The 114,570-nt window shown below is 75.2% G+C and carries 93 protein-coding genes and 3 pseudogenes (2 of these 96 running past the window's edge); 50 read left to right on the forward strand and 46 right to left on the reverse strand.

Annotation, left to right across the window (positions count from 1 at the left end; all coding sequences use genetic code 11):
• The 10 genes from AB0N04_RS12475 to AB0N04_RS12520 all read left to right on the forward strand — a co-directional run.
• Positions 1–549 carry the 3' end of a lyase family protein gene (locus tag AB0N04_RS12475; RefSeq protein ID WP_360210234.1) on the forward strand. The gene continues 987 nt to the left of window position 1, outside the view, so only the last 549 of its 1,536 coding nucleotides appear in the window; the start codon falls outside the window, past its left edge; it ends in the stop codon at positions 547–549.
• A complete protein-coding gene (locus AB0N04_RS12480) occupies positions 546–1,460 on the forward strand; it encodes a kinase (protein ID WP_360210236.1) in 915 nt (304 codons plus the stop codon). Before AB0N04_RS12475 ends, AB0N04_RS12480 begins: the two co-directional genes overlap by 4 nt.
• 100 nt (positions 1,461–1,560) lie before the next feature.
• The gene (locus AB0N04_RS12485; RefSeq protein WP_360210238.1) at positions 1,561–3,819 is read left to right on the forward strand and encodes a pyridoxal-phosphate dependent enzyme; all 2,259 of its coding nucleotides are present in this window, start codon (positions 1,561–1,563) and stop codon (positions 3,817–3,819) included.
• Between the two features lie 50 nt (positions 3,820–3,869).
• Entirely contained in the window at positions 3,870–5,045 is a 1,176-nt protein-coding gene (locus tag AB0N04_RS12490; protein WP_360210240.1) for a hypothetical protein, read from the forward strand.
• Positions 5,045–6,373, forward strand: a complete 1,329-nt coding sequence (locus AB0N04_RS12495) for an ATP-grasp domain-containing protein (protein WP_360210242.1) — start codon at positions 5,045–5,047, stop codon at positions 6,371–6,373. Before AB0N04_RS12490 ends, AB0N04_RS12495 begins: the two co-directional genes overlap by 1 nt.
• Before the next feature lie 76 nt (positions 6,374–6,449).
• Positions 6,450–7,478 (forward strand): dipeptide epimerase, encoded by a 1,029-nt coding sequence (locus AB0N04_RS12500; RefSeq protein WP_360210244.1) that lies wholly within the window; start codon positions 6,450–6,452, stop codon positions 7,476–7,478.
• Positions 7,475–8,791 carry an MFS transporter gene (locus AB0N04_RS12505; protein WP_360210246.1) on the forward strand — a complete coding sequence of 439 codons (1,317 nt, stop codon included), beginning with the start codon at positions 7,475–7,477 and terminating at the stop codon, positions 8,789–8,791. Before AB0N04_RS12500 ends, AB0N04_RS12505 begins: the two co-directional genes overlap by 4 nt.
• Positions 8,788–10,020, forward strand: a complete 1,233-nt coding sequence (locus AB0N04_RS12510; protein ID WP_360210248.1) for an ATP-grasp domain-containing protein — start codon at positions 8,788–8,790, stop codon at positions 10,018–10,020. Before AB0N04_RS12505 ends, AB0N04_RS12510 begins: the two co-directional genes overlap by 4 nt.
• Before the next feature lie 85 nt (positions 10,021–10,105).
• Positions 10,106–11,128 (forward strand): 2,3-diaminopropionate biosynthesis protein SbnB, encoded by a 1,023-nt coding sequence (sbnB, locus tag AB0N04_RS12515; protein ID WP_360210250.1) that lies wholly within the window; start codon positions 10,106–10,108, stop codon positions 11,126–11,128.
• Positions 11,129–11,149: 21 nt separating this feature from the next.
• Entirely contained in the window at positions 11,150–12,088 is a 939-nt protein-coding gene (locus tag AB0N04_RS12520; protein ID WP_360210252.1) for a hydroxyacid dehydrogenase, read from the forward strand.
• 47 nt (positions 12,089–12,135) lie between these two features.
• On the opposite strand, the gene AB0N04_RS12525 is transcribed toward AB0N04_RS12520, so the two are convergent.
• Positions 12,136–14,439 (reverse strand): DUF2156 domain-containing protein, encoded by a 2,304-nt coding sequence (locus tag AB0N04_RS12525; protein ID WP_363364160.1) that lies wholly within the window; start codon positions 14,437–14,439, stop codon positions 12,136–12,138.
• A 183-nt stretch (positions 14,440–14,622) separates the two neighbouring features.
• Here AB0N04_RS12525 and AB0N04_RS12530 point away from each other — a divergent pair, with 183 nt between their 5' ends.
• The 4 genes from AB0N04_RS12530 (at position 14,623) to AB0N04_RS12545 (ending at position 19,239) form a co-directional block, all read left to right on the forward strand.
• Entirely contained in the window at positions 14,623–15,528 is a 906-nt protein-coding gene (locus AB0N04_RS12530) for an oxidoreductase (RefSeq protein ID WP_360210256.1), read from the forward strand.
• Between the two features lie 275 nt (positions 15,529–15,803).
• Complete coding sequence (locus AB0N04_RS12535; protein WP_360210258.1) at positions 15,804–17,747, forward strand: PAS domain S-box protein; 1,944 nt, start codon at positions 15,804–15,806, stop codon at positions 17,745–17,747.
• A gap of 78 nt (positions 17,748–17,825) precedes the next feature.
• The gene (locus AB0N04_RS12540; protein ID WP_360210260.1) at positions 17,826–18,428 is read left to right on the forward strand and encodes a TetR family transcriptional regulator; all 603 of its coding nucleotides are present in this window, start codon (positions 17,826–17,828) and stop codon (positions 18,426–18,428) included.
• Between the two features lie 160 nt (positions 18,429–18,588).
• Positions 18,589–19,239, forward strand: a complete 651-nt coding sequence (locus AB0N04_RS12545; protein ID WP_360210261.1) for a cysteine hydrolase — start codon at positions 18,589–18,591, stop codon at positions 19,237–19,239.
• An 80-nt stretch (positions 19,240–19,319) separates the two neighbouring features.
• Here AB0N04_RS12545 and AB0N04_RS12550 read toward each other — a convergent pair whose 3' ends face one another.
• From AB0N04_RS12550 to AB0N04_RS12570, 5 genes and pseudogenes are all read right to left on the reverse strand, one after another.
• Positions 19,320–19,610 (reverse strand): hypothetical protein, encoded by a 291-nt coding sequence (locus tag AB0N04_RS12550; protein ID WP_360210263.1) that lies wholly within the window; start codon positions 19,608–19,610, stop codon positions 19,320–19,322.
• A gap of 53 nt (positions 19,611–19,663) precedes the next feature.
• On the reverse strand, positions 19,664–20,032 hold the full coding sequence (locus AB0N04_RS12555; protein ID WP_360210265.1) for a hypothetical protein: 369 nt from the start codon (positions 20,030–20,032) through the stop codon (positions 19,664–19,666).
• A gap of 16 nt (positions 20,033–20,048) precedes the next feature.
• Positions 20,049–22,949: a CHAT domain-containing protein gene (locus tag AB0N04_RS12560; protein WP_360210267.1), complete on the reverse strand. Its 2,901-nt coding sequence runs from the start codon at positions 22,947–22,949 to the stop codon at positions 20,049–20,051.
• 326 nt (positions 22,950–23,275) lie between these two features.
• Positions 23,276–23,506, reverse strand: coding sequence for a hypothetical protein (locus tag AB0N04_RS12565; RefSeq protein WP_360210384.1), 231 nt, complete (start codon positions 23,504–23,506; stop codon positions 23,276–23,278).
• A 14-nt stretch (positions 23,507–23,520) separates the two neighbouring features.
• Positions 23,521–23,616 (reverse strand): annotated as a pseudogene (locus AB0N04_RS12570) (IS5/IS1182 family transposase); the annotation flags it as partial.
• Positions 23,617–23,897: 281 nt separating this feature from the next.
• On the opposite strand from AB0N04_RS12570, the gene AB0N04_RS12575 reads away from it, so the two are divergent.
• Positions 23,898–24,830 (forward strand): Gfo/Idh/MocA family oxidoreductase, encoded by a 933-nt coding sequence (locus AB0N04_RS12575; RefSeq protein ID WP_360210269.1) that lies wholly within the window; start codon positions 23,898–23,900, stop codon positions 24,828–24,830.
• A gap of 26 nt (positions 24,831–24,856) precedes the next feature.
• Here the strand turns inward: AB0N04_RS12575 and AB0N04_RS12580 are convergent, their stop codons facing one another.
• From AB0N04_RS12580 to AB0N04_RS12595, 4 genes are read right to left on the reverse strand one after another with little or no spacing between them, the layout of a single operon-like run.
• A complete protein-coding gene (locus AB0N04_RS12580) occupies positions 24,857–27,523 on the reverse strand; it encodes an SAV_2336 N-terminal domain-related protein (protein ID WP_360210271.1) in 2,667 nt (888 codons plus the stop codon).
• A 10-nt stretch (positions 27,524–27,533) separates the two neighbouring features.
• On the reverse strand, positions 27,534–28,592 hold the full coding sequence (locus tag AB0N04_RS12585) for a MoxR family ATPase (protein ID WP_360210273.1): 1,059 nt from the start codon (positions 28,590–28,592) through the stop codon (positions 27,534–27,536).
• Complete coding sequence (locus tag AB0N04_RS12590) at positions 28,589–30,709, reverse strand: hypothetical protein (RefSeq protein WP_360210275.1); 2,121 nt, start codon at positions 30,707–30,709, stop codon at positions 28,589–28,591. The genes AB0N04_RS12585 and AB0N04_RS12590 overlap by 4 nt, the downstream gene beginning before the upstream one ends.
• Positions 30,706–31,935 (reverse strand): hypothetical protein, encoded by a 1,230-nt coding sequence (locus tag AB0N04_RS12595; protein ID WP_360210277.1) that lies wholly within the window; start codon positions 31,933–31,935, stop codon positions 30,706–30,708. Before AB0N04_RS12595 ends, AB0N04_RS12590 begins: the two co-directional genes overlap by 4 nt.
• A 412-nt stretch (positions 31,936–32,347) precedes the next feature.
• On the opposite strand from AB0N04_RS12595, the gene AB0N04_RS12600 reads away from it, so the two are divergent.
• The 3 genes from AB0N04_RS12600 (at position 32,348) to AB0N04_RS12610 (ending at position 35,496) form a co-directional block, all read left to right on the forward strand.
• The gene (locus tag AB0N04_RS12600; RefSeq protein ID WP_360210279.1) at positions 32,348–34,213 is read left to right on the forward strand and encodes an endonuclease/exonuclease/phosphatase family protein; all 1,866 of its coding nucleotides are present in this window, start codon (positions 32,348–32,350) and stop codon (positions 34,211–34,213) included.
• Between the two features lie 131 nt (positions 34,214–34,344).
• Positions 34,345–34,857 carry a GNAT family N-acetyltransferase gene (locus AB0N04_RS12605; protein ID WP_360210281.1) on the forward strand — a complete coding sequence of 171 codons (513 nt, stop codon included), beginning with the start codon at positions 34,345–34,347 and terminating at the stop codon, positions 34,855–34,857.
• Between the two features lie 63 nt (positions 34,858–34,920).
• A complete protein-coding gene (locus AB0N04_RS12610; protein WP_360210283.1) occupies positions 34,921–35,496 on the forward strand; it encodes a DinB family protein in 576 nt (191 codons plus the stop codon).
• A 74-nt stretch (positions 35,497–35,570) separates the two neighbouring features.
• Here AB0N04_RS12610 and AB0N04_RS12615 read toward each other — a convergent pair whose 3' ends face one another.
• Together AB0N04_RS12615 and AB0N04_RS12620 are read right to left on the reverse strand one after the other, a co-directional pair.
• Complete coding sequence (locus AB0N04_RS12615; RefSeq protein ID WP_360210285.1) at positions 35,571–36,806, reverse strand: GNAT family N-acetyltransferase; 1,236 nt, start codon at positions 36,804–36,806, stop codon at positions 35,571–35,573.
• Between the two features lie 176 nt (positions 36,807–36,982).
• The gene (locus tag AB0N04_RS12620) at positions 36,983–38,434 is read right to left on the reverse strand and encodes an amidase (protein ID WP_360210287.1); all 1,452 of its coding nucleotides are present in this window, start codon (positions 38,432–38,434) and stop codon (positions 36,983–36,985) included.
• 189 nt (positions 38,435–38,623) lie between these two features.
• Between AB0N04_RS12620 and AB0N04_RS12625 the strand changes: the two genes are divergently transcribed.
• Positions 38,624–39,232 carry a helix-turn-helix domain-containing protein gene (locus tag AB0N04_RS12625; RefSeq protein ID WP_360210289.1) on the forward strand — a complete coding sequence of 203 codons (609 nt, stop codon included), beginning with the start codon at positions 38,624–38,626 and terminating at the stop codon, positions 39,230–39,232.
• Positions 39,233–39,285: 53 nt separating this feature from the next.
• Here the strand turns inward: AB0N04_RS12625 and AB0N04_RS12630 are convergent, their stop codons facing one another.
• The 3 genes from AB0N04_RS12630 to AB0N04_RS12640 all read right to left on the reverse strand — a co-directional run bounded on the left by AB0N04_RS12630 (position 39,286) and on the right by AB0N04_RS12640 (position 42,406).
• The gene (locus AB0N04_RS12630) at positions 39,286–40,056 is read right to left on the reverse strand and encodes a hypothetical protein (protein ID WP_360210291.1); all 771 of its coding nucleotides are present in this window, start codon (positions 40,054–40,056) and stop codon (positions 39,286–39,288) included.
• Positions 40,040–41,269, reverse strand: a complete 1,230-nt coding sequence (locus AB0N04_RS12635; protein WP_360210293.1) for a hypothetical protein — start codon at positions 41,267–41,269, stop codon at positions 40,040–40,042. Before AB0N04_RS12635 ends, AB0N04_RS12630 begins: the two co-directional genes overlap by 17 nt.
• Positions 41,270–41,554: 285 nt before the next feature.
• The gene (locus AB0N04_RS12640) at positions 41,555–42,406 is read right to left on the reverse strand and encodes a LysR family transcriptional regulator (protein ID WP_360210295.1); all 852 of its coding nucleotides are present in this window, start codon (positions 42,404–42,406) and stop codon (positions 41,555–41,557) included.
• Positions 42,407–42,501: 95 nt separating this feature from the next.
• On the opposite strand from AB0N04_RS12640, the gene AB0N04_RS12645 reads away from it, so the two are divergent.
• The 5 genes from AB0N04_RS12645 to AB0N04_RS12665 all read left to right on the forward strand — a co-directional run bounded on the left by AB0N04_RS12645 (position 42,502) and on the right by AB0N04_RS12665 (position 50,024).
• Positions 42,502–43,233 carry an SDR family oxidoreductase gene (locus tag AB0N04_RS12645; RefSeq protein WP_360210297.1) on the forward strand — a complete coding sequence of 244 codons (732 nt, stop codon included), beginning with the start codon at positions 42,502–42,504 and terminating at the stop codon, positions 43,231–43,233.
• Between the two features lie 189 nt (positions 43,234–43,422).
• Entirely contained in the window at positions 43,423–45,204 is a 1,782-nt protein-coding gene (locus AB0N04_RS12650; protein WP_360210299.1) for an acyclic terpene utilization AtuA family protein, read from the forward strand.
• The gene (locus tag AB0N04_RS12655) at positions 45,201–46,799 is read left to right on the forward strand and encodes a carboxyl transferase domain-containing protein (RefSeq protein ID WP_360210301.1); all 1,599 of its coding nucleotides are present in this window, start codon (positions 45,201–45,203) and stop codon (positions 46,797–46,799) included. The genes AB0N04_RS12650 and AB0N04_RS12655 overlap by 4 nt, the downstream gene beginning before the upstream one ends.
• Before the next feature lie 14 nt (positions 46,800–46,813).
• On the forward strand, positions 46,814–48,760 hold the full coding sequence (locus tag AB0N04_RS12660) for a biotin carboxylase N-terminal domain-containing protein (protein WP_360210303.1): 1,947 nt from the start codon (positions 46,814–46,816) through the stop codon (positions 48,758–48,760).
• A 91-nt stretch (positions 48,761–48,851) separates the two neighbouring features.
• A complete protein-coding gene (locus AB0N04_RS12665) occupies positions 48,852–50,024 on the forward strand; it encodes an acyl-CoA dehydrogenase family protein (protein WP_360210305.1) in 1,173 nt (390 codons plus the stop codon).
• A gap of 119 nt (positions 50,025–50,143) precedes the next feature.
• Here the strand turns inward: AB0N04_RS12665 and AB0N04_RS12670 are convergent, their stop codons facing one another.
• Entirely contained in the window at positions 50,144–50,905 is a 762-nt protein-coding gene (locus AB0N04_RS12670) for a hypothetical protein (protein ID WP_360210307.1), read from the reverse strand.
• A 234-nt stretch (positions 50,906–51,139) separates the two neighbouring features.
• Between AB0N04_RS12670 and AB0N04_RS12675 the strand changes: the two genes are divergently transcribed.
• The 3 genes from AB0N04_RS12675 to AB0N04_RS12685 all read left to right on the forward strand — a co-directional run bounded on the left by AB0N04_RS12675 (position 51,140) and on the right by AB0N04_RS12685 (position 56,184).
• Positions 51,140–52,801: an AMP-binding protein gene (locus AB0N04_RS12675; RefSeq protein WP_360210309.1), complete on the forward strand. Its 1,662-nt coding sequence runs from the start codon at positions 51,140–51,142 to the stop codon at positions 52,799–52,801.
• Between the two features lie 149 nt (positions 52,802–52,950).
• Entirely contained in the window at positions 52,951–53,571 is a 621-nt protein-coding gene (locus AB0N04_RS12680; RefSeq protein ID WP_360210311.1) for a TetR/AcrR family transcriptional regulator, read from the forward strand.
• Positions 53,572–53,718: 147 nt separating this feature from the next.
• On the forward strand, positions 53,719–56,184 hold the full coding sequence (locus AB0N04_RS12685) for a SpoIIE family protein phosphatase (RefSeq protein WP_360210313.1): 2,466 nt from the start codon (positions 53,719–53,721) through the stop codon (positions 56,182–56,184).
• An 85-nt stretch (positions 56,185–56,269) separates the two neighbouring features.
• Here the strand turns inward: AB0N04_RS12685 and AB0N04_RS12690 are convergent, their stop codons facing one another.
• The 6 genes from AB0N04_RS12690 to AB0N04_RS12715 form a co-directional block, all read right to left on the reverse strand.
• Positions 56,270–57,877, reverse strand: a complete 1,608-nt coding sequence (locus AB0N04_RS12690; protein WP_360210315.1) for an MFS transporter — start codon at positions 57,875–57,877, stop codon at positions 56,270–56,272.
• Entirely contained in the window at positions 57,874–58,527 is a 654-nt protein-coding gene (locus AB0N04_RS12695; RefSeq protein ID WP_360210317.1) for a helix-turn-helix domain-containing protein, read from the reverse strand. The genes AB0N04_RS12690 and AB0N04_RS12695 overlap by 4 nt, the downstream gene beginning before the upstream one ends.
• Positions 58,528–58,677: 150 nt before the next feature.
• A complete protein-coding gene (locus tag AB0N04_RS12700; RefSeq protein ID WP_360210319.1) occupies positions 58,678–59,070 on the reverse strand; it encodes a cell division protein SepF in 393 nt (130 codons plus the stop codon).
• A 271-nt stretch (positions 59,071–59,341) separates the two neighbouring features.
• Positions 59,342–59,857 (reverse strand): DinB family protein, encoded by a 516-nt coding sequence (locus tag AB0N04_RS12705; protein WP_360210321.1) that lies wholly within the window; start codon positions 59,855–59,857, stop codon positions 59,342–59,344.
• Between the two features lie 70 nt (positions 59,858–59,927).
• Complete coding sequence (locus AB0N04_RS12710; RefSeq protein WP_360210323.1) at positions 59,928–60,635, reverse strand: VTT domain-containing protein; 708 nt, start codon at positions 60,633–60,635, stop codon at positions 59,928–59,930.
• A 150-nt stretch (positions 60,636–60,785) separates the two neighbouring features.
• Positions 60,786–62,072: an MFS transporter gene (locus tag AB0N04_RS12715; RefSeq protein WP_360210325.1), complete on the reverse strand. Its 1,287-nt coding sequence runs from the start codon at positions 62,070–62,072 to the stop codon at positions 60,786–60,788.
• 186 nt (positions 62,073–62,258) lie between these two features.
• Here AB0N04_RS12715 and AB0N04_RS12720 point away from each other — a divergent pair, with 186 nt between their 5' ends.
• The 9 genes and pseudogenes from AB0N04_RS12720 (at position 62,259) to AB0N04_RS12760 (ending at position 69,992) form a co-directional block, all read left to right on the forward strand.
• Complete coding sequence (locus AB0N04_RS12720) at positions 62,259–63,452, forward strand: ROK family transcriptional regulator (RefSeq protein WP_360210327.1); 1,194 nt, start codon at positions 62,259–62,261, stop codon at positions 63,450–63,452.
• A 140-nt stretch (positions 63,453–63,592) separates the two neighbouring features.
• Entirely contained in the window at positions 63,593–64,009 is a 417-nt protein-coding gene (locus AB0N04_RS12725) for a TOBE domain-containing protein (RefSeq protein ID WP_360210329.1), read from the forward strand.
• 52 nt (positions 64,010–64,061) lie between these two features.
• Entirely contained in the window at positions 64,062–64,862 is an 801-nt protein-coding gene (locus AB0N04_RS12730) for a glycerophosphodiester phosphodiesterase (RefSeq protein ID WP_360210331.1), read from the forward strand.
• A complete protein-coding gene (locus tag AB0N04_RS12735; RefSeq protein ID WP_360210333.1) occupies positions 64,859–65,953 on the forward strand; it encodes a winged helix DNA-binding domain-containing protein in 1,095 nt (364 codons plus the stop codon). Before AB0N04_RS12730 ends, AB0N04_RS12735 begins: the two co-directional genes overlap by 4 nt.
• Positions 65,954–66,194: 241 nt before the next feature.
• Positions 66,195–66,575, forward strand: a complete 381-nt coding sequence (locus tag AB0N04_RS12740) for a peptidoglycan-binding domain-containing protein (RefSeq protein ID WP_360210335.1) — start codon at positions 66,195–66,197, stop codon at positions 66,573–66,575.
• 128 nt (positions 66,576–66,703) lie between these two features.
• Positions 66,704–67,138 (forward strand): annotated as a pseudogene (locus AB0N04_RS12745) (peptidoglycan-binding protein); the annotation flags it as partial.
• Positions 67,139–67,192: 54 nt separating this feature from the next.
• A pseudogene (locus tag AB0N04_RS12750) lies at positions 67,193–67,591 on the forward strand (peptidoglycan-binding protein); the annotation flags it as partial.
• A 217-nt stretch (positions 67,592–67,808) separates the two neighbouring features.
• Positions 67,809–68,999 carry an AI-2E family transporter gene (locus AB0N04_RS12755; RefSeq protein ID WP_360210337.1) on the forward strand — a complete coding sequence of 397 codons (1,191 nt, stop codon included), beginning with the start codon at positions 67,809–67,811 and terminating at the stop codon, positions 68,997–68,999.
• Between the two features lie 102 nt (positions 69,000–69,101).
• Positions 69,102–69,992, forward strand: coding sequence for a virginiamycin B lyase (locus tag AB0N04_RS12760; protein ID WP_360210338.1), 891 nt, complete (start codon positions 69,102–69,104; stop codon positions 69,990–69,992).
• Between the two features lie 27 nt (positions 69,993–70,019).
• Here the strand turns inward: AB0N04_RS12760 and AB0N04_RS12765 are convergent, their stop codons facing one another.
• The 3 genes from AB0N04_RS12765 to AB0N04_RS12775 are packed head-to-tail and all read right to left on the reverse strand — an operon-like array spanning position 70,020 to position 74,543.
• Complete coding sequence (locus AB0N04_RS12765; protein WP_360210340.1) at positions 70,020–70,577, reverse strand: GAF domain-containing protein; 558 nt, start codon at positions 70,575–70,577, stop codon at positions 70,020–70,022.
• Positions 70,561–71,427 (reverse strand): S8 family serine peptidase, encoded by an 867-nt coding sequence (locus tag AB0N04_RS12770; protein ID WP_360210342.1) that lies wholly within the window; start codon positions 71,425–71,427, stop codon positions 70,561–70,563. The genes AB0N04_RS12765 and AB0N04_RS12770 overlap by 17 nt, the downstream gene beginning before the upstream one ends.
• Positions 71,424–74,543: an adenylate/guanylate cyclase domain-containing protein gene (locus AB0N04_RS12775; RefSeq protein ID WP_360210344.1), complete on the reverse strand. Its 3,120-nt coding sequence runs from the start codon at positions 74,541–74,543 to the stop codon at positions 71,424–71,426. The genes AB0N04_RS12770 and AB0N04_RS12775 overlap by 4 nt, the downstream gene beginning before the upstream one ends.
• Positions 74,544–74,993: 450 nt before the next feature.
• Between AB0N04_RS12775 and AB0N04_RS12780 the strand changes: the two genes are divergently transcribed.
• From AB0N04_RS12780 to lanKC, 3 genes are all read left to right on the forward strand, one after another.
• Complete coding sequence (locus tag AB0N04_RS12780; protein WP_360210346.1) at positions 74,994–75,170, forward strand: hypothetical protein; 177 nt, start codon at positions 74,994–74,996, stop codon at positions 75,168–75,170.
• Positions 75,171–75,312: 142 nt separating this feature from the next.
• Positions 75,313–76,563, forward strand: coding sequence for an MFS transporter (locus AB0N04_RS12785; protein ID WP_360210348.1), 1,251 nt, complete (start codon positions 75,313–75,315; stop codon positions 76,561–76,563).
• Positions 76,564–76,634: 71 nt separating this feature from the next.
• Positions 76,635–79,217, forward strand: coding sequence for a class III lanthionine synthetase LanKC (lanKC, locus tag AB0N04_RS12790; protein ID WP_360210350.1), 2,583 nt, complete (start codon positions 76,635–76,637; stop codon positions 79,215–79,217).
• Between the two features lie 40 nt (positions 79,218–79,257).
• Here lanKC and AB0N04_RS12795 read toward each other — a convergent pair whose 3' ends face one another.
• A complete protein-coding gene (locus tag AB0N04_RS12795; RefSeq protein WP_360210352.1) occupies positions 79,258–81,081 on the reverse strand; it encodes a BTAD domain-containing putative transcriptional regulator in 1,824 nt (607 codons plus the stop codon).
• A 552-nt stretch (positions 81,082–81,633) separates the two neighbouring features.
• Between AB0N04_RS12795 and ctaD the strand changes: the two genes are divergently transcribed.
• The 4 genes from ctaD to AB0N04_RS12815 all read left to right on the forward strand — a co-directional run bounded on the left by ctaD (position 81,634) and on the right by AB0N04_RS12815 (position 85,404).
• On the forward strand, positions 81,634–83,382 hold the full coding sequence (gene ctaD, locus AB0N04_RS12800) for a cytochrome c oxidase subunit I (RefSeq protein WP_360210386.1): 1,749 nt from the start codon (positions 81,634–81,636) through the stop codon (positions 83,380–83,382).
• A 95-nt stretch (positions 83,383–83,477) separates the two neighbouring features.
• Complete coding sequence (locus tag AB0N04_RS12805; protein WP_360210354.1) at positions 83,478–84,005, forward strand: hypothetical protein; 528 nt, start codon at positions 83,478–83,480, stop codon at positions 84,003–84,005.
• Between the two features lie 177 nt (positions 84,006–84,182).
• Positions 84,183–84,902 (forward strand): response regulator transcription factor, encoded by a 720-nt coding sequence (locus AB0N04_RS12810; protein ID WP_360210356.1) that lies wholly within the window; start codon positions 84,183–84,185, stop codon positions 84,900–84,902.
• Positions 84,903–84,990: 88 nt separating this feature from the next.
• Complete coding sequence (locus AB0N04_RS12815) at positions 84,991–85,404, forward strand: pyridoxamine 5'-phosphate oxidase family protein (RefSeq protein WP_360210358.1); 414 nt, start codon at positions 84,991–84,993, stop codon at positions 85,402–85,404.
• A gap of 10 nt (positions 85,405–85,414) precedes the next feature.
• On the opposite strand, the gene AB0N04_RS12820 is transcribed toward AB0N04_RS12815, so the two are convergent.
• A complete protein-coding gene (locus tag AB0N04_RS12820) occupies positions 85,415–86,683 on the reverse strand; it encodes a hypothetical protein (RefSeq protein ID WP_360210360.1) in 1,269 nt (422 codons plus the stop codon).
• A 395-nt stretch (positions 86,684–87,078) separates the two neighbouring features.
• On the opposite strand from AB0N04_RS12820, the gene paaI reads away from it, so the two are divergent.
• Positions 87,079–87,438: a hydroxyphenylacetyl-CoA thioesterase PaaI gene (gene paaI / locus AB0N04_RS12825; protein WP_360210388.1), complete on the forward strand. Its 360-nt coding sequence runs from the start codon at positions 87,079–87,081 to the stop codon at positions 87,436–87,438.
• 45 nt (positions 87,439–87,483) lie between these two features.
• On the opposite strand, the gene AB0N04_RS12830 is transcribed toward paaI, so the two are convergent.
• The 11 genes from AB0N04_RS12830 to AB0N04_RS12880 all read right to left on the reverse strand — a co-directional run bounded on the left by AB0N04_RS12830 (position 87,484) and on the right by AB0N04_RS12880 (position 101,609).
• The gene (locus AB0N04_RS12830) at positions 87,484–88,752 is read right to left on the reverse strand and encodes a phenylacetate--CoA ligase family protein (RefSeq protein WP_360210362.1); all 1,269 of its coding nucleotides are present in this window, start codon (positions 88,750–88,752) and stop codon (positions 87,484–87,486) included.
• Positions 88,753–88,770: 18 nt separating this feature from the next.
• Positions 88,771–89,724, reverse strand: a complete 954-nt coding sequence (locus AB0N04_RS12835; RefSeq protein WP_360210364.1) for an SDR family NAD(P)-dependent oxidoreductase — start codon at positions 89,722–89,724, stop codon at positions 88,771–88,773.
• Positions 89,721–91,046, reverse strand: coding sequence for an MFS transporter (locus tag AB0N04_RS12840; RefSeq protein ID WP_360210366.1), 1,326 nt, complete (start codon positions 91,044–91,046; stop codon positions 89,721–89,723). Before AB0N04_RS12840 ends, AB0N04_RS12835 begins: the two co-directional genes overlap by 4 nt.
• Positions 91,043–92,272 carry an AMP-binding protein gene (locus tag AB0N04_RS12845; RefSeq protein WP_360210368.1) on the reverse strand — a complete coding sequence of 410 codons (1,230 nt, stop codon included), beginning with the start codon at positions 92,270–92,272 and terminating at the stop codon, positions 91,043–91,045. Before AB0N04_RS12845 ends, AB0N04_RS12840 begins: the two co-directional genes overlap by 4 nt.
• A complete protein-coding gene (locus AB0N04_RS12850; protein WP_360210370.1) occupies positions 92,269–93,306 on the reverse strand; it encodes a hypothetical protein in 1,038 nt (345 codons plus the stop codon). Before AB0N04_RS12850 ends, AB0N04_RS12845 begins: the two co-directional genes overlap by 4 nt.
• Entirely contained in the window at positions 93,303–94,691 is a 1,389-nt protein-coding gene (locus tag AB0N04_RS12855) for a lysine 2,3-aminomutase (protein ID WP_360210372.1), read from the reverse strand. Before AB0N04_RS12855 ends, AB0N04_RS12850 begins: the two co-directional genes overlap by 4 nt.
• A gap of 6 nt (positions 94,692–94,697) precedes the next feature.
• Positions 94,698–96,413 (reverse strand): class I adenylate-forming enzyme family protein, encoded by a 1,716-nt coding sequence (locus AB0N04_RS12860; protein WP_360210374.1) that lies wholly within the window; start codon positions 96,411–96,413, stop codon positions 94,698–94,700.
• Positions 96,414–96,527: 114 nt separating this feature from the next.
• The gene (locus AB0N04_RS12865; RefSeq protein WP_360210376.1) at positions 96,528–97,886 is read right to left on the reverse strand and encodes an FAD-dependent oxidoreductase; all 1,359 of its coding nucleotides are present in this window, start codon (positions 97,884–97,886) and stop codon (positions 96,528–96,530) included.
• Positions 97,883–98,125: a phosphopantetheine-binding protein gene (locus AB0N04_RS12870; protein ID WP_360210378.1), complete on the reverse strand. Its 243-nt coding sequence runs from the start codon at positions 98,123–98,125 to the stop codon at positions 97,883–97,885. Before AB0N04_RS12870 ends, AB0N04_RS12865 begins: the two co-directional genes overlap by 4 nt.
• The gene (locus AB0N04_RS12875) at positions 98,115–99,665 is read right to left on the reverse strand and encodes an AMP-binding protein (protein WP_360210380.1); all 1,551 of its coding nucleotides are present in this window, start codon (positions 99,663–99,665) and stop codon (positions 98,115–98,117) included. The genes AB0N04_RS12870 and AB0N04_RS12875 overlap by 11 nt, the downstream gene beginning before the upstream one ends.
• Positions 99,666–99,911: 246 nt before the next feature.
• Positions 99,912–101,609, reverse strand: a complete 1,698-nt coding sequence (locus tag AB0N04_RS12880; protein WP_360210390.1) for a GAF domain-containing sensor histidine kinase — start codon at positions 101,607–101,609, stop codon at positions 99,912–99,914.
• A gap of 321 nt (positions 101,610–101,930) precedes the next feature.
• On the opposite strand from AB0N04_RS12880, the gene AB0N04_RS12885 reads away from it, so the two are divergent.
• Together AB0N04_RS12885 and AB0N04_RS12890 are read left to right on the forward strand one after the other, a co-directional pair.
• On the forward strand, positions 101,931–102,833 hold the full coding sequence (locus tag AB0N04_RS12885) for a universal stress protein (protein WP_360210382.1): 903 nt from the start codon (positions 101,931–101,933) through the stop codon (positions 102,831–102,833).
• A gap of 317 nt (positions 102,834–103,150) precedes the next feature.
• A complete protein-coding gene (locus AB0N04_RS12890; RefSeq protein WP_360220880.1) occupies positions 103,151–104,173 on the forward strand; it encodes a hypothetical protein in 1,023 nt (340 codons plus the stop codon).
• Positions 104,174–104,209: 36 nt separating this feature from the next.
• On the opposite strand, the gene AB0N04_RS12895 is transcribed toward AB0N04_RS12890, so the two are convergent.
• The 3 genes from AB0N04_RS12895 to AB0N04_RS12905 form a co-directional block, all read right to left on the reverse strand.
• Positions 104,210–104,725, reverse strand: coding sequence for a copper chaperone PCu(A)C (locus AB0N04_RS12895; protein WP_360220877.1), 516 nt, complete (start codon positions 104,723–104,725; stop codon positions 104,210–104,212).
• Between the two features lie 134 nt (positions 104,726–104,859).
• Positions 104,860–107,118 (reverse strand): heavy metal translocating P-type ATPase, encoded by a 2,259-nt coding sequence (locus AB0N04_RS12900; protein ID WP_363364190.1) that lies wholly within the window; start codon positions 107,116–107,118, stop codon positions 104,860–104,862.
• Positions 107,119–107,150: 32 nt separating this feature from the next.
• Positions 107,151–107,342 (reverse strand): hypothetical protein, encoded by a 192-nt coding sequence (locus AB0N04_RS12905; RefSeq protein WP_360220871.1) that lies wholly within the window; start codon positions 107,340–107,342, stop codon positions 107,151–107,153.
• A 316-nt stretch (positions 107,343–107,658) separates the two neighbouring features.
• On the opposite strand from AB0N04_RS12905, the gene AB0N04_RS12910 reads away from it, so the two are divergent.
• Together AB0N04_RS12910 and AB0N04_RS12915 are read left to right on the forward strand one after the other, a co-directional pair.
• Positions 107,659–108,279, forward strand: coding sequence for a hypothetical protein (locus AB0N04_RS12910; protein ID WP_360220868.1), 621 nt, complete (start codon positions 107,659–107,661; stop codon positions 108,277–108,279).
• A 128-nt stretch (positions 108,280–108,407) separates the two neighbouring features.
• Positions 108,408–108,827 (forward strand): hypothetical protein, encoded by a 420-nt coding sequence (locus AB0N04_RS12915; RefSeq protein ID WP_360220865.1) that lies wholly within the window; start codon positions 108,408–108,410, stop codon positions 108,825–108,827.
• Positions 108,828–108,888: 61 nt separating this feature from the next.
• On the opposite strand, the gene AB0N04_RS12920 is transcribed toward AB0N04_RS12915, so the two are convergent.
• From AB0N04_RS12920 to AB0N04_RS12935, 4 genes are all read right to left on the reverse strand, one after another.
• Positions 108,889–109,299, reverse strand: a complete 411-nt coding sequence (locus tag AB0N04_RS12920; RefSeq protein ID WP_360220862.1) for an NTP pyrophosphohydrolase — start codon at positions 109,297–109,299, stop codon at positions 108,889–108,891.
• Between the two features lie 10 nt (positions 109,300–109,309).
• Positions 109,310–109,705 carry a PPOX class F420-dependent oxidoreductase gene (locus AB0N04_RS12925; RefSeq protein WP_360220859.1) on the reverse strand — a complete coding sequence of 132 codons (396 nt, stop codon included), beginning with the start codon at positions 109,703–109,705 and terminating at the stop codon, positions 109,310–109,312.
• 83 nt (positions 109,706–109,788) lie between these two features.
• The gene (locus AB0N04_RS12930; protein ID WP_360220883.1) at positions 109,789–111,171 is read right to left on the reverse strand and encodes a D-alanyl-D-alanine carboxypeptidase; all 1,383 of its coding nucleotides are present in this window, start codon (positions 111,169–111,171) and stop codon (positions 109,789–109,791) included.
• Positions 111,172–111,269: 98 nt separating this feature from the next.
• A complete protein-coding gene (locus AB0N04_RS12935; protein ID WP_360220856.1) occupies positions 111,270–111,743 on the reverse strand; it encodes a MarR family transcriptional regulator in 474 nt (157 codons plus the stop codon).
• Between the two features lie 155 nt (positions 111,744–111,898).
• On the opposite strand from AB0N04_RS12935, the gene AB0N04_RS12940 reads away from it, so the two are divergent.
• Positions 111,899–113,137, forward strand: coding sequence for an MFS transporter (locus AB0N04_RS12940; RefSeq protein WP_360220853.1), 1,239 nt, complete (start codon positions 111,899–111,901; stop codon positions 113,135–113,137).
• 85 nt (positions 113,138–113,222) lie between these two features.
• Complete coding sequence (locus tag AB0N04_RS12945) at positions 113,223–113,660, forward strand: heme-binding protein (RefSeq protein ID WP_360220851.1); 438 nt, start codon at positions 113,223–113,225, stop codon at positions 113,658–113,660.
• 253 nt (positions 113,661–113,913) lie between these two features.
• On the opposite strand, the gene AB0N04_RS12950 is transcribed toward AB0N04_RS12945, so the two are convergent.
• Positions 113,914–114,570, reverse strand: partial view of a TetR/AcrR family transcriptional regulator gene (locus tag AB0N04_RS12950; RefSeq protein ID WP_360220848.1) — the 3' portion only. The gene runs 177 nt beyond the window's last position; 657 of the gene's 834 nt are visible here — the last part of the coding sequence; the start codon falls outside the window, past its right edge; it ends in the stop codon at positions 113,914–113,916.

A 114,570-nucleotide genomic window follows, 5' to 3' on the forward strand; every position in this document is an offset into this window, starting at 1 on the left:
ATGGTCGAGGTGTCGAAGGAGGCGGGCGCCAACCTGCGGCCGATGTTCGCGACCCTCGGCACCACGCTGCGGCTGTTCACCGTCGTGGTCGAGCGGATGGGCTTCGCCGAGGAGCGGATGCGCGAGGCGGCCGAGCGGGAGTTCCTCGGCGGCCTCACCCTCGCCAACGAGCTCACCCTGCGGGAGTCGGTGCCGTGGCGCCGGGCCCAGGTCATCGCCGGCCGGTACGTGCTGGCCGCGCACGCCGCCGGACTGCGCCCCCGGCAGACCTCCCCGGACCTGCTGAGCGCGGCGGCCGGCGAACAGGGCGTCACCCTGCGGGCTCCGGCGGAGCTGCTGGCCGCGGCCTTCGACGGTGCCGGCGAGCTGTACCGCAAGACCACCGCCGGGTCGGCGAACCCCGAATCCGTCCGGGCCCTGCTCGCCGAGCAGCACACCGAGTACGAGCGGCTCGCCGGGGCCTGGACCGGGCACCGCGCGCGGGTCGACGCGGGGCTGGCCCGCATCGACGAGCTGCTGGGCCTCTCCGCTCCGGGGAGCCCCGCGTGACCCGTGCCGACGCGGCCGCCGGTACCGCGACGGCGGCCGTCCTGCACGGCACGGGCAGCGCCCCGGGCACCTTCGGCGAACTGCTCCAGGGCGTCACGGCCGAGGAGCGGCTCGACTTCCTGGTGACCCTGCCGATCGACGCCGGGGCGACCGCGACCTTCACCGCCGAACCCGGTGCCGGCACCGTCACCGTGCACCCGCCGCACAAGCACCGCGCCGCGCGGCTGGTGCGGCTGATGCTGGACGCGTACGGGTTCGCCGGCGGCGGGCGGCTGCGGCTGAGCGGCGGACTCCCCGAGGGCCGGGGCCTGGCCAGTTCCTCCGCCGACCTGGTCGCCACCGCCCGCGCGGTGGGGGAGGCCCTCGGGGTGCCGGTCGGCCCCGCCGTGATCGAGGACTTCCTGCGCCGGATCGAACCGACCGACGGAGTGATGTACGACGGGGTGGTCTCCTTCTACCACCGGCAGGTGCGGCTGCGGGAGCTCCTCGGACCGCTCTCCCCGATGGTGATCGTCGGGGTCGAGGAGGGCGGCGCGATCGACACCCTCGGGTTCAACCGGCGGCCCAAGCCCTTCACCCGCGCCCACCGGCTGGAGTACGACGAGCTGCTGGAACGCGTCTCGGAGGCCGTCCGCACCGACGACCTGCCCACCGTCGGACGGGTCGCCACCCGCAGTGCGCTGCTGAACGAGCACCTCCAGCCCAAGCGGCTGCTGCACCGGATGATCGGCCTCTCCGAGGAGTTCGACGCCCTCGGGGTGGCCGTCGCGCACAGCGGCACCGCCCTCGGGGTGCTGGTCGCCGAGTCCGACCCCGAGTGCGCGCGCAAGGTCGCCGAACTGCGGACGCGGGCGGCCGCGCTGGCCGGCCACACCACGCTCTACCGCTCCTGGCGCGGTCCGGGCCGCTGAGGCCCCGCGGCCGCCGTGCGGCCCCACCGGCCACCCCGCTGCGGCGGCCCCCTCGCCGCCCACCTCTCTCCGCCCACCCCTCTCCGAACCGGATGTGATCATGCGTTACGAGAGCGTCGTCGACGCCATCGGACACACCCCGCTGGTCAGACTCGCCTTGGACCCGGCCGCCCCGGTCGAGGTCTACGGGAAGCTGGAGCTGCAGAACCTCTACGGGATGAAGGACCGGGTCGCCCGGCAGGCCGTCCTGGAGGCCCGCCGCACCGGCGCGCTGGCCGAGGGGGCGCCCATCATCGAGAGCTCCTCCGGCACGATGGCCCTCGGCCTCGCCCTGGTCGGCGCGCACCTGGGCCACCCCGTGCACATCGTCACCGACCCGCGGATCGACCCGATCACCCTCGCCAAGCTCCGCGGCCTGGGGTGCCGGGTGCACGTCGTGGAGGCGATGAGCGGCGCGGGCTGGCAGAGCGCCCGGCTGGAACGGCTCGCCGAGCTGATCCGCGACCTCCCGGGCGCCTTCTGGCCGCGCCAGTACAGCAACCCGGACAATCCCGCCGCCTACCGCGCGCTCGCCGACGAACTGCTGGCCGACCTCGGCCACATCGACGTCCTGGTGGCCGCCGTCGGCAGCGGGGGATCGCTGTCCGGGACGGCCCGGATGCTCCGCCGCGCGCTCCCGGACCTGCGGGTCGTCGGCGTGGACTGCGTGGGCAGCGTGCTCTTCGACCAGCCGGACCGCCCGACCCGGCTCCAGGGCGGGCTGGGCAACAGCCTCGTCCCGGCGAACCTGGACCGCACCCTGATCGACGAGGTGCACTGGCTCAACGACCGCGAGGCCTTCCAGTCGACCCGTGAACTCGCCCTGGAACAGGGGCTGTTCGCCGGGAACACGGCCGGCTCGGTGTACCGGGTGCTCAAGGACGTCGCCCGCCGCGCCGCCCCGGGCGCCCGGATCGTCGGCATCTTCCCCGACCGCGGGGACCGCTACGCGGACAACGTCTACGACGACGGGTACTGGGAGCGGCACGCACTCGGCGCGATGCCCGCCGCGGACACCCCGGCCGAGGTCGCCGCCGGCGCCGAGGTCGCCACCTGGTCCTACGCCGCGCAGCACGGCGCGGTCCGGCCCCCGCGCCGGCTGCTCTTCGTCGAGGCGAACACCTCGGGCACCGGCGTGCTCGCCCTCGACCTGACCCGCCGGCTCGGCCTGGAACCCGTCCTGCTGACGGACACCCCGGAGCGCTACGCCGGGGCCGAGGAGAGCGGCTGCGAGATCGTGGTGTGCGACACCTCGACCGAGCGCGCCCTGCGCGAGGTGATCGGCGAGCGGTTCGCCCGCCAGGAGCTCGCGGGGATCACCACCACCAGCGACTTCTACGTCCCCGTGGTCGCCCGGCTGGCCGACTGGCTGGGGCTGCCGGGCAACCCCGTCCAGGCGATGGCCGACACCCGGAACAAGGCCCGGGTGCGCGAGCTGCTGGACGCCGCCGGCGTGGACCAGCCGCGGTTCGCGGCCGTCCGGACGGTGGCGCAGGCCGACGCGGCGGTGGAGCGGGTCGGGCTGCCCTGCGTGGTCAAGCCGGCCGACGACTCCGGCTCCAACGACGTCCTGCTCTGCCACACCCGGGAGCAGGTCCTGGCCCACGTCGAGCACGTGCTCTCCGTGGAGCTGAACGTGCGGGGCCTGCCCACCGCGCGCACCGCCCTGCTGGAGGAGTTCGTCGAGGGGCCCGAGTACAGCGTCGAGATGTTCGGCGAGGGCGGCCGGCAGGTCTGCGTCGGCATCACCGCCAAGACCGTCTCGGACGGGCCGTACTTCGTCGAGCGCCGGCACCTCTTCCCGGCCCCGCTCGCCGACGCGGACGCGGCGGCGCTGCGCGGGACGGTCGGCACCGCGCTGACCGCGCTGGGCGTCGAACTCGGTGCCACCCACACGGAGGTGCGGCTCTCCGCCCGCGGTCCGCTGATCGTCGAGGTCAACGCCCGGCTGGCCGGCGGCATGATCCCCGAACTGATCCGGCTCGCCACCGGCGTCGACCTGCTGGAGCAGCAGCTGCGCGCCGCCTGCGGCCGGCCCGTCGAACTCGCCGGCGAGCGGGAGGGCTTCGCCGGCATCCGGTTCCTGGCCGCGGACCGCGAGGGCGTCCTCACCGGGATCGGCGGCGTCGCGGAGGGCGAGCGCGTCCCCGGCGTCCGCCGGATCGTGCTCACCGCCGCCCCCGGGCGGGCCGTCCGCCCGCCGCGCAACGCCTACGACCGGCTGGGCTACGTGATCGCCGAGGGCGCCACCCCGGAGGCCGTCGTGAAGAGCCTGGACGAGGCCGAGCGGGCCCTGACCGTCGAACTCGGCCCCGCATGACCGCGCCGACGGACCCCGACCACCACCGCCCGAGAGAAAGGAGGAGCGCCATGCCGCCGCAGTCCCCGTCCCCCCGCACCGTCTCGGCCTCCATGGAGCAGATCCGCCAGGACTACGCGGAGCGGTTCCCCGGCTGGACCCAGCAGCTCATCACGCTGTTCTCCGGCAAGGCCGCGGCCGGGCAGCGGCCGCCGTGGTGGGTCACCCCGCCGATCGTCAACTGGTTCCTGACGCTCCTCCAGCTGGCCCTCGCCGTCCTCGGCAGCGCGTACGCGGTGCGGCTGCTCGGCTGGGCCTCCCTCGCCGTGCTGCCGCTCACCTGGCTGACGACCGTCAACGCCGTGCGCAAGCTCCAGATCACCTGGAGCCACCACGCGGTGCACAAGGAGGTCTCGGGCAACCGGCACGTGGACAAGGTGGTCCAGGTGGTCTCCAGCGCCGTCGCGCTGACCTCCAACTACGAGGACATCTTCGAGGACCACGTCCGCAAGCACCACAGCCGCAAGGTCTTCACCACGCTCACCGACCCCGACGCCGGCTACCTCGTCTACCTGGGTTTCCGCCCCGGCACCCCGGTCGAGGAGATGCGCGCGCGGCTGCGCTGGATGCCGCTGTCGCCCCGGCTCCACCTGCCCTCGCTGCTCTACCGCGTCCGGACGAACTTCGTCACCGCCACCTGGACCAGGCGGATCGCCTCGACGGTCTGGGTCGCCCTGCTGGTCGCCCTCGGCGTCCTGATGGACGGGGCCGAGTTCACCGCCGCGTTCGTCATCCCGTGGTTCGTGCTGTTCCACTGGTCGGCGCTGTTCCAGACCATCTCCGAGCACCCCTACCTGGCCTTCGACGGGCCGCCCGCCAGCCGCGCCGACTACGTGGCCCGCACCTGGGGCCGGTTCTGCCTGGAGCCGCTGCCCGAACGCGACGCGCCCGCCCTGCGGCGGCTCGGCCAGTGGGGGCGCTGGCTGCTCCGCACGGCCCTCGTCCAGACCCCGGCCCGCTTCGGCGTCCTCGCCTCCGACCTGCCGGCGCACGACCTGCACCACGTCGTCCCCGCCGACCACGCCTGGCACCTGGCCTTCTGGCACCGGCAGACGCACATCGACGACGCCCACGAGAGCCGGATGGAGAAGCGCGAGCTGACCCTCGCCGGAGCGATCCGGCACGTGCTGCACGGCATCAGCGAGTCCCCGCTGGCCCCCGCCGAACCGCCCGCCCGAGCCGCCTGATGAGCCTGCGACAGCTCATCGCCCTGATGCCCCGCACCGACCAGCCGGAGGACCACCCCATGCACGACGCCCACGCACGGCCCGAGCCCGCCCCCGCGGGGCGGCTGCTGGTGCTCGAACCGATGTCCTCCGGGCTGACCCTGCTCGCCACCGCCCGCGAACTCGGCCTCGCCACCCTGGTGTTCTCGCACGACGCCGGTGACCGGGTGGTCCCCGAGGCGGCCCGCCAGGACGTCGACCTGCTCGTCGCCGTGGACACCAACGACCCCGAGGCGCTCGCCGAGGCCGCCGCCCGGGAGCACGCGCGGTCGCCGCTGAGCGGCGTCATCTCCGGCTCGGAGTTCTACACCGACGCGGCCGCCCGGATCGCCCACCTGCTCGGCCTGCCCGGCCTTCCGCTGGACACCGCGGAGGCCGTCCGGGACAAGACCAGGATGCGGGCGATCCTGGAGAAGGCCGGACTGCGCATCCCGCGCTACGCGCCGGTGTCCGACGCCGCCGAACTCGCGGGCGCGGCCGCCGCGGTGGGCTACCCCTGCGTCCTCAAGCCGGCCGCCGGATCCGGCAGCATCCAGGTCAGCCGGGTCGACGACGACGAGCAGCTGCGCGCCGCCTACCGGGCGATCGCCGAGGACGCCCAGTACGTCTTCGACCAGCCGGAGGACGGCCGGGCCATGCTGGAGGAGTACCTCGACGGGCCGGAGTACTCGGTCGAGGGGTACGTCCACCGCGGCGAGGTCACCGTCGTCTCGGTGACCCGTAAACTGCTCGGCGCCGAGCCGTACTTCGTCGAACTCGGCCACGTCGTCCAGGCGGACCTCGCGACCGCCGCCCGGGCCGCGGTCGTCGCCTACACGGCGGACGCCGTCACCGCCCTCGGCATCAACCTGGGCCTCTTCCACGCCGAGGTGCGGATCACCGCGGACGGGCCCGTCCTGATCGAGGTCGGCGCCCGGCTCGCCGGCGACCGGATCGCCGAACTCATCCACCTCGCCACCGGCGTGTCGATGCGGCACATCGTCGTCGCCGCGCACGCCGGCCTCGACCGGGAGCCGGCCGACGCCACCGGGCAGCCCGTCGCGCGCTACGCCGGGGTGCACTTCCTCACCGAGCCCGGCCTGGAGGTCTTCCACCGGGCCGACGGCCTGGAGGAGGTGGAACGGCACCCCCGGGTGGTCGAACTGCGGACGTACTACCAGCCCGGTACCCCCGTCCCCCCGGCCCGCGACCTCCGCTGCCGGCTGGGCCACGTGATCTTCACGGCGGACTCGCCGGAGGAGGAGGCCGAGCTGCGGTCCTGGATCGCGGCGACCGTCCGCTCCACCTGACGGACCGACGGACCGGCGCATCGACGGACGGGCCGCCCGCGTGGGCGGCCCGTCCGGGCAACGACAAGGAGGAGCAATGGAACTGGTACTGCACGAGGTGGACCTGCCGCTGCGGCATCCGTTCGGCACCGTGCACGCCACCGTCGCCGTGCAGCAGAGCCTGATCGTCGAACTGCGGGACGGCGAGCACCGCGGCTTCGGGGAGGCCGCCGGCTTCACCTTCTTCGGGTTGTCGCTGGCCGAGGTGCGGGAGCCGCTGGAGCGGGCCCGGCGGGTGATCGAGGCGGACCGGATCGACGATCCGGCGGACTTCTGGGACCGGATGTCGAAGCTGCTCGGCAACAGCTTCTCGCTCTGCGCCCTGGACCAGGCCGCCCACGACCTGTGGGGCAAGCGCCTCGGCGAGCCGGTCTGGCGCCTCTGGGGACTGACCGCGGACCGGCTCCCGACCAGTGACTACTCGATAGGCATCGACACCGTCGAGCGCATGATCGCCAAGATGGAGGAGTTCTCCGGCTGGCCGATCTACAAGATCAAGCTCGGGACGCCCGACGACATCGAGGTGGTCCGAGCCCTGCGCCGCCACTCCGACGCGGTCTTCCGGGTCGACGCCAACACCGGCTGGACGGCCGACCAGGCCATCCGGAACGCGGCACAACTCGGCCCTCTGGGAGTGGAGTTCATCGAACAGCCGCTCCCGGTCGGCCGGTGGGAGGACCAGCGCCGGGTCCACCGGGAGTCCGAACTCCCGGTGATCGCGGACGAGAGCTGCCTCACCGAGGACGACGTCGAGCGCTGCGCCGGGGCCTTCCACGGGGTGAACATCAAGCTGACCAAGTGCGGCGGACTGACGCCCGCCCGCCGGATGATCGCGAAGGCGCGCGAGTGCGGCCTCACGGTCATGGCCGGCTGCATGGTCGAATCGACCGTCGGCATCTCCGCCATCGCCCAACTGCTGCCCCTGCTCGACCACGTCGACCTGGACGGCGCGCTCCTGCTGGACCGTGACGTCGCCCGGGGCGTCCGGGTGGAGCTCGGGCGCCCCGTCCTTCCGCGGGAGAACGGCACCGGCGTCACCTGGCTCGGCGACGGGACGCCGCGTTGACCCGAACCGCCGGGGGCGCCCCCGCCGCCGGGGCCGCCGCCGGCCGCCCGGGCCGCTGGGGCCTGCCGTCGATCGCCGGGCACGGCCGGCTGCTCGCCGCCGCGGCCGCGGACAGCACGGGGAACGGGCTGTTCCTGGCCTTCGAGGTGCTCTACTTCCTGGACCGGACCGGCCTCCCCCTGGGCCGGGTGGGCCTGGCGCTGACCCTGACGCACGTCCTCGCCCTCCCGGTGCCGGCCCTGGTCGGCACGCTGGTGGACACCTTCGACCCGCGCCGCGTGGCGGTGCTCGGGAACTGCGTCTCGGCGCTCGGCTTCGCCGGGTGCCTGGCCGCGCACTCGTTCTGGCAGGTCGTCGCGGCCGGCCTCGTCGTCCAGACCGGCATCAACACCTACTGGACCTGCAGCGGTTCGCTCGTCGCACTGGCGGCCGGACCGGGCGAGCGCACCCGCTGGTTCGGCCTGGTCCGGGCGCTGCGCAACGCGGGGATCGGCCTGGGCGGAGCCGTGTCGGCCTTCGCCGTCGGGCTCGGCGGGGTCGGCTCCGTACGGTGGCTGGTGGTGGCGAACATCGCCAGCTTCCTGGCCTCGGCGGCCCTCATCGCCACCTGGCGGCCCCCGCGGGGCGAGCGGCCGGCCGAGCCGGTCACCGACCCGGTCAGCGAGCCGGTCTGCGAGCCGGCCGCGACGGGCGGCTACCTGACGGTCCTCCGGGACGGGCGCTTCCTGCGCCTGGTGGCGGTCAACCTGGTCTTCGTGCTCGCCGCGCTGGTCCTGAACGTGCTCCTCGCCGTCTTCCTCGTCGAGGCGCTGCACCAGTCCGCCTGGACGGCGGGTCTGCTGCTGACCTGCAACACCGTCGGCATCACCGTGCTGCAGACCGCCGTGACGGGATGGGCCGAGCGCTTCGCGCGGACCCGGGTGATCGGCTGCGCCGCGCTGCTGTACGCCCTGGCGTTCGGCGTCTGCGGCGCCCTGGTCGCCGCGCCCGAAGGGGCGGTGCTGCCCGGCCTCCTGCTGGCCGTCCTGGTCTACACGCTGGCGGAGATGCTGCAGTCCCCGCTCATGGCGGACGCCGCCGTGGCCGTGGCGCCGGAGCGGCTCCGCGGGCGGTACCTGGCCCTGATCCAGTCGTCCTGGAGCCTCGGCGGAGCCACGGCTCCCGTCCTGTTCTCCACCCTGATGGCCCGCGGGCCGGTGTGGCCCTGGGTGTGCCTGGTGGCCCTCAACCTGCTGGTGCCGGCGGCCCTGATCGGTCTCGACCCGCGCGTCCCCCCGCTCCCCGCCCGAACCCCGAAGGAAGGCCGACCATGAAGAGGCTGCTGCTGATCGAAGGCAACGGAGTGGCGGGTGAGGACCTCATCGACGCCGCCCGGGAACACGGTGCGGAGGTCCACGTCGCGACGCACGAGGACCTCTACGAGAAGTACCGGCCCGAGCTGGTGGCGAAGATCGCGGGCGTGGTGCTGACGGACTTCTCGGCGCCGGACGCGGCCGTCGCCCAGCTGGCCGGCTACTGCGCCGACAACGGCGTCTCGGGCGTCATCTGCGGCTGGGAGTTCCTCTCGCCGGTCGCGACCAGGGTGGCGGCCGAAGCCGGGCTGCCCGGCAACGACCCGGCACTCGCCGACGCCTGCCGCAACAAGCGCCTGATGAGCCTCGCCTTCGAGGCGGGCGGCGTGCCCGCACCCCGCACCCTGGTGGTCGACTCGCTCGACACCGTGCTCGACCGCATCGCCGACCTGGGGCTCGCCTTCCCGCTGGTGGTGAAGCCCGCGGAGAACGCCGGATCGGTGGGCGTCACCGTCGTCGCGGCCGCCGACGGCCTCGCCGAGGCCTTCCGGCTGGCCCGGAGCCAGCCGTACGAGATCCCGCACCGCATCGCCCTCGAAACCACCGTGGTCATCCAGGAGTACGTCGAGGGGCGGGAGTTCAGCGTCGAGACGATCGTCTTCGAAGGGCGGTTCCACCACCTCGCCGTCACCGAGAAGTTCACCACCACCGGTGCCACCCGCGCCGAGACCGGACACACCACACCGGCCGACCTCGACGAGACCTCCCGCGGCGCCCTCGTCGGCGCCGCCGAACGGGCGCTCGTCGCGCTCGGATTCCGCAACGGCGTCGCCCACGCGGAACTCAAGCTCCTGCCCGGCGGCGGAGCCAAGGTCATCGAGGTCGGGGCCCGGCCGCCGGGCGACCACATCCTCAAGCTGGTCCGCCACGCCACCGGCGTCAGCGAGGCCCGCGCCTACGTCCAGGTCGCGCTGGGCGAGGAGCCCACCGTCGTCGGCGAGCGCTCCGGGGCCGCGGCGATCCGCTTCCTGGCCCCCGACCGCGCCGGCACCGTCACGCGGATCGGCGAGGTGCCGGACTCTCCCGCGGTGATCGGCAGCACCTGGTTCGTCGCCCCGGGCGACGAGGTCGAGAGCGCGCTGGACAACGCGACCCGGCTCGGCTTCGTGATGCTGGCCGCGTCCAGCGCCGCCGAGGTCAACGCGATCGCCGACGAGGTCGTCGGCGCCCTCCGGGTGGACATCGCATGACCGGCCGGTGAGCCGCGCCCCCGGGCCGGATCCCGTCCGCCCCACCCCTACCCCCCGATTTCCCCGCATCCCCAAGGAGCAACCCATGTCCTCAGCACCGCAGTTCTCCGTCATCGGCGGCGACGTCGTCAACGAGGTCCTCGACGACCCGCAGGCGATCGTCGACCTGGTGCGCCGTGCCTACGTCGCCCACGGCGAGCAGCAGAGCGTCAACCCGCCGAGCTACTTCCTGCGCTTCCCCGACCGGCCCGACTCCCGGATCATCGCCCTCCCGGCCTCGCTCGGCGGCGACTTCGGCGTCGACGGCATCAAGTGGATCTCCAGCTTCCCCGGCAACATCACCACCGGCCTGCCGCGCGCCTCCGCCGTGCTCATCCTCAACGACCACGAGACCGGCTACCCGTTCGCCTGCCTGGAGAGCTCCATCATCTCCGCGACCCGCACCGCCGCCTCGGCCGCGCTGGCCGCCGCGGAGCTGCACGCCGGACGCACCCGCCCCCGCACCGTGACCTTCTTCGGCACCGGCCTGATCGCCCGGTACATCGAGAAGTACCTGAACGGCACCGGGTTCGAGTTCGACCGGATCAGCATCTTCGACACCGACGAGCGCTACGCCGAGGGCTTCCGGTCCTACCTGGCCGGCCAGGGCCGTACCGCGGAGATCGTCGTCGTCCCGACCGCCGAGGAGGCGATCCGCAGCTCCGACCTGGTCGTCTTCGCCACCACGGCCGGCACCCCGCACGTCCAGGAGCTCTCCTGGTTCGCGCACAACCCCACAGTGCTGCACATCTCGCTGCGCGACCTGTCGCCCGAGATCATCCTCGGCTCCACCAACATCGTGGACGACGTCGAGCACTGCCTGAAGGCCGACACCTCCCCGCACCTGGCCGAACAGCGCACCGGCAACCGCGAGTTCATCGACGGCACGCTGTACGACGTGCTGACCGGCAAGGTCCGGCCGGGCACCGACCGGCCACTGGTGTTCTCCCCGTTCGGCCTCGGCGTCCTCGACCTCGCGGTCGGCAGCACCGTGTACCGCGAGGCCCGGCAGCGCGGCCTCGTCGCCCCGGTCGAGAACTTCTTCCACGACCTCGCCCGCCACGCCTGACCGATCGGAGAACCGAACACCGTGGACCAGCCCGTCGTCCTCATCGCCGACCCCCTGCCCGCCGAGACCGTCGCCGGGCTGGGCCCCGGGTTCGACGTCCGGCACTGCGTCGGGGCGGACCGCGCTGCCCTGCTCGCGGCCGTCCCGGCCGCCGACGCCCTGATCATCCGCAGCGCCACCCGGGTCGACCGGGAGGTGATCGAGGCCGCACCCCGGCTGCGGATCGTCGCCCGGGCGGGAGTCGGGCTCGACAACGTCGACACCGCGGCCGCGGCCGCGGCCGGCGTGGCCGTCGCCAACGCGCCGGAGTCCAACACCACCAGCGTGGCCGAGCTCGTCGTCGGCCTGATCATCGCCTCGCTGCGCCGGATCCCGGCGGCGACCGCCTCGGTCCGGGCCGGCGAGTGGCAGCGGGCCGCGTTCGGCGGGACCGAACTCGCCGGCAAGACCGTCGGCATCCTCGGGTTCGGCCGGATCGGCCGCCTGGTGGCCCGCCGGCTGGCCGCCTTCGACATGCGGATCGAGTGCCACGACCCCTACGTGAGCGCCGAGGCCGCCGCCGAACACGGCGCGCACGCCGTCCCGCTGGACGAGCTGATGCGCAACGCCGACGTCCTCACCGTCCACCTGCCGCGTACCCCGGAGACGGTGGGCATCGTCGGCGACGCCGAACTGCGCCTGGCCAAGCCCGGGTTGCTGGTGGTGAACACCTCGCGCGGCGGCATCGTCGACGAGGCCGCGCTCGCCCTGGCCCTCAAGGAGCAGCGGATCGCGGGCGCCGCCCTGGACGTCTTCGAGATCGAACCGCCGCTCGGCTCGCCCCTGGTGGGCCTCGACACCGTGCTGGCCACCCCCCACATCGGGGCCGGGACGAGGGAGGCGCAACTGCGGGCCGGCCAGGACGCCGTCCGCGCCGTCCGCGCGGCCCTGTCCGGCGGGCCAGGAGCCGCCGGCCGCTGACCGCGGCGAGCCGCGGGCCCCGGTGCGGGCTCGGGCTCGTTGCGGGATCAGGCCCGGTGCGCGGGCACCTTGAGCAGGTCGCGCACCGAGGCCGAGGGGAGGTAGCAGCGCAGCAGGGACAGGCCGATCCGGGGCAGGTCCGCCTCGTCGCGGTAGAGCAGGTACATCGGCTCGTAGCGGGGCTGGAACTTCGCCTTGAAGGCGTGCAGGGAGCGGAAGCCGTAGTAGGGCTCCATGGCGCCGCCCAGCTGGTCGAGGATCCGGTCCAGGACGGTGGGGCTGTCGGCGGTGCCGGTGCGGGCCAGCGGAGCGCCGGACAGCGAGAGGAAGCGGGCGCCGTCCTCGCGCAGGGCCAGGCAGCTGGAGGCGATCATGAACTCGACGACCGGGCGGAAGCCGTCCCGGCGGCGCATCATGTCCAGCGTCCAACCGCGCGGCGAGGCGTCCTCCCCGTACACGGGCATCCAGGACGTCACGCCGTGGATGTGGTCGTCGGCGTCCATCGCGAGGCCGACCCGCATCCGGGGGTCCAGCGCCTCCTCCACCCCGCCGAGGGTGAAGCCCATCTCCGGCAGGCCCTTGTCGCCGACCCACTCCTCGGAGATCCCCCGGACCTGGGACTGGATCTGCCGGGGCTGGTCGGCCAGGGCGACCAGGCGGAACTCGACGCCCTCCTTCCGGGCCCGGTTGAGCGCGGTGCGCACGTCCTGCCAGGCCTTGCCGCGGAACTCCAGGTCCGGCAGCTCGATCACGGTGTCCTCGGCCACCTGGGCGGCCCGCCAGCCCAGGCGGTCGGTGACGGCCGCGGTCTCCTCGCCGGCCGAGAACAGGCAGGGCACCAGGCCCGCGCGGTCGCACATCTCGGCGAAGCCGGTGATCGTCGCGGCCCGGCCCGGCGCGGCGCCGACCGGGTCGCCGAGCGCCACCGCCACGCCCGCGTGCGTCCGGTAGGCGATGTACCCCTCACCGTCGCCGTCGGTCCCGGCCGGGGCGCCCCCGGCGGGTGCGTTCCCGGGGGACGCGCCCCCGGCGGGGCCGGTCCAGGACGGGACGTCCCGGGGCGGTCCGTTCCCGGACGGGCCGCCGCCCCGGGTGAAGAAGTAGGAGTTGTCCGGCCAGGTGGTCATCCAGGACAGGTTGCCGCCGCCCCGGCGCATCAGCAGGTCCGCGGCCTGCTCCTGCGGAGCGGCCTCCGCCGCGGGGGCCGGCCGGCCGGCGCCGGGGGAGCCGCCCGCCGCGGTGCCGCCCGCCGCGGTGCGGCCGGCCCCGGAACGGTGCGGCAGCCAGCGGTGCGGCCGCCGCGCCTGGAACGCCTCCCGGCCGACGAGCAGGACCAGCAGCTCCGCCGTCCACAACACGGCGGTGGGGACGAAGACGGCCGCACCGGTGACGGTCACCTGCTCGCCGAGGATCTTCCCGATCACGTACACCACGGCCACGACCAGGCCCAGCAGGGCGTTGACCAGACAGAGCAGCACCGTCCACTGCCAGGAGAGCCGGCGCCCCTGGCGCAGCCCGTTGACCAGCAGTGCGATCAGGGCCACCGAGATCAGGACGTTCCAGGCCGATCCGCCCTGCCCCGCGGTGTCGCCGAGCGGGCCGCGGCTCGGCGACAGCCGGACCACCACCAGGATCGTCGCGATCAGCACCAGGCCGGCCACCGCCAGCAGCCGCCACTCCCGGCGGCTGAGGTGCCCGGAGGTCGGATGCGCGCCGGGCACCCTCAGCCAGTGCGTGGCCAGCAGGCCGCCGGCGACGGCGAGCGCGTGCTCCAGCTCGACCAGACCGCCGACGTAGAGCAGCCACACCCCGACGTAGGCGATCAGGCCCAGGCGCAGTCGCTGGCGCCACGGCGAGGCCAGGGCCGCCGACACCACCGCCCCGGCGCACAGCGCACCCGCCGAGAGGCCGACGTCCAGGGCGTGCGACTGCTCGACGGCCCAGGACCAGCCGGTCCGGCGCAGCACCAGCAGGAGCAGCGCGGCCAGCAGGACGGCGCCGAGCTGGCCGGCGACGGTGACCGCCGCGGCCCACCGCGTGCCGAGCCGCGACTCCGCCAGCCCGACCAGCAGCGCCGCCCCGAGCAGTACCAGCAGGTAGTCGACGGGGGTGGCGCACAGTACGGCGCCGGTCACCGGGGTCCACCAGCGGCCCGCCTCGAACGACGGCAGTCCGTAGGCCACGTCCGGGTACCAGGAGCGGTCGGACACCGAGTGCCACAGGCCGCCGACCGTCAGTCCGGTCACCAGGATCACCGCGCACACGGCGACGGTGAAGGGGAACCGCCGGACCGTGGCGGCCGCGGCGGTGCGGGCGGCACGGACCCGCTGCGGTTTCGTCTCTCCGGGCACCTCGCACCTCCGCAACGGCGGGGCCGGTCCGGTCCGGGCCCCGCTCGGGGAGGGCCCCGGAACCTCCCGGCCAGTCTATGGGGATTCGGTGGCCGGGGCCGGGCGGCGGCTCCCGGGTGCCGGTGGGCCCGCCACTCCGATGTTGTCATTGACAACATCGGGGTGGGGTGGCAGCCTGGCGACATGAGCACACGCCCCCGGGCCTGGACCGCCGCGGACCTCCCTCCGCAGACCGGCCGCACGATCGCCGTCACCGGCGCCACCAGCGGAATCGGCGCCGTCACCGCACGGGAACTCGCCGCGGCGGGCGCCCACGTGGTGCTGGCCGTCCGGGACACCGGCCGGGGCGAGGCGCTCGCCCGGACCCTGCCCGGGAGCACCGAGGTGCGGCGGCTCGACCTCGCGGACCTCTCCTCGGTGCGCGCGTTCGCCGCCGGCTGGCAGGGCCCGCTCGACGTCCTGGTGAACAACGCCGGCGTCATGGCGATCCCCGAGGCCCGCACCGTCGACGGCTTCGAGATGCAGTTCGGGACCAACCACCTCGGCCCGTTCGCCCTGACCAACCTGCTGCTGCCGCACATCACCGGACGCGTCGTCACCGTGGCCTCCAACGCGCACCGCAGGCCGGGGGTCGACATCGACTTCGACGACCTCGACTCCCGGAACTCCTACCGCCCCTGGCGGGCTTACCAGCAGTCCAAGCTGGCCAACCTGCTGTTCACCCGCGAGCTCCAGCGGCGGCTCACCGCGGCCGGATCCCCGGTGACCGCGCACGCCGCCCACCCCGGCTACGCCGCCACCAACCTCCAGAGCGGTGCCGCCGGTTCCGGACAGCGCCTGATGATGGCGATCGCCAACCGCGTGATCGCCCAGTCCGAGCAGCAGGGTGCGCTGCCCTCCCTGTACGCGGCCACCCAGCCGCTGCCCGGCGCCAGCTACACCGGCCCCGACGGGCGCGGCGAGCTGCGCGGCTACCCGGCCCCGGCCCGGCTCAGCCCGCGCGCCCTCGACGACGCCGCGGCCCGCCGGCTGTGGGACGTCTCGGAGGAGCTCACCGGTGTGCACTTCCCCGACCTCGCGGGTCGCTGACCGGGGTGCACGCCCCCGGCCTCGCGGGTCGCCGACCGGCCGCTCAGTCGTTCTGCCCGCCGTCGCTGCCGGGCACGGCGGGCTTGGGGAGGTTCCGCTGACCGGTGACGCCGGTGGCCGGAACGCCACCTCCTGCCCGGATCGGTCGGGTTCCGACACCGTGCGCACAGGTTCGGACGATTCGGTGCCAGTACGCGACACCCTGTCTCGAAACAGCCGGAAGTGCGGTGGGATTGCCCGAAATTACCACCACCACTGAGGCAGCTGAGGTCGGCATGACACAGGCGGGCGGGACGGCGGACGATCCGGCCAGAACCGGCAGGGGCACATCGGAGATCGCCGAGGAACGGTGCCGGGGGCTGCTGGAGGCCGCGCCCGACGCCATGGTCATCGTCGACGACACCGGGACGATCAGGCTCGTCAACGCCCAGACGGAGGCGCTGTTCGGCTACCGGCGCGAGGAGCTCCTCGGGCGGCCGGTCGAACTGCTGGTGCCCGGCCGGTTCCACGCGCACCACGTCCGGCACCGCGAGCACTACGCCGCCAACCGCCAACTGAGGCCCATGGGCGCCGGGTTGGAACTGCACGGACTGCGCAAGGACGGCACCGAGTTCCCCGTCGAGATCAGCCTCAGCCCGCTGGAGACCGTCGACGGCCCGCTGGTCTCCGCCGCCGTCCGCGACGTCAGCGAACGGAAGGCCGCGGAGCAGCGGATCAACGAACTGGCCGGGCTGGTCGAGTCCTCCCAGGACGCCATCCTCGCCATCACCCTCGACGGCGACATCACCTACTGGAACGCCGCCGCCCACCGGCTCTACGGGTACACGTCCGCCGAGGCCGTCGGCTGCCACGTCAGCCTGCTGGCGCCGCCGAACCGGCGCGACGAGGTCGGTGCCGTCCTCGACCGGCTGCGCGGCGGGGAGAAGGCCGAGCACTTCGGCACCCTGCGGGCCACCCGGCTGGGCCGGCTGCTGGACGTCGACGTCACGCTCTGGCCCACCCGCAGCGCCGACGGCCTCGTCACCGGTGCGTGCGCCATCATCCGCGACATCAGCGACCTCAAGCGGGTGGAGGCCGAACTCACCGCGCTCTACGAACAGCAGCGGCACATCGCGCTCACCCTCCAGCGCAGCCTGATGGGCACGCCCCCCGCCATCCCCGGCCTCGCCACCGCCCACCGGTACCGGCCCGCCACCCAGGGCGCCGGCGTGGGCGGCGACTGGTTCGACCTCATCCCGCTCGGCGCCGGCCGGGTGGGGATCATGATCGGTGACGTGATGGGCCGCGGCCTTGAGGCGGCCGCCGTCATGGGCCAACTGCGCTCCGCCGCCCACGCGCTGGCCGCGGTCGGGCTGGAGCCGTGGCGGCTGATGCAGGCCCTGGACACCTTCGTCGCCGGCCTGGACGTCCCCGACCAGATCGTCACCTGCTGCTACCTCGTCATCGCCCCGGACACCCGGGAGGTGACGGTCTGTTCGGCCGGCCACCTGCCCGTGCTGGTCACCGCCCCCGGCGAACCGGTCCGGGGGCTGGACGCCCCCGTGAGCGCCCCGCTCGGCGTCGGCGGCGTGCCGCACCAGCAGAACTCCGTCGTCCTGCCGCCCGGCACCACGCTCGCCCTCTACACCGACGGCCTGATCGAGACCCCCGGAAGCGACATCGAGCAGCGCCTGACCGACCTGACCGCGATCCTGGGCGGCGCCCTCACCGGCGGCGACGACCTGGAGGCCGCCGCCGACCACGTCCTCGGCCTCGTGCTCCCGGACGCCGCCCAGCACGACGACGACGTCACCCTGCTGTTGGCCCGGCTGCCGAGGGCGCCCCTCGCCTCCGCCGCGATCGACCTGCCGGCCATCACCGCCTCCGTGCCCGAGGCCCGGTCCTTCGTCGGCAAGGTGATCGCCTCCTGGGGCGGGTCCGACCGGGCCGCGGACGCCCAACTCCTCACCTCCGAGCTGGTGGCCAACGCCGTCCAGCACGCCGAGGGCCCCGTCCGGCTGAGCCTCTACCGGCACACCTGCGAACTCGCCGTGGAGATCGCCGACCGCAGCCCGCAGGTGCCGCACCCCCGGCTGGCCGAGAAGGACGCCGAGTCCGGCCGCGGCCTGTTCCTGGTCAACGCCCTCGCCGACAGCTGGGGCGTGCGCCCCGCCGTCGAGGGCAAGACGACCTGGTTCACCCTCTCCCAGACCCCGACGGACACGCCGCCGAACGGCTAGGGCGCCGCGGACCTAGCGCGAGCCGGGCCGGACCTCCCGATTCCAACCGGCCGGTTGGGTGCTCCGTATCCTGGCCGCATGGCATGGGACACCGCTAGGACGAAGGCGCTGCTGCTCGACGCCGCCGTGGACGAGTTCGCCGCGTACGGGCCCGAGGGCGCGCGGATCGATCGCATCGCGGCCGCGGCCGGGATCAACAAGGAACGGATCTACCCCTACTTCGGCGGCAAGCGGCAGCTCTTCGCCGCCGTCGTCCAGCGCGAGTTGGAGCAGCTCGCGGCGGCGGTGCCGATGGAGGACGAGGCGACCGGCCGGGCGCCGGACCTGCCGGAGTACGCGGGGCGGGTGTTCGACTACCACCTCGCCCATCCGCACCTGCTGCGCCTGCTGCAGTGGGAGGCCCTGTGCGGCGACGCCGCCTCGCCGGTCGCGGGTGAGGAGCTGCGGGCCGCCCACTACGCCGAGAAGGTCGCCGCCGTCTCCCGTGCGCGCGGGGAGGGGGCGCGATCCGCGGGTGCCCCGCTGCCGCCCGAGGAGCTGCTGTACGCCGTCGTGGCGCTGGCCGGCTGGCAGTTCACCGCGCCGCAGCTGGTCCGGATGATCACCGGCCGGACGGCCGACGAGGACCCGGCCGGCCGGCGGGCCGCCGTCGTGGACATGGTGCGCCGGCTCGCGCTCTGATCCCGCTGCAGGGCTCTGATCCTGCACGCCCCGTCTCGCGCGCCGGTCCCGCGCGCTTCGATCCCTCGCGACCCGATTCCAACTGACTGGTTGGAAACGGGTCGCGTTCGCGCTAATCTCCAACTCGTCAGTTGGAGATTTCTGTGCAAGGAGCCCGACCATGACGGTCACGTCCGCACGCCCGAACGCCGCCCTCGTCCTCATCGAGTTCCAGCGCGAGTGGCTCGACCCCGAGCACGGCCGCCTCAACCACCTCGTCGAGGACCGCGACCTGCTCGACACCGCGGTGCGCGGCGCCGCCGCCGCGCTGGCCGCCGCCCGTGCGCACGGCGTGCCCGTCGTGCACGTGCCGCTCCTCCTCGCCCCCGGCGCGCCGGAGCTGCAGAGCTGGACCCCGGCGCGCCTCGGCCTGCGCGCGGCGATCCCCGCGGCCGGCACCTGGATCCAGGGCAGCCCCGGCGTGGAGTTCGCCGACGGCTTCCACCCGGCTCCCGGTGAGCCGGTGGTGCGCGGCCGCGCGGGCGCCAGCGCCTTCGCCGGATCCTCCGACCTCGACCTGATCCTGCGCCGCCTCGGCGTCACCGACCTCTACCTGGCGGGCTTCGCCACCCACGTGTGCGTGGAGTCGACCCTGCGCGAAGCCCACGACCGCGGCTACGGCGCCCACGTCATCCACGACGCGTGCGCGGCCTTCACCCGCGTCCAGCAGGACCACGTCCGCGCCCACGTGATCCACCACTTCGGCGCCGAGACCGACGCCGCCGCCTTCGCCGCACACCTCGGCACCCCGGTCGCCGGCCCCTGCCGGTGAGACGCCCGACTAAGCGGTCCCCGCCGGCAGGGTCGCGGGTGCGGCCTCCTGGGGCGCTCCGGTCGGGCGGACGGCCCTCGTCATGGGGCGGGATCGACGAGGCGGGCAAAGGTCTGATCGATCCCCGACTCCCTGCAGCTGTTCAGGACGGCCAGATGAGTGTGCACGGCCTGCCTCGCCTTCTCGTCGGGAACGCTCCCGCCGAACCAGATCTGGGGATCGTCCTCGGTCATCGCCAGGACCTCGAAGGCCATCGGCTTCAACAGCTCGTTCTCGTTCTCCCTGACGACCTGGCGGGCCTGCCCCCAGTCCGGCGTGGAGAGAAATCGGCGGAATGCGATCATGGTGTCGTCGATCCATTCTATGGACATCTGAAAAATCTCCCAACGGCCGAGGTTGTGGGAACGTTTCCCATCGTTGCGGATCAGCCCCGATCCAGCTCGACGGGGTGCCTATTCATGACGTTGTTGGTGTGACCATCGGCGTCGATTATTTCATCGGTCTGGAGGATATCTGCCGATCTTATTGAACGGTCGGCGTTATTGCGGTCGAGGTATCTCTTGATCCATTCGGAGGCGATATTGACGGTGATTCCCGCCGGTATCGTCAGTGCTATGGTCAACAACTGGACGCCGTCGCCTCTGTGTTCGATCTTCGACGCGCTCAGGCCCACGCCGTTATCGGATACGGGCGCGCGCGTGTCGCCCGCCGCGCCGGCATCCTTCTCGATGGCGGCTTTGAGGCGCTCCGCGGCTTGCGTATCCGAGAGTTTCACCTTGAGTCGGTAGCTCATCGTTCTTCCTCATCGCTCAGGCGGACCGCCGCCCGGTCGTTTTCGCCTTCGGGTCGCCCACGACGAACCAGGGGGACCACCAGGCGGGGTCCGTCGGGTACGCCTCATCGCTCCCCGGGATGAGGGCTTCGACGTCGCGCTCGCGCACCCTGCGACGCATCGTCTGTTGCGCCCAGGCGACCGCCGGACCGACCGTGAGCGGCCGGTCGGGTGCCGGCCACGGACGGTTCGGGCCCGTCCCGCAGAGAGCGGAAACGAAGAGGTCTGCGAAGAGCAGGCCGGCTTCGTCCGGAACGGGGGCCAGACTGACGACGGCGGCCCGGGCCCCGGTCGCGACGATGAGCTGGCGGACGACTCCGAGGAACTCGTTGTTCTCCCTCTGGGAGAAGTCGCCCGTGCTGCATCCGGTCAGGAGGACGACGTCAGCGCCGAACCTGCGTCCGGGAACGCTGAGCAGGTCCGTGGGCCGGGTCCAGGTGCCGTCTAGGGAGAGCAGTAGTCCGTGGGGCTCGGCATGGCATGCCAGATGGAGGAGGCCGACGTCGCAGCCGCCAGTCAGGAACTGTTCACAGTGCGCGGTCACGAAGCAGGCGGACCCGGGCTCGTCGGAGAAGAAATCGCGCCTGGTGATCTCCACTTCCCGGTCGACGAGGCCGAGGGGTTTGTAGTCCCCTCCGTTGCACGCCACGCCGAGGTAGGCGGCCTTCCGCTCGACCTGCATCGCGTACGGGGCGTGGGTGCGCAGATGGCGCAGGACGCCGGCTGCCGGAACGACCGACACGGTGTAGCGCTCGCCGAGCGTGCGGTCGGGCGCGGAGGGAGCGGGGGCGGGCAGCAGGTGCCACGGAAGGCCGATGAGGAGGGAATCGGGGGAGATGATCAGTGTGTCGATCCTGTCCGTGAGCGGACCGATCAACTGCTCTGTGGGGGGAAACCCTCTGCCGTGCAGATCGTCGCCCTCGCGGCCGGCAGCCACGGCCGCATCGACGGCAGCCGTGGTGATGCCTGCCGCGACCTCGACGGTCACGCCGGTGCGGGTCACGGTGGAGCGCAGGGGAGTTCCGTCGTGCCACCGGTAACTGAGGTAGGCCTCCCCCGGGGTCAGGAGCGCCTGGAGCTCATCGGGGCCCACGGGAGGTGAACTGAGCAGCTCAACCCGCTCCGGCTCGTCGTGGTAGAGGCGTTGGAACCGATCGGCGACCTGGTGGTCGAGCGCGTTCAGGCCGTCCTGCTGCAGCTGCAGTTCCTCCTCCATCGCTGGCAGCCGACTGGAGAAGTGCCCTCCGATCAGTGCTCCGGCGATCACCAGCTCGAGATCGTCGCGTTCCCGTGTCAGGTTCTGCCGGCGCGTCATCAGCTCCGACAGCGTGACGTCGTCCGCCGCGACGGAGGTCCAGGTCTCGTCCTGAAGGTGCTGGTCCTGGAACGAGCGCGCCTTCGGAGCCTCGCTGAGCAGCCAGACCAGCTCGTCCCACACCCGGCGGTCACTCACGGACGCAGCCGATCTGATCGCCTTGCCGGCGAGGATGCGAGCACCGTCGGCCACGACGGTCCGGTCGTTGATCTCGCGCTCACTAGGCGCTCGCAGGCTAGGCCGAGCCTGCTCGTACCTCTTCAGGGCCTCGACGGCCGTGTACATCCACTCGTCGCCGCCGGCCTGTGCCAGCGTGACCGCCAGCCCGAAGCTGGCTGCCGCCGCCTCTACGGGGCGGTCTGCATGAGTGAAGGACTCCGCCGCCCGACGGAGCAGGGGGAGGCGGCGCGGATCCGGTGCGCCGCCGGGCCTCTGCGGCCGTAGTACCTGTCCCGCCACGAATTCCGCCATGCCGGCCCCCCACCAGTCGCCGGCGGCTTCGAGATCCTCAACGGCTTTCAGGCACGTCGAATAGCACGTCTCGCGGTACTCCGGACGCGCCAAGCCGAGGAGGCTGTACTCGTACGCGGCCTGGTACCTGGACCGCCCTGCCTCGCCCACCTGGCCGACGGCCTCGAACAGCCCGGCCGCGCGCTCGTACTCCCTCGCGCGTTCGATCCGCAGGTCGAGCAGGGCAGTCAAACCTCCGGACCGCACGGCGCTCTCGTCGGCGTTCTGGCCAAGACTCCGGGCCCGCTGATACCGGCACTGCGCCTCCATGCGGGTGTCTCCGGCATCCGCGTACTCGTTCGCGATCTCGAGGAACCTGTCCGCACAGCCGCCGAGAGTGACGCGCAGTCCGTCCAGGGCCTGTCGTGCGAGGTCTTCGGAGGCCGGAAGGCTACGGGCCAGGGTGAGCGCGATGTCGTACTCGTGGGCGGCTTCGCCGAACTCGCGCAGAATCCGAAGATTGTGCGCGAGAGCAAGCCTGAAGGTCGCCTCGGTGTCCCGGTCGCCCAACTGTCCGACGACGGCTGCGGCCCGCCGCGCCGGATCGACGGCTCCCGTGGGATCCCCCGCCGCCAGCCTTTCCTGCGTCTGGTACCGAAGCGCCACGAGCCGGAGCTTCAGCAGCTGTGGGCTGACTGTGTCCTCGGTTGCGGCAATGAGCCCATCGCTGAGTTCGGTTCCAGTCCATTGGCCGATGTCGGCCAAGACCTCGAGCTTGGCCGCGGAGGCTTCGAGCGCGCCGAACTTGTCTCCGCACGAGGAGAATCGTCTGATGGCCCGGTCGAACCACCAGAGGCTGTCCTCGTGCCGGTCCCCGATGGTCAGCGCGTGCCCGCAGCCGAGAAGTGCTTGGGCTGCAGGGGATGCGAGCCCTTCCTGCTCCAGAATCTCGGCCGCACGGCTGAGCTGTTCGAATGCGGCACTACCGCGCCCCAGCTGGAGCAGGAGTCCGCCCAGCTCGAATCGCGCCGCAGCTTCCGCACCCCGGTTGCCTGCCTCAGTAAAACCCTGGGCGACTTCCGAAAGATCTCGAAGTAATTGATCCGCATGCATAGTATGCGCACTTACATGTGTATCCGTGGAAGGTCGGTGAATCTGGACCGATCGCGACCGTGGGAGGGGATCGGCCATCGGAGGTTTCACCGCAATTCTTACCTTCTCAGGCTATCCACATGTGCCACAACAATCCAGATCCTTCCCGGCAGCTCAGCGGCAACTCGAGGGGCTAAGGCCTTGTCCTATGTGGTGATCTTCGGCAGTCGTCTGTGGCAGGTGATTGACGGCGGCGAGGTCACAGAAGGCCGGGTAGCGTAGGTGGTCGCGTTCGTAGCGGCGGGCGATGCGGCGGTAGCCGGTGAGCCAGGCCATGATCCGCTTGATCACCCAACGGGGGCGGCCCAGGGTCTGGCTCGACTCGACGCCCTTGCGGCGATCCGGGGCAGGATCTGCTGCCTGCGGAGCCATCTCCGCAGTTCGGGGCTGTCATAGGCTTTGACTGCGCGGACCTTGCGGGGGCGGTAGTGCCGGCCCCGTTCCGGGACGTGTTTCATTTGGAGGGCTTGGACCAGCGGCATCAGACCGTGCTGGTCGTGGACGTTGCCGGCGGAGATGCCGACGACGGGGGGGGCGGGCCGCCACGGTCAGACAGGACGTGCACCTTGGAGCCGGGTTTGCCCCGGTCGACGGGGCTGGGACCGGTGTGGTCACCCCTTTTCGCGCGGACGTGCACCGAGTCGACGATCACCCGCGACATGTCGAGCAACTCGAGTTCGAGGCCGTAGACTCGGCCGGGTGATCTTCTGGCGGGGCACGTTTTCGCCACCGGGGAGTGGGTGCGGCTGCAGGGCGGGCCTGCCCGGTAGGAGCGCGCTGGTCGCTCTCGGTAGGCCGACGGCTTCTCGCCGTCCTGCCGCAGCGGAGCGGGGCGGTGGGTTGGTGGGGTGCCGGGCCCGGTGAATAGGGTGGGGGCGATGCTGTCGGCCCGTACCCGTGGAGAATGCGATGACTTCGAGCCCCGCCCCCGACGACGGCCTCCTTCCGATCGGGGTCATCGGGCTCGGTGACATCGCGCAGAAGGCGTACCTGCCGGTGCTGGGCAGGCTGCCGGGGCTGGACCTGCGGTTGATGACCCGGGACGGCGCGAAGCTGGACCGGATCGGTGACGAGTACCGAGTGCCGGCGCAGGCGCGGTTCACCGGTCTGGACGAGCTGATCGGCAGCGGGATCCGGGCCGCCTTCGTGCACGCCGCCACCGACCAGCACGTGCCGATCGTCGAGCAGCTGCTCACGGCCGGCGTCGACGTCTACGTCGACAAGCCGCTCGACTACACCCTCGACGGCGCCCGCCGGCTGGTCGACCTCGCCGACCGGACGGGCCGCTCGCTGATGGTCGGCTTCAACCGGCGCCACGCGCCCGGCTACTCCCAGGCCCTGGAGCGCCCGCGCGACCTGATCGTGCTGCGGAAGAACCGCGAGGGCCTCCCGGAGGCCGCCCGTACGCTCGTCTTCGACGACTTCATCCACGTCGTCGACACCCTGCGCTTCCTCCTCCCCGGCGAGATCGAGCACGTCGACGTCCGCTCCCGCGTGCGCGACGGCCTGGTCGACCACGTCGTCCTCACCCTCGCCGGGGACGGCTTCACCGCGCTCGGCATCATGAACCGCCGCTCCGGCTCCACAGAGGAGGTCCTGGAGGTCTCCGGCGGCGACTCCCTGCGCGAGGTCCACAACCTCGCCGAGGTGGTCGACCACCGCGGCCAGCCCACCGTCCGCCGCCGCGGCGACTGGGTCCCGGTGGCCCGCCAGCGCGGCATCGAGCAGGTCGTCCTCGCCTTCCTGGACGCCGTCCGCACCGGCAAGACCCTCGACGCCCACGACGCGCTGCGCACCCACGAGCTGTGCGAGCACGTCGTGGCCTGCATCGAGGCGGCCTGACGGGGAGGTGTGCGGTCAGGGTCGGCTCAGCGCTGCGTCAGGTGGGGGCCGATGTAGCCGATGTAGATGCGCCCGGATCCCGAGCAGTCGTCGTAGAAGTAGATCCGGAAGCCGTTCGCCCCGGTACCGAGCCTGAGGTGGGCCATCGGCGCGTGGCCCTCCGGGAGGACGTCCCGGGGGAGGGGGAGCAGCCTGCCGAGGTAGGTCTTCTCGGAGACGCCCATGGTGATGCGCCGGTCGGCACGGGCCACCTTCCCCGGGGGGAAGGCCTGACTGCCGGGCGGGGTGTGCTCGCACCACCAGGTGAAGTCGCCGGGCACCCGGCCGCGGACGGCTTCCTCGGCGTACTCCTGAAGGGCCACCAGGCCGTCCCAGCCGGTCCGGACCGGCTTCAGGGATCGGCCGGTGCGGTCGAGGGCCTCGGTGGCGCGCCGGTCTCCGGTGAACTCGATCAGCGGCAGCTCGTCGAGCCTGTCCAGGAGCTCGGTGAACGTCTTCGGGGGCTCCGGGTCGTTCGTGGCCCGCGGCGGCGGGAGCGTCCAGAGGAGGAGGTCCTCTCCGTGCTTGGTGGTGAACGGCACCGATCGGAGCTGACCGAAGGACCGACGGGACCTGTGATCGGCCGCCGCCTCGACGAACGCGTCCTCCGAGAGCCCGAATTCGAACGCCCGTGGTTCGGCGCCGTGCACGGCCGGCCGGCCGACCTGATCGAGGATCCGGGCGGCGGTGATCAGGCCCTCGCCGCTCATGCCCGACGAGGAGAGCGTGACCGCACCGACGTGGACGGCCAGGCGGAGGGAGAGGAAGTGCCGGGGTGAGCGCCGGTTGTGGCTGGCGAGGATGCTGTCGAAGCCCTCGACGACTCCCGCCACGAGCCGACCGGGCGGGAGGTCGCCGGTCAGCAGGATGATGAAGCCGTCGCCGGTGTTTTCGATGATCAGCTCGTCGAGGGGGACTCCGAGCGTCGTGAGCACCTGGTCGGTGATCGAGGCGGTCGTCCGGTGAGCCGACACCTGCCGGGTCGCCTCCATCCCGCCCAAGCCGCGGATGTCGAGCGCGAGGATGAGCATCTCTGCGGGATCGTCGACATCTCCCCCGGCCGCCGCGCTCGCGGGCGTCGTCTGCCCGAACGGGAGCTCGTCGGGGTCGACGGGGCGGGTCCCGGTGTCCTCCGGGTCCACCTGGCGGGTCCCGGTGGCCTCGGGGTCGACGGGATCCGGCTCCGGGGCGTCCGGGCGGACCTCGACGGCGGGGAACTCGCCCACCACGACGGGGGACCGGTCGAGGTACGCCGACACCTCCCGCCGGACCAGCTCCTGCACCGCCGTGATGTCCTGGCGGCTCTGGCCGCCGATGAGGGCCTCCCGGACGCCGGGGCGGAACCGGAACGCGTACCCGGTCAGGTCGGTGCCGGGCGGCAGGTCGGCCCAGGGGAGGAAGAGGCCGCCGAGTGCCACCTCGGCCAGGTGCCCGTGGTCGGAGCCCGGGAGCATGGCCCGCCGCACCAGGGTCATCACGGGCAGGGTGAGGGGTACGGCGGCCAGGTAGCCGGCCAGCTGCCGGGCGACGGGGGAGGCCGCGGAGTCGAAGCGCCGCAGCGCGTCGTCCGCGGTGGGCGGCCACCGGTCCCCGGGCGGGGGCGCGGGGTCGGTGGTGCCGTCCGGCCGCCCGACGAGCAGGCAGGCGGTCCGGGTCCACCGGCCGCTGCCGGCGACGAGCGAGGCCAGTGCCGCGACGGAGGACGGCGTCGGGGAGACGACGGGGACGGGCACCCGGTCGTCCGGCCCGGTCCGGCGGCCGGTGACCCGGCGGCGGCCCTGTTCGGCCTTCTGCCAGGTGCGGTTGGGGGCGCCCGGGCGGGGGGTGCGGACGAGGCGGCCCTCGGGGCGGACGGCGCCGCGGTCCCAGAGCCGGCGGGGCAGGACGTCCACGATCGCGACCGGGCCGCCGGCCGCCCAGCGGCTCAGCACCGCGGCCAGGCCGGGACCGGTCCAGCCCGGGCCCGTCAGGTCGGAGAGGACCAGGATCAGTCGGCGTCCGGAGGGGTCCGTGACGAGGGCGGGGCTGCTCGGCGGGCCGCCGGGTGTCCGGGCGACGGTCGGTGCCCCGTCGGCGCCGGTTCCGCCGAGGTGCCAGGTGCGGACGGTGCGGAAGACCCCGGTCTGCCGGAAGGCCCGGACGAGTTCGGTCACCACGTCGTGCCAGAGCACCATGGTGGGGTGGCCGTCCACGACGACGGCGAGGTCCAGCCACCGCTCCCGGGCCGGGCGCAGGACGGGCGTCGGCACCCGCCGTTCGACGGTGGCGTCGACGGTGGCCGGCTCGTCGAGGTCGGGCCGGCCCGAGTGGACCGTCCCGCGGGCGAGCGGTCGCAGGGCCCGCATCACGCCGAGGGCGTCGTCCAGCGCGGGGGCCCGGCGGACCAGGACCGACTCGCCGGCGAGCTCCACCCCGGTACGGGCCCGGTTCTCCGGATCGTCGCGGTAGAGGAGTCCGGCGGGCGCCGCGGTCCGCTCCCGGCCCCGGTGCCGCGGCTCGTCCGTCGCGGTGGCGGCGGCGCCGCCGGGGGCGGCGTCCGGGAGGCCGGTCACGGTGCCGTCGATCATCGTGGCGAGCCAGAGGACGTCGGCCAGCTCCTCGGGGCCGGCCTCGGCCCCCGCCGCCCGGAGCGCCCGGAGCAGACCGTCGATCACGAGGCGCCCGTCACGGCGTCACGGGCCCGTTCAGCCGCTGGAGCACGGTGTCGAGGAAGCGCGAGCGGTCCTCGGGGCTGGTCCAGGCGCCGCTGAGGCGGAGTTGGACGGCGTTGAGCAGCTGGTCGGTGGCGAGGTCGCCGCCGCGCCGCCGGGTGAGGAACTCCCGGACCAGGTCGGCGTGTTCCTGGCCCTCGGCCGGTGCCAGGCCGAGCCGTTCGCAGAGGATGCGGGTGAGCTTGTCCTCGTCCGGCGGCTCCAGGTGGAGCTGGATGCAGCGGCGCAGGAACGGCGGCGGGAAGTCCCGCTCGCCGTTGCTGGTGAAGAGGACGACCGGGAACGCGCGGCAGCGCACCCGCCCGTTCTCGACCAGCGCGGTGACCGTGGGGTCGTCGTGGGTGCCGACGCGTGCCCGCGGCCGGTCGGCGGCGACCCGGGCGAGCTCGGGGATCTCGAACGACCCCTCCTCGAGGACGGTGAGGAGGTCGCCCGGCAGGTCGATGTCGCTCTTGTCGATCTCGTCGACGAGCAGGACCCGTGGCGTGTCCGCCGGGAGGAGGGCCGTCCCCAGCGGGCCGAGGCGCAGGTACCGGGCGATGTCGCCCGCTCCGGGCGCGGTGGCGCCGCCCGGGTCCGGCGCCCGCTCCGGGCCGCCCGCGGCCAGGTGGCGCAGGTTGGCGTCGTGCAGCCGACCGATCGCGTCGTAGTGGTAGAGGCCGTCGCGCAGGCTGCTCCGGCTGGTCACCGGCCAGTGCAGGACGGGGCCGAGGCCCAGGTCGGCGGCGATGCTGTGCGCCAGCGTCGACTTGCCGACGCCCGGCTTCCCGGTGACCAGGAGCGGCCGGCGCAGGTAGAGCGCGGTGTTGACGGCCTCGGTCTCGGCGCGCTCCGGCACGTAGCCGGCCCCGCGGCGCACGGTGTCCCGCCAGGCCTCGCCCGTGGTGTCCGGCGGGGGCCGGTCGGGGTCGGGGACGCCGCTGTAGGTCCGCCACGGGGGCTGCCGCCCGGCCAGCCGGTCGAGCCTGTCCCGGGCCGTCCCCTCGCCCTGGTAGATCCACCAGTCGTTCACCGCTCGCTCGTCCTCTCGTCCGCGCGGGGCGTCACGCCCGCGAACCGCTGTTCGGGTATCCGGTCCGGGTCGTCCCACAGGAGGGCGAGCGGGCGGCCGTCCGGCCACCGGCGCCGCCTGCGGACGGTCAGGGGGAGCTCGCGGACGTCGCGGCAGGCCAGCGAGGTGCCGGTGTCGGTGGCGCCGCTGCCGGTCGCGGCTCCGGTGGTGGCGGGGCCGGTGGTGTCGGTGGCGGGGCCGGTGGTGGCGGGGCGGGCCGCCGGTCGCGGCCAGACGGCGATGGGCACCCCCGCGTCGAGGACGGCCTCCAGGGTGCCGTCGACGTACGGCTCGGAGACCTCGGCGAGCACGGCGACCGGCGACGACTCCTTCTGGAGGAGCAGCCCGAGCTCCTCGCAGACGTCCTGGTCGCGGACCCGGTGGACCGCGGCCGACTGCTCGCCGCCGTGGACCTTGAACCAGCGCCACTTCTGCCGCCACGACTCGGCGGAGGTCCCCACCCGCTCGTCCGGGCAGCGCAGGACGACCTCGTAGTGGTCGCCGAGTTCGCGGGCCGGCCGGCCGGGGCGGCCGAGCGGCAGTCGCCAGGACTCGAAGGCCTCGCCGAGCAGCGGATAGGGGACGTCGAACTCGATCCGGCCGAGCGGGGCGCCCGTCCGGCCCGGGGAGGCGAGCAGCGATCGGAGCTGCTCGGTGAGGTGGTCGCGGACCTCCGCCAGGGGCAACGGGCGGTCGGACTCCCAGAGGCTGCGGAACCCGGCCGCGGCCTCGTGGAACCACATCCGGACCCAGTAGCGGTCACCGGCCAGGCTGTCCTCGGTCAGCTTCACGTGCAGCTCCGGCCCCTCGGTGGGCCGTGGCGGCGCGGGCGGGACCGCGGGGGTGCGCGTCCTCGTCACGGTGCCGTCGATCCAGGAGTCGGCGCGCCGGGCCCACGGCCGGTCGTCGCTCCAGGCCGCCAGGTGCCGGAGGAAGGCCGGCACCAGGTGCGGGCGGGCGGGGTTGCCGTGGCGTTGGTCGAGGTCGCGGACGATGTCGAGCAGCTGGGTGGAGGGCAGGGCCCGGGACGGCGGGGCGGCGCAGCCCCCGACCTCGAAGGCCCAGCGGTAGGCGTCGTAGGTGTGGTCGGGGAGCCGGCGCCCCGCGAGCAGGGCGCCGAGTCCGTTCCAGGCCTGCTGGTCGAGGCGGGCGGCCTCGGCGGACGGGCGGGGGGCCGTCCAGCGGTCGCCGAGGACCGGGGACCCGTCCCATCCGCGGTCGACCAGGAACTCGGGGTGCTGTCCGCCGGCGCCGGCCGCCCGGCTCAGCGCGAAGTCGGCCTGGACGGCGCGGGCGATGCCGGGCAGCCCGTGGACGACCTCGCCGAGGCCGCGGCCGGCGAACTTCCCGAGCAGGCTCTCGGTGAACCGTCCGGCGCCCCGTTCGGCGTCGTTCCGCGCCTGCTCGGCGGCCCGGCTCGCGTACAGCACGAACTGGTGCCGGTCGGGGTCGGTGGTCGCGCCGCCGTACTCCGTGGTCCCGAAGGTGTACGCGGACAGCGGCCGTTCGTCGATCCGGCAGGCGTCGGCGATCGCGACCTGGTGGCGGAAGCGGCCCGGGGGTGCGCTGCCGGACCGCCACCAGCGCAGCGCGGAACCGAGGTTGAGGTGGCTCGTCCGCTGCTCGGTGGCGTCGGTGTAGGGGAGCATCAGCCGGTCCGTGCCGTCCAGGAACCCGTGGCCGGCCCAGTAGATCCACAGCAGGTCGCCGTCCCGGGCGGGGAGTTCACGGAAGAGCACGCGCAGGACGTTGGCCTCCGTGGCGGCCTCGACGGGGAGTGCGCCGTCCGCGGGGTTCGGCGCCCCGGCGGGGTGCGCGCCGCCGACGGGAAACGGCGCCCCGGCGGGGTACGCGCCTGCGGCGGGCGCGTGGCGGCCGGCCGGGGCCGACAGCAGCAGCCGGACGTTGGCGGCCGGCAGGCCAGCGCACCGGGTGAGCCAGTCGGCGATCCGGGCGGCGTCCCGCCCCGCGCCCGGAAGGTCCCAGTCGGGGCCGGTGTCATAGGTCTCGACGCCCACGACGAGGGCGTGCACCCGGTGCGGCGGGAACTCCGGCAGTGCGTCGAACGGTCCGGTCACCGCAGGGCCTTGGTCTCCTCGGCGATCCGGTCGTACACGTCGTCGATCTTCCAGTAGGCGCTGTGGCAGACCGGGAACGGCTGGCGGCTGTCGATCTCGTGGTCGACGACCTGGTCCGCCCCGGCGAAGACCGGCCGCGCCCGGAAGGCGAGCAGGTCGTTCCGGTCGAAGACGTTCAGCCAGCGGGGGAAGCCGGCCGGCAGGGGAGCGCCCGTGGGCAGCCCGGTGAGGGCGCCGAGCTCGTGCAGGAACGGGGCCTGCGAGCCGACCGTCACCAGCAGGCGGACGTCGCCCAGCGGCTTCCCGCGGAGGGCGGCGAGGGCGAGCAGGTCGACGAGGGCGACACCGCCCAGGCTGTGGCCGATCAGCACGGTGGGACCGTCGGAGGCGGTGACGTGCGCGGCCAGGGTGTCGCGCAGCGGTCCGCCCTTGGCCTGGTAGCGCAGGATGTCGCCCAGCACCGGGACGGAGCCCGCGGTGAGGCGGCCCCGGCCGTGGTCGAGCCACGGTTGCGGGGTCATCCGCAGCGCCGTCGCGCCGAGGAGCCTGGCCGCCCTGCCGACCACTCCGCGGCCGGTGCCGCCGAGGGCGCTCGTCAGGAGCTCGACGAGGCGGTCCCGCTCGGCTCCGGTGCAGAGGGTCGACTCCGCGTGCAGGGAGAGCAGTCGGGCGACGACGGCCCGGCCGGCGGCCGTGACCAGATCGCCGGCGGCGGCCGCGGTGGTGGCCTCGCAGGCGCCCCGGAACTCCTCCGACGCGCCCACGGTGTCCAGTGCGGACGGGTACGAGCCGTCGAGGCCGGTGGCGTGCAGGAGCAGGGCGAGTTCGCTCCCGGCCTCCGGGTGCCGGGGGAGTGCGGCGAGCAGGTCGGCGGTCTGGAAGCCGGCCGCGCGGACGCCGGGCATCCCCCGGCCGGCCTGCTCCGGTCCGAGCGCGGCGATCAGGCGCAGCTCGTACAGCGGGTCGACGAGCAGCAACTGCCACTCGGCCGTCGCGCGGTCGGGCGGGGTGGCCGTGGTGCCCGGGTGTCCGGCCGGGCCGGACGGCGGGAAGCCGGGCACCGAGGCGCCGGCGTGGGCGAGGCTCGCCCCGTGTTCGTCGCCCCAGTAACAGGAGTCGACGGCCGCCGTCGGGAACCGCCGGCCCAGTCGCTCGGCGACGAGGCCGAACAGGAGGTCGTGGCGCTCGCGCCGGACGCCAGTGCCGTGAACGAAAACGAACCGCACGTGTGTCTTCCCCTCAGTTCCGCCCCCGGGGACCGAGGGTAGCGGCTCGGGGCGGGTGCTGATCGGTGGTCAGGAAATCCCGGCCGGCCGGTGGCCGGGGCCGGGCGGCCGGGGCCATCGCGGTGGCGTCCGGATCGTCACAGGAGGCCGGATTGTCCCGATCGGCCGCTGTGAGGAGTGCGAAAGTTCACCGTCAAGGTCTTGTCGCGTCATTTTCTACGCGCGTATCTTTGGGTCGCTGCGGGGGGCGGGTGACCGACTCCTGCTCTCTCTACGCGGGTAGCGCACGTTTGCGCGCATCCGCCCGACCCTCCGTCACGAACCGGCGGCCCCACGCGCGCCGGCCCCCGTGCCACCCCCGACCGTCGCGCCGAACCCACATGCCGCGCGACGAGCTAGGAGTCATGCTCCGGTGACCACCGCCGCTCCCGCCCCCCGTCCCCGCCGGGCCCTGCTGCGCGCCGCGATCCTGCCGGCCGGTCTGGCCGCCTCGCTGGTGCTCGTCCCGCTCCCGGCCGCCTTCGCCGCCGGCCCGGCCGCGCCGACCGAGGCCGGGCCGCTGCGCATCCACGACGTCCAGGGCACCACCCGGATATCCCCGCAGGCCGGCAAGCCCGTCACCGGCGTGCCCGGCATCGTCACCGGCGTGCGCGCGTACGGCAGTTCCAAGGGCTTCTGGATCCAGGACCCGAACCCCGACGCCGACCCGGCCACCAGCGAGGGCGTCTTCGTCTTCACCGGCGGCAACCCGACCGTGAAGGTCGGCGACTCCGTCCTCGTCAGCGGCAAGGTCACCGAGTACTACCCGAGCTTCTCGGGCGGCTCGCAGTCCGTCACCGAGATCTCCGGCCCCGCCGTCACCGTGGTCTCCTCCGGCAACCCGCTGCCGGCCCCGGTGGTCGTGGACACCCGCAACATCCCCGGCACCTACGCCCCCGCGGCCGGCGCCGACGGCAGCATCGACCAGGTGGCGCTCAACCCGGAGAAGTACGCGCTGGACTTCTACGAGTCGCTCGAGGGCATGCTCGTCGAGGTCAAGGACGTCCGGGTCGTCCAGGCCACGGACAAGTACAACGAGCTGTGGGTCGCCGCCGACAAGCAGGACCAGCGCAGCAAGCGCGGCGGCGTGCTCTACGAGTCGTACGCCGAGCCCAACGTCGGCCGGCTGATGGTGCAGCAGCAGGCCGCCGTCTCCCAGCAGCCCTTCCCGGTCGCCAACGTGGGCGACGTGCTGACGGGCACCACCAGCGGCCCGCTGGACTACAACCAGTTCGGCGGCTACACCCTCGTCGCCGGCACGATGGGCGCGCTGCAGGACAACCACCTCCAGCGCGAGGTCACCGCGAAGGCGAGCGACCGCGAACTCACCCTCGCCACCTACAACGTGGAGAACCTGGCCCCCGGCAACCCGGACTCCAAGTTCGCCGAGCTCGCCCAGGGCGTCGTCACCAACCTGCGCTCGCCCGACGTCGTCGCCCTGGAGGAGATCCAGGACGACAACGGCAGCAAGAGCGACGGCACGGTCAACGCGAGCCAGACCGTCGCCAAGTTCATCGCCGCGATCAAGGCGGCCGGCGGCCCGGCCTACGACTGGCGCTCGATCGACCCGCAGGACGGCAAGGACGGCGGCGAGCCCGGCGGCAACATCCGTCAGGTCTTCCTCTTCAACCCGCAGCGGGTCTCCTTCACGGACATCGCCGGCGGCACCGCCACCACCGCCGTCGGCGTGGCCGGCACCGGCGCCGACACCGCGCTGACCGCCTCGCCCGGCCGGATCGAGCCGAACGACGAGGCGTGGACGAACAGCCGCAAGCCGCTGGTCGGGCAGTTCAGCTTCCGCGGCCAGAAGGTCTTCGTGATCGCCAACCACTTCAACAGCAAGGGCGGCGACCAGGGCATCGACAGCCGCTTCCAGGCCCCGGCCCGCAGCTCCGAGGTGCAGCGCGTCAAGCAGGCCACCATCGAGCAGGCCTTCGTCGCCAAGCTGCTGGCCGCCGACAAGGAAGCGCGCGTCGTCTCCCTCGGCGACTTCAACGACTACCAGTTCTCGCCCGCGCTGGCCGCCCTCACCAAGGACGGCGTGCTGCGCGACCTGGTCAACGAGCTGCCGGAGACCGAGCAGTACTCCTACGTCTACCAGGGCAACTCGCAGGTGCTCGACCACATCCTGGTCAGCCCCGAGGTCGGCTACGCCAAGTACGACGTGGTGCACATCAACGCCGAGTTCGCCGAGCAGGCGAGCGACCACGACCCGCAGGTGGTCCGCATCAAGCCCTGACCGGGCACCCCGCCCGGCCCGCCGTGACCGGGCACCCCTTCCCGGCAGGCCCGGGATGACCCCGGGCTATCCTGCCGTGGTCGGCGGCGACCACCGCCGACCACGGCAACGGGCCACGGGGGATCGAGCGGATGCGGTACCGGATCGAACGGATCGGGGTCGAGGACTGGCAGCGCCTGCGGGAGGTGCGGCTGGCCCAGCTGCTCGACTTCCCGATGGCCTTCGGCGAGACCCACGAGGCCGCCCTCTCGCTGGGCGAGGCCGACTGGCGGGCCCGCGCGGCGGGGCTGGCGCAACTGGACCGGGTCGGCCTGGTCGCGGTGGACACCGACGGCGCGTGGGTCGGCACGATGCTGGCCGTCCCCGAGGAGGATCAGCCCGCCACCGTCGTCCTGATCGGCGTCTGGACGGCGCCCGCGCACCGCGGCCGCGAGCACGGCGTCACCGACGCCCTCCTGGACGCGATCATCGACTGGGCCCGCACCGAGGGCGGCGCGAAGCGGATGCTGCTCGGCGTCCATGAGACGAACGACCGCGCCGCGGCCTTCTACCTGCGCCGCGGATTCACCCACACCGGTGGCGCGAAACCCTACACGCTGGACCCGCGGGCCCGGATCCTGGAGATGGTCCTCCCGCTGGACTGACCGCCGGCGGCCGCGCCGCGCCCCGGGAAGACCCGGTGGCGGACGCCGTGGGCACCGGCGATCATGGCGCGCATGAGCGACGACGCACCCGAGCGGTGGACCAGGGCGACGATCCACCCCGACATGTGGGCCGACCCGGACGACGACCCCCGCGACAACGGCGGGGCCGGTGAGATCGAAGGCGAAGCCGCCACCCTGCAGGGCTTCCTGACGAACTACCGGATCACCCTGCGGATGAAGTGCGAGGGCCTGGACGCGGAGCAGCTGGCCCGCCGGGCGGTGCCGCCGTCCACGATGTCCCTGCTCGGCCTGGTCCGCCACCTCGCCGAGGTGGAGCGGGACTGGCGGACCTGGCTGGACGACGCCGAGCCGCTGCCGAAGCTCTACGGCGCGCGTGACGCGGACTTCGACGGCGCGGTCGGCGACCGGGCCGTGGTCGACGCCGCGTTCGCCGACCTGGAGCGCGAACAGGCGGCGACCGACGCGGCGTTGGCCCCGTTCGACGACCTGGGTGCGCGACTGGTGAAGGACGGCATCGCGGTGCGCGAGCTGCTGGTGCACCGGATCGACGAGTACGCCCGCCACTGCGGCCACGCCGACCTGCTGCGCGAATGCGTCGACGGCCGCGTCGGCCAGTGAGACCGCCCGGCGGCCGCTGAGCCGTGAGGGCGGGCCCTGCCCCCACGGACCAGCGGCCCGCCCCGCCCGCGGTGTCAGAACCAGTGCAGGCAGTGCGGCGGGCGCTCGGCGCGGAAGAGGGCGTCGGCGAGGTCGGCGGCGCCCGGCCGGTGTTCGAGCACGTGCCCGGCGCGCACCAGGGTGCTGGGGGCGGTGCCGCCGAGGTAGACCGCGCCCAGGTCGCGGACGTCCAGGGACAGGTCGGGCTCGCGGTCGGTCGGCACGCACGTGGCCCGGCCGCCGCGGACGGTGAGCAGGTGGCGGCCGTGCTCGCCCAGGAACGGGTCGTCGACGTCGAGGACGAGCTCGCCGTCGGTCGGCCAGCCGCGGGCGGTCAGGGCGCGCGGCACGTCCAGCAGCCGCACCCAGAGCCAGTCGGTGTGCTTGCCCGGCTGGCCGGCGGCGTAGTCCGCGAGCTGCCAGCGCAGCGGGTGCGCGGGCGGGACGTGCTTGAACACGACCTCGGACACCAGGTCGTGCCCGAGCACGAACCGGGCCAGCGCCGTGTGGACGGCGTCGTCGGCGGCGATCGTCTCGTCGACCGTCAGGACGCGGCCGTCGCCGACCAGGTAGCTGGCGTAGCCGTCCGGGACGCCGTCCGCATCGCGGTGGACGGCGACGTGGCGCTTCGCCGGGGCGATCGGGGGCTTCCCCGCGCCCAGCTGCCACCAGCGGTGCGGCCGGGACAGCGCGCCGGGCTGCGCGCGGCGGTAGCGGTCGTACACCGCCTCCAGGACGTCCCCGCAGGCGGAGCGCGGCAGCACCTCGACGGATCCGGCGTCCGCGCCGCCCGCCGCGCCGCCGGCCCGGCCGCGCGCCCTGGACGGGGCGAGGACGGCCCGGTGGTGCGGCACCGTCAGCTGTTCCGTGTACGTCGCGCAGCCGTAGCCGAACCTGCCGTAGATGGTGGCCTCGGAGGCCGTCAGGACCGACAGGACCTCCCCGCGGGCCCGCAGGTCGGCGAGCTGGCGGCGCATCATCGCGGTGAGCACGCCGCGGCGCCGGTGCGAGGGCAGCACGCCGACGGCCGTCACCCCGGAGACGGGGACGATGGCGCCGCCGGGCAGGGTGAGTTCGAAGGAGTACGCGCCGGCGGTGGCGACGGGGCGACCGTCCGCCTCCACCGCGAACAGGCCGCGGTCCATCTCGTACGCCGCCCACCAGCCCCCGTGCCCGGGCTCGACGGGGGGCTCGGGGAAGAACCCGAACGCGGCGTGGAGCGTGTCGACGAAGACGTCGCGGTCCTGTTCGGTGGTGGGACGGATCTCCATCGCTGCGCTGTCTCCCCGGGGTGCCGGCACCACGACCTGTGGTGTCCCGCCACAGTGCACCGCCGCGGACCGGCCCGGTCAAACGGATTTCGGCCGTCGGTGCCGCGGTCGCCCCGGGGCCGCAGCCCCCCCGCCGTAGCCTCTGCGCCGTAGCCCCCCGCCCGCCGCCCGTGCGGTCAGGCGTCGTGGGCGGTGCCCGCCCACACGGCCGGGGTCCGCCCGGCCCAGGGGGCCACTCGTTCCAGCTGTCCGGCGAGCCGGAAGAGGAGGTCCTCGCGCCCGTACCCGGCGGCGAACTGGACGCCGAGCGGCAGGCCGGTGGCCGGGTCGCTCTCCAGGGGGACGGACATCGCGGGGGTGCCCGCGACGTTGAACGGGGCGGTGAAGGGCGAGCGGTGGAGGAGCTGCGCGGTCCAGCCGAGGCCGTCGGCCCCCTCGGCCCCGTCGGCGTAGGTGCCCAGGGGGACGGGCGGTTCGGGCAGGGTCGGGGTGAGCAGCAGGTCGTGGTCGGTGAAGCGGCGGCCGATCGCGCGCGCCACGTCGTTGCGCATCGCGAGCGCGCGGACGAACTCGGTGCCGCTGACCCGCCGGCCGAAGGCGTAGGCGGCCAGCATCTCGGGTTCCAGGGTGGTGGGGTCGACGGGCCGGTCGAAGGCCGCGGCGAAGTCGTCGATCCACGTCACCAGGTTGGTGCTCCAGAGCCGGGCGTTGGCCAGGACGAACTCCTCCCAGTCGACGCCGAGGTCGACCCTGACCTCCTCCACCCGGTGCCCCAGGGACTCGGCGAGCCGTGCCGAGCGCAGCGTGGCCTCGACGACGGCGCCGTCGACGGCGCGACCGCCCCAGGGCCGGGTGAGGAGGCCGATCCGCAGACTGCCAGGGTCGCGGGCGACCTCCTCGGCGTAGGGCCGTTCCGGCCGGGGCGCGGTGTACGGGTCACCGGCCTCGGGGCCGTGGACGAGGTCCAGCAGGGTGGCGCTGTCGCGCACCGAGCGGCTGAGGACGCCGTGGACGGCGAGCCCGTTGAAGACCTCGTCGGCGTCGGGGCCCATGGAGATCCGGCCGCGGGTGGGCTTCAGGCCGAACAGGCCGTTGGCGGCCGCGGGGACGCGGATGGAGCCCGCGGCGTCGGTGGCGTGGGCGATCGGGACGATGCCCGCGGCGACGGCGGCTCCCGAGCCGCCGCTGGAGCCGCCGGGGCTGCGGGTCGGGTCCCAGGGGTTGCGGGTGGGGCCGTACAGGACGCCTTCGGTGGTGGTGCTGTAGGCGAACTCGGGGGTGGCGGTGCGTCCGAGCGTCACCAGCCCGGCGCGGCGGAGGCGGGTCATCAGCGCGGAGTCGGCGGCGGCGACGTGGCCCGTGGCGATCCGGCTGCCCAGTTCCGTCCGCCTGCCGGCCATGGTGACGGCGAGGTCCTTGATCAGGAAGGGCACGCCGGCCAGTGGCGTGCTGCCCGGGGCCGGGGTGTCGTCCGCGGGCCAGGTCTCGACGACGGCGTTGATCAGCGGGTTCACCAGGTCGGCCGCCCGTTGTGCGGTGGCGGCGAGTTCGGCGGCGGTCACCTGGCCGCGGGCCACCAGGTCGGCCAGGCCGACGCCGTCGTGGGTCACGTACTCGGAGAGCTTCATTCGGGTCCGTTCGGGAGGGGGCGGTGCCGGGATCGGGGTCGGGTCGGGTCGGGCGGGATCGGGGACGAGACCGTTGGGTATCTCGCGATACCGATCGGTATCGCATGGGACTGGCCGGTACCGTAACATTGCCGCCGGGGCACCACAACGCCCCGCCCCACCGGACCGACGAGGGATCGAACGGCGAACATGGACAGGGCCGGCAGACAGAGCAGGGTGGCCAAACTGCCGCCCCGGGAGCGGATCCTCGACGCGGCGGAGGAGCTCTTCTCGCGCGAGGGGATCAGGGCGGTGGGCGTCCAGGCGATCGCCGACCGGGCCGAGACCACCAAGATGGCGCTCTACCGCCACTTCGCCACCAAGGACGCGCTGGTCGAGGAGTGGCTGCGGATCGTCGCGGCCGACTACACCGCCGCGTTCGACCGGCTGGCGCAGGCCCACCCCGACGACCCCCGGGCGCAGATCCTCGGACTGGTTCGGTTCATCGCCGACGGACTCCCCGGGATCTCCCACCGGGGCTGCCCGTTCATCAACTCCGTGGCGGAGCTGCCCGACCGCACCCACCCGGCGCGCCGGCTGATCGAGGCCCACAAGGTGCGTCAGCTGCGCCGGCTCACCGACCTGTGCGTCCGGGCCGGGCTGCCCGATCCGCAGGACACGGCGGCGGAGCTCACCTTCCTCCTCGAAGGGGCCCAGGTGAGCGTCCAGAACGGGAGCGTCGAGCGCGCGGGCGAGCGGCTGATGAGGATCGTCGAAGCCGTCCTGGACCGCCACCCGGCCCCCGGTCCCACCGGCTGAGGGGCGGGCCCCGGCGGCCCGGCCGGGCGAAACCGGCGGTCAGGGGCCGCAGTTCAGACGGGCGGCAGCAGATCGCTCCCGCTGACGGTGTACGTCAGCGGGGGGTAGACGAAGTCCGTCTCCTGGTTCTCGCGGCGCCGCAGCCGGTAGAACTCACGCTGCTGCTCCTCGTCGGCCTGAACGAGGCGCGCCCCCTGCGGGAGGTACGGATGCCCGTCCCGGAACCGCAGCGAGGTCCTCGAGGTCCGGAAGGTCACGCCCAGCCACTGGTTGTCCGCCGCCCCGGCGGGCGCGTCCAGGACGATCCGGTGCCTGAGCCGACGGTTCGCGTCGACGGAGAACGCGACGACACCGTGGTGGGTGAGCGGGACCTCGAACCTCTCGCCCCCGGGCCCCTTCGACTCGAAGACCAGCTTCCTCGGCGGGCCTGCGTCGGGGTGCCGGTAGCAGGAGAGGACGGCGACGAACGACCCGTCGGCCAGGTCGAGGGCCTGGTCGGAGTGGCCGCCCATGGTCCGGTAGGCGTTCGTGTAGCACTCGACGAGGGCGTTGTCGAAGTCCACCGGGAGGTCCGCGTGTTCCCGGATCCGCCGGGCCAGCCGCTCGTGCACCGCCCGGAACCGCTGCGCCGGGCGGACGTAGCGCGTGGTGGTGCGGACGAGCGGCACGCCGCCCGACTCGTCGACCCTGGTGAGCGTGGCGCCGCGCCGGCCCTTCCCCAGGTCCTCCAGCCGGGCCGACGCGGACAGCTCCGCGAAGAGGTCCTCCTCCGCGGGGAGCGTGCAGGAGAGGATCCCGTCCGGGAGGCTAGAGGTTGGGGGCACCGTAGTCTCCCGCGTTCATGCTGAAGAGGAACTCCCGGCCGTAGTCGACGAAGGCCGAGGTGCGGTTCTCCTCGGCGTACAGCCGGCGCAGCTCGTCCATTCCGGCCGGGGTGGACGGCTCCAGCGGCACCGGGCCCCCGGGCGTCTTGAGGAACGTCCGGCCGTCCCGGTGGACGGCTTCGGTGCTCGAACAGCGCACCACGTAGCCCAGGCGGGTCGGGAGCAGCTCGGCGTCCAGCGCCGAGGGCCGGATCTCGTGGGTGTACAGGCGGTTGGTGGACAGCGGCATGAAGAACACGGAGCCGGGGTGGAGGGTGAGGGTGAACTGCGGGGGGAGCGCGGGCCCGTCCGGCCCGCCGGCCTGCTCCTTGAGGCGGAAGTGGAGCCTGGTCAGCCCGCTGGTGCCCTTCACGCCGTGGTCGAAGGCGTCGTCGGGCAGGGGCTGCAGCCGGTCGAGCCGGTCGTAGAAGGTGCAGAAGGCCATGATGCCGTTGACGGGCATGTCCTTGGTCTTGTCGGCGTGGGACGAGATCCTGGCCTTGGACTGCCTGCGCTCCGCCGTGGCACGGGTGTTGTGGTAGATCTGCGCGAGGACGTGGTTCAGCGGTGCCTGGCCGCGGAAGACGTCGGCGGCCTCGCGGTTCAGCGCCTCCACGATGTGCGTGTCGGTCGGGCGGAAGTTCTCCGTCGGTCCGGAGAGGTTCGTGGAGCACCGGAGCAGCCGGAAGTGCAGTTCGTCCCGGTCCTGCGTGACGGGCGTCAGGTAGATCCCGCTGCGGTGGGCCGTTCCGGGCTTGGTGGACTCGGTCAGGGACTGGAACGCGTGCTCGGCACGGATCCGTCCGAAGTGGTCGGCGTCGGGCTCGAAGAAGCGCGGGTAGTACACGCCGATGCCGTGCACGCGGACGGGGACCCGGCCGAGGCCGACGGGCGTCCACGGTGCGTCGGCGTCCCCGCGGTAGCCGTGCGACAGCTCCCGGACGACGAACACCCGGGCGGCCGCGCGCAGTCGGTGACGGCTGGTTCCCGACACGTCGCCGCAGAGGTAGACGGTCCTCCCCGCGAGGTCGGCCGCGCCCGCGGCGAGCTCCTCCGGCGTGATCGTGGACCCGAAGAACCCCCTGAGCACCTCGTGGTCCTGCAGCTCCGGGGGCGCGACCAGGACGGTCCCCGAGTCCTCGATGCGGGCTTCCGCCGGCTCTGTCGTGTGCATCGAACGGTCCCTGTCGTGCGCGGGCGGTGTGGATCTCCCACGACCGCGGACATGGCAATGGCCCGCACTCCGCCCTTCACCCCGCGGGGCGTGGACGGCAGGAGACGGACCGTTGGACCCCGATGCTCTCACGGGCCCCGACGGCGGGCAACGGGGTTCCGCACCGGCGACCGCCGGGCGCGGTGGCGGCCCGGCGGCTGCACCGCCGGGCCGCCACGCGCCTCGCTCCGGCCCGGGCAGCCGAGCCGGGCCACCTCGGCCGAGGCATGGGGGATCCACCGGGAACTACCGGAGGCGGGTCGCCGTCCGGACGAGGTCGGCGACGGCTCGGGACCGGCTGTGCGGCGGCCAGGCGATCACCGTGGTGACCTTCGGCGCGTCCAGTACGGGGACGGCGGCGAGGTCACCGTGCAGTCGGTCCCGGCACGACTCCGGTGAGACCGCGCAGGCGCGGCCGAGCGCGACGAGCTGCAGCAGCTGCGCGTGGTCGCGGACCTGCGGGCCGGGCCCGGGCGGGTAGCTGCCGTCGGGGGCGGGCCAGCGCGGCAGGGGCAGGCCGGGCAGCCCGGTGATGTCGGCCATGTGCACATGGGGCCGGACGGTGAGCGGATGCCCGGCCGGCAGGACCACGACCTGGCCCTCCGTGCCGAGTTCCTCGGTGTGAAACCCGGCCGTCGAGTCGTACGGCCGGTGCAGCAGCGCCACGTCGGCCCGGCCCTCGCGCAGCAGTCGTTCCTGCTCGGCCGGACCGCACAGGAGGACCTCGACGGCGGCGGCGCCGGGTTCGGCGGCGTACGCGTCCAGCAGCTCCGCCAGCAGTTCGCGGGACGCGCTGGCCTTCGTGACCAGGACCAGGCCGGGGCGGCCGGCCGGGGGAAGAGCGGCGCGGCGGGTCCGGCGCTCGGCCGCTTCGACCGCGTCGAGGGCCGCCCGGCCCTCGGTCAGCAGCACCGAGCCGGCTTCGGTGAGCGTGACGGTGCGGCTGGTCCGGTCCAGCAGCGCCGCCCCGAGCCGGCGTTCGAGCTGCCGGATCGCCCGTGACAGCGGCGGCTGCGCGATCCCGAGCCGCTGCGCGGCGCGCCCGAAGTGCAACTCCTCGGCGACGGCGACGAAGTAGCGCAGTTCCCTGGTCTCCATCCGGCCACGGTACTCCGGATCGATACCTGGAGGGTATCGATGCCCACCCGATCGGTCTTGGACCCCGGCCGGGGTCCGGGAGCAGCATGGTCTCCATGAGCGAACGAACGATCGCGCTGGTCACCGGCGCGAACAAGGGGATCGGCTACGAGATCGCCGCGGGCCTGGGCGCCCTCGGCTGGAGCGTCGGCGTCGGCGCCCGCGACGATCGGCGCCGCGAGGCCGCGGTGGAGGGGCTGCGCGCGGCCGGCGTCGACGCGTTCGGCGTGCCGCTGGACGTCACCGACGACGTGAGCGCGACCGCCGCCGCACGGCTGATCGAGGATCGGGCCGGGCGCCTCGACGTGCTCGTCAACAACGCCGCCATCGCGGGCGGCATGCCGCAGGAGCCGACTCGGGTCGACCTCGCCACCGTCCGTACGGTCGTGGAGACCAACGTGATCGGCGTCATCCGCGTCACCAACGCGATGATGCCGCTGCTGCGCCGCTCCGCCTCGCCGCGGATCGTGAACATGTCCAGCAGCGTCGGCTCCCTCACCCGGCAGTCGGGGCCGGACGCCGAGCGGACGGCGGGCCCGGTGGCCGCGGCGTACTCGCCGTCGAAGACGTTCCTGAACGCCGTCACCCTCCAGTACGCCCGGGAGTTGAGCGGCACGAACGTCCTGATCAACGCCGGCTGCCCCGGCTACGTCGCGACCGACCTCAACGGTTTCCGCGGCGTGCGCACCCCCGCGCAGGGCGCGGCCATCGCCATCACCCTCGCGACCCTGCCCGACGACGGCCCGACCGGCCGGTTCTTCGACGACGCCGGCGTCGTCCCCTGGTGACGTGTACGGCGGTCCCCACCCGCGCGGCCGCCGGGGTCGGTTCGCCCGGCCCGCGGCGGTCGCGCGGAGGGTGGGAGGAGGCGGCGGAAAACAAGCAGGCATGATTGCTTTTTTCTCAGGCCGGTGCCACGCTGCTGCCCGACGGCGCTCGTGCGGGAGCGCCGCCAACCCACCGGCAGGGGAGGCGCTTTGGCGCGCGCACGCTCGGTACTGCGGATCGGCAACGCCTCGGGCTTCTACGGGGACCGCTTCGACGCGGTGCGCGAGATGCTCACCGGCGGGCCGCTGGACGTGCTCACCGGGGACTACCTCGCCGAGCTGACCATGCTGATCCTCGCCAGGGACCGCATGAAGGACCCCTCGCTCGGGTACGCCCGGACGTTCCTGCGCCAGATGGAGGAGTGCCTCGGGCTGGCGCGCGAGCGCGGTGTGAAGATCGTGGTGAACGCGGGCGGACTCCAACCTGCCGGGCTCGCGCGTGAGTTGCGGAAACTGGTGCAGCGCCAGGGCATCGCGGCGACGGTCGCCCACGTCGAGGGGGACGACCTGCTCCCGCAGCGGAGCGAACTCGGCCTCCCCGAAGGCCTGCTGGCGGCCAACGCCTACCTCGGCGCCTTCGGCATCGCGGCCTGCCTGGAGGCGGGCGCGGACGTGGTGGTCACCGGGCGGGTCACCGACGCCGCGCTGGTCGCGGGCCCGGCGATCGCCCACTTCGGCTGGACGGCGGACGACCTGGACGCCCTCGCCGGAGCGGTGGTGGCCGGTCACGTCCTGGAGTGCGGCGCCCAGGCGACCGGCGGGAACTACGCCTTCTTCCGCGAGCACGACGTCACCCGCCCCGGCTTCCCGATCGCCGAGCTGCACGCCGACGGCTCCAGCGTGATCACCAAGCACCCGGGCACCGGTGGCGCCGTCACCGCCGGCACGGTGACGGCCCAACTCCTGTACGAGACCGGCGGGGTGCGCTATCCGGGCCCGGACGTCACCGCCCGCCTGGACTCGGTGCGGCTCACCGAGGAGGGCCCGGACCGGGTGCGGATCGACGGGGTGCGCGGCGAGGCGCCACCGGCCACGCTCAAGGTGGGACTCAACCGGCTCGGCGGGCACCGCAACGAGGTGGTGTTCGTCCTCACCGGTCTGGACGTCGAGGCCAAGGCCGACCTGGTGCGGCGGCAGTTCGCCGCCGCGCTGGCGCCGGCCGCCCGGCCCGCCGAACTGCGCTGGACCCTCGCCCGCACCGACCACCCGGACGCCCCGACCGAGGAGGCGGCCTCCGCGCTGCTGCGGCTGACCGCCCGCGATCCGGACCCGGCCCGGGTGGGGCGCCAACTGGGCAAGGCCGCCGTGGAGTTGGGCCTGGCTGGCTACCCGGGGTTCCATCTGACCGCCCCGCCCGGGCCGGGCGCCCCGTACGGGGTGTTCACCGCCGCGTTCGTGGACGCCAAGGCCGTCGGGCACACCGCGGTGCTGCCGGACGGCCGCCGGGTCGCCGTCCCGCCCGCGCCCGTGACGGCCCGGCCGGCGCTCCCGGAGCCGGGGACGGTGGCCGGGCCGGAAGCGGGCGCGGAGGCGCGGACGGAGGCGCGGACGGAAGCGGAGCAGGAGCCGGCGGCGCTCCCGCAGCCCCTCCCGGCGGGCCCGGTCCGCCGCGCCCCGCTCGGCCTGGTGCTCGGCGCCCGCAGCGGCGACAAGGGCGGTGACGCCAACCTGGGCGTCTGGGCCCGCTCCGAGGACGGCTGGCGCTGGCTCGCGCACACCCTGACCGTCGAGCTGCTCCGCGAACTTCTGCCCGAGACGTCGGAGTTGCCGGTGACCCGGCACCTGTTGCCGAACCTGCGCGCGGTCAACTTCACCCTCACCGGGCTCCTCGGCGAGGGCGTCGCCGCCCAGCACCGCTTCGACCCGCAGGCCAAGGCCCTCGGGGAGTGGCTGCGCTCCCGCCACCTCGACATCCCGGAGGTCCTGCTGTGACCGTGCTGCCCACCCGCGTCGACCCGGCCGGGCCCGAGTACGCCGAGCACCGCGCCGCGATGCTCGACAAGCTGGCCGGCCTGGACGCCGAGCACGCCAAGGCGCTGGCCGGTGGCGGGCCGAAGTACGTGGACCGCCACCGCGCCCGCGGCAAGCTGTTGCCGCGCGAGCGGATCGAGCTGCTGGTCGACCCGGACTCGCCGTTCCTGGAGCTCTCCCCGCTGGCCGCCTGGGGCAGCGAGTACCCGGTGGGCGCGGCGCTGGTCACCGGGATCGGGGTGGTCGAGGGCGTGGAGTGCGTGATCACCGCCAACGACCCCACGGTGCGCGGCGGCGCCAGCAACCCGTGGACGCTGCGCAAGGCGCTGCGCGCCAACGAGATCGCGCTCGCCAACCGCCTTCCGCTGGTGAACCTGGTCGAGTCGGGCGGCGCCGACCTGCCCAGCCAGAAGGAGATCTTCATCCCGGGCGGCGCGCTGTTCCGCGACCTGACCCGGCTCTCCGCCGCCGGAGTGCCCACCGTGGCCGTGGTGTTCGGCAACTCGACGGCCGGCGGGGCGTACGTCCCGGGCATGTCCGACCACACCGTGCTGGTGCGGGAGCGGGCGAAGGTGTTCCTCGGTGGCCCGCCGCTGGTGAAGATGGCCACCGGTGAGGAGGCCGACGACGAGTCGCTCGGCGGAGCGGAGATGCACGCCCGCACCTCGGGCCTGGCCGACCACTTCGCGGTGGACGAGGCGGACGCGCTGCGGCTGGCCCGCCGGATCGTCGCCCGGCTGGACCACCGCAAGCCCGGCCCGGCACCGGACCGCCTCGCCGAGCCGCCGAAGTACGACGAGGAGGAGCTGCTGGGCATCGTTCCGGGCGACCTCAAGGTGCCCTTCGACCCGCGCGAGGTGATCGCGCGGATCGTGGACGGCTCCGACTTCGACGAGTTCAAGCCGCTCTACGGCACCAGCCTGGCCACCGGCTGGGCCAGGCTGCACGGCTACCCCGTCGGGGTGCTGGCCAACGCCCAGGGCGTGCTGTTCAGCGCGGAGTCGCAGAAGGCCGCCCAGTTCATCCAGTTGGCGAACCAGCGGAACGTCCCGCTGCTGTTCCTGCACAACACCACCGGCTACATGGTCGGCAAGGACTACGAGCAGGGCGGCATCATCAAGCACGGCGCGATGATGATCAACGCGGTGTCCAACTCACGGGTCCCGCACCTGTCGGTGCTGATCGGCGCCTCCTACGGGGCCGGCCACTACGGCATGTGCGGCCGGGCCTACGAGCCGCGCTTCCTGTTCGCCTGGCCGAGCGCCAAGTCCGCGGTGATGGGCCCGCAACAGCTCGCCGGGGTGCTGTCGATCGTCGCCCGGCAGTCGGCCGCCGCCAAGGGGCAGCCGTACGACGAGGACGCCGACGCGGCGATCCGCGCGATGGTCGAGCAGCAGATCGAGGCCGAGTCGCTGCCGGCCTTCCTGTCCGGGCGGCTCTACGACGACGGCGTGATCGACCCGCGGGACACCCGCACCGTGCTGGGCCTGTGCCTGTCCGCGATCCACAACGCGCCGGTCGAGGGCGCGCGCGGCTACGGCGTCTTCCGGATGTGAGGGGACGAGACGACATGATCACCAACCTGCTGGTCGCCAACCGCGGCGAGATCGCCCGACGGGTCTTCCGGACCTGCCGCGCGCTCGGCATCGCGACCACCGCCGTCCACTCCGACCCGGACGCCGACGCCCCGCACGTGCGCGAGGCCGACGCGGCCGTGCGGCTGCCGGGCGCCGCGCCCGCCGACACCTACCTGCGGGCCGACCTGATCGTCCGCGCGGCCCTGGAGGCGGGGGCGGACGCCGTCCACCCCGGGTACGGATTCCTCTCGGAGAACGCGGAGTTCGCGCAGGCGGTGCTGGACGCCGGGCTGGTCTGGGTCGGCCCGCCGCCGGCCGCGATCGCCGCGATGGGATCCAAGACGGCCGCCAAGCGGCTGATGGCCGCGGCCGGCGTGCCCGTCCTGGGCGCCCTGGAGGCGCCGACCGAGGCCGACCTGCCGGTGCTGGTCAAGGCGGCGGCGGGCGGCGGCGGCCGCGGCATGCGGGTGGTGCGCACCCTGGCCGAGCTGCCCGACCAGCTGGCGGCCGCCCGGGCCGAGGCGGCCAAGGCCTTCGGCTCGGACGAGGTGTTCTGCGAGCGCTACCTGCCCACCGGGCGGCACGTCGAGGTCCAGCTGCTGGCCGACGCGCACGGCACGGTCTGGGCGGTCGGCGACCGCGACTGCTCGCTGCAGCGGCGGCACCAGAAGGTGATCGAGGAGGCGCCGGCGCCGGGCCTGCCGGAGGCCGTCCGGGCCGGGCTGCACGCGGCGGCGGTCAGTGCCGCCCGGGCGATCGGCTACACCGGTGCCGGCACCGCCGAGTTCCTGCTCGCCGAGGACGGCCGGTTCCACTTCCTGGAGATGAACACCAGGCTGCAGGTGGAGCACCCCGTCACCGAGGCGGTCAGCGGCCTGGACCTGGTGGCGCTGCAACTCGCCGTCGCGGAGGGGGAGCCGCTGCCCGGTCCGGTCCCGCCGCCGTCCACCGGCTGGGCGATCGAGGCCCGGCTCTACGCCGAGGACCCGGCCAAGGACTGGCAGCCCGCCACCGGCACCCTGCACCGGCTCGAACTCGACGGCCCGCACCAGGAGTTCACCGGCCGTGGGGTCCGGCTGGACTGCGGGGTGGCGGCCGGCCAGGAGATCACCCCGCACTACGACGCGATGCTCGCCAAGGTGATCGCCTGGGCGCCGAACCGGGCGGCCGCGGCCCGCCTGCTGGCCGACGCGCTCGTTCGCGCCCGGATCCACGGCCCGGCCACCAACCGGGAGTTGCTGGTCCGTGCGCTGCGCCACCCGGCCTTCCTGGCGGCCCGGTTGCACACCGGCTTCCTGACCGAGCACGCCGACGACCTCGCCGCCCCCGACGGCGGCGACCCCGCCCGGACCGCCCGCGCCGCCCTGGCCGCGGCGCTCGCCGACGCGGCCGCCCGCCGCCGCACCGGGCCGCACGGCGCGCTGCCCCCGGGCTGGCGCAACCTGCCCTCGCAGCCCCAGCTCAAGCGCTACCGGGCCGAGGACGGCACCGAGCGGGAGGTCCGCTACCGGCTGACCAGGGACGGCCTGCGGGCCGACGGGCACCCGGGGACGGAGCTGGTCGACGCCACGCCCGAGCAGGTCGTCCTGCGCGAGGGGGCCGTCCGGCGCGGCTACCGCGTCGCCCGCCACGGCGACCGGGTCTTCGTCGACGGCCCGGACGGCGCCACCGCACTGACCGCCCTGCCCCGCTTCCCCGACCCGGCCGCCCGGACCGACCCGGGCGCCCTGCTCGCCCCGATGCCGGGCACCGTCGTGCGCACCGCGGCCGCCGTCGGCGACACCGTCACCGCCGGCCAGCCGCTGCTTTTTTTGGAGGCGATGAAGATGGAGCACCGCGTCACCGCCCCCGCCGACGGCGTCCTCGTCGAACTCCGCGCCACCCCCGGCCAGCAGGTCGAACTCGGCACCCTGCTGGCCGTCGTGCAGACCCCCGCCTGACCGGCGGACCGCGGGCCGCGGCACGACCGGAGCGCGGCCCGCACCCGCCGGACCACAGCCTGAGCACCGCCCGAGCCAGGAAGGACCCCGCATGTCCACCATCGGCAGTCAGCTCATCGAGACCCCCGAACGCCGGGCGCTGCGCCAGGCCGTCGCCGATCTCGGCGGCCGCTACGGCTCCGCCTACTACCTCGCCAAGGCCAGGGCGGGCGAACCCGCCGAGGAGCTGTGGGCCGACGCCGCCAAGGCCGGCTACCTCGGGGTGAACCTGCCCGCCGAGTATGGCGGCGGGGGCGGCGGCATCACCGATCTGGCCATCGTGCTGGAGGAGTTGGGCACGGCCGGCTGCCCGCTGCTGCTGCTCATCGTCTCCCCGGCGATCTGCGGCACGGTGATCGCCCGGTACGGCACCGAGGAGCAGAAGCGGCAGTGGCTGCCGGGCCTGTCCGACGGCAGCCGCCGGATGGCCTTCGGCATCACCGAGCCGGACGCCGGCTCCAACGCGCACCGGATCTCCACCGTCGCCCGCCGGGACGGCGAGGACTGGCTGCTGACCGGCCGCAAGGTCTTCGTCTCCGGCATCGACCACTGCGACGCGGTGCTGTTCGTGGCCCGGACGGAGGACGCCCGCACCGGCCGGCTCAAGCCCTGCCTGTTCGTCGTCCCGCGCGACACCCCCGGCTTCGAGTACCGGGCGATCCCGATGGAACTCGTCGCGCCCGAGAAGCAGTTCCAGGTCTTCCTGGACGACGTCCGGCTGCCCGCCGACGCGCTGGTCGGGGACGAGAACGCCGGCCTGCTCCAGCTCTTCGCGGGCCTCAACCCCGAACGCGTGCTGACCGCGGCCTTCTCGCTCGGCCTGGCCCGGCAGGCCCTGCGCAAGGCCGTCGAGTACGCGCGGACCCGCACCGTCTGGTCCACCCCGATCGGCGCCCACCAGGGCCTGGCCCACCCGCTGGCCCAGTGCGCGGTGGAGATCGAGCTGGCCCGGCTGATGACCCAGAAGGCCGGCCTGCTCTACGACGCGGGCGAGGACGTGGCGGCCGGGGAGGCCGCCAACATGGCCAAGTACGCGGCCGGCGAGGCGGCCGCCCGGACGGTCGACCAGGCGGTGCAGACCCTCGGCGGCAACGGTCTGACCCAGGAGTACGGGCTGGGAGCGCTGCTGACGGCCACCCGGGTGGGCCGGGTCGCTCCGGTCAGTCGGGAGATGGTGCTCAACTACGTGGCCCAGCACACCCTCGGCCTGCCGAAGTCCTACTGAGGCAGACCCGCACCGCGGGCGGCGGGCGGCCGCGGGAACACCGCCGGCCGCCCACCGCCCACCGCCCGCCGTCCGCCGGAGCCGGCGACGGCCCCGGCCGGCGGCCGTCGGCGGGCAGGTCAGGACTCGGCGTCGCGTCCGGTGCGGCGGCGCAGCGCGCGGACGCCGAGGCCGACCGCGCCGGCGATCACGGCCGCCCCGCCGAGCACCTGGGCGCTGTTGGCATCGGACGCGCCGCCGCCACCGGTGCCGACCCCGCCGACCGGGCCGGTGGGCGAGGCGCTCGGCGGGCCGCCGGGGGAGGCGCTCGGCGAGGAGCCGGGGGAGGAGCCGGGCGACGGCGAGGCGCTCGGGGAGGGGCTGGTGCTCTGGCCGACCGGCGACGGCGAGGAGGACGGCGACGGGGAGGGCGACGGCGACGGGGAGGGCGACGGAGACGGTGACGGTGAGGCCGAGGGCGAGCTGTTGGCGCAGGACACGTCGAAGACCTTCTGCTTCGCGTTGCCGTTCTCGCCGACGAAGGTCCACTCGAGCTTGTAGTGCCCGTCCGGCAGGCTGTAGTTCGGCGTCGCGCCGGCTCCGGTGGTCAGCAGGATCGACCCGGACAGCACCAGGGCGTTGCCGGTCGGCGGCTGTTGCGAGATGGTCCAGGACACCAGCTGCACGGTGTCGAAGTTGAAGGCGTCCAGGTAGAACCGGCAGACCTTGGGCTCGTCGCGGGTGTCGTTCACCGGCGTGGTGTCGTTGTGGATCTTCACGTCGCCGTTGTCACCGGGAGCGGCCAGCGCGACGGGCGCGCCGCCCAGGGTGAGGGCGGCGGCCGCCGCGGTGGCGGCGAGCAGCCGGCGGGCCGACCGCAGGCGAGGGGAGGTGGGACTCACGGTGGGGGCTCCAGGTGCCGGGGCCGCGTCCGGGGGCGGGCGGCCGTGGTGCAACACCGTCGGCCCGGGCGCCCCCGGCGGCAAACGTGCCACGCGCGCTCCGCCCTTCGTTCCTCACAATGGCGCAACGTCCCGTCGCTGTCCGTATGCTCCTGAACGCGCCCCCGGCCGGCCGCCCGTCCGACCCGCAGCCGGCCCTCGATCCTGCGTCAACTACCTTTGTGGAGGCACACCTTGGTCTTCCGTAGCGAGTTCCCCGACGTCCCCGTGGTCGACCTGCCGATCCATGACGCGGTCCTCGGCGACGCGGCGCGGTACGGCGAGCGCCCGGCCCTGGTCGACGGCGTCACCGGCGAGTGCGTGAGCTACGCGCGGCTGGCCGCCGGGGTCGAACGGGTGGCCGCCGGGCTGGCGGGCGCGGGGGTGCGCCAGGGAGACGTGGTGGCGCTGTTCAGCCCCAACACGATCGGCTACCCGCTGGCCTTCTACGGCGCCACGCGGGCCGGCGCCACCGTCACCACCGTCTCCTCGCTCGCCACCGCCACCGAGCTGGCGGGCCAGCTCCGCGACAGTGGCGCCCGGTGGCTGATCACCGTCTCCCCGTTCCTGCCGACCGCCCGCAAGGCCGTCGACCTGCTGGCGGGCCCCGCCGGTGGCGGGCCGGAGGTGGTCGTCCTGGACGGTGCCGAGGGCCACCGCTCGCTGGCCGACCTGCTGGCCGCCACCGGCCCCGCCCCCGCCATCACCGTGGACCCGGGCCGGGACGTCGCCGTGCTCCCCTACTCCAGCGGCACCACCGGTCTGCCCAAGGGCGTGATGCTCACGCACCGCTCGATCGCCACCAACCTCGCCCAGTGCGACGCGCTCTACCGGCCCGCCGAGGGCGAACGGGTGCTCGCCGTGCTGCCGTTCTTCCACATCTACGGCCTGGCCGCGCTGCTAAACCAGCCGTTGCGCTGCGGCGCCACCGTGGTCGTGCTGCCCCGCTTCGACCTGGAGCAGTTCTGCCGCACCGTCGAGGAGCAGCGGGTGCAGGCCCTGGTGGTCGCCCCGCCGATCGCGCTCGCCCTGGCCAAGCACCCCGCCGTGGACCGCTTCGACCTCTCCTCGGTCGAGTACCTGCTGTGCGCGGCCGCCCCGCTGGACCCGGACCTCGCCGAGGCGTGCGCCCGCCGGCTCGGCCTGCCGCACCTGCTCCAGGGCTACGGGATGACGGAGCTCTCCCCGGTCACCCACGTGGTCTCCCCGCACGACCCGGCGCCGGCGCCGGGTTCGGTGGGCCGGATGGTCCCCTCCACCGAGCTGCGCGTCGCCGCCCTGGACGGCTCCGACCCGGACCTCGGGCCCGGCGCGCAGGGCGAGCTGCTGATCCGCGGCCCGCAGGTGATGCGGGGCTACTTCGGCCGCCCCTCCGACACCGCGGCCGTGATCGACGCCGAGGGCTGGCTGCACACCGGCGACGTCGGCTACGTCGACGAGCGCGGTTACCTGTTCATCGTCGACCGGGTGAAGGAGCTGATCAAGTACAAGGGCTACCAGGTCGCCCCCGCCGAGCTGGAGGCGGTGCTGCTCGGACACCCGCAGATCGCCGACGCCGCCGTCATCGGCGTCCGGGACGCCGACGGCACGGAGTGCCCCAAGGCCTTCGTGGTCCGCGCCCCCGGCGGGGTGCTGAGCGCCGAGGAGGTCGGCGCCTACGTGGCCGAACGGGTGGCCCCGTACAAGAAGGTCCGCGCGGTGGAGTTCGTCGAGGCCGTCCCCAAGTCCCCGGCCGGCAAGATCCTGCGCCGCGAACTGCGCGACCGGGAGGCCGCCCGCGCGGCCGGCGCCGTCGTGGCACCCCGCACGGGCGGCCCCGACGGCGCCCGCCCGGCGGCACCCGAGGCCGCGCACTGACCCCGCCGGAGGAGGACGGCGCCCCCGGAAGCGGCGGGCGGGCCCCCGTCTGTGAAGATCGACCCGCGGGCCGCGCCGGGCCCGCCGAGCGGCCCGGCGCTCCCGGCCGGCCCGCCGCGCCCCCACCGGAACAGGAACCGCCACCCGCCATGACCAGCCACCCCGCCGCCCGCACCCCCCAGCAGGACCGCAGCCGCGCCACCCGGGCCCGGCTGCTCGCGGCCGCCGTGGACTGCCTGGCCGAGCTGGGCTGGCACGGCTCCACCGTCGGGGTGGTGGCCGAGCGGGCCGGTGTCTCCCGGGGCGCCGCCCAGCACCACTTCCCGACCCGCGAGGACCTGTTCACCGCGGCCGTCGAGCACGTCACCGCCGAGCGGCTGGCGGCCGTCCGCGCCCACGCGGACGAGCTGCCGGCCGCCGGCCCCGACCGGACCCGGGCGGTCGTCGACATGATCGTGCGCCTCTACACCGGCCCGCTGTTCCGTGCCGCCCTCCACCTGTGGACGGCCGCGGCCACCGAGGAGGCGCTGCGCGAGCGGATCATCGCGCTGGAGGGACACGTCGGCCGGGAGGCCCACCGGGCCGCCGTCGAGTTCCTGGACGCCGACGAGAAGCGCCCCGGCGTGCGCGAATCCGTGCAGGCCACCCTGGACCTCGCCCGCGGGCTGGGCCTGGCCAACCTGCTCACCGACGACAGCGGCCGACGATCCGGAGTGATCCGGCAGTGGGCGGGCGTTCTGGAGAGTACGCTGCGGCCGGTACGCCCATGACGCCCGTACGACCGGAGCGGCCGGACGAGCCCTGACCAAGGGGTCGCCGGGCGGCCGATGTCCGTGCAGTCTGGAGAAGAACCCCGGCCGGCACGGACCGCGAGGCCGCCCGGCCGGGCACGAGCCGAACCGGGGTGCTGCCTGATCATGCACGGACACGAGTGGGACGCGACCGCCGCCGCCGGCCCCGCACCCGGCGGTGCCCCCGTACGCCCCGACGGCCACCGACTCGTGCCGCTCGCGACGGCCCTGCTGCAGGGCGACGGTCTGATCCTGCACTGGAGCGAGGACGCCGAGGAGCTCCTCGGCTACACCGCGGAGGAGGCCGTCGGCAGTTACGCCGCCCAGCTGCTCACGGACGGCGGGGACCGCCCCGAGGTGCTCGCCCTGTTCGAACGCATCATGGGGGGCACCGGCTGGTCCGGCGTGTTCCCGGTCCGTCACCGGGACGGCCACAAGGTCGACCTGGAGTTCCGCACCTACCCGATCGCCGGCCCCGGCGGCACCCTGCTGCTGCTCGCGACCGCCTCCGACTCGCGGGCCCTGCACGCCATCGAGGCAGACCTCGCCGTCCTCGACGGCATCTTCGGCCGCTCACCGATCGGCATGGCCGTCTACGACACCGACCTGCGCTACGTGCGGATCAACGAGGCGCTGGCCCGGATGAACGGCGTCCCGGCCGCCGCCCACCTCGGCCGCCGGATATCCGCGGTGCTGCCCGGCATCAACACCGCCGAGATCGAGCAGACGATGCGACAGGTGCTGAAGACCGGAAGGCCCGTGGTCGACGCCCGTTCGCACGGCCGCGTCCCCGGCGACCCGAGACGGGACCACGCCTGGTCGGCCTCCTACTTCCGGCTGGAGGACTCCACCGGCCGGGTCTTCGGCGTCTGCTCCTCGATCATCGACGTCACCGAACGCTTCCAGGCGGAGGCCCGGGCCGCCCGGGCCCAGGAGCGCCTGGCCACCATCGCCGAGGCGACCGCCCGGATCGGCACCACCCTCGACCTCCAGCGCACCGCCGAGGAGCTGATCGAGGCCGTCGTCCCCCGGTTCGCCGACTTCGCGACCGTAGACCTGCTGGAGCCGGTGCTGCGCGGGGCCGAGCCCAGCGCCATCCCCGCCGACCGGACGATCACCCTGCGCGCCGTCGCGGTCGGCGAGTCCTACGAGTCGGGCCTCGTGCACGCCGTCGACGTCGTCGGGGAGACCTCCGAGTACGCCCCCGACCGCAGCTACACCCAGTGCCTGCGCAGCGGCCGCCCGCTGGTGCGCGCCAAGGTGACCGAGGAGGTGCTGCGCGGGCTGGTCTCCAGCGAGGACCGGGTGGCCCCCGGCATGGCGGCCGGCATCCACTCGTACCTGATGGTGCCGCTGACCGCCCGGGGCATGGTGCTGGGCGGCTCGGAGTTCATCCGGATGCGCAATTCCGAGCCGTTCAGCGACGCGGACGTCGCACTGGCCGAGGAGCTGGTCGCCCGCACCGCCCTGGCGATCGACAACGCCCGGCTGTACCGGCGCGAGCGGGAGACGGCGCTGACCCTGCAGCGCAGCCTGCTGCCGCAGGAGATCCACCGCACCCTCGGTCTGGAGATCGCCTACCGCTACCTGCCGAGCAGCGTGGTCAGCGAGGTCGGCGGCGACTGGTTCGACGTCGTCCCGCTGTCCTGCGGCCGGGTGGCGCTGGTGGTCGGGGACGTGATGGGCCACGGCATCCGGGCGGCCGCCACGATGGGCCAGCTGCGCACCGTCGCCCGGACGCTGGCCACCCTCGACATGCCCCCGGAGCAGGTCCTCACCCGACTGGACGAGACCGCCTCGGGGATCGGCGAGGGCCAGTTCGCCACCTGCATCTGCGCGGTCTACGACCCGTTGGACCGCACCGTGCAGGTCGCCTCGGCCGGCCACCTGCCGCCGGTGTGGGTCGGCCCGGACGGCACCGCCCGGCGGGTCGAGGTCCCGCCCGGCGTGCCGCTGGGCGTCGGTGGGGTGGCCTTCGAGTCCACCGAGTTCACCCTCCCCGAGGGCGGCATGGTGACCCTCTACACCGACGGCCTGGTCGAGCGGCGGGGCCAGGACCTCGACGACGGCATCGACCTGCTGGCCCGCACCCTCGCCGGGCCAGGCCGGACGCTGGAGGAGAGCGCCGACGCCGTCCTCGCCGCGCTGGTCACCGACGGCACCGACGACGACATCGCGATGATCATGGCCAGGGTGCTGCCGCTGCCCGCCGACCGGATCGCGACCCTCCCGCTCACCGGCGGCGGCCGGCTGCCCGGCAAGGCCCGCCGCTTCACCCGCGCCACGCTGGACGCCTGGGGCCTGTCCGCGCTCTCCGACTACGCCGAACTGCTGGTCAGCGAACTGGTGACGAACGCCCTGCTGCACGCCGGGGCGCCGCGCCGGCTCCGGCTGTTCCGCGACCGCGTGCTCACCGTGGAGGTCTCCGACGCGGGCGGGCAGACCCCGCAGCTGCGCCCGTTCGCCGAGCAGGACGAGGGCGGGCGCGGGATGTTCCTGGTCAGCGAGCTGGCCCAGCGCTGGGGCAGCCGGCTGACCCGGGACGGCAAGGTGGTCTGGGCGGAGCTGGAGCTGCCCTTCGGGACGGTGTAGCCGCCCGTCCCCGAGCCCCGGGAACGACGTTCCCCCGCACCTCCGCGCCGGCGGCGCGGGGGAACGGGGGAACGGTCCGGCCCGATCAGGCGTCCAGCTTCTCCGCTGTCGGGGCGGCTGCCGGGGTAGCCGCCGGAGCGGGGACCGGGACGGGATCGGCCGCCGGCTGGGCGGGCAGGCGCCGCAGCAGCCGCCAGGCCATCACCGCCGCGCCGGTCAGCAGCGCGGCCGCCAGCAGGCCGGCGCTGTTCATGCCGTACACGAAGGACTCCCGGGCGCTCGCCAGCAGCGGCTCCGCGACGGCCTGCGGCAGGCCCTGCGCGGTCTCGACCGCCGAGCCCAGTGACTCGCCGGCCCGCGCCGCGAGCGCCGGGTCCGTCCCGGCCGGCACGGTCAGCCCGCTCGCGTAGATCGAGCCGACCACCGAGCCGACCAGCGCGATGCCGAGCGCGGTGCCCAGCTCGTACGCGGTCTCCGAGACCGCCGAGGCGGCGCCGGCCTTGTCGGCGGGCGCGGCGTTCAGCACCAGGTCGGCGCCGAGCGTGTAGACGACCCCCTCGGCCGTGCCGACCAGCAGGAAGGAGGCGGCCAGCAGCAGGTAGGTGGTGTCCTGCTGGATCCAGCCGAGCGCACCGACGCCGAGGCCCATCGCGAGCAGGCAGGAGGTCAGCGCCGAGCGGGCGCCGAAGCGCCGGGCCAGCCGGGCGGTGAGCAGTCCGCCGACCACCGAGCCGACGAAGGCCGGCAGCTCGGCCAGGCCCGCCCGCAGCGGTTCGTAGCCGCGGACCAGCTGGAGGTACTGCGAGGTCACGAAGACCACGCCGGAGAGCCCGATCAGGGAGATCAGCGAGGCCAGCGCGGCGGCGGTGAACCGCCGGTCGCGGAAGAGCCGGACGTCCAGCAGCGGGGTCTCCAGCCGCAGCTGACGGCGGACGAACAGGGTCAGCGCGGCGGCGCCGAGCAGGAAGGTGAGGGGGACGTCCCAGCGGGCCACCCCGTGCGCGGCGGCCTCCTTGACGGCGTAGACGACGCCGATCACGCCGGCCATCGACAGCACGACGCTCAGCACGTCCCAGCGGCCCGGCTTCGGGTCCCTGGACTCCGGCAGCAGCCAGGCGCCGGTGACCAGCAGCAGGACCAGGATCGGGATGTTCAGCAGGAACACCGAGCCCCACCAGAAGTGCTCCAGCAGCACCCCGCCGACCACCGGCCCGAGCGCGGCGCCCGCGGTGGCGGCCGCGCCCCAGATGCCGATCGCGGTGGCCCGCTCCCGGTGGTCCGGGAAGAGGCTGCGGATCAGCGACAGGGTGGACGGCATGATCGTCGCCCCGGCCACGCCGAGCAGCGCGCGGGCCAGGATCAGCCAGCCGGAGGTGGGCGCGTAGGCGGCCAGCAGCGAGGCGGCGCCGAAGGCGGTGGCGCCGGTCAGCAGCAGCCGCTTGCGGCCTATCCGGTCGCTCAGCGCGCCCATGCTGACCAGCAGGCCGGCCAGCACGAAGGAGTAGGCGTCGCCGATCCAGAGGAGCTGGGTGCCGCTGGGGCGCAGCGTCTCGCTGATGGAGGGGAGGGCGAGGGAGAGGACGGTCGCGTCGACCGCGACCACGGTGACGGCCAGCACGAGGACGGCGAGGCCGGTCCAGCGCTGGCGGGGAGTGCTCTGCAGGGTGGTGCCGGTGTGGACGGTGCTGCTCATGGCGTATCGGTGTCCGGTTTCCGGTCCGGGGCGGGGTGGTGCGAAGGGGGGGTGGGCGCAGGGGGCAGGGGTGCGGGGGGCAGGGGTGCCGGGGGCGCGGGGGCGTCGGAGCGGCGCAGCGCACCGCCGAGGAACAGCTCGGCGAGCGAGAAGGCGGCGTCGCGCGGGGCGAGGCGGCCGTCCTGGATGGACCAGCCGATGCCCGCGACGAGGTCGAAGAAGGCCTCGCTCAGCCAGGCGGCGCTCAGCTCGATGCGGAACACGCCCTGCTGCTGGCCGCGCAGGAAGAGCGCGTGCAGCCGGGCGATCTGGACCTCCCAGAGGTCGTTGATGCTGTCGTCGTCGTAGAGCTGGTTCTCGCCGGCCAGGAAGGCGCAGAGCGAGGCGTCCGGGACGGCGGCGTCCACCAGGCGGCGCAGTGCCGCCGCGCTGTCGCCGTCCTCGACGGCCGCGGTGTCCAGCGCGGCGGCGAAGCGGCGCAGGCCGAGCAGGCCGATCTCGCGGATCAGGGCCTCGCGGCCGGGGAAGAGCCGGTGCAGGGTGGCCCGGCTGATGCCGGCGGCGCGCGCGATCTCGTCCAGGTGGGCGGTGGGGCGTCGGGAGAGCACGCCGACGGCGGCTTCCAGGACGGTGTCACGATCGGTGGCCATGAGTCGAGTGTAGGTCATCTGAGACGTGGATGTCTCATACTTAAGGTCTGCGTCTCGAATGCTGCATGCGTCGGCGGCGTCCGGACGTGAAAAAACCGGGGACGGCGGGTGCCGTCCCCGGTCGGGGTCCTGCGGGGCCGTGCGGCCCGGTCAGCTCTGGTTGTAGAACCCGGTCTCGTCGAGCGGGCGGTCGATCACCATGACCTCGACCTCGGCCGGGGTGAGCAGGAAGACCCGGCGGGCGATCCGCTCGATGCCGCCCTGGGTGCCGAAGACCAGTCCGGAGGCGAAGTCCACCATCCGCTTGGCCTCGGCCTCGTCCATCTCGGTGAGGTCCATGACCACCGGGATGCTCGCCCGGATGTGCTCACCGACCGTCCGCGCCGCCTCGAAACCGGTCGGCCGCAGGGAGACGATCTTCGCGGGGGCGGGGACGGACGAGACCGTCTCCTGCTCGACCCACTCGTCCTCGTACACCGCGGCCGGGTAGTGTCCCGAGGGCATCAGCCACCCGTTGTGGTGCTCGTCGCGAAGTGCTCCCATGCCGCGCCTCCCTGCCTCGTCCCGTCCTGGTCCCCCGGGGGTGGGTGCCCATTTTTGACACGTCATCCACTCGTCGGAACTGTCCGAGTATCGCACTGTTCACCGGTCCCGTGCCCGCTCGCGACCCCCGTACGAGTCGTGCCGCGCCGGAAACCCGGGCGAACCCGGGCAACATCAGCGACGCGGCCGGGCGCCGTACGGTTGCGCGCGTAGACCATATCGGTCTCGGTCACCGCCCAGTTGACTTTCTGTCAACAATGCGGAAACGATTTCACTCGCCGGTGGCGCCGTCCACCAGTTCGCGCAGCAGATCGGCGTGACCGTTGTGCCGGGCGTACTCCTCGATCATGTGGACGAGGATCCACCGGAGCGTCACCTCCTGCCCGTGGCGCGGCCGCTTGCCCACGGTGTCCAGCGACAGGCCGGCGCTCACCCGGCGGGCCGCGGCCACCTCGGCGCGCCAGACGGCGAAGTCGGCCGCCACGTCCGCGGTGTCGACGTGGTCGAAGTCGCCGTCCGGGTCGGCCTCCGTCCAGTAGTGGCCGGTGGTGAACTCCTCGCCGGACAGCACGCCCTGGAACCAGTGGCGCTCCACCTCGGCCATGTGCCGGACGAGGCCGAGCAGCGAGAGCGTGGACGGCGGGACGGAGCGCAGCCGCAGCTGGTCGTCGCTCAGGCCCTCGCACTTCAGGGCGAGGGTGCTGCGGTGGTAGTCGAGCCAGGCGGTGAGCATGGCGGTCTCGTCGGCGGCCATCGGCGGGTCTATCCGCGGGGAGAGTTCGGTCATGCGGGCCATCCTGGCGCCCCGCGCGGACGGGGGCGAGCGAATTCCCGGGCGGGCGTCGGGGCGGCGGGCGTCAGGCCGCCCGGGACCGGCGGCGGGCGGCGGCGGCCCGCCAGAGCCCGACCGCGCTGCCCAGCACCAGCAGGGCGATCACGCCCGCCGACACCAGGAAGGCCGCGGAGCCGGGTTCGCCCGCGCTGGCGGCGGCCGTCACGTACACCGCGGTGGTCGGCACCACGCCGATCGCGGTGGCCGACAGGAACGGCAGGAAGCGGACGCCGGAGAAGGCCGCGCCGTAGTTGGCCGCCTGGAACGGCATGCCCGGCAGCAGCCGCAGCACCAGCACGCTGCGGAAGCCCTGCTCGGTGAAGCGCCGGTCGAGCGGTCCGAGCACCCGCCCGCGCAGGTACGGCCGCAGCGCGTCCCGCCCGAGACCGCGGCCGAGCGCGAAGGCCATCGCGGCCCCCAGCGTGGTGCCGAGCACCGCGAGCAGCACGCCCTGCTGGATGCCGAGCAGCAGCCCGGCGGCGGCGTTCAGTGCGGGCCGGGGGACGAAGGCGAGGGTGCCCACCGCGTAGACGGTGGCGAACAGCGGCGCGAACCAGTACCCGGGCATCCGGTCGGCGAGCCCGCCGTCGAGCAGTGCCGTCGGGCTCCAGAGCAGCAGCGAACCGGCCGCGGCGGCCAGCAGCGCCACCAGCAGCGCGAACCGCCACCACGGCGAACGGGCGGCGGCGGCCGGGGGGAGTTCCTCGGCCGCGGTGGCGGGCGGGTCTGTCACGGGAGCTGGCACCGGCCGAGCCTAACCCGTGGGCGGGGCCGCCCGGCCGCCCGCCCGCCTGGTCCGCCCGGCCCGGTGGAGGCGGAACCGTGCCGTCCGGCCGCGCGGTGGTCGGCGGTGACCCGGGGAGGGGCTCCCCGAGTCACCGGCTCACCGGACGGTGAGGTTCCCGCCGGTGGTGCTCTCCTCCGGCGCCGGGTCGGTGGCCGTCGTGGCGGGACGGCTCCGGTCGGCCGGTGCGTGCGCGCTGCCCGGGCCGTCGGCGTGCTGTTCGGCCCGGCGCAGGGCGCCGGCGCTCAGCAGCAGGGCGAGGGCGAGGGCGGTGACCAGGCCGAAGGAGACGGTCAGCGAGGTGGCCTGGGCGAGGGCGCCGATGACGGCCGGGGCGATCAGGCCCGAGGTGTAGGTGACGGTCGCGACGCCCGCGATGGCCTGGCTGGGGTTGCTGCCGATCCGCCCGGCCGCCGCGAAGGCCAGCGGCACGGTGACCGCGATGCCGACGCCGAGCAGCGCGAAGCCCGGGATGGCCAGCGCGGGGCTGTCGGCGGCCACCACCAGCAGGCCGCCGGCGGTGGCGACGGCGCCGCCGAGCCGGGTGGTGCGGACGGCGCCGAGGCGGCGGATCACCGCGTCCCCGGCGAGCCGGCTGACGGCCATGGTGAGCGAGAAGGCGGTGTACGAGGCGGCCGCGAGGGTGGCCGAGGCGCCGGTGACGTCCCGCAGGTAGACACCGCTCCAGTCCATCGAGGCGCCCTCGGCGAAGACGGCGCAGAAGCCGACCAGTCCGATCACCAGCGAGCTGCGCGGGGGCAGGGCGAAGCGCGGCGGCGCCTCCGCCCCCGCGGCGGCGCGCAGGTCCGGCAGGCCCCGGCAGACCGGCTGGGCCAGGGCGAGCAGGGCGAGCGCGGTGACGGCCAGCTGGAGCCGGGCGTCGAGCGCCAGGTGGGCGGCGAGGATGCCGAAGGCGGAGGCCAGCAGGCCGCCCGCGCTCCACATCCCGTGCAGTCCGGACATGATCGAGCGGCCGAGCCGCTGCTCGATCTCCACGCCCTGGGCGTTCATGGCGACGTCGGCCATCCCGGCGGTGGCGCCGTAGAGCAGCAGGACGGCGCAGAGCACCGGCAGCGAGGGGGCGAGGGCGGGCAGGGCGAGGGCCAGGCACCAGAGCGAGAGCAGGCCGCGGACCGCCGCCCGCCCGCCGTGGCGGTGGGTGATCCGGCCGGCCAGCGGCATCGCGAGGGAGGAGCCGATGGCGGGCATCACCAGGGCCAGGCCGAGCTGGCCGGGGGAGAGGTCCAGGCGGTCCTGGATCCACGGGATGCGGGTGACGAAGCTGCCGCTGACGGCGCCGTGCACGGCGAAGACCAGGGCGATGCTCGCCCTGGCCCGGCGTCGGGCGGCCGGCTGTTCCAGTGGTGGCGTGGCGGTGCTGCTCATCCGACGGTCCCTCCCGGGTCGCGCACTGCGGCGCGACGTCGCCCTGTGGGTGGTCTACGGGCCGGCCGTGCGGGCCGGGCGGCGGCGGGGCCGTTCGGCGGACGGCGCGACCGGCTGGTGGTTCGTCCCTCCGGTAAATTATCAGGAAGGGACCCTGATAGAAACACTCTGGAAGGATGAGCTGCCATGACCACCGCGCGTACGGCCACGCCGAGCACCGCCCGGGCGATCAACGACCGGCTGGCGCTCAACCTGCTCCTCGAACAGGGCCCCCTCACCGCGACCGAGCTGCGCGACCTCACCGGCCTCTCCCGGCCGACCGTCGCCGACCTGCTCGACCGCCTCCAGCGGACCGGCCTGGTGGCCGTCGTCGGCGAACGCGGCGAACAGCGCCGGGGCCCGAACGCGCGGCTCTACGCCCTCGTCGCCTCCCGCGCCCACATCGCCGCCTTCGACGTGCGCGCCGGCGGCGTCACCCTGGTCGTCGCCGACCTCGCCGGACGCACCCTCGCCACCGCCGAGGTCCCCGTCGAGGACGACGCGGCGCCCGGCACCGCCGAGCGGCTCGTCCGCACCCTGCGCGAGACCGCGCGCGGCGCCGGGGTCGAGCAGCTGCACACCGTCGCCGTCGGCGCCCCCGGACTCGTCGACCCCGCCACCGGGCGGCTGCAGAGCACCGGCAAGCTCCCCGCCTGGCACGTCGAACTCCTCGCCGAACTGAGACGGCTGCCCGACACCGAGGTGATCCTCGAGAACGAGGTCAACCTCGCCGGCCGGGCCGAGTACCGGATCGGCGCCGCCCGCGACCGCGACACCTTCGTGCTGATGTGGCTCGGCCACAGCGTCGGCGCCGCCGTCATCCTGGACGGGCGGCTGCGCCGCGGCTTCTCCGGCGGCACCGGCGAGATCTGCTTCCTGCCCGTCCCGGGCACCACCGGCCTGCCCAGCGCCGACAGCAGCGAGGGCGGCTACCACGGGCTGGTCGGCAGCGTCGCCGTCTGCGAGCTGGCCCGCGCCCACGGCCTGCCCGCCGCGCCCGACGGGAACGCCCCCGCCGGCGAGGCCGCCGTCCGCGCCGCCCTGGCCGCGCTCGGCCCCGGCGAGCCCGGCGGGCCGTTCCTGGACGCCCTGGCCGAGCGGATCGCCATCGGCGCGGCCAGCGTCTGCGTCGTCCTCGACCCGGGCTGCGTGGTGCTCGGCGGCGAGATCGGCCGGGCCGGCGGCGCCGAGCTGGCCGACCGGGTCGAACGGCGGCTGGCCGGGCTCTCCCCGCTGCGCACCGAGGTCCGGGCCGGTACGGCGGGCGGCGGGGCGATCCTCGCCGGCGCCGTGCTCACCGCCGGGGACGCCGTCCGCCGGGACCTCTTCGGCGAACCGTAGGGCTCGTCCGACCGACGACCCCCGCCGCGGCCCTCCGGGGGGCGCCGCTTCGCGGGCCCGGCACGCCGTACGGCAGGATGTCGGCGAGGGTTCGGCGCACGCCGGGCCCGTCCCTCCGGAGTCAGCGTCAGGAGTCGCACATGGGCCAGCCCGAGGCGCCGGTCAACCCGTACCGGATCGGCGAGGCCGCGGCGCTGCTCGGCGTCAGCGCCGACACCATGCGGCGCTGGGTGGACGCCGGGCGGGTCGCGGCCCAGCGGGACGAGCACGGCCACCGGATCATCCCCGGCGCCGACCTCGCCGCCTTCGCCCGCGAGCTGGCCCGGCCCGAGAACGCCGAGGCCGAGGGCCGGCCGTCCTCGGCCCGCAACCGCTTCCCCGGGATCGTCACCGACGTGGTGCTCGGCGACGTCGCCGCCCAGGTGGAGGTCCAGGCGGGCCCGTTCCGGGTGGTGTCGCTGATCAGCCGGGAGTCGGCCGAGGAACTGAACCTCGTCCCCGGCGCACCCGCCACAGCCGTCATCAAGTCCACCAACGTGATGATCGAACGGCGCTGAGCCCGGCGACCGACCCCGCCCCCACCGATCCGCACGAGAGGCCCCGCCCGGGATGACCCACCCGCACCCGCCGACCACCCAGCGCGCCGCCCTCCCCGCCCGGGCCGCGGCCGCGGCCGCCCGGCCCGCAGCCGGCCGCGAACAGGCCCCGGACGCCCGCCGACCGGTCCTCGCGGTGGCCCACCGCGGCGCCCCGTACCGCCACCGCGAGAACACCCTCGCCTCGGTCGAGGCCGCCCTCGCCGCCGGGGCCGACGCCGTCGAGGTCGACGTCCAGCTCACCCGGGACCGGGTGCCCGTCCTGCTGCACGACCGCACCCTGGAACGCCTCTGGGGCGACCCGCGGTCGATCGACCGGGTCACCGCCGAGCAGCTCGAGGAACTGCGCCGCGGCCCGCTCGCCGTCCCCACCCTCGCCGAGACGATCAAGGCCCTCGCCGCCCACGAGGGCCGCCGGCTCCTGCTCGACCTCGACGACCCCGGCCCCGCCGCCGCCACCTGGTCCGTCGTCGCCGGGCTCGGCGCCGAACGGCAGGTCGCCTTCTGCGGGCCGGCCACCGCGATGCTCGCCGTCCGCGCGCTGAGCCCGGACGCCGAGATCGCGCTCACCTGGAAGCAGCCCCGGATGCCCGCCCGGGCCCTGCTCGACGACCTGCGCCCGCGCTACCTCAACCCGCCGTTCGGCCTGGTCACCCCCGCCTTCACCGCGGCCGCGGCGGACGCCGGGCTGGAGGTCTCCAGCTGGACGGCCGACCTGCGCCGCACCATGCGCCGGCTGCGCGACTGCGGGGTCTCCTCCATCACCACCAACCGGATCGACGTACTGCGCGCCGTCCTGGACGGCCGCCGGTGAACGTGCTGACCGGCCGGCAGCTGGGCCGCGCCCTGCTGGCCCGTCAGCACCTGCTCGCCCGCACCGGCCGGGAACCCGCCGAACTGATCCACCACCTCGGCGGGCTCCAGGCCCAGGCGGTGCCGCAGCCGCCCTACCTCGGCCTGCTCAGCCGGATCGACGGCTTCACCCCCGAGCGGCTCACCACGCTGCTGGAACAGCGCGCCGCGGTGCGGATCGCGCTCCAGCGCGGCACCATCCACCTGGTCACCGCCGAGGACTGCCTGACGCTGCGCCCGCTGCTCCAGCCCGTCCTCGACCGGGCCCTGCGCTCCACCTACGGCGCCCGGTTGGCCGGGCTCGACCTGGACGCCCTCGGCGCCGAGGCCCGCGCCCTGGTCGAGGCGGAACCGCGGACCTTCCAGCAGCTCGGCGCGCTGCTCGCCGCCACCCGCCCGGACCGCGACCCGGCCGCCCTCGCCCAGGCCGCCCGCTGCCTGCTGCCGCTCGTCCAGGTCCCGCCGCGCGGGATCTGGGACCGCAGCGGCCCCGCCGCCCACACCACCGCCGAGGCCTGGCTCGGCCGCCCGCTGGAGCGGACGCCGGCCCTCGACGACCTGGTCCTGCGCTACCTCGCCGCCTTCGGCCCGGCCACCGCGGCCGACCTGCAGAAGTGGTCCGGTCTCAGCCGGCTCGGCCCGGTGCTCACCCGGCTGGCGTCCCGGCTGGTCACCTTCCGCGACGAGCACGGCCGGGTGCTCCACGACCTGCCGGAGGCGCCCCGGCCCGATCCGGACACCCCGGCGCCGGTGCGGCTGCTCGCCCCCTTCGACAACCTGCTGCTCTCGCACGCCGACCGCACCCGGGTGCTGCCGGAGGAGTACCGGGGCCGGGTGATGACGCAGAACGGGATCGTGCTCGGCACCCTGCTGGTCGACGGGCTGGTCGCCGGGACCTGGCGGCTGACGGGCGGGCAGGAGGTGGCCGTCCGGCCGTTCACGGCGCTGCGGCCCGCCGACGAGCAGGCGGCGCGGGCCGAGGCGCAGCGGGTGCTGGACTTCGCGGGCGGCGGCGGGGCGGTCCGCTTCGAGCCGGTGGACGGGGAGCGGTAGCGCTCCGCGTCCCGGGGACGGCCGCCCGGCGCCCCTGCGGCGTCCCGGGACGCCGGGGGACGGCGGGCGGGACGGACGCCGCCGGCCGCCTGCCGGAGCCCGCCGCGGCGCGGGACCGTCCCAGCCCGGACGCGGGCGGCGTCCCTGGGACGGCGAGGGCTCGAGGGACGCCCGCGGGGCCTCCTAGTGTCGTTCGGCGGCGGCCGGTCCCGGCCCCCGCAGTCCACTCCAGGAGCCGTCCATGCTCATGTCCTCGACCGTCAAACGCGCCGCCGTGGTGGTGGCCTCCGCCGGTATGGCCCTCGTCGCGCTGGCCGGTACGGCGAGCGCCAACTCGACCGCCGGCGACATCGCCTACGGTGACACCGGGACGGGCGTCTGGTGCGTCCAGCTGGCGATGAACGCCTCCAACGTGCACGCCGGCCTCAAGGCCGACGGCATCTGGGGCAAGCGCACCGAGGACGCGGTGCGGAAGTTCCAGGCGACCAACCGCGACCAGTGGGGCGGCACGCTCGACGTGGACGGCATCGTCGGCCACAACACCGGCCGCGTGATCCTGGAGGTCCTCGTCCACAACGAGCACGACCAGGCCGCGAAGTGCTGGGACTACCTGCCGACCTGACAGGCGCCCCCCCGGGCCGGCGCGGTGGCGGCTCCGCAGCCGCGCCGCCCACGGCTCCGCCCTCCCTCCCCCTCCGTCACACCCAGTGAGGAACCGTCATGAAGCGCATCCCGGCCGTGGTCGCCGCGATGTTCGCCGCGATTCTCGCGGCCCTGCTGGTCGCGCCCGCCGCGCAGGCCGCGAGCTGGCCCACCGTCCGCAACGGTGACCGCGGCGACAACGTCACCACCGTCCAGTACCTGCTGGCCGCCCACGGCTTCGCCACCGGCGCCGACGGTGCCTTCGGTGCCGGCACCGAGGACAAGGTCAAGGGCTTCCAGCAGTCCGCCGGGCTCAGCCCGGTGGACGGCGTCGTCGGCCCCGACACCTGGTCCAAGCTGATCGTCACCGTCCGCAAGGGCGACAAGGGCGACGCCGTCAAGGCGCTCCAGGTCCAGCTGAACGCGCACGGCGCCGGGCTGGCCGTGGACGGCGACTTCGGCGCCGGCACGGACTCGAAGGTCCGGGGCTTCCAGCAGTCCGCGGGCCTCAACCCGATCGACGGCATCGTCGGCCCGGCGACCTGGGGCGCCCTGCTCTCCGGCGGCGGCAGCACCGGTGGCGGTGGCGGCACCGGCACCACCCTCACCCAGTCGCAGGCGGCCTCGATGCTCTCGTCCGCCGGGATCACCTGGTCCTCCTCGGGCAACTGCTCCGACCGCGGCAGCAGCAGCTGCACCTCCTTCGACGGCCTGCGCCGCGCCTCGGCGGACGGCGCCATCGCGCTCAAGCGCTCGATCGGCAGCTGCCCGCTGAACATCACCGGCGGCACCGAGACCGGCCACGCCAGCGGCACCTACAGCCACGGCAACGGCTACAAGCTGGACTTCGGCATGTCCGGCTGCCTCACCAACTACATCCACGGCACCTTCACCCACAGCGGCACCCGCGGTGACGGCGCCGACCTGTGGACCGCCGCCTCGGGCAACATCTACGCCAACGAGGGCAGCCACTGGGACGTGACCTTCATGAACTGACCGCCGACGCGGCAGTACCGCCCCGTGACGCGGGTCGGAAGACAGGCCCGAGCGGCCCGGCCGGATCCCCGGCCGGGCCGCCCGGGCGCTTCCGTGCGTCCGGGGCTCCGGAGGTCAGGGGCGCGCCAGGGGGACAAAACCGCCATTCCATCTGATCATCTGCTGAGATGGGGCGGTTCGGACTCATCGACGATCCCCGGCGGAGGTGGCGGTGTCCGTGGAGCGCCCGTCAGACGGTGTACCGGACCGGGACCGGGACCGGGGCAAGGACCAGGACCAGGACCAGGACCAGCGCCAGGGTCAGGACCGGCGCCGGGCCCCGGACGGCCGGCCGGACCCGCGCCGGCCGTACCTGATGCTGCCGCCCGTGCTGCGGCAGGCGGCGGCCTGGTCGGCGGCGGTGATCCTGCTGATCGCCGTGGCCTCGCTGGTGGTCTTCGCCCTGGTCGAGCTGCGGGCGGCGACCGTGCCCGTCGTGGTGGCGCTGCTCGGGGCCTCGCTGCTCTACCCGGTGGTGCCGTGGCTGGTCCGCCGGGGCGTCGGCCGGGGCCTGGCCGCCGGGCTGACGTGTGCGGTGCTGGTCGCGTTCGTCGGCGGCGTGATCGCCCTGCTGGTCAACTCCCTGGTGCACAGCGCCCCGCAGATCGCCGACTCGCTGCAGGAGTCCGGGCGCCGGATCGCCGACTGGCTCGGGCCGTCCGGGGCGAAGGTCCAGCGCGCGCTCGACAACGCCAAGGGCGAGACCAACTCGCTGCTCTCCGCCCTCACCAGCGGCGTGCTCTCCGGGCTCGGCCTGCTCGCCCAGCTCGCCACCGGCGGGGTGCTGGCGCTCGCCCTGGTGTTCTTCTTCCTGCGGGACGGCCACCGCACCGGTGAGGCCATCCGCTCCTACCTGCCCGAGCGCGGCGCCGGGACCGTGGTCGCCTGCGCCGAGCGGGCCTTCGACGCGATGGCGGGCTTCATGCGCGGCACCACGCTGATCGCGCTGATCGACGCCACCTTCATCACCATCGGCCTGGTGGCGCTCGGGGTGCCGGGCGCTCCGGGGCTGGGCGCCCTGGTGTTCATGGGCGCCTACATCCCCTTCGTCGGGGCCTTCCTGTCCGGGGCGGTGGCCGTGCTGGTGGCCCTCGCCGACGGCGGGCTGGGCACCGCGCTGTGGGCGCTCGGCGTGGTGCTGGCGGTCCAGCTGATCGAGGGGAACGTCCTCCAGCCGCTCATCCAGAGCCGCACGGTGGAGCTGCACCCGGCCACCATCATGGTCGCCGTGGTGGCGGGCTCCGGTATCGCGGGCATCCTCGGGGCGCTGCTCGCGGTGCCGATCTGCGCCGCGGGCGTGGGGGTCGTCTCGGTGCTGCGCGGGGTGCCGGGGCCGCGCACGGCCCGCCGTTCGGCGGGCGGTGAGTAGGGGGCGGCGGCGCGAGAGGGGGGCAAGTCGCTTGTGGTGGCCCCCGGATGCGTGCGAGGATTCATAACGCGACGAGAGTCGCAATAACTTGGAGGGGGTGGCATGGCACGGACCACGGAGCTGATCGGCGTCGCCGAGGCGGGGGCCGGACCGTACGGGATCGCGGTGGGGCCGGACGGGGGCGTCTGGTGCACGCTGGTGCACTCCGGGCGGATCGCCCGGCTGGCGGCGGACGGCACGGTCGAGCGCCACGACCTCGGCGCACCCGACTGCGGCCCGTCGGTGATCACGGCGGGCCCGGACGGCGCGCTCTGGTTCACCCGGATGCGCGACCGCCGGATCGGCCGGATCGCCGTCGACGGGACGACGCGCTCCCACACCCTGCCGGGGGAGGGCTCCGGGCCGTACGGGATCGCCGCCGGGCCCGACGGAGCGCTCTGGTTCACCGAGCCCGACGCCGACCGGATCGGGCGGATCACCGTGGACGGCGAGCTGACGGCGTACCCGCTGCCGCTCACCGGGGCCTTCCCGGCGCTGATCACGGCCGGGCCGGACGGCGCCCTGTGGTGCACGCTCAACCGGGCGGACGCCGTCGCCAGGATCGGCGTCGCCGGTGACGTCACCGTCCACCCGCTGCCCACCGCGGGCACCGCACCGGTGGGGATCACGGCGGGGGCGGACGGCGCGCTCTGGTACGTCGGCATCGGCGGCGGGCTGGTCGGCCGGATCACCGTCGACGGCGAGGTCACCGAGTACCCGCTGGCCGACCGGGCGGCCCGGCCGCACGCGATCGCCTGCGGCCCGGACGGCCGCCTCTGGTTCACCGAGTGGGCCGCCGGCCGGATCGGCGTGCTCGCCCCCGACGGACGGCTCGACGGCCACCCGCTTCCCGGCCCGGACGCCGAACCGCACGGGATCGCCGTCGGACCGGACGGCACGGTGTACGCGGCCCTGGAGCGCGGCGAGGTCGCCCGGCTGACCGTGCGGGACTGACGCTCCGACGGCGTCCGGGCGGCCGGCTCACGGCTGCCGGCGCAGCAGCTCCTCCAGGTCGGCGAGCAGGCCGAGGGCGGCGGCGCGGTCGGGGCCTGCCGCCGGGGCGGGGGCCCGCTCGGCGATCACCCGCAGCGCGGCTGCGGCCTGCCGGGCGAACAGCGCGAGCAGGTCCAGTTCGGGCAGGCTGGCCCGGGCCTGCGGGGCCGGGTCGAGTACCTCCAGCACGCCCAGCACCCTGCTGCCGTGCGTCAACGGCGCCGCCATCAGCGCGTTCGGCACGTAGGCGGTGGACTCGGCGAAGTCCCGGTCGAAGGTGCGGTTGGCGCCCAGGTCGTCGACCACCATCGGCTCGCCGGAGGCCGCGACCCAGCCGGCGATCCCGCGTCCGGCCGGGAAGCGCCGGCCCACCAGGGCCTCCTCCCCGCGCCCCGAGACGGCCTGGAAGACCAGCTCGCCGGCGGCCTCGTCGAGCAGGCAGACCGAACCGGCCTCGGCGCCGAAGATCGCCCGGGCCACGTCCACCACGGACTGCAGCAGCTCGCGGGCCAGCGGGTCGACGGCGGGGTCAGTGCTGAGGGTCATCGGGCGCCTCCGTGAGGGGGGTGGACGGGCGGGGGCCGACCTGGACGTTGGCCGCGGTGAGGTAGAGCGCGCTCTTCAGCTGGAAGGTCGTCAGCCTCGGCCGGCCGGACAGGATGCGGGCGCACAGCCCGGCGACGTAGGGGGTGGCGAAGCTGTTGCCGGTGGTGCGGATGGTCGCCCCGCCGAGCCAGGGCACCCGGACGTTCTGGCCCGGGGCGAAGAACTCGACGGGCGGCGCCGGGTTGTACAGGTGCAGGGCCGGGTCGTCCTCCTGGTGGCTGCCGACCGAGATGACCGAGGAGAAGCGCCACGGATAGCTCTCCACCTGCGTGTTGTGCGCGGAGGCGACGATCGCGGTGCGGGCGAAGAAGGCGTCGTCGGCGATCGCGTGCAGCTCCTCCAGGAAACGGGTCCGGGTGGTGGAGAGGCTGAGGTTCACGACGTCGAAGCCCTGCCCGACGGCCCAGCGCAGCCCGGCGATCAGCATGTCTCCGGTGCCGGTGAAGCGCTCGCCGAGCACCCGGACGCTGTACAGCTCGCAGTCCGGGGCGGTGCGGCGGATGATGCCCGCGCAGGCGGTGCCGTGGCCGCAGGTGTCGCCGGCGGCGTCGGGGCGGACCACCAGCTCCCGGGTGACCGGATCCTTGAGCACCGCCCAGGACCCGTTCAGCGGGCCGACCAGCGGGTGGTCCGGTTCGACCCCGGAGTCCACCACGCAGACCCGCACCCCCTTGCCGGTGCCGCCCTCCCGGGTGCCGCCCTCCCCGGTGTCGTCGCCGTCGGCGAGCACCGGGAGGTCGGCGGCGGACCGCCCGCGCAGGCTCCAGGTGAGGCCGGCCGGGCCGTTCACCGGGCGCCCCCGATCCGTTCGGCCCGCCGCACGCCCGGCAGGTGCCCCTTGGCGGCGAAGCGGTCCCGGGCGGTGGCCGCCGCCGCGGCGGCCTCGGCCGGCCGGTCGAGCAGCAGCAGCGCGTGGGCGCGGTCCAGCGCGGTGAGCGCCTGCAGCAGCAGCGACTCGGTGCGCTCGGCGGCGGCCGCGGCGGCCGCGGTGAGCTCCAGCGCCGGGCCGGCCTCGCCCGCGGCGGCGGCGACCCGGCCGCGCAGCGCGTCCAGTTCGATCGCCAGCACCGGCGCCGGCGCGGCCGTCGCGTCGACGCCCTCCAGGTGCCGGGCGGCCTGACCGGGGCGGTCGGTGTCCAGCAGGACCCGGGCGGTGGTGAGGGCGAGCCGTGGCAGCGGGGCGGCCGAGCCGAGCCGGCGGGCCACCTCGGCGGCGTCGGCGAGCAGCTCCAGGGCCTGCCCGGTCTGGCCGGTGGCCGCCGCGGCCTGGGCCGTCAGAGCCGGCAGCGAGATCATCGCGTCGGCCAGCGACAGCTCGCCGGCCAGGCCGTTGGCCTCGGCGAGCAGCAGCTCGGCCTCGCCGGGGCGGTCCCGCAGCGCGAGCAGCACCGCCAGCGGGCCGTCCAGCGCGACCCGGACCGTCCGCCGGCCGGCGCCGTGCTCGGCGAGCAGGGCGCGCAGCCGGAAGGTGGCGTTCGGGACGGGCTCGGGGCCGGCCAGCAGCGAGGCGGCCAGCGCGGCCAGCACCGCGGCCCGGTCCAGCTCGGCGTCGGTGCGGGAGACGTGGCCGAGGGCCTCGTCGAGCAGCCGGTCGGCCTCGGTGTGCCGGCCGGCCAGCAGGTGCTCCTCGGCCAGCCGCAGCCGGGCCCGGGCCTGGCCGAGGTCGTCCCCGGCGCCGGCGAACAGCGGCAGCACCGCGCGGGCGGTGGCCGCGGGTTGCTCCGGGCCGGGCGGCAGGCCGCGGGTGGCGAGGGCGAGCCGGGCGTGCGCGGCGTCCAGCGGGTCGGCGGCCGCGTCCCGGACCTGCGCCAGCACGGGCAGGGCCTCCTCGGCCCGGCCGAGGGCCAGCCGGGCCTCGCCGAGGCGGCGCAGGACGGGGCCGGCGCCGCGCTCGTTGGGGTAGTGCAGCCGGACGGCGCGCTCCAGCAGGTCGGTGGCGGCGGGCAGGTCGGCGTGCTCCAGGGCCAGGGCGCCGGCGGCGCCGAGGGTGGCCGCCGCGCGGGTGCGCAGGGCGTCCGTCCGGGCGTCCAGCAGGCCGAGTTCGAGCCGGTAGCGGTGGGCCCGCTCCAGGTGGTCGCCGACGGCGGCGCCCCCGGCGGTGCGGACGGCGGGCAGGTCGGCGGCCCGCTCGTGGCGCTCGGCGCGGGCGCGCTTGGACATCGACTGGTACACCGACTCCTGGACCAGACCGCTGCTGAACCGGTAGCCGTCGCCCGCCGGTTCGACCAGGCGGCGCTCGGCCAACCGCTGCAGCGCGGCGTGCAGCCGCGGCGGGGTGTCGTCGCCGCTGCCGCCGGCCAGGCCGGGCAGGCCGTCGAGCGGGCCGGTGAAGACGTCGTCCTCCGGATCGGCGAAGGCGTCCTGGTCGGCGCCGCCGTGGGCGAGCCCGGCGAGTTCGGCGGCGCGGAAGGCCCGGCCGAGCACGGCGGCGAGGTCCAGCGTGGTGCGCTCGTCCCGTTCGAGGTCGTCGATCCGCGCGCTGAGCAGTGCCCGTCCGGTGGGCGGCAGCTCCTCGGCGAGGGCAGGGCCGTCCGCCTCGGTGAGGGCGGCCAGCAGCTCCTCCAGGTGCAGCGGGTTGCCCTCGGCCCGCTCCAGCAGCCGGCCGGGCACGGTGTCCTGGTGGGCGCTCAGCTCGGTCAGCTGGGCGGCCAGCAGAGCCGACTCGTCCCAGGACAGACCGCCGACCGGCAGGGCCGGCAGCTCCGGGCGGGAGGCGGGCAGCTCCGGACGGGCCAGGCACAGCAGCAGCACCGGGGCCGCGCCGAGGGCGGCGACCAGCCGCTCGGCGGCGTCCAGCAGCACCGGACCGGCCCACTGGCAGTCGTCCAGGACCAGGACGGCCGGGCGTTCGACGGTGCGCCCGCGCAGGATCGCCGCCAGCCGGTCCAGGGACTCGGCCGCGCCCACCTCCGGGGCCACCGCGTCCTCCAGCCGGGCCAGCGCCTCGGCGGGCGCGGCGGCTCCGGCGCCGTCGTCCAGCAGGGCCCGGACGGCCTCGGCCAGCGGGGTCAGCACGCCCTGCTCGCCGTAACTGCGGCAGCGCCCGGTGCCGCAGCGGGCGGCACGCCGGCCCACCCGCTCCTGCCACTCGCGCACCAGCCGGGTCTTGCCGATCCCGGCCTCGCCGACCACCAGCAGCAGCTCGGCGCCCCGACCGCCCGCCACCCGTGCGAACGCGGCGTCCAGCAGCGCCAGTTCGCGCTCCCGGCCGACCAGCGGGACGTCGAAGCGGCGCAGCAGCTCCGGGTCGTCCTCGTCCAGCCCGACGAGGCGGTAGGCGGTGACCGGCTCGGCCTTGCCCTTGAGCCGCAGCGGGCCCACCTCGTGCACCTGGGCGGCCGGGCCGGCCGCGCGCAGGGTCTGCGGGCCGATCAGCACCTGGCCGGGCGCGGCCTGGGTCTGCAGCCGGGCGGCGATGTTCACCGTCTCGCCGGAGATCAGTGCCTGGCGCGCCGAGGCGTCCGAACCCGCCACCACCTGGCCGGTGTTGACGCCGATCCGGACGTCCAGACGGACCCCGAGGGTGGCGTCCAGCTCGGTGTTGAGGTCCTCGAGGTCCTCCAGCATGGCCAGGGCGGCCGCCAGCGCCCGGTGGGCGTCGTCCTCGCGGATCACCGGGACGCCGAAGACCGCCATCACCGCGTCCCCGATGAACTTCTCCAATGTGCCGCCGTGCGCCTCGATCTGGCGGTGCATCCGCTCGAAGTAGCGCAGGATCACCTCGCGCAGCGTCTCCGGGTCGAGCGCGCCGGACAGCGCGGTGGAGTCGACCAGGTCGCAGAAGACCACCGTGACCAGTTTGCGCTCCTCGGCGGCCAGGTCGAGGGCGGCGGCCCGGGAGGTGCCGCAGGAGGGGCAGAACTGATCGTTCGTGCCGGCGAGTTGGGCGCATTGTGGGCAGGGCATGGTGGCAGTCCTTCGCTAGGGCTCGTCTGACAATTCCCGCCGCGCCGCGAATTGTCAGACAAGCCCTGGTCCCTCGCGGTGCGGGAGTGCTGTCGGATCCGGGCGTGTCGTCGGGGTGGACGTCGCCGGGCCGTGGGCGTGCCGTCGGACCCGGGAGTGCTGTCGGATCCGGGCGTGCGGGTGTGCCGGGCCAGGCTCCCCGGCCGGGCTTCGGGCCCGGTTCGAGGGCGCCTGGCCGGCGGTATGGCCGCAGCTCGGAGCGGGTCCGCGGGCCCCCCGGCCGGGCCGGCCGGCCGCCCCGGACGCGCCGGCGGCCGCCCCGGCCTGCGGCCATACCGGTGCCGTACCGGTTCCCGGGCCCCGCGCAGCCGGGCCGGCCTAACGTCCTCACCACGGCGGACCACCACCCGCTGCACCCCTACCGATCCACCCAGTGAGAGGAGTTCAGCCATGGCCGAGAACATCGACCCGATCGTCGGCGAGGACGGCGAGGAGACCCCCGAGGTCGAGGCGCACGCCGCCAACATCCTGGACCTGCAGGCGATGAAGGTCCTCCAGGACGCGGCCGACGGCAACTGCTTCAGCCTGATCAGCTACGTCAACTCCGCCGAGACCTCCGGCGCCTGAGGCGCGGCAGGCCGGCGGTCCCGGCACGGGGGCGGGCGCACCACCGCCCCCGGCCGGCACGCCGGACCGCAGGCCCCCGGGGCGGTCCCGTCGGCACGGGACCGCCCCGGCCCGATTCCACCCCCCACCCCGGAGGACGGCCATGGAGCCCACCTCGCTCTCCCGCAACCGGGACTTCCGGCTGCTCTGGGTCGGCGGCCTGCTGGCCTCGCTCGGCTCCCAACTCGCCTCGATCGCCCTGCCGCTGCTCGTCCTGCGGGACACCGGCTCGCCCGCCCAGGCCGGTGCGATCGGCACCGTGTCGGTGGGCGCGCTGCTGCTCACCATGCTGCCCGGCGGCGTGCTCGCCGACCGGATCGAGCGGCGCCGGCTGATGCGGGTCTGCGACGTCGGGAGCCTGCTCGCCGTCACCGCGCTGGTGCTCGCCGTCCTGAACGGGCGCACCCCACTGCCGCTGGTCCTGCTGGTCGCCGCCGCCGGGGCGCTCATCGCCAGCACCTACGGGCCCGCCGCCGGCGGCCTGCTGCGCGCGGTGGTGCCTCGCGACCAGGTCCGCGCCGCCTCCTCCCGGATGCAGGCGCGCGGCGCCGCGGCCCGGCTGATCGGTCCGCTCGGCGGCGGGGCGCTGTTCGCCTGGCACCCGGTGCTGCCGTTCGTCGCCGAGGGCGTCGGGCTGCTGCTCTCCACGGTCTGCGTGGCGCTGATGCGGACGAGGTCGGTGCCCGCCTCCCGGGCCGGGGCGGTGTTCAGCCGCTCCGAGCTGACCGCCGGGCTGTCCTTCATCTGGCACCAGCCCTATCTGCGCACCCTGCTGCTGATCTTCGGCCTCGGGATGAACTTCGCGTTCAGCGCGCTGATGTTCACCACCCTGGCCGTCGCCTCGGACGGCGGACGCTCCGGAGTCGGCGGCGGCACCGTGGTCTCCTTCACCGCGGCCGGGGCGCTGGCAGGCGCGCTGCTCGCCCCGCGGCTGGACGCACCCCCGGCCTGGTGGCCGGGCGGCGCCCACGGCGCGCGCGACGGCAGCCTGGTGGCGCTGAGCTGCTGGGCGGCCGCCGTCACCGCCGGGGTGCTCGTGCTCACCCGGGAGCCGGTGCTGATCGGGCTGCTCTGCGCGGTGTGCATGTGCCTGTCCACGGTGGCCAGCATCGGCTTCGTGTCCGGGATGCTGCTCGCCGCGCCGCCGGACCGGATCGGCCGGGTGCAGAGCGCGGCCGGCTTCCTCTCCACGCTGGTCCAGCCGTTCGGCCCGCTGGTGGGCGGCGCCCTGCTCGGGGCCTTCGGCGGCACCCGGACCTTCGCGCTGCTGGCCCTCGCCATCGCGCTCTGCGCGGCCGTGGTGACCTGGGCGCCGCCGGTCCGCCGCGGGCCGGCCCTGCTGCCCGCCGTCTGACCCCCTGAACCCCCGGGGCCCGTGGGCGCGCCCGGTACCAGCCGTCCAGCGACCGGAAGAGGAGGCCCGCCATGGCCGGCGCCCAGGAGACCCAGCTGTACTGCCTCGCCGACCCGACGTACTACGACACCCCGGGCCGGCTGCGCGACCGCTCCACCCGCTACGCCCTCGGGCTCGGCGCACCGCCCGCCGGGTGGCGGCGCGAGCAGCGCGGGCTGTGGACGGCCCTGCGCCCGGACGGCGTGCGCCCGCCCGAACAGGGCTGGAAGCTCCACGTCTCGACCGTGCCCGAGGAGGCCGAGCAGACGCTGGCCACCGTGGCCCGGATCTGCACGGCGCACCGGGTGACGTTCAAGTTCCTGCGCAGCGACGACGCCCTGCGGGTGGCCAACGGCAAGTACGCGGGGCGCGGGAGCAGCGGCAAGTTCGTCACCGTCTACCCCGGCTCGGAGCGCCAGTTCCTGGCGCTGGCCCGGGAGTTGGCCGAGGCCCTGGCCGGCCGGCAGGGGCCGTACGTGCTCACCGACCTGCGGATCGGCCCGGCCCCGGTGTACGCGCGCTACGGCGCCTTCGTCGAACTCTGGTGCCAGGACGGGGCCGGACGGGCGGTGCCCGCGCTGCGCGACCCCTCCGGCCGACTCGTCCCGGACCGCCGCGAGCCGGTGTTCCGGCTGCCGGACTGGGTCGAGCCCCCGGCGGAGCTGCGCCCGCACCTGGCCGCCCGCGAGGCCGCCGGCGGCGAGCTGCCGTACCGGATCGTCGAGGTGCTGCAGTTCTCCAACGCCGGCGGGATCTACCTCGGGGAGCACCGGACCACCGGGGAGCGGGTGGTGCTGCGCGAGGCCCGCCCGTACGCCGGGCTGGACGCCGCCGGGGACGACGCCGTCACCCGGCTGCGGCGCGAGCAGTGGGCCCTGGAGCGGCTGGACGGCCTGGACTGCGTGCCCCGGCTGCGCGAGGTCCGGACGGTCTGGGAGCACACCTTCCTGGTGCAGGAGCACGTCGAGGGCGTCCAGCTGTTCGCGGAGGCGATCCGGCGCTACCCGCTGGTGCACCAGGACTGCACCGCCGAGCAGCGCGCCGGGTACGCGGCCTGGGTCGAGGAGGTCGTCGCCGGGCTGGGCGGGGCGCTCGCGGCGCTGCACGCCCGGGGCGTGCGGTTCGGGGACCTGCACCCGGCCAACGTGATCGTCCGGCCGGACGGCTCGGTGGTGCTCGTCGACTTCGAGTACGCGGACGAGCTGGCCGGCCGCCGGGTGCCGGTGGCCGGCGCCGGCGGGATCCAGCCCCCGCCCGGGCTCGACGGGGCCGCGGCCGACCGGTACATGCTCTGGGCGACCTGGCTGATGCTGCTGATGCCCGTGATGGAACTGGCCGAGCGCGACGCCGGGAAGCTGGCCGCGCTGGAGCGGCGGGCCCGGGCGTGGTTCGGGCTCGGCCCGGAGGCGGGGCCTCCCCGGCCGGGCACGGCCACCCGGGTGGAGTCGGTGACGGAACGCCGCGGGCGGGAGCTGCTCGGGCGTGTCGGCGACGTCGCGGACCGCGCGGGACGCTGCGAACACGCCCGCGGGCCCGCGGCGGCGGACGGCCCCGATCTCGCCCGGGTGCGCGGCGAGCTGGTCGCCGGGATCCACGCCGGGGCCACCCCCGACCGCTTCGACCGGTTGTTCCCGGGGGATCCGGCCGGCTTCGCCGACGGCGGCACCGGGGTGGCGCACGGCGCGGCCGGCGTGCTCCACGCGCTGCACCGCACCGGGGCGGGCCACCCGCAGGAGTACGCGGACTGGCTGGTCGCCGCGATGCGGCGGCGGGGCCCGCGGCCCGGGGCGGGCGGGCTGTACGACGGCCCGCTCGGGGTCGCCGCGGTGCTGGCCCGGGTCGGACGCGAGGAGGCTGCGGCCGAGCTGGCCGAGCGGGCCCGCCGCGCCCGGCCCGCGCCCACCGTCGCCCTGTACGGCGGCCGGGCCGGCGCGGCCCTGGCCCGGTTGCGGCTCGCCGACGCCCTGGGCGACGGGGCGGGGCTCGCCGACGCGCTCCGGGACGCGCGCGCCCTGGACGCGGCGCTGCACGCGGAGACCGCGGCCGACCCGCTGCCGGCCGGTCTGCTGTACGGGCTGGCGGGCATCGCGCTGGTGCAGCTGCGGCTGTACCGGCGCACCGGCGAGGAGTGGCTGCTGGCCTCCGGGCGGGAGGCGCTGGCCCGGGCGGTGGCCCGGTGCGTCCGGGTGCCGGACGGGTCGGTGCAGGTCCTCGACCGGGGGCGGCGGCTGGCCTACCTGGACCGGGGGAGCAGCGGCATCGCCCTCGTCGCCGGGGAGTACCGGGCGGCGGGGGACGGCGGGTTCGACGGCTTCCTGGCGGACGTGCGGCGGGTGTGCGCGCCCGGGTTCGTCCGCGAGCCGGGGCTGTTCCGGGGCCGGGCCGGGCTGCTGCTGGCCCTGGACCGGCTGGGCGGTCCGGCGGCGCGGGAGGACGTGCTCGGACAGGTCCGCAAGCTCCAGTGGCACCTGGTGGCGCGGCCGGAGGGGCTGCTCGTCCCGGGGATGCGGCTGCGGCGCTTCTCGGCGGACCTGCACACCGGCGCCGCGGGGGTGCTGCTGGCCCTGTGGGCGCTGGAGGGCGGGGACCCGCTGGACGCGCTGACGCTGGGCTGAGCCTCCCCGACCGGGGAGGCCCGCCCTCGCCCGCCGGGGCTCAGCCCAGGCCGTCGGCCGGCACGCCCGCGTGCTCCCGGGCGTGCAGATGGGTGAGCCGGGGCAGCGCGTACAGGGCGGCGTGGGCGGTGACCTCGGCGGTCGGGCAGGTGACGGCTCCGGTGTCGGTGAGCGCCTCCAGGGTGCGCAGCGCGAGCCGCTCGGGGCGGCCGAGGGCGGCGGCGGCCTCCGGGAGGGTGAACAGCAGGGCGAGCGGGAGGGCGGCGAGGCGGGCGAGGGCGAGGCGGCCCTGACCGCCGAGGTCGCGCCAGCCGGAGTCGAGGCGGGCGCGGACGGTGACGTCCCCGGCGACGAGTTCGTCCAGGGCGCCGGCCGGGTCGGCGAGCCGGGCCGCGAACTCGGCGAGCGGGAGGTGGCGCAGCACCGCCAGGCGGGTCCCGGCGACCCGGACGGCGAGCGGCAGCAGCCCGCAGGCCTCGACGACGCGGGCGGCGGCGGCCCGGTCGGTGCCGATCCGGCCGGTGCCGACGATGCGGCCGAGCAGGTCGAGGGCCTCGCCGGGGGCGAAGGGCGGGACGGTGACCCGGTGCACCGAGGCCAGCCCGGCGAGCTGGCTGCGGGAGGTGACGAGGACGGCACTGGGGCCGTGGCCGGGCAGCAGTTCGCGGACCAGGGCCTCGCCGGGGGCGTCGTCGAGGATCAGCAGCATCCGGCGCCCGGCCAGGGAGGCGCGCCAGAGCGCGGCGGCCTGGCCGGGATCGGCCGGGAACGGGCCCGACCGGCCGGTGAGGGAGGCGAGTTCGGCGAGGAGATCGGCGAGCGGGCGCGGGGAGCCGTCCTCGGTGCGCAGCCGCACCAGCAGCCGGCCGTCCGGGAAGCGTTCGGCGAGCAGGTGGCCGGCGTGGACGGCGAGCGCGGTCTTGCCGATGCCGGCCGGTCCGGAGAGCACCGTGACCCGCCCGCTCCCGCCCGACTCGTCGATCAGGTCGCGCAGTTCGGCGGATCTCCCGGTGAAGTCGGCGGTGTCGGCGGGCAGCAGGGCGCCGCCGGAGCCGGTGGGCCGGGCCGGGCGGTCGGCGCCGGGCCGGGCCGGCCCGTGGGCGAGCAGCCGGCGGTAGCGGGCGGTCAGTGCGGCGCTCGGCTCCAGGCCCAACTCGCGGGCGAGCAGCTGGCGGTGGGTGTCGTAGACGGCGAGCGCCTCGGCCTGCCGGCCGGACCGGTGCAGGGCGTTCATCCGGGCGGCCTGGAGGCGTTCGCGCAGCGGGTGGCGGTCGGCGAGTTCGGCGAGCTCCTCGGCCACGGCGATGGCGTTGCCGAGTTCCAGCTCGGCCTCCGCCCAGTCCTCGTGGACGCCGAGGCAGCGGCCCTCCAGTCGGTCGGCCTCGGCCTCGACGGCGGGCGAGCAGCGCAGGTCGGCGAGCGGCGGCCCCTGCCACAGGTCCAGGGCCTGGCGCAGCAGCCGGGCGGCGGGTGCGAGCGCGCCGCCGTCGGCGGCGGCCCGGCCGGCCCGGGCGAGGGCGCGGAACTGCAGGAGGTCGAGCTCGGGTTCGGCGACGCGCAGCTGGTAGCCGCCCGCGGTGTGGACCAGCCGGTCGGGCTCCGCGCCGCGTCCGAGCAGGGTGCGCAGGGCGCAGACGTACACCTGGAGGTTCTTGCGGGCGGTGCGCGGCGGCTCCTCGGGCCAGAGCGCGTCGGTGAGCAGGTCGACGGGGACGGAGGTGTTGGCCCGGGTCAGCAGGACGGCCAGCACCAGCCGCTGCTTGAGCGGCCCGAGGGCGAGCGGGCGGCCGTCCGCGGTGCCGGTCAGCGGGCCGAGCACGGTGAAGCGGACCCGGGCGGGGGCGGCGGGCTGGGCCAGGGGCATCGGCGTACCTCCGGGGGCGTGGGCGGGGGCGTGCGGGGGCGTGACCGGTGGTGGTGCGGCGTGGGCGCAGGCTACGGGACGGCCGACCCGAGCTGTAGGGCACGGAATCGGCGGGGTTCCCACACCGGGCCCACACGGGCCGGGCGCCCGGGCGGCGGTGCGGCCGGGGGCGCCCGGTGCCCGGCCGGGCGGTGTCCGGGCAGCTGGGGAGGGGTGCGGGCGGGCGGCGGGCCCGGTGCGCGGCGGCCGGCCGGGGGCGGGCGCCGGCCGGTGCGGCGGGCGTTCCGGGGGTGCGGGTGCCGGGTCGGCTCCGGCGGTTCTCCAGCGGGGCTCGTCGCCGTGGCGAGCGGCCTCCGAGGGGCCCGGGGCAGTGGCCGGGGCCACCGGAGGTCCCGGTCCGGGGGCCGGAACGCGGGTCGAGCGGCCCCGGGTGCGCGGGCCGAACGGCCCTGGGGCGCCGGGCCGGTGCGTTCCGATCATGGATCGCCACCCATTCGCACGAGGTTCCGAAGGAGTGCGTCCTTGAGCGCCACCCAGGCACAGGGCGACCCCATGCCACCGTCAACCGCCGTACCGTCGACGGGAGTCCGGCCGAAACGGCCCGGCTCGGCGGTGGTCAGGCTGCTGACCACCACCGACCACAAGACGATCGGCTCCATGTACCTGGTGTCGGCGTTCGCGTTCTTCCTGATCGGCGGCGTCCTGGCGCTGGTGATGCGCGCCGAACTCGCCCGCCCGGGCACCCAGATCCTCTCCAACGAACAGTTCAACCAGGCCTTCACCATGCACGGTTCGGTGATGCTGCTGCTCTTCGCGATGCCGCTGTTCACCGGCTTCGCCAACTGGATCATGCCGCTGCAGATCGGCGCCCCGGACGTCGCCTTCCCCCGGCTGAACATGCTGTCCTTCTGGCTGTTCGTGTTCGGCTCGCTGATCGCCGCGGCCGGCTTCGCCACCCCGCAGGGCGCCGCGGACTTCGGCTGGTTCCTCTACGCGCCGCTGTCCGACGCCGTGCACTCGCCGGGTGTCGGCGCCGACATGTGGATCATGGGCGTGACGCTCTCCGGCTTCGGCAGCATCTTCGGCGCCGTCAACTTCATCACCACGATCATCTGCATGCGGGCCCCCGGCATGACGATGTTCCGGATGTCCATCTTCTGCTGGAACGTGCTGCTCACCTCGCTGCTGGTGCTGCTGGTCTTCCCGGTGCTCGCCGCCGCGCTGCTCGCCCTGGAGGCGGACCGCAAGTTCGGCGCGCACGTCTTCGACCCCGCCAACGGCGGGGCGATGCTCTGGCAGCACCTCTTCTGGTTCTTCGGCCACCCCGAGGTGTACATCCTGGCGCTGCCCTTCTTCGGCATCGTCTCCGAGGTCATCCCGGTCTTCAGCCGCAAGCCGATGTTCGGCTACGCGGGCCTGATCGCCGCCACCGTCGCCATCGCGGGCCTGTCGGTGACGGTGTGGGCGCACCACATGTACGTCACCGGGCAGGTGCTGCTGCCGTTCTTCTCCTTCATGACCTTCCTGATCGCCGTCCCGACCGGGGTGAAGTTCTTCAACTGGGTCGGGACCATGTGGAAGGGCTCGCTGAGCTTCGAGACGCCGATGCTGTGGACGGTCGGCTTCCTGGTCACCTTCCTGTTCGGCGGCCTGACCGGGGTGCTGCTCGCCGCCCCGCCGATCGACTTCCACGTCTCCGACTCGTACTTCGTCGTCGCCCACTTCCACTACACGCTGTTCGGCACCGTGGTGTACGCGATGTTCGCCGGCTTCCACTTCTGGTGGCCCAAGATGACCGGCAGGATGCTCGACGAACGCCTCGGCCGGATCACCTTCTGGACCCTCACCATCGGCTTCCACTCCACCTTCCTCGTCCAGCACTGGCTCGGCGCCGAGGGCATGCCCCGCCGCTACGCGGACTACCTCTCCACCGACGGCTTCACCACGCTCAACACCGTCTCCACCCTCGGCTCCTTCCTGCTCGGCCTGTCGATCCTGCCGTTCCTCTACAACGTCTGGAAGACCGCCAAGTACGGGGAGCGCGTCGAGGCGGACGACCCGTGGGGCTACGGCCGCTCGCTGGAGTGGGCGACCTCCTGCCCGCCGCCGCGGCACAACTTCGTCACCCTGCCGAGGATCCGCTCCGAGTCCCCGGCCTTCGACCTGCACCACCCCGACATCGCGGCCCTGGACGTGCTGGAGAACACCGGCGAACCGGCCAAGCACCTGGCCGGCGTCACCCCGGCCAAGTACGACCTGCCGCGCGGCGCGACCCGGCGCCCCCGCCCCGAGGGCGACTGACCGGGCCGCCCCCCGACCGCCGTCCCCGCCCGCGCCGCTGCCCCCGGGCGGGCGGGGACGGCCCCACCCTCCCCGCGAACCGGAAGGCCGGGCCCATGAACCACACCGTCCTCGCCATCGGCACCGCCGCCCTCACCGCCAGCGGCTGCGTCTGGTACCTGCCCGCCATCGCCGACCTGCAGGCCGGCCCCGACCGCCCCCGCTCCACCCGCACCGCCGCGGCCGCCTGCGTCCTGTGGTGGGCAGCCCTCGCCCTGGCCGGCGGGCTGCTGCTGGTCCTCCCCGACTGGCGCCCCGCCGCGCAGACCGCCCTGGCCGGGCTGGTCGGCGGCGCCGCGCTGCGGGTGCGCGCCCGCTGGGACCGGCACGGCGAGCAGCGGGAGAGCGTCGCGCGCTGGGCGGCGCTGGACGCCGCTCCGGCGCCGCACCCCCGGCGCCCGGCGGCCCCCGCCCTCGCCGGCTGGCTCCTCGTCGGCGCGGCCGTCGCCTCCCTGGGGGCGGCGGCCGTGCTGCTGTCCGCCGGCGGCGGGCTCGGGCCCCGGGTGGGGCTGGCCGCGGCGAGCGGGGCGGGCGTCGCGCTCGCCTTCCTGCTGGCCGGTCTGGGCAGCGCCCGGCGCCGGTGACCGCGCCCGACGGCGGTGGGCACGCCCGGCGCCGGTGACCGCGCCCGACGGCGGTGGGCGGCGAGGCGCCGGGGGCGGTGGGGCCCTTCGGCCCTGTGCCCGCCGCCGAGCGGTGGGCGATGATGCCCTGGGCCCCGCCGGGAGTGCGCGGGGGTTCGACGAAGGTGGAGCGGCGTGATGGCGACCAGTACGGCGGGTGCCGGGGCACCGGCTCCGGTGCGGGTGTTCCTGCTGGACGACCACGAGGTGGTGCGCCGCGGCGTGCACGACCTGCTGGACGGCGAGCCGGACCTGGAGGTGGTCGGCGAGGCCGCCACCGCCGAGCAGGCCCTCGTCCGGGTGCCCGCGCTGCGCCCCGACGTCGCGGTGCTGGACGTCCGGCTGGGCGACGGTGACGGGGTGTCGGTCTGCCGCGAACTGCGCTCCCGGATGCCCGGACTCGCCTGCCTGATGCTGACCTCCTTCGACGACGAGGAGGCCCTGCTGGACGCCGTGATGGCGGGCGCCGCCGGCTACGTGCTGAAGCAGATCAGCGGCACCGACCTGGTCGCCGCCGTCCGCACCGTCGCCTCCGGCCGCTCGATGCTCGACCCCGGTGCGGCCACCCGGCTGCTGAACCGCCTGCGCAGCGACGCCGAACCGGCGCCGCCCGTCGCCGCCGGACCGGCGCTGACCCAGCGCGAGCAGGAGGTGCTCGCCCTGATCGGGGAGGGCCTGACCAACCGGCAGATCGGCGAGCGGCTCTACCTCGCCGAGAAGACGGTCAAGAACCACGTGTCGCGGCTGCTCGCCAAGCTGGGCGTGGAACGGCGCGTCCAGGCGGCGCTGATCGCCACCGAACTGCGCCAGGCCCAGGCCGCCGCGCCGCACTCCCCGCTGCGTGCCGGGCGGTTCTGACGGCCCGCCCGGCGGCCGGGAACCGGGGACCACGGGCGGGACCATCGGCCCTCGCGGGCGGGCCCCGGCCCGGGCGAGCATCGCTGGCATGAACCGCGATCACGACCCGCAGGAACTGGACCGCGACCGGGCGCTGGGCCTGCTGGCCAGGGCGGTGGTCGGCCGGGTGGTCTACACCGTCGGCGCCCTCCCGGCGGTGCTGCCGGTGCACTTCCGGCTGGAACCGGGCGACGGCGGGATCCTGCTCTCGGCCCCGGCCGGCTCCGAACTGGCCCGCGCCGTGGACGACGCCGTCATCGCCTTCGAGGCCGACGAACTGGACGGCCCGGACGGCTCCGGCTGGTGCGTCACCGTCCTCGGCCGGGCCCAGGTCCGCCCCGTCGCCGGGGCCGTACCCGCCGCCGTCCGGATCCGGATCCGCCCGGAACTGGTCACCGGCCGCCGGCTGCCCCCGCTGCGCCGCGACGCCCGGCCGCCGGCCCGGCTGGGCACCGGCACCTGAGCCCGCCCGGTCAGTGCGGGTCGCCCTCGATCCGGCCGGCCAGGGCGCGGACGGTCGGCGGCAGCTGGCGCCGCCGGGCCACCAGCAGCGGGACGGCCAGCGCCAGGTACACCCAGCTGAGCGCGGCCCGGGCGGACTCGCCGGGGAGGGCGAACTGGACGGCGAACAGCACGAAGAGCAGCCCGGCCTTCCACGGGCGGAAGCGCAGGTCGAGCAGGAGGACCACGGCGAGGACGGTCTGCGCGGCGGTCAGCAGCACCTCGTCCACCTGGCGTTCGACGAGCGGCAGCGAGGCCCCGCCGCCGCCCGCCAGGTAGGCGAGCGGGAGGCAGCCGATCAGCAGCGTCCACTGGTTGACCTTGCTGGAGAGCAGCGCGCCGAGGCCGTCGTCCCCGCGCAGCCGCCAGGCGAAGACCACCGCGACGATCAGCTCGGGCGCCTCGGAGGCGAGCGGGGCCAGCCACTGCACCAGCAGGAAGCGGTCGACGCCGAGCGAGGCGCCGGCGTCCACGAGCGAGGTGGCGAACGGCTCGGCGCAGGCGAAGACCACGACCGCGGCCACCGCGAAGACCAGGACGGTGGTCGCCCGGCGGCGCCGCCGCGGGAGCGCGGCCAACCGGGCCGGGACGCCGACGAGCTCCTCCTCGTCGGTCTCGCTGCAGCGGCCGACCCGGAACAGGTAGGTGGCGTACCAGGCGATCAGCACGACCGCCAGCACCCAGGAGATCTGCCGGGTCAGCGGCATCACGAAGGCGAGCAGGGCGGCGACGCCGAGGAAGCCGGTGTCGATCCGGCGGTGCTCCCGCAGGGTGATCCCGGGCTCGACGCCGCGGCGCCGGGCGGCGAGGTAGCCGGCGAGGGCGACCAGCGGCCAGCCGACGCCGACCAGCAGACGGTTGGCGCCGGTCATGTTGGCGGCCGCGTAGGCGGCGTACTCGGGACGGGTGCCCGCCGCGTACGCGAAGTAGAGGTCGACCGCGTACTCGGGCAGCACGGCGATGAACGCCAGCAGGGCCAGTGCGAGCGGCCCGGAGATGTCCGCGCGGGCGGTCTCCGCGGCCCACATCAGCAGCAGCGCCGCCGACAGCACTCCGAGGCCGAACACCGCCATGCCCGTCACCGGGGCCGGGTGCACCCCGGTCAGCCGCAGCACCACGGCGGGGAGCGCACCGGCCACGGCGGCCGCGATCCGCAGGGCCGTCACGGACCCGCTCGGCGGCTGCGCCGACGGCACCGGGGCGGCGTCCTGCGGGGCGGTCAGGGGTGACTTGTGGGCCATCGGCCGTCCTCGTGCTCGGGGAACGCGAGCGGGCTGGGGTCTGTCGTCAAACCCCCGTCGTCCGCCCGGAGGGTGGGCGGGGCGGCGTTGGGGTGGGTGCATCGCAAGGCGGAGGAGGGAGTCCATGCGGAGCATTGGCGACCGACGACAACGCGGCGAGGTGCGTGCCCCGGCGTCGCCCCGCAGACGCGGGTTTGAGGACAGACCCTAGGGCGCGGGGCCGCGGCGGGGCGGGGAACGGCGGTGCGGCGCGGCGGGGTTCCCCCGGACGGCGGCCCCGTCCGGCGTCCGGGGGCGGTGCCCTACGCTGGGCCGCGACACCGCCGACGGAGGGACCACGCGCCATGCTCGACCCCGCGATCGCCGCCCTGTACGAGCGCGACGGGACCTGCCGGATGCTGGGGATCGCCCTGGACGAGGTGTCCGCCGGGCGGGCGGTGGCGCGGATGACGGTGTCCGCGACGATGGTGAACGGGCACGGCACGGCGCACGGCGGCTTCCTCTTCCTGCTGGCCGACGCGGCGTTCGCGTTCGCCTGCAACAGCCACGGCCCGGTGACGGTCGCCCAGGCGGCGCAGGTGGTCTTCCTGGCCCCGGCGCGGCCGGGTGACGAGCTGGTGGCCGAGGCGGTGGAGCGCTCGCGGTCGGGGCGCTCCGGGGTCTACGACGTGACGGTGCGGCTGGCGGACGGCGGGGTGGTCGCCGAGTTCCGCGGGCAGAGCGTGGTGATCGGGGGCCGGCCGCAGACCGGCTGAGCGGCCCGCGGCCCCCGCCGAGCCCCCTGCCCGGCCCGCCCGGTCTCAGGCCCGCGGCCGCTCGTCCAGCACCTGCTGGAGCTTGCCGGTGCGCGGGTTGGTGACCAGCTCCGAGCGCGGCACCCACTCCACGGTGAGGTCGTGGATGCTGCCCAGCGCGACCTCGGCGGGGTAGAGCGGGCGGGCGGTGTAGACGGCCTCCACGAGCCGGTCGGCGAGCTCGGCGAGCTCCTCGGCGGCCGGCCGGTCGGTGTGGCCGAGCCGGATGATCAGGCCGTCGCGCCCGCCCCAGCGGCGCTGGACGAGCTGCATGCCAGCGATCCGCCGGTCCGGGTCGGCGGCCAGCAGCACGGACCGGATCTCCTCGGTCGGCATGGCGACGGTGCCGACCCGGGCGCCCTCGGCGGAGCGGCCGAGCAGGCGGAAGCGCCGGCAGTCGGCGTCGACCCACTCGGCGCGGTCGCCGGTGGGGTAGCGAAGGATCGGCATCAGGGTGCGGAACAGGTTGGTGACCACGACCCGGCCGGGGGTGCCGGGGGTGGTGATGGCCTCGCCGGTGACCTGGTCGACCAGTTCCACCACGGTGCGGTGCGCGAAGGCCTCGTGCACCCGGACGTCGTCGCCGGGCACGGGCGCGCCGACCAGCCCGGCGTCGTTGGAGGCGTAGCCCACCGAGGCGACCGCGGCCCGGGGGAAGGCCCGGGAGAGGATCGGGCGCAGGTCGGCGAAGAGCAGGTCGCCGCCGAACAGCAGCAGTTCGACGCGGTCGGCGACCTCCCCGCGCCGGACCAGGCAGTCGGCGACGGCGCTGAGCTTCATCGGCTCGCCCGCGAGCACGTCGACGCCGAAGCCGGTGATCAGGTCGGCGACGTAGTCGTCCGGGGCGGCGCCGCCGACCGGCAGCCGGACGTTGTCGACCGGCGCGTGGTGCAGGGCGTGCTCGATGTAGAGGAAGCCGCCGTAGAGCTCGCCGGCCATGAACAGGTTGGCCACCCGGTGTCCGGGCCGCAGGCCGGCCCCGACCAGTCCGGCGCCGAAGGCGGTGACCGAGTCGGCGTGCTCCTCGCGGGTCCACGGCGAGAACTTGGGGACGCCGGTGGTGCCGCCGGTCTTGTAGACGCCGGCGTCGCTGAGCGGGCCGGTCAGGACGCGGTTGTCGGGCCAGGCGTTGGCGGCCCAGAATGCGGCCTGGTCGACGACGGGGAGCTGGTCGAGCCGGTCGAGGGAGGCCGGCAGGTCGCGGTAGAGCTCCGCGTAGAACGGGGAGTTCGCCCGGGCGAAGGCGATCAGATCGGGCAGGGGCTTGGCGGACATGGTGGTGGACTCCGTTGCTCAGCAGGGGTGTTCGGGCTGCCCGAGCCAGGTCCGGGCGAGGTCCTGGACGGCGGAGCCGTCGGGGTCGGCGAGTTTGGCGGCCAGGTAGTCGGCGGCCCAGCGGTTGGCGGGCACCCGGAAGGGGGGCCGTTCGGCGAGCAGGGTGCGCACCACGACTCCGGCAACCTCCCGGGCCGGCTGGCCGGCCGACTCCCAGCCCTGGCCGCCCACCCACTCCAGGTACCCGGCGAAGGTGGGCGCGTACGGGCCGGACGCGGCCCGGATGGTGGCGCGGTTGACGTCCGGGAAGATGCCGAACCGGGTGTCCGGGACGAAGCCGAGCACCACCACGGACACCCGGACGCCGTGGGCGGCCGCGACCGGGGCCAGCGCCTCCAGGAACCCCTCGACGGCGAACTTGGCGGCGCAGTACGCCTCGTTGAAGGGCTGGCCGACGACGCCGTGCACGCTGCCGACGGTGACCAGCCGGCCCCCGGCGGCGCGCAGCAGCGGCAGCGCGGCCCGGCTGACGGTCGCCACGCCGAAGAAGTTGACCTCCAGGTTGGCCCGCAGGGCGGCGTCGGTGGACATCTCCAGGGTCGGGTCGTGGTTGGCGACGCCCGCGTTGTTGACGAGGGCGTCCAGCCGTCCGTGGGTGCGGCGCACCTCCTCCAGGCAGTCGGTGACGGAGCCCGGGTCGGTGACGTCGAGCCGGCGCACCTCCACGGCGACGCCGGCCGCGTCGGCGGCCGCCCGCAGCGCCTCGGCGCGGCCGGGATCGCGCATGGTCGCCACCGTGGTGTAGCCGGCGCGGGCCGCGGCGACGGCGGTGGCCAGGCCGATGCCGGAGGACGTCCCGGTGATCAGCAGGACCCGGCCGTCGGCTCGGGAGCCGGCCGGCCGGTCCGGTCCGGGTGCTCCGCCGGTGGGTGCACCGTCGGTGGGCGCCGCGCCGCCGGGCGCCGCGCTCACGGGGCGCTCTCCGCGAGCGCGTCGGCCCCGTCGGCCTCGTCCGCTCCGTCGGCCGGGGCGGGCGCGGGCGCGGCGGCGTCGAGCAGCGGCTGGATGCCGAGCGCCGGGAGGAAGGAGCAGGCGGCCAGCAGGGTGCCGCCGGCCATCACCACCCGGGCCGCGTCCAGGATGCCCAGCGGCCCGGTGAGCAGGCTGACGGCCAGGCCGCCGACCAGCGCGGCCAGCGGGATCACGCCCCAGGTGACGGTCCGGAAGGCGGCGTGCATGACGCCCTGGTTGCGGGAGGTCATCCGGGACTGCCGGGCGGGTGCGCTGCACACGTTGATGCAGGACATGAAGAAGCCGTAGCAGCCCATGGTGACCGCGATCACCGGGCCGGCCGGCAGCGCGGGCGCGGCCAGCACACCGAGGCCGACCAGGCAGTGCAGCAGCAGCGACCAGGCCATCGTCCGGCCGAGGCCGAAGCGCCGGCTGATCCGCGGTGCGACCACCGCGCCGGCCAGCGCGCCGAGTGCCGCGACGGACATGGCCGCGCCGAACACGCCGACCTGGACGCCGAGGCCCCGGTAGGCGAGGACGGGCAGGACGGTGACGAAGACCGGTCCGCCCGAGTTGAGCGTGACGGCGGACAGGACGATCCGGCGCAGCACCGGGTCGGCCCAGTTGAGCCGGAAGCCCCTGGTGAGCCGCTCCCGGACGGAGCCCTCCTCGACCGTCCGCTCGCCCCAGGGGCGCATGGAGCGGAAGCAGACCGCGGAGACCAGGTAGCTGGCCGCGTCGACGAGCAGGGCGCCGACGCCGAGCGCGCCGTACAGGGCGGCCGCGACGGACGGCCCGGCGACCTCGGCGACCGAGCCGCTGCCCTCCAGCCGGGAGTAGGCGCGGACCATGCCGTCCTCGGGCACCACGGCCGGGACGGCGACCAGGTAGCCGACGTTGAAGAAGATGGTCGCGCCGCTGATCACCGCCACGCAGCCGAACAGCAGCGGGGTGGAGAGCACGTCCAGCGCGTACGCGAGCGGGATCGCCGCGACCGCGAGCAGCCGGACCAGGTCGCAGGCGAGCATCGTCCGGCGCTTGTCCCAGCGGTCGACCAGCACGCCTGCGATCGGGCCGAGCAGCGGGATGCCGAGGTACTGGGCCATCGCGACGACGCCGACCTGGAGGGCGGAGGCGTGCAGCACGAAGATCATCAGGGTCGGGACGACGAACACCGTGACCTTGTCGCCGACCAGGCTGACGGTCTGCCCGGCCCAGAACAGCTGGAAGCTCCGCCCGAGCGGCGCCGGCCGGCCCGGCGGCGCCGGGGCCTTCGCCGTCACGACTCCTCCCGGACGACCAGGGCCGCGGTCTTGCCGGTGCGGCCGTTGCTGACCAGCGCGTCCACCGGGCGCACCCGGAAGGACTCCGGGTCGTGCTGGAAGGCGGTGCTGAGCGTGAAGGTGGCGGCGAGCAGTTCCTTGCGCAGCCGCTCGGCGTCGGGCGCGGCGCCCGGCCCGTCGGCGAGCAGCAGGACGTCCACCCCGGTGGCCCGGCCGCGCTGCTCGGTGAGCACCACCTGGGCGCGGGCGACGCCGGGTTCGCGCTCGGCCCGGGTGATCAGCTCGTCCACGTCCAGCCCGAGGCCGCGGACCTGGACGACGCTGTCGCGCCGGCCCAGCACCCGCATCGCCGGGCCCGGGCGGCCGCACGGGCAGGCGGTCAACTCGCCCGCGTCGCCGGTGCGGTAGCGCAGCACCGGGTTGAGCATCTCGGGATCGAGGGTGGTGAAGTCGAGCAGGCCGTCGGCGTCCACGTGGACCAGCTGGTGGGGCAGCGGGTGGAAGGTGTCGGCCGGGCAGTCCGGGGTGTTGGTGCCGACCACCCAGGTCTCGGTGCTGCCGAACATCCCCCAGCGCCGGGCCTGCGGCGCCACCACGGCGAGGTCCTCGTCGAGCTGGGGCTGCCAGGCCTCGCCGAGCCAGAGCACCTTGCGCAGCGAGGGGAGCCGGACGCCGGTGGCGCGGGCGTGCGCGAACCAGAGCCGCAGCACGCTGGGCGTGCCGCCGATCGCGGTGACCCCCCGGTCCGCCAGGAAGGCCAGCCAGTCGCCGTACTCCTCGCGGGTGACGGAGCCGAGCGCGATGATCCGGCAGCCCGAGAGGTCGGCGAGCCCGGCGGCGAGGTAGTGCGCGCCCCACATCCGGCCGGCGCCCCAGGCGTTGGCGAAGACGTCGGTGCGGTCGAGCGGCTGCCAGTGCGCGTGCACGCCGGCCATGTAGAAGCCGGTGGGTGCGTAGCCGACCTTGGGGGCGCCGGTGCTGCCGCCGCTCTGGAACAGCCAGGTGGCGGAGTGCTCGGCGGCCGGCTCCAGGTGGGCGAGGGCGGTGTTGAGGTCGTCCTTGGCGAGCGGGGGCAGCGCCGCGAGCCGCTCCAGGGTGTGCACGTTGACGTGGGCGGCGTAGCGGGCGGCCAGCGCGGGGACGCCGCGCAGCCGTTCCAGGGTGCGCCGGGCGACGTCCAGCCGGGGTTCGGCGGCCTCGGGGGGCAGGGAGAAGGAGGCGGTCATCGGGGGTCCGTCCGGTGGGTCGGGTCGAGGGTCAGCGGGCGGGCGCCGTCGGCGAGCCACTTGGCGTGGCCGTCGCGGTAGGCGGTGAAGCGGGCGCGGGTGACGTCGCGCTGGAGGGTGCGTTCCGGGTCGCTGAAGTCGGGGGCGATGACGCCGTCCGGTTCGAGTTCGGAGAACCAGTACCGCTCGCCGTCGTACAGGAAGTCGACGCAGAAGAACGGGATCGGCAACCGCTCGGCGAACCAGGCGGTGGCGGCGGCGAGTTCGGGCGGCACGGGCGGGAACTCCATGGCGCCGCCGCGGCTGGCGTTGGCGACCGGCGAGCCGGCCTCCGGGGTCCGCTTCATCACCGCGTGGGGCCGGCCGTCGACGACGTAGACCCGGTAGTCGATGGTGCCGTCGCCGAGGTACGGCTGGACGACGAGGGTGGTGTCGCCGCCCTGGGCGAGGCTGGCCAGGCCCCGGATGTCCTCGGGGCCGCGGGCCAGGTTGATCCCGCCGCCGCCGCACCAGCCGGCCGGCTTGACGATGGCCGGGTAGGTCATGCCCCCGAGCGCGACCTCGTAGACGTGCTTGCTGATGTCGCGCCCGGTGCCGATCCGCACGGTCGGGATGGTCGGCACGGGGGATCCCGCCAGGAACAGCAGGGTGGCCAGCTTGTCGTTGCCGATCAGCGAGACCTGCGGCGGGAACGGCAGGTAGAAGCCGGCCTGTTCGAGCACCGCGTAGAGCGCGTACTGGTTGAAGACGTCCATCGACTGGTACGGCAGCGAGTACAGCGCGGTGATGAACAGGGTGTCCTCGGGGGTGACCGGCTCGTCGTCGACGTAGACCCGGGGCCGGCCGGGGCCGGTGGCGTCCACCGTGACGGCCTCCGGGGCGTGCCTGGTCCAGCGCAGCCCGAGGTCGGCGGCGCACTCGGCGTACAGGTCCCAGAAGAAGCCGTGCCACATCCCGGCCATCCGGGAGGACTCCCGGTCGGGGAAGATCCAGCACAGGCGGCGCAGTTCGCCGGCCGGGGCGGGTGTGCTCATCGTGCTCCTCGCGGTGTGGCGGACTGCCCGGACCACCAGCGGCGGCCGGCCTCGGGGAGGGTGTCCACCGGGTCGAAGTAGGGGTGGCGCCGGTCGAGCGGGGCCTGCGGGCCGTCGTCGCCGTCCAGGCTGGTGCGGTAGTTCTTCGTCCAGTACGAGATGCCGCGCTCGCGGTCGTAGGCGACCGCCTGGTGGACCCACCGCTTGCCGACGTCGGGGACGTCGCAGACCAGGCGTGGCGTGGCGTAGCCGGGCAGGTAGCCCATGATCGCCTCCTGGAGGTGCTGCGCCCGGTGCAGCGGGGTCCGCCAGTGCTCCGCGCCGGGGATGACGTCGCAGAGGTAGAAGTAGTACGGCAGGACGTTCGCCTCGCCCTGCAGGGCGAAGCAGAGGTCCAGCAGGTCCTCCGGGGTGTCGTTGACGCCGCGCATCAGCACGCCCTGGTTGCGGACGTCCCGGACGCCCGCGTCCAGCAGCGCCCGGGCGGCCTCGGCGACCAGCGGGGTGACGGACCGCACGTGGTTGGCGTGGGTGTGCACGGCGAGGTTGACGGCGCGGCGGGCGGCAAGGTCGGCGACCCGGGCCACGCCCTCCAGCACCCGGGGCTGCAGCCAGTGCTGCGGCAGCCCGACCACGGCCTTGCTGGCGAGCCGGATGTCCCGGACGGAGCCGAGGTCCAGCAGCCGCAGCAGGAAGGACTCCAGGCGCGGCCACGGGACGTTGGCGAGGTCGCCGCCGGAGACCACGACGTCGCGCACCGCCGGGGTGCGCTTGAGGTAGTCGAGCATCTGCTCCTGCCGGTCGGCGGGGCGCAGCAGCAGCCGGGTCTTGGCGACCTGCGGGGTGGAGGTGCCGACCAGGTCCATCCGGGTGCACTGCCCGCAGTACTGCGGGCAGGTCGCGGTCAGCTCGGCCAGCACCTTGGTGGGGTAGCGGTGCGTCAGCCCCTCGACGGCCCACATCTCGGCCTCGTGGAGGGAGTCCCGCTCGGCCCGCGGGTGGCTGGGCCACCGCGGGTGCCGGTCGGCGCGCACCGGCAGCATGTAGCGGCGCACCGGGTCGGCCAGGAACGCCTCGGTGTAGGCCGCCGGGGCGTCCGGGGCGTCCGGGGCCATGGTGTTCAGCATCTGCGGTGGCAGCAGCATCGGCATGGTGGCGAACTGCGCCTGGTCGGCGGAGAGTTCCTCGTAGAACCGGTCGGTCAGCAGCGGGCCGGTGACGGCCCGCAGCTGGCGGGCCGTCTTGACCGAGTGGGAGCGCTGCCACTGCGGGTCGCGCCACTGGGCGTCCGTCACGTCGCGCCAGCCCGGCAGCCGCCGCCAGTCCGGTTCGACCAGGGGCGTGCGCGTGTACTGGTACGGCTGGCGGATCTCGGGGTGGTCCATGGCCGGCTACTGGCCGGCGGAGGCGGTGAGCAGGCCGGCGAGGCGGGTCCGCAGTTCGCGCTTGAGCACCTTGCCGGTCGGCCCGAGCGGGAAGTCCTCCGGGGTGCGGGCGATCCGGACGGCGGCGAGTGCGGCCAGTCCGGCCCCGGCCAGCGCCTCGTTGGCCGCCGTCCGTACCCGCTCGGTGTCGGCGTCGGCCGCCTCGGCCTGCAACTGGACGACGGCGACGGGGCGTTGGCCCTCGCCCGCGGCGCCGGGCAGGCCGATCACGGAGCAGTCCCGCACCAGGTCGGCGCAGTCGGCGAGCAGCACCTCCTCGATCGGCAGGCTGTGCACCGGGCCGTCGGCGGTGTCGATGACGTCCACCGTGCGGTCGAGGTGGTAGAACCGGCCGTCCGGGTCGCGGCGGGCGAGGTCGCCGGTGAGCCAGTAGCCGGCCAGTTCGAAGCTGCCGGTCAGCCGCGGGTCGTTCCAGTAGCCCGGGGTCCGGGAGGGGGTGACGACGCCGAGCATGCCGACGGTGCCGTCGGGGACCTCGGCGCCGTCCTGGTCGAGCACGGCGGCCTTCAGGACGACCTCCAGCGGCCTGCCGACGCAGCGGTCGTCGCGGGGGCTCTCCGGGGTGGTGACCTGCCCGAACAGCGCCATGCCCATCTCGGAGGAGCCGAGGCCGTCGACGAACTGGGAGCCGGGCAGGGCGGGTTGCTCGGCCTTCTCCTGCGGCAGCAGCCAGGGACGGATCAGTCCGGCGGGCCGCTCGCCGAGCGTCACCAGCCGCCGGATGTGGCCGTGGTGCGCGCTGTCGCCGGTGTTGAACCAGGAGTGCACCCGGGCGGCGCCGCGGACGGGGAGCTCGCCGGTGGCGAGTTCCACGAAGGTGCGCGGGAAGGAGGCGACCATCGTCGGCTGGAAGGCCTCCATCACCGGCTCGACGACGGCGCGCCGCCAGTCGGCCATGACCACGGTGGGCAGGCCGAGCAGGGTGGCGGTGAGGAAGTAGCTCAGACCGCCGGCGTGGGTGTGCGGCATCAGTGACATCAGCCGGTCGTAGGGCTCGGCGGGGAAGCGCTCCATGCGCGGCTGCTTGCCGTCCCAGAACTGGCGGTGGGCCAGCATGGTGGACTTGGGCGTGCCGGTGGTGCCCGAGGAGTGGATGAGGGCCACCACGTCGTCCGCGGCGTGCCGGTACGGGTACGCGGCGGGCAGCCCGGCGGACGCGGCGTCGAAGGCCTGCACCTCGGCGGCGAGCGCGACGAAGCGCGGGCGGCGCTGCGGGGCCTCGCGGTAGGCGGCGGCCAGCCGGGTGGGGTCGTCGGCGACGACGCCGACCACGCCGACGTGGTCCAGGTAGCGGACCATCACGTCGTGCCGCATGGCGTCGTTGACCAGCGCGGGGACGGCGCCGAGCGCGGTCAGCGCCAGGAAGTGCAGCAGCGGTTCGAGACCCTCGCCGACCACGATGGCCACCGGCTCGCCGGGGCGCACCCCGTTGGCGTGGTACCAGGCGGCGTAGCGGTCGCGCAGGGCGGCGAGGTCGAGCAGGCTGTGGCCGCGCAGCACCACCTCGCCGCGGTGGTCGGTGCGGTGGGTGAAGGCGAACGGCACGGCGCGGTTGGGGTTGGCCGCGATCGCGTGGTCGAGGAAGTTGCCGGCCCCGAGGGCGGGTTCGGTCATCAGCCGCTGTCGGGCGGCGAGGGGGGCGATGGAACTCTGGTCGCTCATGGCGGTCTCCGGACGTGGGGTGCCGGGCGCGGGTTCTCGTGAAACCGGCGCCGGGTGGGGAGAGGGTCGTGCGTGGGGAGGGGTGGTGCGCGGGGAGGAGGCGGTGCGGTGCGGTCAGCCGCGGGCGAGGACCTCGGCGACGACGCGGTGGGCGGAGCGGATCGCGCCCTCCATCAGCCCGAAGTAGGCGGTGCTGGTCTCGGTGCCGGCCCAGTGCACGCGCCCGTGCGGGGTGGTCAGCGTGGGGCCGAGCCGCGACCAGTCGCCGGGGCCCAGCAGGGCGGCGTAACAGCCCTTGCTGTAGGGGTCGTTGAGCCAGTCGGTGACGTGGCAGTCGATCGGTTCGGGCAGCATCGGGAAGAGCTGGGCGGCCTGCTCGGAGGCCGCCGCGCGCTGCTGGCGGGCGGTGAGTGCGGCGAAGCGGTGCGCCTCGGCGCCGGTGACGAAGCCGGTCAGTACGCCGATCCGGCCCTCGGCGGGGGAGTCGTCGACGGTGGAGAGCAGTGGCCCGCGGGCGTTCACCGACCAGCCGGAGAGGCCGTGGTCGCGCCAGACCGGCTCCGGGTAGACCAGGTGCACCTTGACGGCGCAGCCGCGTGCGGTGCGGTCGCCGGCCCGCGGCACCGGCAGTCCGGGGCGGAAGTCGATCGCGTCGGCGAGCAGCGGCGGCAGGGCGAGGACGGCGACGTCCGCCCGGTGGCTGCCGTGCGCGGTGTGCACGGTGACGGCGTCGGCGTCCTGGTGGACGGCCCGGACGGGCTCGCCGAGCCGCACCCGGGGGCCGAGCCGCTCGGCCAGCCGTTCGCACACCTGGTGGGCGCCGCCGGCGATGCGGTCCTGCTGGGCCCCGCCGGCGAAGGCGTTGAGGTAGCGCAGCCCGCCGCCGGAGCGCAGGTAGAAGGCGAGGTGGAGGACGGAGACGTCGGCCGGGTCGGCGGCGGTCATCTCGCCGAGGAAGAGCGGGAAGAAGAGCCGGGCGTCCGGGTGGCGGAGCTGCTGCTCGGCCCAGTCGGCGGCGGTGAGGGCGTCCAGTCGCTCGGCGTCCGGGGTCAGCCAGGGGGCCTCCGGGTGGACGGCGGCGGTGAGTTCGGCCAGTTGCTCGAACAGGTCGCCGAGGGCGACGGCGTTGAGCGGCGGGAACCGGCCGTCCCGGGTCGCGGCCCGGCCCGGGTCGGCGGACGGGTCGGGGTCGAGGGCGAAGCGGCTGGCGCCGAGCATCGTGGTCGGGGTGGTCTTGAGGCCCAGCTCGGCCATCAGGGCGAGCAGTTCGGTGTGCCGGTCGCCCAGGTAGGCGGCGCCGGCGTCGACCCAGGCGCCGGGGGCGGCCTCGATGCCGTGGGTGCGTCCGCCGACCCGGTCGCGGGCCTCCAGGACGGTCACCCGGTACCCGCGCGCGGCCAGCCCGGTGGCTGCGGTGAGCCCGGCGATCCCGGCGCCGACCACGACGGCGGAGGGGCCGGTGCGCCCGCTCATCCGGTGGCCGTGATTCTCTGGGCGAGGCCGGCCGGGGTGGTGGCCTGCAGGAACTCCTCGAAGGTCAGTTCCACGCCGTGGTCGCGGGCGACGGCGCTGAGGACCCGGGTGGCGACCAGGGAGTCGCCGCCGAGCTCGAAGAAGTCCGAGTCGGCCGTCACGTCCTCGCGTTCCAGGACGCGGCGGAAGACGGCCACCAGGGCCTCTGGTGTGGCGGTGGTGGTGAGGTCAGTGCTCAACGGAGGTCTCCTTCGACCTGTCGTGGGCGTAGCGGAGGTGGCAGGCGGCCCGGTCGACCTTGCCGCTCGGGGTGTGGACGAGCCGCGGGACGACGGTGATCCGCCCGGGCACCAGGTGGCCGGGCACCCGGGCCCTGAGGTGGGAGAGCAGCGCGGCGTCCAGGCCGTCGGCCGAGGCGTGGCGGCGGGCCACCACGTACGCGACCAGGGTGGTGCGGCCGGCCGCGGTGGTACCGGTGACGGCCGCGGCGGTGACGTCGGGGTGCGCGGTGAGCTGGGCCTCGATCTCGGCCGGGTCGACCCGGATCCCGCGGACCTTCAACTCGCCGTCCAGGCGCCCCTGGTGGGTGAGCAGTCCGTCCGGGCCGCGGCTCACCCGGTCGCCGGTGCGGAAGTACCGCTCGCCGTCGAGGGTGGTGAACCGGGCGGCCGTCGCCTCGGGCAGGCCGAGGTAGCCGAGCGCGACGCCCGGCCCGCCGATCAGCAACTCGCCGCTGTCGTCGAGGCGTTCGACGACGTGCGGCAGGGCGCGGCCGATCGGTGCGGGGGCGGTGCCGTCCCAGTGCCGCTCGGGTGCGAGCGGGCCGGCGAGGTCGACGGCGTGGGTGATCTGGGTGGTCTCGGTGCAGCCGTAGGTGTTCAGCAGTCGGATCCGCCCGGTGTCCAGCCGGCTCCAGTCGGCCAGCCGGGCCGGGTTGGCGGCCTCGCCACCGATCACCAACAGGCGTAGGCAGGACGGGAGTCGGTCACCACCGTCGACCAGGTGGTGGACGAGTTCGTGCCAGAAGGCGGTCGGCAGGTCGAGGACGGTGATCCGCTCGCGCTCGACCATCCGCAGGAAGCGCGGGAAGGACCCGCTGTGCGCGTCGGGGTCGAGGACGAGGGTGGCGCCCGCGGTGAGCGCCGGGAGGATCTCCTCGAAGCAGGTGTCCCAGTTGAGCGAGGCGAACTGGAGCACCCGGTCGTCGGGGGTGAGTCGGAAGAGCCCCCGCAGCGCGTGGGCCGTGGCCGCTGCGGCACGGCGGGGGGTGGCGACGGGTTTCGGCTGCCCGGTCGAACCCGACGTGAAGAGAATGTAGGCCGGTTGTTCCGGGCCGTATTCGGCGCGGTCCGGCGGGCGGGTGCCCGGCGGATCTCCGGGGAATTCCAGGAGCGTCGGTAACTCGACTAATCGGAGGTCGAGTTGGGTGGCAGGAGCGTCCCGGCCGGCCACCTGCACCCGACAGTTCGCGGACGCCGACATGGCTTGTCGGCGCACCGTCGGGAATGCCGGATCGACGGGGCAATACACGCCCCCGGCGGTCAGCACGCCGAGAAGTGCGACCACCGTTTCGGCCGTGTGGACGGCCGGCACGGCGACCGTGCCCGGGTCCGGCCCCAGCCGTGTGGCCAGGGTGTTCGCCAGCTCCGCGAGCCGGCCGTAACCGATACTGCGTCCTTGCTGAACCACCGCTGGGCGGTGGGGATTTCGACGTGCCATTTCCGTGAACGCGTCGATCAGGTCGGGAGTGACCTGGAGGGTGTCGCGATTAATTGACATGCCCGCCCCAAATGACGCTGTCGAATGCTCATCCGTGCTCGGCGAACGGCGACTCTACCGTCGAACATGCGTTGCGACAATGGATGTTGGGGATGCAGTTCGAGGGGGGCGTGCTCGAAGTGTGAAGCCACCCGGGCCGGTTCGGTCGTTCGGGTGAGGACGACGTCGCGCCGGGCCGCGGCGGCCCGTACCGACGGCGCCCCCCGGACCGTACCGAAGGCGCCCCCCGGACCATCCGACGGATGGTCAGGAGCCCAGCGGGGCCTCCCAGACCACCCGGGTGCCACCGTCGTCGCCCGGCCCGACCGCGAACGTCCCGCCCACCCGCTCGGCGCGCTCGGCGAGGTTGCGCAGCCCGCTGCGCCGGCCCCCCTCGGTGACCCCCACCCCGTCGTCGGAGACGGTCAGCGCCACCCGCCCCGCCAGCGCCCGCAGCGTCACCTCCACCCGGCTCGCCCGGGCGTGCCGGGCCGCGTTGCTGAGCGCCTCGCCGAGGACGGCCACCACGTGCTCGGCCAGCTCCTGCGGCACGTCGGTGTCCAGCAGGCCCTCCATGCTCAGCCGCGGCGCGAACCCGAGCGTCCCCTGCGCCTCGGCGACGGCCCGGGTGGCCCGGGCCCGCAGACCACGGTCCGGCTCGCTGTGCGCGCGCAGCCCGAAGATGGTCGAACGGATGATCTTGATCGTCTCGTCCAGGTCCGCCACCGCCCGGGCCACCCGGTCCGCCGCGGCCGGGCTGTCGATCAGCCGTCCGGCGCTCTGCAGCGTCATGCCGGTGGCGAACAGCCGCTGGATCGCCAGGTCGTGCAGGTCACGGGCGATCCGGTCGCGGTCCTCCAGCAGGGTCAGCTGCTCGGCGTCGCGGCGCCGCTCGGCCAGCTCCAGGGCCAGCGCCGCCTGGTCCGCGAAACCCAGCAGCGGCCCGGTCTCGTCCGGCCCGAATCCCGGCTGCCCCGCCGCCCGGGCCAGCAGCAGCACGCCCCGCCCGTACCCCGCCCCGGTGCCCAGCGGCACCGCGACCGCCGGGCCCAGCCCCGCGAACCGCCCAGCCGGCCCGGCCGGGTAGCGGGCGTCGCAGGCCAGCTCGTCACTGGTCACCGGGGACCCGCAGGCGTACGCGGCGCCCGACAGCGTGCCGTCCACCGGCACCGTCACCCCCAGCCGCGCCGACGGCTCCCCGCCCAGCGCCACCTCCACCGTCAGCTCCGCCGCCGGCTCCTGCGGACCGGCCACCGCCACCGAGACGTCCGCCAGGTCGGCGCCCGCGATCTCCCGCGCCCGGCGGGCGATCAGCTCCACCACCTCCAGCCGCGGCGCCCCCGACAGCAGGCTGCGGGAGATCTCCGCGCTCGCCCGCAGCCAGCGCTGGCGCAGCTGCGCCTCCTCGTACAGGCGGGCGTTGTCGATCGCCACCCCGGCCGCGACCGCGAGGGTGGCGATCACGGCCTCGTCGTCGGCGTCGAAGTCCAGACCGCCGCGCTTGTCCGTGAGGTACAGGTTGCCGAACACCTCGCCGTGCACCCGCACCGGGACCCCCAGGAAGGTGTGCATCGGCGGATGGTTCGGCGGGAAGCCCACCGAGGCCGGGTGCTCGGACAGCACCGGGCAGCGCAGCGGCTGCGGATCACGGATCAGCTCGCCCAGGATGCCCCGGCCGGACGGCGGCGGACCGACCTCGGCGATCTCCTCCTCCGACATCCCCACCGTCAGGAACTGCGACAGCGTGTGCCCGTCCGGGCCGATCACGCCGAGCGCGCCGTAGCGGGCGTCCACCAGGTCGACGGCCGCCTCGACGATGCGGTGCAGCGCCTGTGCGAGGTCCAGCTCCCGGCCGACCGCGAGCACCGCCTCCAGCAGGCTGTGCACCCGGTCCCTGGTCCCGCGTGCCGCGTCGATCCGCCACTGGAGCTCCTCCAGCAGCTCGTCCAGGCGCAGCCGGGGCATCCGCGCGCCGCCGCCCGCCGCGCTGCCGTCCGCTCCGCCCACCGGTGTCCTCCTCGTGTCCGCCCCGCGCGCCGCACCCGCTGCCCCGGGTGCCGTCCCACCTGCGGGATCGCCCGGTTCACCGTAGTGCCCGGGTGTCGGCGCACCGCACGCCGGGGTCGGCCGTACGCTCCGTCGGGCGGGCCTTTCGTCCCGTCCCCCGGGGTCCTCGGGCCCCTGTCGCCGGCCGCCGCGCACCGCCAGGGTGGGGGAGGAGCGGACGGGCCGTCAGTGCGCCGCCGCCCGGCGCCGACCCGCCGGACCGACACAGTGGAGGACCTCGTGAGTGAGCGGAGCGCGTACGTCAACGAGAGCGGCGGGCACCCGGTGCCGGCCGTGCTGGCCGGGGTCGACGGCTCGCCGCAGAGCACCGCCGCCGCCCACTGGGCCGCCGGGGAGGCCCGGCTGCGCGGAGTGCCGCTGCGCCTGGTGCACGCCTGGCCGTGGCTGACCGACGGCGAATCGGCCTTCGCCGAGCCCGACGACCTGCCCGCGGCCGCGCAGCGGGTCCTCGCCGCGGCCGCCGGGGAGGTCCGCGAGCGCCACCCCGGCCTGGAGGTGCGGACCGACGGCGTGCTGGACGCGCCGGTCGACGGCCTGGTCGCCGCCGCGGCCGACACCGACCTGCTGGTGCTCGGTTCCCGCGGCCGCGGCGGCTTCACCGGCCTGCTGCTCGGCTCGGTGAGCATGGCCGCCGCCGCCCGCAGCGGCGTGCCGGTGGTCGTGGTGCGCGAACCCGGCACGGCCGGCGGCGGCGACGGGCCCGAGGTCGTGGTCGGCGTCGACGCGCAGGACCCGCAGGACGAGGTGCTCGCCTTCGCCTTCCGCGAGGCGGCCCTGCGCGGCGCCCGGGTGCGGGCCGTGCACGGCTGGGACCTCCCGCCGGTGTTCGGCTACGCGGGCGGTGCCGTACCGGCCACCGAGATCGCCCAGCTGGAGGCCCTGGAGGCCAAACTGCTCTCGCTCGCCGTGGCCGCGGAACGCGAGCGGCACCCCGGCACCGCGGTGGTCGAGGACGTCCGGCTGGGGGCTGCCCGCGGCCTGGTGGACGCTTCTGCCGGGGCCGCTCTGGTGGTCGTCGGCCGGCGGCACCGGCCGATCGAGTTCGGCCCCCGGCTCGGCCGGGTCGCTCACGCGGTGCTGCACCACGCGCAGGCGCCGGTCGCCGTCGTCCCGCACGGCTGACCGGCTGACCGGCTGACCGGCGGGCACCCGGCCCGGGCCCCGGACCGCCGTCGCACCCGCCCGGCGTCCGTCCGGCGGGCGGGTGCGACGACGGGCCGTTGGACCCTGGCGCCCGCCGCGCCCCCGGCGCAGGCTCGGAAGCAGCGAGGTCACGGCGCCCGTCCGGGCGGGCGGACCCCGGGACGGGCCGACGGCCCCCGCCGGGCGCGCCGCGACCTCCGGTCCGGCACGGCACGCGGTCCCGCGGTCCCGCGTTCAGTGTTCCCGCGTCCCCGTGCGACGGCCGGACCCCGGACACGTCCCAGGAGTGGATCACCATGACCGGCACCTCCCTCCCCCTGACCCTCACCCCGGCGGACCTGCAGCTGCTCGCCCTCGCGGGCGGCGCGGCGCCGTCGCTGCACAACAGCCAGCCGTGGCGCTTCACGCCGACCCCGGACGGGCACGGACTCGCCGTGCACACCGACCCCGGCCGCGCGGTGCCGCTCGCCGACCCGACGGGCGCGGCGCAGCACATCGCCGTCGGCGCCGCCGTGTTCAACCTCCGGGTCGCCGCCGCGCGGCTCGGCCGCGACCCGGTGGTCCGGCTGCTCCCGGACGAGGCCGACCCGACCCTGCTGGCCGTCCTCGACCTCGCCGCCCCGGCCCGCAGCCGGCGCCCGTTCGGCCGCGACCTCTACCCCGCCATCACCGCCCGGCACTCGAGCCGCCAGCCGTTCGCCCAGCGCGACGTGCCCGAGGCGGTCCTCGGCGAGCTGATCGGCGCCGCCGGGGAGGAGGGCGTGGTGCTCGTCCCGCTGGAGGAGGCCGGCGTCCGCCGGGTGCTGGCGCTCACCGCCGAGGCCGAGCACCGCAACACCGCCGACCCGGCTCGCTCGGCCGAGACCCGCGACTGGCTGCGCGCCGGGCCGGGCGCGGCGCCCGACGGTACTTCCGGCGCCGCCGGGGACGGCATCCCGTACGAGGCCCTCGGCCCGCAGGACCACGACGCCCGCGTCCCGATGCGGGAGTTCGCCGGCCGCCCGCCGCACCGGCCCGCGCAGCCCTCCCGCCGCTTCGAGGCGCTGCCCCAGCTGTGCACCCTCGCCACCGGCGGCGACGGGCCGGTGGACTGGCTGGCCACCGGGCAGGCCCTGCAGCACGTCTGGCTGCTGGCCACGGTGCACGGCGTACGGCTGACGGTCTGGCACCAGGCCGTCGAGTGGCCGGACACCCGGTGGGCGCTGCGCGACCCGGCCGAGGGGCCGGGGCACGTCCAGCTCGTCCTGCGGGTCGGCTACGGGCCGCCCGGGGCGGCGACCCCCAGGCGGCCGGTCACCGAGCTGCTCGGCGGCTCCTGAGAGGGCGGGCCCCGCTGCCCGCGACGGACCGCGGGCTCAGCGCGGGCGGGAGGCCGGCGGCAGCACCTGGGCCCTGAGCCGCAGCTCCGGGCTGCGGCGGAAGGAGAGGGTGAACTCCACCCACTGGCCGGCCTGCAGCGGCGGCGGGTCGGCGATCAGCAGGTCGGAGTCCTCCGGGGACATCACCAGCTCGCCGCGGCCCGGGACGGGCAGCGCGGCCACCGGCTCCCAGCGGCCCGCCGCACCCTGGTGCAGATGCCGCTTCAGGGTGAGATGACCGCCGAACTCCCAGCGGGCGCCGACCAGTTCGTCCGAGACGTCGCCCGGGTTGCGGACCGTGAAGAAGGCCGCCACCGCCGGGGCGGCGCCGGTCGGCAGCAGCACCCACCCCGGCCCGGCCTCCACCGGCCGGGCCCGGCCGGCACCGCCGACCGCCGTCCACCCGGTCAGCAGGGCGAGCGCCAGCACCGCCGCGCCGACCGGGGGCGCGACCGCCCGGAGGCGCTCGGCGCGCCCGCTCGTCCGCCGTCCGCTGGTCCGCGGCCCGTTCACCCGTCCGTCCGCCCGTCGCCCGCTCATCCGTCGCCCGTCCGCCCGTCGCCCGTTCATCCGTCGCCCGTCCGCCCGTCGCCCGTTCATCCGTCGCCCGTTCACCCGTCCGTCCGCCGGTCCGTCGGTCCGTCCGCTCATCGGCCCGGTCCGTCCGTGCGGCGCCGCGCCCGGCCGGGGGCCGTCGGGGCGCCCCGGCCCGGCTGCCAGGTGCGCAGCCGCAGGCTGTTGCCGACGACCAGCAGCGAGCTCAGCGACATCGCCACCGCCGCCAGCATCGGGTTGAGCAGCCCGACCGCCGCCAGCGGGATCAGCACCACGTTGTAGCCGAAGGCCCAGAGCAGGTTGACCCGGATCGTCGCCAGCGTGCGCCGCGCCAGCCGGACGGCGTCCACCACCGCCTCGATGTCACCGCGCACCAGGGTCAGCCCGGCCGCGCCGATCGCGGCGTCGGTGCCCGAGGTCAGCGCCACCCCGAGGTCCGCCGAGGCCAGCGCCACCGCGTCGTTGACGCCGTCGCCGACCACCGCGGTGGTCCGCCCCGCGGCCCGCAACCCGGCCACCACCTCGGCCTTGCGCTCGGGGGAGGCCGAGAAGTGCACCCGCTCGATGCCGAGCTCGCGGGCCACCGCCTCCGCCGCGCCGGGGCCGTCCCCGGTCAGCAGCACGGTCTCCAGCCCCAGGCCGCGCAGCCGGTGCAGGGCGCGCCAGCTGCCCGCGCGCAGCGTGTCACCGACGGCGAGCACCGCCGCGGCCCGCCCGTCCAGCTCCACCAGCACCGCCGTCCGGCCCGCCGCCCCGGCCGCCGTCACCGCGGCGGCCAGCACCTCGGGCAGTGGCCCCGCGGCGTCCGGCCGGACCACCCGGACGGACCGGCCCTCCACCGCCCCCGACACCCCGAGCCCGGCCGTGGCCGCGAACCCGTCCACGGCCGGCAGCGTGCCGCAGCGCTCCCGCGCCGCCGCCGCGACGGCCCGTCCGACGGGATGCTCCGACCGGTGCTCGACCGCGCCGGCCAGCCGCAGCACCGCGTCCCCGGAGGCGGCCCCGGGCCCGTCGGCCACCGTCACCGACGCCAGTTCCATCCGCCCGGTGGTCAGCGTCCCGGTCTTGTCCAGCACCACGGTGTCCACCCGGCGCAGGCTCTCCAGCACCTCCGGGCCGCGGACCAGCACGCCCAGTTCGGCGCCCCGCCCCGTCGCCGCCAGCAGCGCCGTCGGCGTCGCCAGGCCCAGCGCGCACGGGCAGGCCACCACCAGCACCGCGACGGCCGCCGTCACCGCCGCCTGCGCGGACGCGCCCGCGCCCAGCCAGAAGCCCAGCACGCAGACCGCCACGGCCAGCACGCTGGGCACGAAGACCCCGGCCACCGCGTCCGCCAGCCGCTGCGCCCGGGCCTTGCCGGCCTGCGCCTCCGCCACCAGGTCGGTGATCCTGGCCAGCTGGGTGTCCGCGCCGACGGCCGTCGCCCGCACCACCAGCGCGCCGCCGACGTTCACCGTCGCACCCGCGACGGCGTCCCCGGGGCCGACCTCGACCGGCACGCTCTCCCCGGTCAGCAGGCTCAGGTCGAGCGCCGAACCGCCCTCGACCACCACCCCGTCGGTGGCCACCCGCTCGCCCGGCCGCACCACGAACTCCTGCCCCGGAAGCAGCAGTTCGATCGGGACGAGGCGCTCCTCGGCACCCCCGGGAGTCCGGACGCACACCTCCTTCGCGCCCAGCCCGGCCAGCGCCGCCAGGGCGGAACCGCTGCGCCGCCGCACCCGGCCCTCCAGCAGCCGCCCGGCCAGGACGAACAGCGGCACGCCCACCGCCGCCTCCAGGTACACGTGCGCCGCGCCGCCGCCGTCCGCGGTGAGCGAGAACGGCATCCGCATGCCGGGATCCCCGGCGCCGCCGAACAGCAGCGCGTAGGCCGACCAGCCGAAGGAGGCCACCACCCCCAGGCTGACCAGGGTGTCCATGGTGGCCGCGGCGTGCCGCAGCCCCTGCCAGGCCCGCCGGTGGAACCCCGCCGACCCCCAGGTCACCACCGGGACGGCCAGCGCGAAGCAGACCCACTGCCACGCGGTGAACTGCAGCGCCGGCACCATCGACAGCACCACCACCGGGACGGCCGACAGGGCCGTCACCAGCAGCCGCAGGCGCTCCCGCGGCTCCTCCGCCGGGAGCCCGACGCCGACGCCCTCGGGCGCCGGCTCGGCGGTGTAGCCGGCCCGTTCGACCGCCGCCACCAGCTCCGCGACCGGCACCCCGGCCGGGTGCAGCACCCGGGCCCGCCCGGTCGCCAGGTTCACCCCGGCCGTCACCCCGTCGATCCGGGCCAGCCGCTTCTCCACCCGGCCGACGCAGGCCGCGCAGGTCATCCCGCCGACCGCGAGGTCGGTGCTCACCAGGGCCCCGGTGCCGGCCCCCGCGACGGGGCTCACGGCATCCCGCCCATGTCGTGCCCACCCGTCCCGGGCGCGCTGCCACCCGCCGGCGCGGGCCGCAGCCCGGGCGACACCGGCCCCGCCTGGCGCCCCACCGCGAAGGCCACCACGAACACCACCACCAGCAGCAGGGCGAACCCCGCCAGCACACTCGACGGCCGGACACCCGGCGACTTCGCACTCACCCCCCAGCAGTCGGACGGCCGGAGCCGTCGGTTCCCGTACGTTCCGACTTTCGGCATCCGAGGGCGGTTCCGGCGCCGGAGCCCGTGCCGGTGCCGGTGCCGCCCGGCGGTCCCCGGGTACCTTCCGACGCCCTCCGGGAGCCTCCGGGCGGCACCGGCGGGCCGGGCCCCGCGCCGGGGGAGCACCGCCACCCGAACGGGCGCGCAGCTGTCGCCGTCGCGCGGCAACGCGACGAAGCATGGGGTGGGAACGGGCCCTCCGGCCGCGGCCTCCAGCGCCCGGACGTAGAACGCCGAGCGAGAAGAGAGAACCCCGGTGCGCGAACTCCACAGCCTCCCCAGCCCCTCGGCCACCCGCCGCCCGCGCCGCCGGGCCGCCGCCCTGGTGGCGGTGCTCGCGGCCGCCGGGGTGCTGGCGGCCTGCAGCAGCTCGTCGACCAACCCCTCGATCACGGCCTCCGGGCCGGCGCCGTCCGAGTCGGTCGCCGCCGCCGAGGGCACCCCGTCGCCGTCCCCGACGGCCGCCGAGTCGCCGTCCGCGGCGGCCACCGCCGACGCCTCGGCCGCCGCGGCGGCGGCCTCCTTCGCCGCCTCGGTCTCCGCCCAGCAGACGGTGACCGGGGCGAAGGCCGCCACGGTGCTCGCCGCGCTGCCCGGCGGCGGCAACGCCATCGGCTCGGTCACCGTCGACGAGGTGCCGCTGCGCGACTCCGGCGGGCTGCCCGCGGCCGTCGTCACCGTCGAGAACGGGGGCCTGAACCCGGCCTCCTACGCGGTGCAGGTCGACTTCACCGACACCAGCGGCAAGACCGTGGACAGTGCGATGGTCGGCGTCGAGGCCCTGCCGGCCGGCGAGCAGGCCTCCTCGATCGCGTTCAGTCGGACCCCGGCCCAGCAGCGCCTGCTGCCCGTGGTGGTGAAGGCCTACAGCTACTGACGGCGGCACCGGGGCGCGGGCGGTCCCGGAACCGGTCGCCGGACGGACTGTCAGTGGTGCGCCGTAGCATCCCTTCGTGTGCCGAACAGCGGTGCACGGAGGGATTCACCACGTCAGGGGGAACAGTGATGACGCGCAACAGCAGGCGGATCCTGGCCGCAACGGCCGGTGCGCTGGGGGCGGTGCTGGCGCTGGCCGGTCCGGCCGCGGCGGTCCAGGGCGGCATGGGGACGGGCGAGATCCTGCCGCACCCCGGGCCGGACGGCCTGATCTGGATTCCGGACTGGATCGGCGACGGCGGGGCGGTCAGCGCCTCGGTGAACCCGTCGCAGCCCTTCACCGTGACGGTCGGCTGCCGGGGCGGCGGCTCGGTGCAGGTCCACGTCGGGGGCCTCGCCCCGGCCGACTTCACCGTGCGGTGCCCCGTCGACGCCACCGGCATCGGCTCGGTCGAGATACCCGCCCGCCCGGGCCGGGACATCGAGTTCACGGTGACCGCCTCCGACCAGGCGATCCACTGGGGCATGTACGCCACCCAGCCGGAGTGACGCACCGGGCCGTCCGCGTCGGCGGGCGCGGACGGTCCTCAGCGGCGGACGCGGACGGTCCTCAGCGGCGGACGCTGCGCGGGCCGGTGACGTCGGCGCCCAGGGCGGTGACGCGGGCGCGGAGTTCGCGGTCTGCGGTGACGACGAGGCAGCCCCGGTCAGGCCGTTCGGCGCGGGCCGCGCGCACGAGGTCGACGATCCGGTCGTCGCCGCTGCCGGCGGCCGTGACCACCCGCACCTCGGGCAGGCCGGTCACGCCCCGGGCCGCGCCCTCGACGACCAGCAGGACCTCCACCGGGCCGGGGCGGTCCGGCAGGCCGTGCGCGGCGACGGCCACCAGGGCGTCCCGCAGGCGTTCGGCGGCGCCCCGGCGGTCCCGCCACCACCCGTCGGGCACCGAGCCGACGACGTTGGCGCCGTCCACCACCAGCAGCGGCAGCGGGCCCGGGCCGGTCCCGTCGTGCTCTCCCATGGCGGCGGCCTCAGCTCAGCGTGATGCGGATGCCGACGGTGCCGCGCTCGCCGCGGCGCAGCCGGCTGCCGAGCAGGGTGAGCACGCCGAGCAGCCCGTACTTCTGGCGCAGCAGGGTCCGGTAGGCGGCGGTGCGCTCGGGGCCGAGGATCTCGGCGGTGGCCGGGTAGTGCGCCCCGGTCGGCCGGCCCTTGACGTCGCAGGGGCCGACCAGGACGTCGGCGCGGTTGCGGATCCGCTTGACCTTCCAGGAGTCGGTGACGGTCCAGACGCCGAGGGCCTCCCCGTCGCGCACCACCCAGACGGGCGTCGGCACGGCGGTGCCGTCCTTCTTGTAGGTGGTGACGAGCAGGTAGCTCCCGGAGGAGAGGCTGACGATCCGGGCGAGGTGGTCGGGCGTGGTCATGGCCAGGAGTGTAGGGCGTCGGCACCGATCGCCGCTGGTCAGCACGGGCCGCGGGGCGGCGGGCCGGGTGGCCGGTCCGGCGTTCAGCGGTGCCGGCGGGTGCGGGCGGTGACGACCAGGGCCCGCGCGCGGCGGACGAGGCGGCGCCGGCCACGGCCGCCGACCCCGGTGGAGCCGCCGAGCGCGGTGCAGCCGCCGCGGCGGAGGGCGAGCGCCGGCGCGGAGGCCGCGGCGACCGCGACCGCTGCCGCCGGGGCACCGGGGGCGGTGGCGGGCCGGCCGCGGCGGCGGGCCGCGGTGCGCCGTCCGGCGGCGAGCAGGGCGAGGGCGGAGCCGAGGGCGGCGGCCGTCCAGGCGGCTGGTTCGAGGCCGGGGCCGCGGTCGTCGGCGGCCTGCGGTTGCCGGGTGGCGCCGCCCGGGCCCGTGCCGGAGCCGGAGCCGGCGGCGGGGGCCGGCCCGGTGGCGGGCGCGGTGTCCTCCACCAGCTGTCCGACGGGCTGGACCTTGCCGGCTGCGGCGAAGCCCCAGTCGAGCAGGGCGGCCGCCTCGTCGTAGACCCGGCCCTGGGCCTCGGGGTGCATGACGGTGACCAGCAGGGTGCGCCCGCCGCGCTGGGCGGCTCCGGTGAAGGTGGCGCCGGCGTTGGTGGTGTAGCCGTTCTTGACGCCGATCAGCCCGGGGTACTTGCCGAGCAGGCGGTCGGTGTTGGCGATGTCGAAGCTGGTGCGCTGGCCGGTGAGCTTGTCCAGCGCGCCGGGGAAGCGGGCGGTGCGGGTGCCGCAGTAGGAACGGAAGTCGGCGTTGCGCAGCCCGGCGCGGGCGAACAGCGTGAGGTCGTACGCGGAGGAGACCTGCCCGTCCATGTCGTAGCCGTCGGGGGAGACCACCCTGGTGTCGCGGGCCTGCAGCGACCGGGCGCGGGCCTGCATCTCGGTGACGGTCTGCTGGAGGCCGCCGTTCATGTGGGCGAGGACGTGGACGGCGTCGTTGCCGGAGCTGAGGAAGACGCCCCGCCAGAGGTCCTCGACGCGGTAGGGGAGGTTCTCCTTGACGCCGACCAGGCTGCTCCCGGCGCCGAGGTTGGCGAGTTCGGCGGGGGCGACCTTGTGTTCCAGCGTGCGGTCGAACTTGGGCAGCACGGTGTCGGCGAAGAGCATCTTGAGGGTGCTGGCGGGGGGCAGCTGCCGGTGGGCGTCGAGGGCCGCCAGGACCTCGCCGGTGTCGGCGTCGGCGACCAGCCAGGACCGCCCGGTCAGTTCGGCGGGCAGCGCGGGGGCCCCGGCGAGGGGGGCGACCTGGACGGCCGGTCGGGCGAGCCGCTCCCCGCCGGCCGTGCCGGCGGCCTCGGGTGCCGCGGTGGCGGCCGTGGCACCGCCGGCCGGGGCGGCCGTCGCGCCCGCGGCGCCCGCTGCGAGCACCAGCGTGGACGCCGCGGCGGCCGCGAGCCTGCTGACCTGCTGTGACATCTGCTGCACACCGCGAACGTACCCGGGCCCGGGCCGGCCCGCCGCGCCTGCTGCTCCGTCCGGATCCCCGGCGGAGGGAGGGCGCTGCTGATCCCCGGTCAGGGCCGCCGGGGCGCCGGCGGGGCGTTCATGGCGTCGACGGCGGCGACGAGGGGGGCCAGTTCGGGGTTCCCGGCGGCCTCGTCGAGGGCTTCCCGGAGGGCGGTGTCGTTGGTGGGCCGGGCCTCGGCGAGGAGCTCCAGGCCGGCTTCGCTGACGTTGGTGTAGATGCCCCGGCGGTCGGTGGGGCAGAGGTAGCGGGAGAGCAGTCCGCGGTCCTCGAGGCGGCTGACCAGGCGGGTGGTGGCGCTCTGGCTGAGGACGACCGCGTCGGCGACCTGCTTCATCTGCAGGTGGCCGCCCTCGCCGTCGTGCTGGCGGCTGAGGACGTCGAGGAGCGAGTACTCGCGCACGCTCAGGTCGTGCCCGGACTGCAGGGCGCGCTCGATGTGCGCCTCGATCCTGCCGTGCAGCAGGTACAGGGCACCCCATCCGTTGGCGAGGGCGGTCAGCGCGGGGTCCGTGGCGGTCATGCCAGGGCCTCCTTCGAGGGTGCGGCGGGTGTCCAGGGTAAGCCGTGGCCCGAAATATCGGCCAGAGGAGACAGCCAGCGTTTGCATTTATCGCGCGTCTGCAACTATTGTCGAAGCACGTAAGGCGCACTGACAATCGCACGGAGGGTGGCACCATGCCTCTCGCGCTCCTCGCCCTGGCCATCGGGGCCTTCGGGATCGGCACCACCGAGTTCGTGGTCATGGGCCTGCTGCCCGAGATCGCGGGTGACTACGGAGTGTCCATCCCCACCGCAGGTCTGCTCGTCACCGGCTACGCGATCGGCGTGGTCGTCGGCGCACCGCTGATGACGGTGCTCGGCACCAGGATCAGCCGCAAGACGATGCTGATGCTGCTGATGGGCCTGTTCACCGCCGGGAACCTGGTGTCCGCACTGGCGCCGAGCTTCGGGGTGATGCTCGCCGGGCGCATCGTCGCCTCGCTGGCGCACGGCGCGTTCTTCGGCATCGGCTCGGTGGTCGCCGCCGAGCTGGTCGCCCCGGACCGGAAGGCGGGCGCCATCGCCACCATGTTCACCGGGCTGACCGTCGCCAACATCGTCGGCGTGCCGCTCGGCACCTACATCGGGCAGGCCGTGGGCTGGCGGACCACCTTCGTCGCGGTCGCCGCGCTCGGCGTCGTCGGCCTGCTGGGCATCGCCAGGCTCGTCCCCGCCCTGCCGCGCGCCGAGGGCGCCCGCCTGCGCGGCGAGCTGACCGCGTTCCGCAACCCGCAGGTGCTGCTCGCGATGGCGATGACCGTGCTCGGCTTCGGCGGAGTGTTCGCCGCGATCACCTACATCGCCCCGATGATGACCAACGTCGCCGGCTACTCCGACGGCGCGGTCACCTGGCTGCTGGTGCTGTTCGGCGTCGGCATGTTCCTCGGCAACCTCCTCGGCGGCAGGTTCGCCGACCGCAGGCTGATGCCGCTGCTCTACACCACCCTCGGCGGCCTGGCCGTCGTGCTCGCGGTGTTCACCCTCACGGCGCACGACAAGGTCCTCGCCGCCCTGACGATCCTGCTCGTCGGAGCCCTCGGGTTCGCCACCGTCCCGCCGCTGCAGAAGCGGGTGCTGGACCAGGCCCACGGCGCGCCCACGCTGGCCTCCGCCGTCAACATCGGGGCGTTCAACCTGGGCAACGCGCTCGCGGCCTGGCTCGGCGGGACGGTCATCTCCGCCGGCCTCGGCTACACCGCCCCGAACTGGGTCGGCGCCGCCCTGGCAGCCGCGGCCCTCGCCCTCGCGCTCTGGTCCGCCGCGCTGGAGCGCCGTGCCCCGGCGGCCGTGACCGCTGCCACCGGGTCCACCACCGCGCCCACCGCCGCCGGGGCCTCCGCCGCCCGGTCCGTCCCGGGCCTGGCCCACCGCTGAGCCCTCCCGTCCACCACCGGGCCCCCCGACCGCAGCCCCCCCGACCCCCAGACCTCCGCCCCCGACTCCCAGGAGAAGCACCACCATGAGCACCCCCGCCGTGCACCCCACCGCCGTCACCCCGCTCGGCACCGCCGACGCCGAGACCCTGGTCGGTGCCGCCCGCGCCGCCGCCGAGGCGGCCGGGGTCGCCGTCAGCATCACCGTCCTCGACGCCGGCGGCCACCTGCTGGCCTTCCGCCGCGACGACCGGGCCGTGCTGATCTCCGGCGAGACCAGCACCCGCAAGGCGTACACCGCCCTCCAGCTGGACGCCCCGACCGCCGACCTGGTCGACCTCGTCAGGCCGGACGGACCGTTCCACTCGCTGCCGACCGCCCTGGACCGGCCGCTGCTGTTCATCGCCGGGGGCGTCCCCGTGCGCCGCGACGGCCGGCTGATCGGCGCCCTCGGTGTCGGCGGCGGCGCCCCCGAGCAGGACCACGCCTTCGCCACCGCCGCCCTGGACGCGCTCACCCGGTGACCGCTCCCGCGGCCGCCCCGCCTCCGCGGGAGCCGCCCCCGCACCGCCGGCCCCGGGCATAGCGCCGGTCAAGGAAAGGTCTGCCGTCTCCAATGCCGGCGCCCTCGCCGGCCGACTCGGATTCGGCGCCGCCCCCGGCGCCGCCGGGATCCACCGGGACGACCCGGGGGTTCCGCACCGCATCCCGGCGGGTTGACGGCCCGGCGGTTCCGCACCGCATCCCGGCGGACCGACCGCCCGCGGCTCGTGAGCCCTACGGCGTGTCAGCGCCCTCGCCCGTGCCCGCCGCCCGACCCGGTCGGGTGGCGGGCACGGGTGCGTCCCCGGCGGCCGGCGCGGCGGCCGCGACGCCGTCGAGCAGGACGGCGAGGCCGGTGCGGAAGGTCTCCTGCTCGCGGTCCTGCGGGGGGCCGTCGGCACCGCTCTGCAGGGCGGTGAGCAGCGGGAAGCGGCTCGGGAAGTCCGGTGCCAGTTCGGCCAGTCGGGCGGATCTGGCGGTCCACCAGTCCTCGTCCGTGACGCCGGTCTCGGCGGCGGCCGCGCGGGACTCGGCAGTCGCGGCGGCGGTGCCGCGGACGAACTGCCAGAGCGCGGAGACCGCTCCGCGCAGCGGCCCGGGCGCCAGGCCGGCCGGCCCGAGGGCGCCCAACAGGGCTTCCATGGCGGTGAGTTCGGCCGGGCCGAGGACCGGCCGGGCCTGCGAGACCTGGAGCATCCAGGGGTGGCGCAGGTAGCGGTCGTACAGCGCGCCGGCCCAGGCGGTGACGGCGGCGCGCCAGTCGTCCGAGGGCGGGGGAGCCGCGGGGAGTCCGGCCAGGGCGCGGTCGTGCATCAGGTCGAGCAGTTCGGCCTTGCCCGGCACGTAGGTGTAGAGGGCCATCGCGGTGCGGCCGAGCCGTTCGCCGACGGC

This window comes from Kitasatospora sp. NPDC051702, from assembly GCF_040681575.1.
In the GTDB taxonomy this organism is placed as follows: Bacteria; Actinomycetota; Actinomycetes; order Streptomycetales; family Streptomycetaceae; genus Kitasatospora.

Excerpts from the sequence above, each read along its gene's own strand:
- AB0N04_RS12485 (WP_360210238.1), top strand. The coding sequence starts at position 1,561 with ATGCGTTACGAGAGCGTCGTCGACGCCATCGGACACACCCCGCTGGTC.
- AB0N04_RS12490 (WP_360210240.1), top strand. The coding sequence starts at position 3,870 with ATGCCGCCGCAGTCCCCGTCCCCCCGCACCGTCTCGGCCTCCATGGAG.
- AB0N04_RS12495 (WP_360210242.1), top strand. The coding sequence starts at position 5,045 with ATGAGCCTGCGACAGCTCATCGCCCTGATGCCCCGCACCGACCAGCCG.
- AB0N04_RS12500 (WP_360210244.1), top strand. The coding sequence starts at position 6,450 with ATGGAACTGGTACTGCACGAGGTGGACCTGCCGCTGCGGCATCCGTTC.
- AB0N04_RS12510 (WP_360210248.1), top strand. The coding sequence starts at position 8,788 with ATGAAGAGGCTGCTGCTGATCGAAGGCAACGGAGTGGCGGGTGAGGAC.
- sbnB (WP_360210250.1), top strand. The coding sequence starts at position 10,106 with ATGTCCTCAGCACCGCAGTTCTCCGTCATCGGCGGCGACGTCGTCAAC.
- AB0N04_RS12530 (WP_360210256.1), top strand. The coding sequence starts at position 14,623 with ATGAGCACACGCCCCCGGGCCTGGACCGCCGCGGACCTCCCTCCGCAG.
- AB0N04_RS12535 (WP_360210258.1), top strand. The coding sequence starts at position 15,804 with ATGACACAGGCGGGCGGGACGGCGGACGATCCGGCCAGAACCGGCAGG.
- AB0N04_RS12540 (WP_360210260.1), top strand. The coding sequence starts at position 17,826 with ATGGCATGGGACACCGCTAGGACGAAGGCGCTGCTGCTCGACGCCGCC.
- AB0N04_RS12545 (WP_360210261.1), top strand. The coding sequence starts at position 18,589 with ATGACGGTCACGTCCGCACGCCCGAACGCCGCCCTCGTCCTCATCGAG.
- AB0N04_RS12550 (WP_360210263.1), bottom strand. The coding sequence starts at position 19,610 with ATGTCCATAGAATGGATCGACGACACCATGATCGCATTCCGCCGATTT.
- AB0N04_RS12555 (WP_360210265.1), bottom strand. The coding sequence starts at position 20,032 with ATGAGCTACCGACTCAAGGTGAAACTCTCGGATACGCAAGCCGCGGAG.
- AB0N04_RS12560 (WP_360210267.1), bottom strand. The coding sequence starts at position 22,949 with ATGCATGCGGATCAATTACTTCGAGATCTTTCGGAAGTCGCCCAGGGT.
- AB0N04_RS12575 (WP_360210269.1), top strand. The coding sequence starts at position 23,898 with ATGACTTCGAGCCCCGCCCCCGACGACGGCCTCCTTCCGATCGGGGTC.
- AB0N04_RS12605 (WP_360210281.1), top strand. The coding sequence starts at position 34,345 with ATGCGGTACCGGATCGAACGGATCGGGGTCGAGGACTGGCAGCGCCTG.
- AB0N04_RS12610 (WP_360210283.1), top strand. The coding sequence starts at position 34,921 with ATGGCGCGCATGAGCGACGACGCACCCGAGCGGTGGACCAGGGCGACG.
- AB0N04_RS12615 (WP_360210285.1), bottom strand. The coding sequence starts at position 36,806 with ATGGAGATCCGTCCCACCACCGAACAGGACCGCGACGTCTTCGTCGAC.
- AB0N04_RS12620 (WP_360210287.1), bottom strand. The coding sequence starts at position 38,434 with ATGAAGCTCTCCGAGTACGTGACCCACGACGGCGTCGGCCTGGCCGAC.
- AB0N04_RS12625 (WP_360210289.1), top strand. The coding sequence starts at position 38,624 with ATGGACAGGGCCGGCAGACAGAGCAGGGTGGCCAAACTGCCGCCCCGG.
- AB0N04_RS12635 (WP_360210293.1), bottom strand. The coding sequence starts at position 41,269 with ATGCACACGACAGAGCCGGCGGAAGCCCGCATCGAGGACTCGGGGACC.
- AB0N04_RS12640 (WP_360210295.1), bottom strand. The coding sequence starts at position 42,406 with ATGGAGACCAGGGAACTGCGCTACTTCGTCGCCGTCGCCGAGGAGTTG.
- AB0N04_RS12645 (WP_360210297.1), top strand. The coding sequence starts at position 42,502 with ATGAGCGAACGAACGATCGCGCTGGTCACCGGCGCGAACAAGGGGATC.
- AB0N04_RS12660 (WP_360210303.1), top strand. The coding sequence starts at position 46,814 with ATGATCACCAACCTGCTGGTCGCCAACCGCGGCGAGATCGCCCGACGG.
- AB0N04_RS12665 (WP_360210305.1), top strand. The coding sequence starts at position 48,852 with ATGTCCACCATCGGCAGTCAGCTCATCGAGACCCCCGAACGCCGGGCG.
- AB0N04_RS12680 (WP_360210311.1), top strand. The coding sequence starts at position 52,951 with ATGACCAGCCACCCCGCCGCCCGCACCCCCCAGCAGGACCGCAGCCGC.
- AB0N04_RS12685 (WP_360210313.1), top strand. The coding sequence starts at position 53,719 with ATGCACGGACACGAGTGGGACGCGACCGCCGCCGCCGGCCCCGCACCC.
- AB0N04_RS12690 (WP_360210315.1), bottom strand. The coding sequence starts at position 57,877 with ATGAGCAGCACCGTCCACACCGGCACCACCCTGCAGAGCACTCCCCGC.
- AB0N04_RS12695 (WP_360210317.1), bottom strand. The coding sequence starts at position 58,527 with ATGGCCACCGATCGTGACACCGTCCTGGAAGCCGCCGTCGGCGTGCTC.
- AB0N04_RS12700 (WP_360210319.1), bottom strand. The coding sequence starts at position 59,070 with ATGGGAGCACTTCGCGACGAGCACCACAACGGGTGGCTGATGCCCTCG.
- AB0N04_RS12705 (WP_360210321.1), bottom strand. The coding sequence starts at position 59,857 with ATGACCGAACTCTCCCCGCGGATAGACCCGCCGATGGCCGCCGACGAG.
- AB0N04_RS12715 (WP_360210325.1), bottom strand. The coding sequence starts at position 62,072 with ATGAGCAGCACCGCCACGCCACCACTGGAACAGCCGGCCGCCCGACGC.
- AB0N04_RS12720 (WP_360210327.1), top strand. The coding sequence starts at position 62,259 with ATGACCACCGCGCGTACGGCCACGCCGAGCACCGCCCGGGCGATCAAC.
- AB0N04_RS12725 (WP_360210329.1), top strand. The coding sequence starts at position 63,593 with ATGGGCCAGCCCGAGGCGCCGGTCAACCCGTACCGGATCGGCGAGGCC.
- AB0N04_RS12730 (WP_360210331.1), top strand. The coding sequence starts at position 64,062 with ATGACCCACCCGCACCCGCCGACCACCCAGCGCGCCGCCCTCCCCGCC.
- AB0N04_RS12740 (WP_360210335.1), top strand. The coding sequence starts at position 66,195 with ATGCTCATGTCCTCGACCGTCAAACGCGCCGCCGTGGTGGTGGCCTCC.
- AB0N04_RS12760 (WP_360210338.1), top strand. The coding sequence starts at position 69,102 with ATGGCACGGACCACGGAGCTGATCGGCGTCGCCGAGGCGGGGGCCGGA.
- AB0N04_RS12765 (WP_360210340.1), bottom strand. The coding sequence starts at position 70,577 with ATGACCCTCAGCACTGACCCCGCCGTCGACCCGCTGGCCCGCGAGCTG.
- AB0N04_RS12775 (WP_360210344.1), bottom strand. The coding sequence starts at position 74,543 with ATGCCCTGCCCACAATGCGCCCAACTCGCCGGCACGAACGATCAGTTC.
- AB0N04_RS12780 (WP_360210346.1), top strand. The coding sequence starts at position 74,994 with ATGGCCGAGAACATCGACCCGATCGTCGGCGAGGACGGCGAGGAGACC.
- AB0N04_RS12785 (WP_360210348.1), top strand. The coding sequence starts at position 75,313 with ATGGAGCCCACCTCGCTCTCCCGCAACCGGGACTTCCGGCTGCTCTGG.
- lanKC (WP_360210350.1), top strand. The coding sequence starts at position 76,635 with ATGGCCGGCGCCCAGGAGACCCAGCTGTACTGCCTCGCCGACCCGACG.
- AB0N04_RS12795 (WP_360210352.1), bottom strand. The coding sequence starts at position 81,081 with ATGCCCCTGGCCCAGCCCGCCGCCCCCGCCCGGGTCCGCTTCACCGTG.
- ctaD (WP_360210386.1), top strand. The coding sequence starts at position 81,634 with ATGCCACCGTCAACCGCCGTACCGTCGACGGGAGTCCGGCCGAAACGG.
- AB0N04_RS12805 (WP_360210354.1), top strand. The coding sequence starts at position 83,478 with ATGAACCACACCGTCCTCGCCATCGGCACCGCCGCCCTCACCGCCAGC.
- AB0N04_RS12810 (WP_360210356.1), top strand. The coding sequence starts at position 84,183 with ATGGCGACCAGTACGGCGGGTGCCGGGGCACCGGCTCCGGTGCGGGTG.
- AB0N04_RS12815 (WP_360210358.1), top strand. The coding sequence starts at position 84,991 with ATGAACCGCGATCACGACCCGCAGGAACTGGACCGCGACCGGGCGCTG.
- AB0N04_RS12820 (WP_360210360.1), bottom strand. The coding sequence starts at position 86,683 with ATGGCCCACAAGTCACCCCTGACCGCCCCGCAGGACGCCGCCCCGGTG.
- paaI (WP_360210388.1), top strand. The coding sequence starts at position 87,079 with ATGCTGGGGATCGCCCTGGACGAGGTGTCCGCCGGGCGGGCGGTGGCG.
- AB0N04_RS12830 (WP_360210362.1), bottom strand. The coding sequence starts at position 88,752 with ATGTCCGCCAAGCCCCTGCCCGATCTGATCGCCTTCGCCCGGGCGAAC.
- AB0N04_RS12845 (WP_360210368.1), bottom strand. The coding sequence starts at position 92,272 with ATGACCGCCTCCTTCTCCCTGCCCCCCGAGGCCGCCGAACCCCGGCTG.
- AB0N04_RS12850 (WP_360210370.1), bottom strand. The coding sequence starts at position 93,306 with ATGAGCACACCCGCCCCGGCCGGCGAACTGCGCCGCCTGTGCTGGATC.
- AB0N04_RS12855 (WP_360210372.1), bottom strand. The coding sequence starts at position 94,691 with ATGGACCACCCCGAGATCCGCCAGCCGTACCAGTACACGCGCACGCCC.
- AB0N04_RS12860 (WP_360210374.1), bottom strand. The coding sequence starts at position 96,413 with ATGAGCGACCAGAGTTCCATCGCCCCCCTCGCCGCCCGACAGCGGCTG.
- AB0N04_RS12865 (WP_360210376.1), bottom strand. The coding sequence starts at position 97,886 with ATGAGCGGGCGCACCGGCCCCTCCGCCGTCGTGGTCGGCGCCGGGATC.
- AB0N04_RS12875 (WP_360210380.1), bottom strand. The coding sequence starts at position 99,665 with ATGTCAATTAATCGCGACACCCTCCAGGTCACTCCCGACCTGATCGAC.
- AB0N04_RS12880 (WP_360210390.1), bottom strand. The coding sequence starts at position 101,609 with ATGCCCCGGCTGCGCCTGGACGAGCTGCTGGAGGAGCTCCAGTGGCGG.
- AB0N04_RS12890 (WP_360220880.1), top strand. The coding sequence starts at position 103,151 with ATGACCGGCACCTCCCTCCCCCTGACCCTCACCCCGGCGGACCTGCAG.
- AB0N04_RS12915 (WP_360220865.1), top strand. The coding sequence starts at position 108,408 with ATGACGCGCAACAGCAGGCGGATCCTGGCCGCAACGGCCGGTGCGCTG.
- AB0N04_RS12920 (WP_360220862.1), bottom strand. The coding sequence starts at position 109,299 with ATGGGAGAGCACGACGGGACCGGCCCGGGCCCGCTGCCGCTGCTGGTG.
- AB0N04_RS12925 (WP_360220859.1), bottom strand. The coding sequence starts at position 109,705 with ATGACCACGCCCGACCACCTCGCCCGGATCGTCAGCCTCTCCTCCGGG.
- AB0N04_RS12930 (WP_360220883.1), bottom strand. The coding sequence starts at position 111,171 with ATGTCACAGCAGGTCAGCAGGCTCGCGGCCGCCGCGGCGTCCACGCTG.
- AB0N04_RS12935 (WP_360220856.1), bottom strand. The coding sequence starts at position 111,743 with ATGACCGCCACGGACCCCGCGCTGACCGCCCTCGCCAACGGATGGGGT.
- AB0N04_RS12940 (WP_360220853.1), top strand. The coding sequence starts at position 111,899 with ATGCCTCTCGCGCTCCTCGCCCTGGCCATCGGGGCCTTCGGGATCGGC.
- AB0N04_RS12945 (WP_360220851.1), top strand. The coding sequence starts at position 113,223 with ATGAGCACCCCCGCCGTGCACCCCACCGCCGTCACCCCGCTCGGCACC.